Below are 88440 nucleotides of genomic sequence, written 5' to 3'. Positions count from 1 at the left end.
GGTTATTTTCCCAATTAACTGCGCAATTGTGACGGAACGCTACTGAACTACGCAGTTACAATATGCTCCGATTCGTGGCTGTTTTACAAATGCTTAGATAAAGAGCAGTTTTAGGCGCCTTTTCGCGCTCCAGTGAACATCGGGTAGGCGACTTTTGCTGCGACGCCGGTTCGAGCAAGGGCTGCGAATATTACGATTCCGGTGCGGGCTTTCAGCTTCGAACAAAGAGTAGTCCGCGGACGACGCGCTCGGCAGAAATATGGGATTTAACGGGAGACGCTTGTGTCGCTGATGGTTTCCGCGAGCAGGCTCGTCAATCGAAAGGTAGTCCGCGGACTACCGGCCGGGCTTCAGCGCGGCTTGCCATGCGTCGAGGCGGAGATGCGTTCGTTTCTGGCCTTCAAAAGGAATTGGGATGGGCTAGCCGATATCGCGGATCAAATGCCGCCGTGGCCGCTTCATCGAAAGAACCGCCTCGTGGCGATTCCAACTGCTGGCAATAGCATGGCTGCGGGTTCAAGCGCCGCCGCCTGTCACCGTGCGGCGCGATCGGAGCGTTTGCTGCGCAGGAGAGAGGCGCGGATTAACTCGGCTTTGCTTACAGCGGGCGGAGGCGAGGGCGGTTCGTCGCGACGAGCTTCCACCTTCGCGGAGGTCTGCCGCAAGGCGTTCAGGCGTTCTTGGGCTGCCGACCGGTCCTCGGTCGAAAGCGGCTCGACGGGATTGCCTGCGAGATCGTGCCGCATCGAGTCCGGCTGGGCGCAGGCATAATAATATCTCTTGGAATGGAGAAAGGCGCTGGTCGCGCGACGCAGCGACATGACCGGGACGTCGGGTTTCAGGAGTGGACGGATTTCATTCCAGAGACCGAGCGCGAAAGGGCGAATGGGATCCCCGGCCTTGGCGGGCAAAATATCGACCGGGCGAAGCAAGAGCGTGTTGATCGCAGCTGCCTTCTTGACATCGAGCTCGGTTGCAACGATCGGCCCGCGATTGGTCGTCCAGGGTTCTTCCATGAAATCGTTCCTCTGCGTGCAATTCCATTACGGATTGATTGTGAAGTGATTTTGACGGAACAGTAAAGACATCTTGCTCGCCTGCCCGCTTTTATACCAAGTCGACGACCATATATGAGGTGGCGTCGCTCTCAGCAAGTTTTGGTTAACGGGTTTTTATGATTGTGCGGATAGCTTGCGCCAAGCCGCGAAAAGTGTCGCGTACGCGGCGCTCTTCTACCTAAGTTGTAATCGGCAACAATTGCTTGCGAAAGCGTCGCAGTGTCGCACGCGTGCGCCTGTCGATGACGGGTCATGGAAAGGTCGGCGGTTTGCAGCGCCGCTCCAGACTGGCCCTTCCGCTGTCTGCTTCGGTCGTCCGTGATTAAGATCGGCAGCGACCGTTCTCGATGCTGCTCACCGGGGTCGAAGTCCGAAAAATGCTCCTGTGCAAGCAATGCCGTCGCAGGGGAGGGGGATTGTCGGCGAATGCGATGAACCGGGCCGCCTCATGGCGAAGGCAAGTATGGTCGTTGGACGGCCGTAGCCGTGCCGAATGATACGCCGGCCTCGTCAAAAAATCTGGAGATGGCTGCAATAAGCGATTGGCTGGTGGCCGGTGCGGCGATACATAGAGCGGCGCAACCAGTCTCCGATTTCAAATTCGAAGGACGCCTTCGTCTCGCATGAGAAGAAGGACGTCGCAGTCAAAGTAACGCGGGTTTCCGCGCGGTCCAAATTCCCGGTCAATGGGTTGGCGTGCAGGTTTCTGAAGCAAGCGGGACCGGGAACAGTGGTCAACGATAGGGACTGGCTTTCCAGCGCGCCTGTTATAAGCGTGCGAGCAGGAGCATATGGATAGCGGAAGCAAAACGCCAAATAGCTTCGGCTAAGTAAAGCTTTAACTATAATCTCAATCTATTGCCCAGCTCGACTTTAAACCTGCCTGAATGGTCATGAGGAACAGGGGAGGCGGCCCCAGCGGCGCTCGGTCAGTTTTTGACTGTCCGAAGCGGTCTTGCATTTCGTGGAATCGCAAAACCGCTCGCTCCTTAATTTTGCGCAATATTGGACGGAAGGCCGCTGCGCAGTGTTTCTGAAATTGCGCTGGCAACTGCGCCGTCTGAGGGGAAGATTGATCAATGATGCGGGGCGGGATCAACTGTTCCAGCCTCGCATCCATCTCGAACTCCCTGAGTATCCTCCCGAAATGCCCGAAAGCCGATATGGCCGTGAGGCGCGCTGCGCCTGCTTGTCACAGAGGCGTGCGAACCGAACCGACGGTCAGCCGTCCGGTGCTTCCATCGGATAGCTTCACCTTCCCCCAGGCCGACATGAGATCCGGCGCTCTCGTAACCTCGATTTTGCCGGTGCGGCCATCCGAACATTTGACCGGAAGAATAACGGTCGGGCGCCGATCCCGCAGGTCGTAGGTGCCAGAACATTTCACCGACCGCCGCGATGACTGCACCGCGAAGCGACCGTTGCCGTGCGATGCAATGGTCGAGCCCTTGAACGTCTCCCCGGAATCCATTTTCGCCGAAACCGGCAGGACGATATCGTCTTGTCTACGTCCTTGCGGTTTCTGCGGGCCTGCACCGGCGTTCTTCAGAGCCCGCAAAATGCTTGCTGTCATAACGTGGCTTCCGGCAAACTGAACGTAGTCATTGTAGGGAATGGCACCCTTCGTATAGGCCGTCAAAATCCGGCGACAAAACTCAAGACGGACCCGGCTCTCCGGAACGCCCATGAGTTTTGCGAGTTAGCGCTGCGTATCCGGTGTAATGGCGCCGTGACTGCATGCCTCGATATTCCAATTGAGGGCCGAGGGATCGCTCAACTGATTTCTATCATATGCATATCCGCCCTCGCTCGTGACCGGTGCGGCATTGGTCAATCCGGAAAGAGCCAATGTACCGATGGCTGCGAAAATCATAAGCTTTTTCATTTTTACCCCCCAATTTTTCCTTGCTATGCCCGGACGTCGGAGCGCCTCGGGTGTCATTTCAAAATACTGTGCCTGACCCTATCCGCGCCGTGGCGCCCCTCCCTGCGAATGGTCTCCATTTTCATACGTGTATAGCGAAATTCTATCTATTCATACGAGTAATTTTCCAAATTTGCTTAAGGTTCGAATCCGCTTGGCGGCATCGGCCAGAAGCTTTTGGGGACGCGTGATTTTGCCGAAAGACAGCGCTCGGAATCGCGGGAAGCGAACAGGGGTGAGCCTGGCGGGCTTTCCGTCTTCAGGAGACTAATTTCGGGCATGGCATTGGCTCAGCGCCGCCTTTTCCTCATCCCCCGGTTGGAATGCTCAGCCCGACTTTGATCCTGTCCATGGCGACGAAGGTCCGGAAGCGTTTGACGTTATTGTTTCCGAAGAAGAGACGGCGTGTCAGCGCTTCGTAATCGGCCATCGACGGCACGACGATGACGAGAACGAAATCCGCCTCGCCCGTCACATAGTAGCATTGCTGGATTTCGGGGGCTGCGGAAAATGCCCGTTTGGCCTCCTCGATCTGCGCTGCCGTCTCGCTGATGACTTCGACTTCGACGAATATGGTGATCGTCTGGCCGACGGCGGCGGGATCGATCACGGCGACATTCGCCCTGATGACGCCATCCTCCGTCATGCGCTTGATGCGTCGTTGTACCGCCGGCGCCGAGAGGTTGACCATCTCGCCGATCATTCTTTGCGGAGTCGTATTGTCCCGTTGCAGTATGTCCAAAATCTTCCGGTCGAACGCATCCAGCTGTGGCGCTATAGCAGGCGGCAATGGTCGGCTCCGTGAAACAAACTTGCAAACATGAGGTCGAATATCAGCGCTTCTTTCGCCCCGTTTGCAATATGTTTCCATCGACACACGCAAAGCGGGGCTACCATGTTTATCCTGAACACCAATTCCGACTATCGACAGCCGCTTGAACCCGGCTTCGCCGACATGCTTGGTGCGGCAGCGGCCGCGAAAGTGGAGCGGCACCTGACCTACCGCGATCATCATGCCCCGACACCGCTGCTGTCCTTGCCCGGACTGGCGGCGGAAATCGGTGTCGCGGCCATTCACGTCAAGGACGAAGGCCAGCGCTTGGGGCTGGGCAGCTTCAAGGCGCTGGGGGGTGCCTATGCGGTCATCGAGCTTGTTCTGGAGGAGGCTGCCAGACTATTGCGCCGCCCTGTCGATATCGCGGAATTGCATTCGCAGGCGGTGAGGCAGGTCGCGAAAAGGATGACCTTCGCCTGTGCGACGGACGGCAATCATGGCCGATCGGTTGCGCAGGGCGCTCAACTCGTGGGCGGACGGGCCGCGATCTTCGTCCATGCAGGGGTCAGCGAAGGACGCGTGGCCGCGATAGCCCGCTTCGGTGCGGAGATGATCCGGGTTGACGGGAGCTACGACGACTCCGTGAAGGAGGCGGCGCGAATTGCAGAAGAGAACGGCTGGACGATTGTATCGGATACGTCCTGGCCGGGTTACGAGCGTATTCCCGGCCTGGTGATGCAAGGCTATACCGCCCTCGTGCGTGAAGCCGTCGGGGCGATGCCCGAGGTGCCCACCCACGTCTTCATCCAGGCGGGTGTCGGGGGGATTGCCGCAGCCGTTGCCGGTCATCTCGCCCTCTCGCTCGGCGATAGGCGACCGACCCTGACGGTTGTCGATCCCGCCCGTGCGGCCTGCCTGTTCGAAACGGCGCGGGCCGGTTATCCGGTGACTGTGCCGCATGGGGAACCGACCGTGATGGCGATGCTGGAATGCTATGCACCCTCACCCGTCGCATGGCGTGTTCTCTCCCGTGTTGCCGACGCCTTCATGACGGTGGACGAGGAGGACGCCATTTCGGTGATGCGGCGCTTGGCCCGGCCTGCGCCCGGAGACCCTGGGATCGTTGCGGGCGAGAGCGGCGGCGTCGGATTGGCCGGGCTGTTGAGGGCGGTGGCTGATCCCGCGGTAAAAGCTGCGCTTTCGATAGACGAACACTCGCGCATCTTCCTCGTCAATACTGAGGGCGCTACCGATCCGGACAAGTACGAAGAGATCGTCGGTCTGTCACCGGCAGCGGTTGCAAGCGGCGATGTCGACGGGAGGCACGCATGAGCAGTTTTTCCATCGATGCGGGGCGCCTACTGGACCGCCTTCGCCATCTTGGCGCCACTGGTCGCGATGCCGAGGGCCGGCTGGTACGCCTTGCGGCATCGGACGCAGACAAGGCGGGACGTGACCGGCTCTGCTCCTGGATCGAGGCTGCAGGACTTGAGGTGGCCGTCGACCGCATCGGCAACATCTTCGGCATATGGCGTTCCGAAGCCGTGCAGGGCATGGCGCCGCTGATGCTCGGCTCGCACATCGATACCGTCATCGATGCGGGCATATATGACGGCTGCTATGGCGTTCTTTCGGGGTTGGAAGTGATCCAGACGCTGATGGAGGCCGGTTTCGCTCCATCGCGACCGCTCGTCGTTGCCGCCTTTACGAATGAGGAAGGCGTACGTTATGCGCCCGATATGATGGGGTCGCTCGTCTATGCGGGCGGGCTGGACGTCGCGGCGGCGCTGTCGACGGTCGGGATCGACGGCACCGTGCTCGGCAGCGAGCTCGAGCGGATCGGCTATGCCGGGCCGCACGAGCCCGGCTTCCTGAAACCCCATGCCTATGTGGAGCTTCACATCGAGCAGGGCCCGGTCCTCGAGCGCGAGGGCATTGCGATCGGGGCGGTGGAGAATCTTCAGGGCATATCCTGGCAGGAAGTGACCATCGAGGGCGAAGCCAATCATGCCGGAACGACGCCGATCTCGATGCGCAGGGATGCCGGGCATGCGGCAGCGCAGGTCATTACCTTCCTGCGTCACCGCGCCAAGGCCTCGAACACGCCGACCGTTGCGACCGTCGGTTGCCTGAGTTTCGAGCCGAACGCCATCAACGTCATTCCCTCACGGGCAAGGTTCACGGTCGATCTGCGCGATCCGGACGAGGACCGGCTGAAGCAGGAGGAAGCTGCGCTGGGCGCTTTCCTCGATCGGCTGGCGGCGGAAGAAGATGTTATCATCTCGGTCAAGAGGCTGGCGAGGTTCGAGCCCGTGAAGTTCGACGCAGGAATCGTGCAGAGCATCGAGGCGGTCGCGTGCGAGCGTGGCCTTGTCTGCAGGCGGATGACCTCCGGCGCCGGCCATGACGCGCAGATGATCGCCAGGATGGCCCCGTCGGCGATGATCTTCGTGCCGAGCAGGCGCGGCATCAGCCACAACCCAAGCGAGTTTACCGCGGACGCCGATCTGGTTGCGGGTGCCAATGTGCTTCTCGATGTCGTTCGCGAGCTGGTGGAAGGAAAATAGGGTATGGCGCTGGATATGGGCAGGCTGGTATCGGAGATGACGCAATGGAGACGCCACCTCCATGCAAACCCGGAATTCGGTTTCGAGGAAAAGCGCACATCGGCCTTCGTCGCGTCGAAGCTGCGGGAGTTCGGGCTTGACGAGGTGGTGGAAGGCGTGGGCGGTACGGGCGTCGTCGCCACGCTGAGGCGTGGCAGCGGCAATCGTTCAATCGCGCTTCGCGCCGACATGGATGCTCTGCGGATTCCGGAGCAGGGGAGCCGCCCCTACAAGTCCCGCAATGAGGGCGTGATGCATGCGTGCGGCCACGACGGCCATACCGCCATGCTGCTCGGCGCCGCCAGACTGCTTGCCGAAGAAAGCGGCTTCGACGGGACGGTCCGCTTCATATTCCAGCCGGCGGAGGAATGGGGCAGGGGCGCACTCGCCATGATCGACGACGGCATCATGCAGCGATTTCCATTCGACGAGATTTACGGCATTCACAATATGCCGGGTCTTCCCGTGGGACATTTCCAGACCCGCTCCGGCGCGATCATGTCCGCGGAGGATAATTTCGAGATCGTGCTGCGCGGCATCGGCGGTCATGCCGCCCGGCCGCATTCGGGCAACGAGGTGCTGGTGGCGGCCTGCGCTCTCGTGACGAGCCTGCAGACGATCGTCTCGCGCCGGCTCAATCCGACGGACATCGGTGTCGTCTCCGTCACCGAACTCATCACCGACGGCACGCGCAACGCGCTGCCGGGCCTTGCCCGGATTCTCGGAGACGCGCGCAGCTTCCGCCCCGAGGTCAGCGCCGAGATCGAGAAGCAGATGCGGATCATCGCCGAGGGCACGGCCCTCATGTACAATATCGCGGCGGAGGTCATCTATACGCGGGAGTTCGTTCCTCTGCTGAACGACCCGGCCCTTGCCGAAGAAGCGTTCGCCGCCGCCGCAGATGTGTTCGAGCCCGGGAGCATCGAGGTGAGACAGGAGCCGATGACCGGTTCCGAGGATTTCGCCCGCTTCCTGGATTACGTTCCGGGGTGTTTCGTCTTTCTCGGCAACGGGCAGGACTCGCCGCCGCTGCACAATCCGAACTATGATTTCAACGACGACGGGCTGATCCATGGCGCGCGTCTGCACGCGGCCATCGTCCGCAGACGTCTTGCGGGGAACGCCCCGATCCGGCCGTGAGAGCGGTCAGAGCATCGCTGGCGGGGAAAATTCCCGCCGCAATCGAATTGCAATGACGATCCCATCGCGTTCTCGGGCGCGTCCTTGCCCATGTGCCGGCAAGGCCCGGAGAGCGCCGTTGATTTACCCGGCATGCGCCTTTATTTCTCACGCTGAAAGAAGAGGTCAGCTAGCCATGGATAATGAAACAAGCCTCAGAAACGAGCGCAAGCGCGGCTCCGGCGTAAAAGTGGTCTACGATATCTTGCGGGACGAGATCCTGGACCTGGAACTGCCGCCGGGCAGCCCCATCGACGAGGTGCAGCTTTCCGAACGCTTCGGCATGTCGCGCACGCCGATCCGCGAAGCGCTGGTGCGGCTTGCCGGAGAGGGACTGATCGACACCCTGCCCAACCGCTCGACCATGGTATCGCAGATCGATTTTCTCAACATGCACAATTATTTCGACGCGCTCGTCCTGATGTACCGGGTCACGACGCAGCTTGCGGCGAAAAATCATCGGCCGGAGGATCTGGAAGTCGTGCGCGCGCTTCAGGCGGAATTCGCCGACGCGGTCGAGTCGCAGGATGCGCTGGCGATGATTTCCACCAACGCCGCCCTGCATCTCGCCATCGCGGAGGCTGGCCGCAATTCCTATTTCACCAGCCTCTTCTCGCGGCTCTTAAACGAAGGCCGGCGCATTCTTCGCCTTTACTATCAATCCTACAATGATCGCCTGCCGCGCCGCTTCGTCGAAGAGCACGACGAAATCATCGCGGCCATCGCGGCGCGCGATACCGAACTTGCCGAGCGTCTCGCACGCGAACACGCCGAACAGATCGTCAGTCAGGTGCGGAAATTGCTGGTGCGCGAAGAGCGTCTCGACATTACGCTCTAATTTGCATATTTCTTGTCGACAAATTAAATACAAGAGTATATCAATGCTGCAAGGACGGTAGGGCGCGGCGGCGAATGCGGCTGGGTCGGTGCCGGTTCACTCCCAGCCAAGAGGATAGACAGATGAAGTCCAGCATTTTCTCCGGCGTGATTCCCGCCCTCATGACCCCGTGCAAGGCCGATCGCAGTCCTGATTTCGACGCGCTGGTGCGCAAGGGTAAGCAATTGATTGCCGAGGGTATGTCGGCGGTGGTCTATTGCGGTTCGATGGGCGATTGGCCGCTCCTGACCGACGCGCAGCGCATGGAAGGCGTCGAGCGTCTGGCGAAGGCGGGCATTCCTGTTATCGTCGGCACCGGCGCCGTCAACACCGCATCGGCCGTCGCCCATGCGGCGCATGCACAGAAGGTCGGCGCTCGCGGCCTGATGGTCATCCCGCGCGTTCTCTCGCGCGGTTCGGTGATCGCTGCCCAGAAGGCACATTTCAAGGCGATCCTGTCGGCAGCGCCCGATCTTCCGGCCGTCATCTACAATAGCCCCTATTATGGCTTTGCGACGCGTGCCGACCTGTTTTTCGCCCTGCGCGCCGAACATGCCAATCTCGTCGGCTTCAAGGAATTCGGCGGTCCGGCCGATATGCGCTACGCCGCTGAAAACATCACCAGCCGAGATGATGACGTATCGCTGATGATCGGCGTCGATACGGCCGTCTTCCACGGCTTCGTCAACTGCGGCGCGACCGGCGCCATCACCGGCATCGGCAACGTTCTGCCCAAGGAAGTCATCCACCTCTGCAATCTTGCGCAGGCGGCAGCGGCCGGTGACGCCGATGCGCGCCGGCGTGCGCTTGAACTCGAGCAGGCGCTTGCCATCCTCTCGTCCTTCGATGAAGGTCCGGATCTGGTTCTCTTCTTCAAGCACATGATGGTGCTGAAGGGAGACAAGGAGTACGAACTCCACTTCAACGAAAGCGATGCCCTGAACGAAAGCCAGCGCGGCTATGTCGAGGCGCAGTTCAAGCTGTTCAACACCTGGTACGCCGAGTGGAGCAAGCTTCCCGGCGCGGTCGAGAAGTGCAGGGCGTAAGGGCCGTCGCCACACGTTGCGCATTAAATTTAAGGGGCCTGCGAAGGCCCCTTTTTTCTGCTCTATACGGGGTTTCCTGCCCCGTGTTCGCCATGCCGTCGGCTCGGTCAGGCCACGGCGTCGAGGCCATGCTCCAGCAACCGGTCGAGCTGGCGGATTTCGTCCGATGTCAGCGGAATGCCGTCCTTTTGCGCGCGAGCGCGGGCTGCGAAGCGACGCTGCGAGGGTAGGCGGGCGCCCTGGCCGACGATTGCCTCGAACAGAGTTTCGGCGCGGGCAAGCGGATTTCCGGGCCGGCCGGCAGCGAAAGCCTCCGGCGAGAAGGCGACGATGAGTTCGCCGTGACGCGGAGCGAACGCCGTCGAACCCAGATAGTCCAGCGCTTCGCGGCTGGTGAAATCACCGATCATGACACCGGCCAGAAGCTCGATCATCGTACCGATGGCTGAGCCCTTGTGGCCTCCGAAAGGCAGCATCGCGCCGGCGAGGGCAGCGTCCGGATCCGTGGTCGGCTGGCCGTCGGGATCTATGGCCCAGCCCTCCGGAAGGGGCTTGCCGGCCCGGCGATGCAGTTCGATCTCGCCGCGCGCGGCAACCGAAGTGGCGAAGTCGAAGACGTAAGGCGGATTGTCGAGGCGTGGCCACCCGAAGGCGAAGGGGTTCGTCCCCAGGAGCGGTGCCGTGCCGCCGGCGGGGGCCACGGTGGAATAGCTCGGGCACATGGCGAAGGCGGCAAGCCCTCGATCGGTCAGGGCTTCCACTTCCGGCCAGAGTGCTGCGAAGTGCGTGCAGTCGTTGATGGCGAGCGCGGCAATGCCGAAGCGACGAGCGCGTTCGGCAAGCACCGGTGCGCCCAGCTCGAAGGCGGCATTGGAAAAGCCGCTTCTGGCATCGACGCGGACGATGGCGGAATCATCGCGCTGCTCCAGCACGGGCACCGCATCCGGCACCGCCTTGCCGGCCTTGACCGCGCGCAACACGCCTTCGATGCGGTAGATGCCGTGGGATTTGCAGGCGTCGCGCTCGCCGGCGACGATGACCCGGGCGATTGCGGCCGCCTGCTGTTCGCTGAGGCCGGCTTTCGAAAGGATCGCCATAACGCGGCCTTGCAGCGCATCCGGCGTCAGGCTGGTGACGTCGTTCATCTGAATTCTCCCATGTTTCGCTTGCTTGCATCCTAGATGCGAAAATTGTAAATACAAAAAGTATACAAAAAATCGACAGGCCACAAGCAACGCCATCACGCATTTCAGCGCATCGGCAAGGGAAAGGGAATACCATGGATTTCACACCTCACGGAAAACATCTGATTGCCGGTCAATGGCTTGAAGGCGCGGGGCATTTTTCCTCCGCGCCGGCGCACGGGCCAGCGCATGCTTTTTCCATCGGTACGGTGGAGCTGGTCGCCCGCGCCTGCGAGGCGGCGGAAGAGGCCTTTTGGAGCTATGGTTATTCCACGCGCGCCACCCGCGCTGCTTTTCTGCGAGCGATCGCCGAGGAGATCGAAGCCCGGGCTGCCGCCATCACCATGATCGGCAGCCAGGAAACCGGCCTGCCTGAGGCGCGTCTGGAGGGCGAGCGCGGCCGGACGGTCGCCCAGCTTCGCCTGTTCGCCGACCATATCGAAAAGGGCGACTATCTCGACCGGCGCTTCGATGCGGCGCTGCCGGATCGCAAGCCGGCGCCGCGCCCGGAAACCCGGCTGCTTCAGCGCCCCATCGGGCCGGTCGCCGTCTTCGGGGCTTCCAATTTCCCGCTTGCCTTCTCGACAGCGGGCGGCGATACGGCGGCGGCGCTTGCGGCTGGCTGCCCGGTCGTGGTCAAGGGCCACTCCGCCCATCCCGGCACCGGCGAGATCGTGGCCGAGGCGGTAGACGCCGCCATCCGCAGGACCGGCATGCATCCCGGCGTCTTTTCCCTCATTCAGGGCGGCAGCCGCGAGGTTGGACACGCTCTCGTCCAGCACCCATTGATCAAGGCGGTCGGGTTCACCGGATCGCTGGCCGGCGGCCGTGCGCTGTTCGACCTGTGTGCGGCGCGTCCGGAGCCCATTCCGTTCTTCGGCGAGCTTGGTTCGGTGAACCCGATGTTCGTGCTCGCACACGCCATGCAGGCACGCGCGGAAGCCATGGGACAGGGCTGGGCAGGGTCGCTCGCGATGGGAGCCGGCCAGTTCTGCACCAATCCCGGCATTGCCGTGGTGCTGGATGGCCCAGACGCCGATCGCTTCGTCAAGGCGACTGTCGAGACGCTTGCCGGCATGGCGCCGCAAACCATGCTGACCGACGGGATCGCCAGGGCTTATCGTGACGGCCAGCAGCGATTGGCTTCCCGCGACGGGATCAAGCCTCTTCTGCTCACCGAACAATCTGGGCGCAGCGCCACCCCCAATCTGTTCGAAACGACGGCTGCGGCCTTCCTGCAGGACCATCTGCTGGGAGAGGAAGTGTTCGGTCCGCTCGGGCTTGTGGTGCGCGTCGGCTCGCTCGACGAAATGGAAAGCCTTGCCCGCGGCTTTGCCGGTCAATTGACCGCGACGCTGCATATGGATGGTGACGATATCGCCGCGGCCCGCCGCCTTCTGCCGGTGCTGGAGCGAAAGGCCGGGCGCGTGCTGGTCAACGGCTTCCCGACCGGCGTCGAGGTGGTGGATTCGATGGTTCACGGCGGTCCTTATCCGGCATCGACAAATTTCGGCGCGACCAGCGTCGGCACCTTGTCGATCCGGCGATTCCTGCGTCCGGTATCCTATCAGAACATGCCGGCAGGCCTGCTCCCCGACGACCTTGCCGACTGATCGCCGATGGTGAGGGTTACGGTCATGGAGCGGGGCATTGGCTTTCGCTCCATGGCCGGCGTGGACGGCACACATCAGGCCTCGCCTGATTGTCATATTGAATTCTTTTTGTATACTTCATGTATTTATGGTTTGATTTTCGCATCGTGAAAGCGTTTAGTGGCCGCAGCGGTAAAGGGCCGGCCAAACTGGGAAAAATGGATTCTGATGACGAAAAGGTCGTTCTCGGTCTATCCGACGCCCGTGTCGGGCGGCCGGCAAAAGCGCATGGCGCTTGCCATGTCGCCGGGATACATGTTGTTTGACGAAGCGAAGTCCGTACGCGGCTCCATGCCGGATGGCGAGTGGCGTGCTGCGTTCGGGGTGCTGCCGGAGAAGAGAATGACCGTGAGCTGCGCTGCGCTTGAAATGGCGTTTGCCCGGGCTGTCTCGCATCCGGCCGCCTTTCTTCGTCACGGCGTTCTGGCTGGGATCGGCAGGCCGGAACGGATCTTCGCGCCGCAAACATTTCTATCGAGCGTACATTGATGACCAGATCTGACGTTATCGTTATCGGGGCCGGCGTAATCGGCCTTTCCGCCGCGATTGCAGCCCAGGCGCGCGGCCTGACCGTCGTGGTCGTGGAGCGCGAGGAACCGGCTGCCGGCGCTTCCGCCGGCAATGCCGGCGCCTTCGCCTTCACGGATATCCTGCCGCTTGCCTCCCCCGGCATTCTGAAGAAGGCGCCGAAGTGGCTGCTTGATCCGCTCGGGCCGCTTTCGGTGCCGCCCGCCTATGCGCTGCAGATCGCACCGTGGATGTTCCGGTTCTGGCGCGCCTGCCAGCCGTCGCGCGTCGCCCAATCCACGGCGGCCCAGACACGGTTGATGGATCTTTCGAAAGCGGAGCTGGAGCCTTTCCTTGCGCAGACCGACACCCTCTCCATGCTGCGCAAGGACGGCAACCTTCAGGTCTACGAAAGCGACGCGGAATTCCGTGCCTCGCTGCCCGGCTGGGAGGTGCGCCGCAATCACGGCATCGAATTCCGGCATGTGAAAGCCGAGGAGATGGCAGCGCTGCAGCCCGGGCTTGCAGCGCGTTTCATTCTCGGCACCTTTACGCCGGGCTGGTATTCCATTGCCGATCCGAAGCTTTACACCCTCGCGCTGGCGCAGCATTTTCGCAGCCGGGGCGGTGTCATCGAAACGGCGGAGATTTCGGCGCTTCGCGCGATCTCCGGCGGTGTCGAAGCGATGGCGACGAATGGAAAGGTGCGTCAAGCCGGCAAGGCGGTGCTGGCTGCCGGCGCCTTCTCGCATCGGGTTGCCAGAACGCTCGGTGAGCGCATCCCGCTCGAAACCGAACGCGGCTACAATACGACGCTTCCGGCCGATGCCTTCGATCTGCGCACGCAGATAACCTTCGGTGGCCATGGCTTCGTCGTCAGCAAGCTCTCGACCGGTATCCGTGTCGGTGGTGCGGTGGAACTGGGGGGACTGGCGCTGCCGGCGAATTTTCGGCGGTCCGAAGCCATGCTGCAGAAGGCGCGCGCCTTCCTGACCGGTCTCAGACCGGAGGGCGGGGTGCAATGGATGGGCTTCCGGCCATCGCTGCCGGACAGCCTGCCTGCCATCGGCCGCGCCAGGGCCACGCCGGATGTGATCTATGCCTTCGGTCATGGCCATCTCGGCTTGACCCAGTCGGCAGGCACGGCGCGTCTCGTCGCCGACCTGCTGACGGGGCAGGAGCCGGCGATCGATATCGCGCCGTTCTCGCCGCAACGCTTCTGAGGAAAACCGGCATGGCCATGGCCATTTTCTTTCAATCGGCGATCATGATCCCCTCGCATATGGATTTATGCTGAAATGAACGACACGGCACCGGCTCTAAGCATCATGGACGGCATGGCCGAGGGCCGTGTCGTCGCAACGCGGGAAGCGCTCAGCTTCTGGGGCGGGGTTGACCCCGCGACCGGTCGGGTCATCGATATCCATCATCCTCTGTGCGGCGAATGCATCACCGGCGCGGTGCTGATGATGCCGTCGAGCCGGGGCTCCTGCAGCGGGTCCGGCGTGCTGCTCGATCTCGCGTTGACGGGCCGCGCGCCGGCAGCGCTGATCTTCTGCGAGGCCGAGGACGTCCTAACGCTGGGCGCGCTCGTCGCCGCCGAAATGTTCGGCCGGCCACTGCCGGTTGTGCGTCTCCGGCCGGATATCTTTTCCAGCCTGTCGCAGGCAAAGTCCGTTCGGATCGAGACGAACGCCATCGTGGCGGACAATCAGGCGATCCCGCTTCTTCCGCCTGCCGCCTCCGCGCTTTCGCTGACGGACGCGGACCGGTCCATGCTGGAAGGCGGCGAAGGCGTCGCGGTTGCCCAGGCCATGCGGATACTGACTGCCATGGCGGCGCAACAGGGCGCCGTCTCTCTGGTCGACGTCACGCAGGGCCATATCGACGGCTGCATCTATGCGAGCCCCGCCAATCTGATCTTTGCCGAGAGGATGGCGGAGCTTGGCGCGCGGGTGCGCGTGCCGACCACCATGAACGCCATTTCCGTCGATCGCGCCAACTGGCGGTCGCAGGGCGTGCCGGAAGCTTTCGGCGATCCGGCCGCGCGTCTGGCGGACGCCTATGTGCGCATGGGCTGTCGCCCGACCTTCACCTGTTCGCCTTATCTGCTCGACAGTGCGCCGGGCATCGGCGAAGCCATAGGCTGGGCCGAATCCAACGCTGTCATCTTTGCCAATAGCGTGCTCGGCGCGCGTACGGCCAAGCATCCCGATTTCCTCGATCTCTGTATCGCGCTGACAGGGCGTGCGCCGCTTTCGGGCGTCTATCTGGATGAAAATCGAAGGGCCGCGCGCATCCTCGATGTGGAACTGCCCGACCGCCGCAACGACGCCTTCTGGCCGCTCATCGGCTATCTCGCCGGCAAGGCTTCTCCGGATCGCATTCCGCTATTGCGCGGTCTTGCGGCCGGAAATCCGTCACGCGACGATCTGAAGGCACTCTGCGCCGCCTTCGGCACGACCTCCGCTGCACCCATGCTGCATGTCGAAGGGGTGACGCCCGAGGCATGCGGCGCTGAGCATCCCGATGCCGACGGTCGCGCCATCACGCGCGCAGACATGGCGGCGGCCTGGAGTATGCTCAACGAAGGCCCGGAAGAGGTCGAGCTTGTCGCCATCGGCAGTCCGCATGCCTCGCTTGCCGAGTGCCATGCGCTCGCCGATGCATTTGCGGGCCGGCGTCGCCGGCCTGAGGTGATTGTCATCGTTACGGCAGGACGCGACGTCATCGCCGCAGCCGAAGCGGACGGCGCGCTCGCGCGGCTGCGCGACAGCGGCATACAGGTTCTGCCGGATCTCTGCTGGTGTTCGATCTCCGAACCGGTCTTTCCGCCGGGAACACGGGCGGTCATGACGAATTCAGGCAAATATGCGCATTACGGGCCGGGTCTCAGCGGTCGTGCCGTGCGTTTCGGCAGCCTTGCCGATTGTGTCGAGGCGGCTGTCTCAGGCCGTGTTCCGACGGCTTTGCCGAACTGGCTATAAGCGGCATCGGCATCGGTAGCCGTTGGATTTCGCAGCATCTCGTCATGGGCGATCGGGCGCGACCGTTCGGGGACAGTCGCTCCCCGAAAAGCGCCACCTTGCGCCTGTGAAGGAGATCACGATATTGAGGCCTACGCCATTTCCTGGGACAACGACCGTATGCCTCTGAACGCCGATGAAATGCCCAATCTGGGAAAGGTGCCGAGCACATCCGATGTGATCCTGAAATTCATCCGGGATTCCATCGCGGACGGCTCCCTCGACGAGGGCGAACCTATTCGCCAGGACGACGTCGCCCGCCTCTTCAACGTCAGCAAGATTCCTGTGCGCGAGGCGCTGAAGCGCCTGGAGGCCGAGGGGCTGGTCGAGTTCCACCGCAACAAGGGGGCGGTCGTCACCAGCGTATCCGAACCGGAGATCGTGCAGATCTTCGAAGTGCGCGCCATCTTGGAATCGAATGCGCTCAGGCTCTCCATTCCTTTCATGACGGAAGAGACGTTCGAAAAGGCCCAGGCTTATTGCGATGCATTTGCGCAGGAGGCCGATGTGGCGCGCTGGTCGGAGCTGAACTGGCGGTTTCACAGCTGCCTCTATGAAGACGCCCGTAGACCCTATCTCGTCAGCACGATCCGCTCCGTCAACGATCGGCTGGAGCGCTATTTGCGGGTACAGCTCACCCTGTCTCACGGCAAGGAAACGGCGGATCGCGAGCATCGCGAACTGCTAGCGCTCTGCAGGAAGGGCGATGCGGAAAAGGCCTGCGCCTTTCTGACCGATCACATCATGCGGGCGTGTCAGTCGCTGTTGCATCATCTGCCAAACCGTCGAAGCTGACGTTCGGCAGGTAGCATTTCGCCTTTTGCCGTGCCGGCGGATAAGGTATTTGCGTTTTGAGCGGAGGCATGGAAAAGCTCCACCGCTCGCTTTCACGCGAGCACGGATGCGAAAACCGCTTTGCACTGTCGCCGGAATTGCCTCAGACGATCGTTTCGCCACCGTCGACGACGAGGATCTGTCCTGTCATATAGGAGGATCGGTCGGAAACGAGGAAGAGGATAGGTTCGGCGATCTCCGAAACGTCGGCCCACCGTCCGAGCGGCACCTTTTCGGCGATATAGTCTTCGATGGCGCCGCGGCCGCCCATTTGCGCGATGAACGGCGCATTGAATGGCGTGTCGACCCAGCCGGGGCAGAGCGCGTTGACCCGGATGCCGAACCGGGCATAGTCGCCTGCCATCTGCCGTGTCATGGCGATGACGGCATGCTTGGACGTGGTGTAGGCGATCATCTCGCGATCGTAGAGTACGCCCGAAGAAGACGAGGTGTTGAGAATGACGCCCTTGCCCGCCTGTTTCATGATCGGCATGACGAGGCGCGACGCCATGAAATGCGCGCGCACGTTCAGGTTCCACGACTTGTCGAAACCGGCGATCGCGACCTCTTCCAGATTGCCGGCGACCTGGGCGCCGGCATGATTGTGAAGGATATCGATGCGGCCGTGCCGTGCGGCAATCGCGGCAATACCGGCTTCGAGCGCCTGATCGTCCGTTACGTCGAGGCTCAGGCTTTCCGCGCTGTTGCCGGCCTTGGCGATCTGGCTCACGGTCTCTTCGGCATTCTCCCGGTCGATGTCGGCTGCGATCACATGCGCGCCTTCGCGCGCCATGATGAGCGCGCCGGCGCGGCCGATGCCGGAGCCCGCTCCGGTGACGATTGCGACCCGATCCTTGAGTATCATGATTTTTCCCTGGTCAGTTTGTCGTTGTCTTTTCGCGCATCAGGAAACGCGCGATGAGAATGAGGGCGAGCGAGGCGATCAGCACCATCGTCGCGATCGCATTGATTTCCGGCGTCACGCCGCGGCGGATGGAGGCGAAAACGTAGATCGGCAATGTCGTGTTCGATCCCGCGACGAAGAAGGCGATGATGAAGTCGTCGAAGGAAAAGGTGAAGGCCAGTAGGAAGCCGGCAAGGATCGACGGCATGATCTGCGGCAGCACGATCTGCCGGAAGGTGGTCAGCGGCGTGGCGTAGAGATCGCTGGAGGCTTCGACGATATCGCGTCCGAGGCTGGCGATACGCGCCTTCACGATCATCGTCACCAGCGCCATGGTGAAGAGGCCGTGCGCCGCGATGATCGAGCCGTAGCCGAGTGAGAATTTCGGCGGCTGGTCGCCCGGCCAGACGGCAGCGATCAGCGGATTGACGATGCCGAAGACCTCGACCAGCGCCACCAGCGTCGCGATGCCGATGACGACGCCGGGGACGACGATGGCGGCGGCGAAGAGCCCGTCGAAAACGGCGCGGGCCCGGGGACCGAGCCGTTCGAGACCGATTGCCGCCATCGTGCCGAAGATCGCGGCCAGCGCCGCACTGGTAAAGGCGATGATGAGGCTGTTTTGCAGCGCTTCCATCAGAAAGGTATTCGACAGCGCCCGACCTACCATTGCGTCGAGAAGCCGGTGAACTCGCTCGCATTTCGGCCCGCATTGAAGGAGAACAGGACGACGAGCGCGATCGGCGTATAGAGGAACAGATAGACGAAGGTGACGAGCGCGCGCATCAGACGAGATCCACCTGGCGGGTGCCGGCAACGCGCCAGGCGATGCGCATGGCGACCAGCAATACGATGACGACGACGGCAACGAGCGTAACCGCGATTGCCGATCCGAACGGCCAGTTGCGCGACTGCAGGAAGAGATCGACAAGCGCGTTGCCGATGAAGAACACCTTGCCGCCGCCGAGCAGCTGCGGGATGAGATATTCGCCGAGCAGCAGGATCGTCACCAGCGCCACGCCGGTCATCACACCGGGCAACGACAGCGGCAGCGTAATGCCGAAGAAGGTCGAGACGGGCTTGGCGCCGAGGTCGGCGGAGGCCTCCAGCAAGCGCCGGTCGAGCTTTTCGAGGCTGACGTAGATCGGCATGATCATCAGCGGCAGATAGCCGTAGACGATGCCGAGCAGCACCGCGCCGGGCGTGTTGATGAGCCTAACGTTTTCTATTCCCAGGAACTCGAGCAGATGCGGAATGCCGCGCGCGCCGAGCAGGTACATCCAGGCGTAGGTGCGAACGAGGAGGCTGGTCCAGAAGGGAACGACGACGAGCGAAACGAGCAGCAGGCGGCGCTGCGGGCTTGCCTTGACGGCGAGATAATAGGCGACCGGATAGGCGACGAGCAGGCAGGCGGCCGCGCCGATCGGCGCGAGGATCAGCGTATTGACGAAGGCGGCCGCGCGCGAGCCGAGATTGGCGAATTGCGCGAAGGTGAAGGCGGCCTGATAGCCGCCTTCCGGCGCGCGTTCGCCGAAGGCAAAGACGATGATGGCGATGAAGGGCAGCACCAGGAAGACGAACAGCCAGATACTTGCCGGACCGACAAGGGCAGCGGTGACGAGACGCCGTTTGGTGGCAGGGTTAAGGGGCATCGAAAGGTTCTTTATCCGCCGGTTCTAAGCGCGAAGCCGATCCCTCCCGTCGTAGCGGAAGGGATCGGAGTTGGGCGAGGGCGATCAGGCCGACTTGAAGCGCGCCATCAGTTCGGCGCGGCTCGGATCGGTGAGCGTTACGGCGGCGCCGAATTCCAGCGGCGTCAGCGAGGCTTCATCCGGATAGACGATCTTGTTCGACGTGATCTCCTTCGGCAGCAGCGCGATGACGCGGCTGTCGGTGGTTGGCGCGCCGTTGGCGATGTGCTCTTTCACCGCGTTCTTGGGGTCCATGAGATAGTTGAGCAGCGCGTAACCGGCCGCTTTGTTCGGTGCGTCCTTCGGGATCGCATAGTAGTCGGTCCAGACTTCGCCGCCGTCCTTGCCGAGTATATATTCAAGCTCGGGCATATCACGGTTGAGCTGCGCGCCGTCATTGGTCCAGCACATGGTCAGCCATGCATCGGTCGAACGCATCGACGGCTGGTAATCGGAATTGATGGCGAAGAGATGCGGCTTGACCTTGATCAGCAGCTCCTCGGCCTTGGCAAGCTCTTCCGGCTTGATCGAATTGAAGTCGTAGCCGAGAGAGACGAGCGCGCTGCCGATGGTGGTCAACTGATAGTCGTGCACCATGGCGCGGCCATCGGCCTCCGTCTGGGCGATTTCGAAGAAGTCCTTCCAGCTCGAAAGCTTCGTCTTGATCTTCTTGGTGTTGACGGAGAAGCCCGTCGTGCCCCAGTTTTTCGGCACGGCGTAGGTCTTGCCCTCGACCTGCCCTTCCTTGGTGAAGCGCGGGCTCTCGCTCGCCTGGCTGAAATTCGGGATCTTCGACAGATCGAGCTCCTCGATCAGGCCGAGCTTGTGGTAGGTCGAGATCGTGTAGTTGGTCGGCACGAACAGCGACCAGCCGGAGGCGCCTGCCTGCAGCTTTGCGAGCATTTCCTCGTTCGAACCGAAAACATTGACCTCGACCGCGACGCCCGTCGCCGCCTTGAAGTTCTCGAAGGTCGCCGGGTCGTGATAGTTCGGCCAAGTGGCGATCGACATCTGCGTGCCGAGTTCGCCCGCGGCATAGGCCGGGGTCGACAGCGCGCCCGGGACGCGCGACAGCACCGCGGTCGCAAGGCCGAGGCCGGTAATGCCCAGGAAGTGACGACGGCTGACGGAGCCGCGCTTCAGGCGCATGAACTCATCCATGAAGCCTTCGGCGGAGATGGGAAGATTGTCCTTATAATCCTTGCTCATGATGCTGTTCCCTTTTTGGTTTATGCATTCGATGCTGGAAAGACATGTAAGGCTGTGGGATCGAAGCCGAGGAAGACCTGTTCGCCCGGCCCCACGAGATCGCTTTCGTTCATGTTGCGGCGATCCGATGTAATCAGGAAATCGCCGAGCCCGGGGACGGTGACTGCGTATTCGGCGGATGAACCCAGGAAAATGCGGTGCGTCACCGTGCCCTTGAAGGACATGCCGGCTGAGGCCATGTCGCGGCTCAGATGGATTGCCTCCGGCCGCAGCGCTGCGATCGCCGACCCCGGCGGAACGCGCTTGCCGGCCGAAATCGCCGAGCCGTCGGCCAGTCGAAGCGTCTCGCCGTCTGCTTCCATCGTCGCTTCTATGCGGTTCGTCTTGCCGACGAAATCGGCGACGAAGAGATCCGCGGGATGGTCATAGACGTCCTGCGGCGTGCCGAGCTGGCGGATGCGGCCCGCACTCATGACGCAGACGATATCGGCCATCGACAGCGCCTCCTCCTGGTCGTGGGTGACGAGAACGAAGGTGATGCCGAGCTCGCGCTGCAGCGTCTGCAGCTCGATCTGCATGGCCGAGCGCAGCTTCTTGTCGAGCGCGGCGAGCGGCTCGTCGAGCAGCAGTACGGAGGGGCGATTGACGATGGCGCGCGCCAGCGCGACGCGCTGCTGCTGCCCGCCCGACATTTCATGGATGCGCCGCTTGGCAAAGCCGCCGAGGCGAACCATCTCCAGGGCTTCGGCGACGCGACGGTCGATTTCGGCGGCCCTGATCTTCGGCCGCGTCTGCTTCAGCCCATAGGCGACGTTCTGCTCGACGTTGAAATGCGGAAACAGCGCGTAATGCTGGAACACCATGTTGACCGGGCGACGATAGGCCGGAACGCCGTTCATCTCGCGTCCGTCGATCAGCACGGTGCCTTCGCTCGGCTGCTCGAAACCGCCGATCATGCGCAGGCATGTCGTCTTGCCGCAGCCGGAAGGCCCGAGAAGCGCCAGGAATGCCCCCTTGGGCACATTGAGATTGATGTCCGTCACGGCGGTCACGGCGCCATAGGCCTTCGTGACCGAACGGAATTCGATATCGTTCGTTGAAGCGGATGCCACGTCTGTTCCCTGCGGTTGGTCGGCAGTCTTTCCCTGCCTTATTGCCACCGTCGTTAAGGAAAGAGTAAGCCCGAGCTTCTTTCGAGGTATATACCCCGAAAGAGGTATTTTCGTGCAGAACGCTTCGTGGAAGGTGTATATAAGGCTGCGCTTGCTGGCGCGGGGGCGGCAGAGGGGATCCGTCATATGAGCACCGACCTTGAAGGACTGTTTGCCGCCTTCAACGCCACGATCGGCAAATCGGCGATGGCGGATGCCGAGTTCGGAGAGACGTTCCGCCAGATGATGGCGGCGTTGGTGCGGTTCGACTACGTGGTCGTCTTCGCCTATCGCGGCAAGGAGCGGCCGATCGATCTCTACAGCACCTTCGACCGCGATGAGCATGTGGTTTTCGTGACGCTCTACCAAGCCGGTCCCTATCTGCTCGACCCCTTCTATCACACCGCGCGCGGCCGCCGCGAAGGCGTACTCAGGATGCGGGAGCTGGCACCGGATCGCTTCTTCTCCAGCGAGTATTACCGAACCTATTATGTCCAGACCGGGCTTGCCGAGGAGATCGGCTTCTTCGTCAATGCCAACGACGAGATCACCATCGTGCTGTCGCTGATGCGGCGCGAGAAGAGCGGCGTTTTCCCGCCAGCCGAATTCATGACGCTCAAGAAGGTCGAGCCGCTCGTCGCAAACATGGTCCGGCATTATTGGTCCGGCCTCGCATCGCGCTTCGATGCGCAACTGGCAGCTGGCGGCAAGAGCCGACGCAGGAAGGGTGAGGGCGAGAATGTCCCGCCAGCGGAAACCGTCTGGCGGGATCTCAATCTGACGAGCCGTGAGACCTCCATCGTAGAGCTTGTCCTGCAGGGGCATTCTTCGGAATCGATCGGGCTGAAGCTCAATATCTCAACCGGTACGGTCAAGGTCCACCGGCGCAACGTCTATCGCAAGCTCGGTATTTCCTCGCAGACGCAGCTGCTTTCGCTCTATCTCAAGAACTTCGCATAGCGCAGACCTAGCCGGACATCCGGCTATCGGCCCGTTCTCCTGCAAATAGTCTCAACCATGGGCCGCCGTGAAAGAGGCTCATGAGCAGATACATCGGCACCATCCCGCCGAGCATTGAACTGTCCTGCGCGGAGCAAATCATATCACCAGCCGATCCGCCGGCCGTCACCGCCGCCATGAGAGCGAAGCTCGGCGCGGCGGCCAGCGACAGCCAGCGGCCGGCAATGACGGGCAGGGCAGGGACGGCGGTGCGCTCGCCGGCCCTTTCGCCCCTTTCGAAGGCGCCGGACATCAGTTTGCTCCGTAGCGATCATGGTGCCGCCACCACACGCCGGTCTCGTTGCGGCCGAGCGGCGCCCGGTCGAGCCACTGGTACATGCCCCAGAGGCCGTCGAGCCCGCGGGCATAGGACGAATAGGTGTGATAGATTTCTCCGTCCTGCATCGCGAAGGCGCTGACGCCGGGCCTGTCGCGCGTATAGGTCGCGACATCCGTTCCGGTCATCGATGCGATTTGCGCAATGGGGCCTTCGCTGCCGCGCAGCTCCCATTGCTGCACCGTCTTGCCGGCCACCGCCTCGGGCATCGGCGGCTCGCGGCGGTAATTGTACTCGATGCTGCCGTCGCGCTGCTCCTCCGGCGTGAACCAGACATTGAAGTCGTGGTTGAAATCGCTGTTGGCCGAAGAGGCCCAGTCGAACGTCCAGCCCATGCGCTGCTTGAATTCCTTCAGTTTCATCAAGGGTGCCCGCGAGACTGCGGAGAAGGCGACATCGTGATTTTCAAGGTGGACCGCGACGCCGTTGAAGCCGTCCGCGATCGACGAGCATGATGGGCAGCCGGCCGTGTAGTCCGGCCCGAACATGAAGTGATAGACGAGGAGCTGCGAACGTCCCTTGAAGAGCGCCGAGAGCGGGACCATGCCCTTGTCCGTGTCCAGCCGGTAGTCCTTCTCCACTTTCACCCAAGGCAGATCCCGGCGGCGCGCGGCAATCCCGTCGGCGCGTCGCGTCAGTTCCTTCTCGTGTTCCAGCAGGGAAAGTCGTGCCGAAAGCCATTCGCTGCGCGTTCCTGTTCTGTGCATTGTCATGGTTCATCTCCTCTTATCGTCAGGTCTGTCCTTGTCGGCGCTGCGTCTTGCCTGCCGATGTGCGATAACTTACGGCTGGAGGCCGGACGGGTGGGAGTTACAAGTATGACGGGATTTCGATGGACTCGATGATCGTCGCAGCCGCTCAGGCGCTTGCCGGCGGCGACGTGCTGGGTGCGCTGAAACGCGTGGCGCTGCGCGATGATGCGCCGGCGTTGGCGCTCCGCGGCATCGCCATGGCACAGCTCGGAGACCTCGTCCGCGCCAAGACCCTGCTGAAAAGTGCGACGCGCGCTTTTGGCCCGCGAGAAGCTGTTGCCCGCGCCCGTTGCATCGTGGCCCAAGCCGAGATCGCCCTGGTCTCGCGTGATCTCGGCTGGCCGGAAAAGGCGCTGGAAACGGCGCGCGCGGTTCTCGAAAGACATGGCGACAATATCAATGCCGCCCATGCCCGCAATCTGCAGATACGCCGCCTGCTGCTCGTCGGCCATCTGGACGAGGCGGAGCGGCTACTGGCGAAACTCGATCCTTCGCCCCTGCCGGCGGCCGCAAGGGCAAGCCATGAGCTGGCGGTTGCCGGCATCGCCATCCGCCGCCTGCGCATCGAGCGTGCCCGCGCCGCCCTGAGACGCGCCGCCGAAGCGGCCGGCAAGGCCGGAATTCCCGCTCTTGCAGTCGAGGTGGGCGATGCGGCGCGCGTTCTCGATGTGCCGGCCGCGCGTCTTGTGGCGCGGGGAAGCGAAAGGCTGCTGTCGCTCGACGAGGTCGAGGCGCTGCTGTCTTCCGGGGCATTGGTCGTGGATGCCTGTCGCAATGTCGTGCGCGGCGGCGGCGAAATCATATCGCTTGCGCGCCGGCCGGTGCTCTTCGCTCTGGCACGCGCGCTTGCCGAGGCGGCTCCTGCCGACGTGCCGCGTGCGCTGCTGCTTTGCCGCGCCTTCCGCGCACGCCATGCCGACGAATCCCATAGGGCGCGGCTCCGGGTCGAGGTGGGAAGGCTTCGCGCCGCATTGGAGCCGCTTGCCGGAATCGACGCGACGGCGTGCGGCTTTGCACTGAAGCCGCGCCTGGGCCGGGATGTCGTGGTGCTGGCGCCGCCCGTCGAGGTCGAGAATGCTCCGCTGCTCGCCCTGCTCTCGGATGGAGAATCCTGGTCGAGTTCGGCGCTCTCGATTGCGCTCGCGACGAGTCCGCGCACGGTACAGCGCGTACTCGACATGCTTGCGACCGCCGGAATGGTGCAAAGTGTCGGGAATGGCCGGGCCCGCCGCTGGATGATGCCGCCGGTCGTCGGCTTCCCGACAACATTGTTACTCCCCGGCCCGCTGCCGAGCGACTAAGCTCCGGATCATCGAAATTCAACCGCTTCTGATCGGAGGATGGAGCATGAAAAAGTCCCCAGCGGAAATCATTCGCGAATACGGCCCCTTCGCCGACGCGCCCAGCGTGCACGGCGTTACCTTCGACGGGCAATACGTCTGGTTTGCATCCGGCGCAAAGCTGCATGCCCTGAATCCCGAAAGCGGGGCGCAGGTGCGCACGATCGACGTCGCTTCACATGCGGGCACCGCTTTCGACGGGCGCAACCTCTATCAGATCGCCGAGGATCGGATTCACAAGGTCGATCCCGAGACGGGAAAGATACTCTCCACCATTCCCGCCCCCGGCAATGGCGGGGATTCGGGCCTCGCCTGGAGTGACGGCAGCCTATGGGTGGGGCAGCATCGCGGGCGCAAGATCTACGAGATCGACCCGGAGACAGGCGCTATCCGGCGCACCATCGAATCCAACCGCATCGTCACCGGCGTCACCTGGGTTGACGGCGAGCTGTGGCACGGCACCTGGGACGGAGATGAAAGCGATGTCCGCCGCATCGATCCGATGACGGGCGAGGTGCTGGAGCGGCTCGAAATGCCCGAGGGCACCGGCGTCTCCGGCCTCGAATCCGACGGCAAGGACCGCTTTTTCGCTGGTGGCGGCAGTAGCGGCAAGGTGCGGGCAATCCGCCGCCCGCGCTGAGAATTTACCCCGGCATGTGGAAGCACGCCGGCCTTCGGCGCTCCTCCAGGCAAGTGGTCGGTGCAGGCCGGCCGTTCCATGGAGCCTGCCGATCCTTTATGGAGAAGGCGCTTTACACGATATGCGATCGAGCACATGAAGCCTTTTCCTGAAAAAGCCTGGAATGCCTGGCATCCCTCCGATCTTATGAAACGACTCGGGACGGACATTCACTGGTATGTCGTCGGTGGATGGGCCCTGGACTTGTGGCATGGCCGCCAGACCAGAGATCATGACGATCTGGAATTTGCCGTTCTGGCGGGCGACGTCGGCCGCGTGCGCGCGTTGCTGAGCGAACTGGTATTCTTTTCGGTCGTGGACGGCCGTATCGAGCATCTTCCTTCGTCGCAGCCGCCGGCCGCGCACGTTGCGCAGCTTTGGGGAGCCGATCCGAAGCAAGGCTGCTGGCGCGTGGATCTGATGCCGGAGCGTGGCACTCCCGCAAGCTGGGCCTATAAGCGCGATCCGGCACTCAAGGTCTCCCGCCGCGATATCATTCGCAAAACCGCCGATGGCCTTCCCTATCTTGCCCCTGCCGCAGTCCTTCTTTTCAAGGCCAAGCATTGCCGGGAAAAGGACGACAGGGATTTCGATCTCGCCCTGCCCAGACTTGCGGCTTCGGAAAGAGACGACTTACGTCGATGGCTGGAAAGGCTGCACCCGGATCACGGCTGGAGAGCCCGGTTTTAGACTCCACTGGCGCAGGCGACGCGTCCGGCGGATCCGGCATTGCTATCCTCATGGCACACCGGCGGAGGTGCCATGCGTCTCCGGCATGGAAGCCATGCCTTGCCGGTTCCGGCCTTCATTGCCATATTCGGCTTACCAACCGCATTTCAATCATTTCCAAGTTGCGAGCTGCGCCGGTCCCGACGGATGTCGTGAATATTTGTGCGCGCAAAGGAGACGCCATGAATGGCATCACGAAAAGTCTTGACGAGATGAACCTGCAGGAGCGTGCCGACCTTATGGCGGCAGTGGCGGATGTACTGCAAGCCGCAGCCGAGGAGGCTGAGGAGGACGGCGATGCGGCTGCCGTTACCAATTCCCTTTTCCTTGCGTGCAATCTTCGCGGCTGTTCGTCCGATCTCCGCCCAAACGACCTGAAGGCCGCCGAGCTTCTGCTGGAGCAGGGCATCACGTTCATTCATCTGTTGAACGGACGCAGGAAAAGCCGTGCCCTAGTGCACTAGCGCCTTTCCGCTTTTCTTCGAATCGCGAAAACGCTCCATCCTTTTGTTTTCACGCAATTCCAGCGGCGATGCCTCATTCAAAACCAGGCCCCTTGGCCGGGGCCTGGTCCGATCTTGCTTGACACGGCAATCGTAGCTCAGAAATGGAGCGGCCGTTCGCCCTCTTCGTCGCGGATATAGGTCGGCAGGCCGATCCGGTTGAGGATGTTGAGGAATGGCTTTGGCGGCAGCTCCTCGACATTCGCCATCTTCTTCACGTCCCACTCGCCGCTGGCAACCAGCATGGCCGCGGCAACCGGCGGCACGCCGGCGGTGTAGGAAATGCCCTGGCTGCCCACTTCGTCGTAGGCTTCCTTATGGTCGGCGACATTGTAGATGAAGACGGTGCGTTCCTTGCCGTCCTTCAGGCCCTTCACGAAATCGCCGATGCAGGTCTTGCCCTCGTATTGCGGCGCAAGCGACGCCGGGTCCGGCAGGCACGCCTTGACCACCTTCAGCGGCACGACATCGAGACCCTCCGCCGTCTTGATCGGCTGTTCGGACAGAAGCCCGATGTTCTTCAGCACGGTGAAGACGTTGATGTAGTGATCGGAAAAGCCCATCCAGAAGCGCACATCGGCGCCGTCCATGTTCTTCGCCAGCGAGTGAACCTCGTCATGGCCGCAAAGATAGGCCTTGCGCTTGCCGACGACAGGCAGATCGTATTCCTGGCCGATCTCGAACATCTTGTTCACCTGCCACTGCTTGTTCTGCCAGGAATAGACGACGCCGGTGAATTCGCGGAAGTTGATTTCCGGGTCGAAATTCGTGGCGAAATACTTGCCGTGGCTGCCGGCGTTGATGTCGACGATGTCGACATCCGTCACCGTGTCGAGATAGTCGTCCTTGGCAAGCCGGGAATAGGCATTGACCACGCCCGGGTCGAAGCCGGCGCCGAGAATGGCGGTGACGCCCTTGTCGGCGCATTCCGCGGCGCGTTTCCACTCGTAGTTTCCGTACCACGGCGGCGTTTCGCAGATCTTGCCGGGCTCTTCGTGAATGGCGGTATCGATATAGGCGGCACCGGTGTCCATGCAGGCACGCAGCACGGACATGTTGAGGAAGGCGGTGCCGACGTTGATGACGATTTCGCAGCCGGTCTTGCGAATGAGTTCCTTGGTGACCTCGATGTCGAGCGCGTTCAGCGCATGGGCTTCAAGGACGCCCGGCTGCTTCATCGCCTTTTTGTCACGAACGCTTTCAATGATCGCGTCGCATTTCGCCTTGGTGCGCGAGGCGATGTGGATGTCTCCCAGGACATCGTTGTTCTGGGCGCATTTGTGCGCCACCACCTGGGCGACGCCTCCGCCGCCGATGATGAGGATATTCTTCTTCATGATATCGGATATCTCCTTCTATCCCTTCGATAAGCCTCAGGAGAGGCTCTGCTCATAGTCCGCGTAGGTGAATTCGCGAACCGTTCGGATGGTGCCGTCAAGCTCTTTGACGGCGATCGCCGGCATCTTCACGCCGTTGAACCAGTTCTTCTTGACCATGGTATAGCCCGCCGTATCCTGAAAGGAGATGCGGTCGCCGACCTTCAGCTGGTGCTGAAAATCGAACTCGCCGAAGATATCGCCGGCGAGACACGATTTCCCGCAGACCATGTAGCGATGCGGCCCGCTATTCGGCTGGACCTTGGCATTTTCTCGATAGATCAGCAGGTCGAGCATGTGAGCCTCGATCGAGCTGTCGACGACGGCGAGATGCTTGCCGTTGTAGAGCGTGTCGAGCACCGTGGTCTCCAGCGTCGTCGATTTGGTGATCGAGGCCTCGCCGGGTTCCAGATAGACCTGTACGCCGTAGCGCTGCGAAAAGGCTTTCAGGCGGTCCGCAAAGGCATCGACCGGATAATCCTGGCCGGTGAAGTGAATGCCGCCCCCGAGGCTCACCCATTCGGCTTTTTTCAGCAGCGTGCCGAATTTCTGCTCGATTTCACCAAGCATGCGGTCGAACAGGCCGAAATCGGAATTCTCGCAGTTATTATGGATCATGAAGCCGTTGATCTTGTCCATGATCCGTTCGATCTTTGCGACATCCCATTCGCCAAGCCGCGAGAAGGGGCGGGCGGGGTCGGCGAGATCGAAGCTCGATGAGCTGATTTGCGGATTGAGGCGTAGGCCGCGGACAACTCCGGAAGCCTTGCCGGCAAAACGCTCCAGCTGGCTGATGGAGTTGAAGATGATCTTGTCGGCATGGGTGATCACCTCGTCGATCTCGTAATCGGCGTAGGCGACCGAATAGGCATGGGTCTCCTTGCCGAAGCGCTGATGGCCGAGGCGCACCTCGTTGAGCGACGACGAGGTCGTGCCGTCCATATGATCGCGCATCAGATCGAAAACGGCCCAGGTGGCGAAGCATTTCAGCGCCAGCAGCGCCTTTGCGCCGGACCGCTCCCGGACATAGGCAATCTTCTCCATGTTCTGCAGGAGTTTTGCCTTGTCGATCAGGTAATACGGTGTCTGGAGCATTTCTGGCGGTCTTCCTTCAATTGCGGTCGAGGGGGTATTGCCGCAGTTGAGCCTAATGATCAAGGCTCGGGGCAAGAGGTTGATGCCGGGTGGCGGGTTTCCTGGGGAGAGTTTTGCGTGCAATGCGCTTCAGGTCGGATGGGGAAGATCGGCTGGCTGGCGCAGGTGGCCGCCCGTACAGGGATGGTGGGTCGCCGCCCATCCGCCGGTGTGTGCTGCGTAATCAATCTGCAAAAGGGTGCGATGAGAGGTAAACCGTCTGCAAGGCAGCAGGCGCGGCGGTGGCGAGTGTGCGCTTAATTACTTAACCTCATGTAGAAAAACGTATTATTTGCGGGAATATTTAGAATATAGCCCATGATTTATGTATAGATTATGATAAACAATGTATTAATCGTCATTGTGTTGGGCATAAGTAGAAGATAATTAATATCTATAGGAATATTGTGGCTCGTCTGCATGAGGCAGCGATTAAATTAGAGAGCTATGATATGCTTGATCTACCCAAGGTAATGCAATTATTACTATTTGCAGCCGTCGTAATTTTATTCTTCCGCTGGGTGGTCGAGGATATGAATAGGTAGCCGCTTACGGCGGCCAGGACCTTAGTCCCGCAACATATCGATTTTCTTTCCAGCTTGTCGCTTGCCGATCCGTCTCTTGTGCCGGCGCGGCCTTGGCGGAAGTGTGGCGTGGTCGGTGTGCCCCGTCATCTCCCGACCGGCCCTCGCGAGCGGGCGGAAAGGGCATGGAGCGCATGGGACGAAGAGCCTCGATCGCCATCGAAGCGCGCCAGCGATTGTCTTGGCAATCTCCGCATTCTGCTTGCCGGGGCTTACGCCGCGACGGCGTAAAGCCGCCCGCATGGCTGAGGGCGGCTTCGGGACCGATCAGGGTGCAACGGTAAAGCTGTAGATTCCGTTGGTCTTGTGGCCGTCCGTGGAGAGCGCGTGCCATTCGACGGTGTATTTGCCGGGCGCCAGCTCATCGGTGACGGGCACCATCAGCGTCGCGTCCTTGTCCATCAGCGAGGCTTCGCCGGTCTTGACGGCCATCTTGCCGGGGCCGGTAATCTTGATGCCGCTGAATTTCAGATTGAGGCCCTCGGAGAACGTCAGGTCGAGTTCCGACGGCGCTGCCTTCACCGTGCTGTCGGCCGCCGGAACGGCGGACTTCAGATGGGCATGTGCCATGGCCTGGCCGGCAAAGGCTATGCTGAGCGCGGCAGCTGCGAAGAGCATTTTCTGGATCTGGGGCATGTCTGGTTTCCTCTTCTGTTGATGATCTGCAGGAAGCCTGCGGATCGCTGATATCCGTTGGCGGCTGTGCCGGACGGAGTTTCCATTTTCCGTTGACATCGAAGGTCACGGATTATTGCCGTTGCAGCAGGTTTCGGATCTTCTGCAGCGCGACGTCGCTATTTTCCTGATAGGCGATCGTACCTCGCAAATTGCCGCCGGCATCGACGAGCAGCACCGATGCGGTGTGATCCATCGTGTATCCGCCATCGGGGCTGGGAACTTTCTTGGCATAGATGCGCCAGCCCTTGATGGCCTTCTGCATCTCTTTGGGATCGCCTGTGATGCCTATGATCCGATCCGTGAAGTTGCCGGTATAGCTGTGCATGATCTCGGGCGTGTCGCGCTCCGGATCGACGGAGAAGAAATAGGCCTTCAGCCTGTCGGCTTGCGGTCCGAGCGTCTTGAACCATCCTGCCATATCGTAGAGCGTGGTCGGGCAGACGTCGGGGCAATGCGTGTAGCCGAAATAGATAAGCGAGGGGTGGCCTGAAAGCGCTTTTTCGGTGATGGGCTGCCCGTGATCGTCCGTCAGGTCGAAGGATGCGCCGATTATGGCCGCCGCCTGCACGTTCGGCATCATCACAAACGTCGCATAGCCGATAGTCCCGGCGGCGAGGACCACCAGGGCGATGGCCATTCCGGTGAAGCGGTGCTTTTTGGACATGGAATGTCTCCTTGTTGAATGCGGCGGCGGCCATTGCCGCCATCCTGCTTCCATTCTGTTGGAACATCGGCTCAGGGATCGTTCGATGAGTGCTTTTCGTTGACGCCCTTCATGCCGGGCATGCCTCCGCCGGGCGTGTCCGCCGCCATGGACCTGACCGGGAAATCAACCTCAACCGAGCCGGCCTTTTCGAATTTGAGCGTCGTCTTGACCGTCTGGCCCTGAAGGAAGGGCTCGGCGACTTGCATGAACATCACATGATAGCCGCCGGGCTTCAGCTCGACGGTCTTGCCGGCGGGAATGGGCAGACCTTTGGGAAGCTCGCGCATGATCATGACATCATTGTCCATCTTCATCTCGTGAATCTGGACCTTTGCGGCGCGCGGCGAGCTGGCAGCGACCAGCCGGTCGTCGGTGTCCCCGGCATTGGTGATGGTCACGTAGCCGCCGCCGACAGGCGCTCCGGGCACCATGGCGCGAACGTAGGGAGCGGAGATTGTGAGATTGCCGAGCTTTATGTCGTCGGCGAAGGCGAAGGAAGAAAGCAGGGACGCCAGCCCGAAGGCGGCAAGAAGAGTGCGTTTCAACATGATCGGTATCCTTGATCCGGAAAAGAGAGCGATGGGTTGCGCCTCGTCAGGTAAAGAAGCGCCGGAGCGGCGGCACGAAGCGGAACACGAGCTGGTCGAGGAGCAGCATCGCGACGATGGCCGCCCCCGTCAGCGGAAAGGTGACGCCGAAGACGATGGCGATGAGCCACAGGCCGACATAGACGGACTTCTGCGGCGGCATCGGCGGCACGCCGAGACGGCCGGCCGGCCGGCGTTTCCACCACATGGCGACAGCCGTTACGCAGCAAAGGACGATCGCCAGGCAAGCGGCCAGCATCAGGAGTTGGTTAAAAAGGCCCCATTCCTGTCCCTGGTGGATGTTGATGCCCCACTCGATCGCCCGGCCGAGCGCAGGATATTGATCGTAGGCGATATCGACCAGCGGCTTGCCGGAATATTGATCGATGTGAACGGTGCGTTCCTTGTCGAGATCGCCGAAATAGTGGCTTGCGGTATAGACGCCGGTTTCATCCGCCGGGATCGCCAGGTCGGAACCGGCAACCATGCCGAGTCCATGCATGATGTCGACGGCCTCGTTCAGGCCGATCGGCTTTGCCGATTGCGCGGCGGCGGCGGTGTCTGACAGCGGAACGGGAGCGTTCTCGACCACCCAGCCGGGGCGGCTGACGACATCCTGCGTGGTCTTCGCCGATTTCGGAACGTCGTCCCAGACTGCGGCCGGCGTTCCCAGATTGTGGGCCGTCAGCCAGGCATTGACATTGGCGCCCCAGTAGCCGGACCAAGGCATGCCGCTGAAGGCCAGGAAGAAGATGAGGATGCCGGCAAGCGCGCCCGTGACGGCATGCAGATCTCGCCAGAAGACGCGCCGCGACGGGTTGCCGCGAACCGTCAGCACGCCGCCGCTCTGCTGTCGCGGCCACCACAGATACATGCCGGTGACGACGAGGACGAGGGCGAAGCCTGCCACGATCTCGATGATGCGGTTGCTCCATTCTCCGAAATAGTCGAGGCTGTGGATGCGCTTGACGACCCAGCCGAACTCCTGCTTCGAGCCGACGGAGCCCAGGATGCTGCCGTCATAAGGGTTGACGTAGACGATGGTCGATTGGCCACCCCGGGACAGTGTTACCCAGGCCGAGCGGTCCGCAGCCGATGCCTCGCGATAGGAGGTGGCGCGTGCGCCCGGAAAGGCTGCAAGCGCCGCATCGGCAATCTGCTGCGGCTGCAGCATCGCTCCTCCCTTGGCGACGAGAAAGCGATGCGAATAGAAGGTATCGGCAATCTGATCCTTGAAGAGATACAGCGATCCGGTGACGGCCAGATTGAGCATGAAGGGAATGACGAGAAGGCCGGCGAAAAAATGCCAGCGCCAGATCGCGCGATAGAGCGAGATATTGTGGGTTGCTGCGGCTGCAGGCTCGGCAGCGGTAAAGGCAGACATGGAAATCCTCCGAAGATCGGCGGGCGGCGGCCAAGCGGTCGATCCGAGGAGGAGGCGGCATTCGGCCGTCGTTTGGAGCGGACCTGCTTCACATCCGCCGGACCAATCGGTCGGCATCGTTCGGCACGGTTCAGCTGGAAAGACCCATCCTCAGATTTCTACGACCCGTGGGTCGCGCATGACGGCAGCCGTTGACGGCAGGCGTCGCGACGAAAGCCGCAACGCCGGTTCAGCCAACGATGTCGAGGAGGGGTGGCGCTCTCGGGCCTGTGTTCGGCGGATAAAGCTGCCGGTGGAATGCCTCCGATCTTGCGACGACGGTCTCTTCGCGCGGAAAGGCGAGACGTTCGCAAATCTCGGTGGGAGGCGTGGGCAGCATCGCGGCAGACGCGATCCGGCATGCCTCGCAGCCGGGCGCATAGACCTTCCCATGCACCTTGCCGTCGGCATCCTTGTAGGTGATGCAGAGGATCGGCAACGACCCGTCCGGAAGCCGGTATTGAGCAAGCTCTATCGGCGATATTTCATCGGCCGTCGCGACGGCCGGCTGATGGGCGAAGCCGACAAGCAACAGCGCCACGGCGCAAACCATGCGCGCGCTCCACTGCCATGTACGCGAAATTCTCTTCCGCATTCCCGTCCCCACCACCGCATCTCGCGGATAAGGTCTGCAGTCATAGGACAGGCCCATACCAAGCGCAATGCGTCAATTCGTGCCGCGACGAAGCGGATGGAGATCCATATCGGACTCAGCTTCGCAAGCTGCTGGCCCGGATCACGAGTTCGTGGGCCAGGATCGTATTGTCGTTATCGGCATCGTCCTCGATGAGCGCCTTCAGCTTTCGAACGGATTGTTCGGCCATGTCGCGGCGGGGAAGCCGCACCGTCGTCAGCGGCGGGTCCAGAACGGCCGAAAAGCTGAGGTCGTCGAAGCCCGCGACCGCGATGTCGCGCGGAACCCGCAGGCCCTGCTCCTTCAGCGCGGCGATCAGGCCGTAGGCGGATTCGTCGTTCGAGCAGAAAACGGCGTCGGGCCGTCCGGCTCGGTTTTTCATCTCGTCGGCTGCCCTGCGCCCGTCATTCACGGTGAACCCGGCCTGGAAATGGAGATCGGGGGTCGCGGGCAGCCCGTGCGCCGCAAGCGCCTTTTCCCAGCCGCGCCTGCGGGCGATCGCGACGATTTCCTTCGGCGGCCCGCCAAGATGGGCAATCCTTTTGTAGCCCTGCTTTGCGAGATGATCGACGACATCGTAGGCGGCCTGCACCTCGTCGATCTGTACCGCAGTCACGCCGTTGAGGTCCGGTGTCGGGCTCAGCGTTCGGACGATCGGCAGACGCCGGCCTGCGGCAATGCATTCGAGAAGCCGCGGCGGGCAGTAGCTGGCCGTCAGCAGAACGCCGTCGATGCTTCCTGCCAGCAGCTCGTCGACATAGCGATCCGAGCGACGCGGATCGATGGCCGTATGGGCGATCATGATGTCATAGCCGCAATCATGGGCAGCGCGGTCGATATGCATCAAGAGATCGGGAAAGTTCGGGTTGGCGAGATTCGGGATGAGCACCAGAATGACCTTGCTGCGCTTCAGCCGCAGCGATCGCGCGTGACGATTGACTGCATATCCGGCTTCCTTCGCGGCCTGGACGACCCTCTGCCTCGTCTCCTCGGGAATGGGAGGGAGACCGGCCAGCGCACGGCTGACGGTCGAGGTGGAGACGCCGGCGATACGGGCGATGTCCGCCATCGTCGGTATCGGGCTCTTGCTGGTGAGTGTCGGCTTTCGTTTCGCCATCGGGCCTCTGCAACCGGGATCGTGTCGTTCACATGCATAAATATGCGATCGCGCTCTTGCACGCAATCGATTGCGCTGTTAGGGTCCGCGCAATCGATTGCGTAAGACGCTCGGCGGTGTGGGGAGACATCGCCAGGCAGGCGGGGAGGGCCATATGGCGACATCGACACTCTCGATACAGCTTTATTCGCTTCGGCATCTGGGCGGGCTCGATCGGCAGCTCGATGCCGCAGCGCAAGCCGGGTTCACGGCGGTTGAAACCATCGGCGGCCATCTCGATGACCCGAAGGCTCTGAAGGCGGCTCTCGCCGGCCGCGGCCTGGTCGCGCCGAGCGGCCACATCGGCTTGCTGGCGCTTCGTGGCGACTTGGGCCGTGTTGCGGAAGCGGCCGCCGAGACCGGCATTGCGCAACTCTTCATGCCGGCTTTGCCGCCGGAAGAGCGCAGCGGCAATGCCGACGCGTGGCGTCGTGTCGGTGCCGAGCTCGGCGCGATGGCCGGGCGCCTGAAGGAGCGGGGCATATCGCTCGGCTATCACAATCACCATTGGGAGCTTGTGCGTTTCGGCGACGGCTCCTGTCCGCTCGACTGTCTTTTCGAGGGCGCCGCCGGCAGCCCGCTCGTCTGGCAGGCCGATATCGCATGGCTTGCCCGCGGCGGCGACGATCCGAAGGCCTGGCTCGAAAAATATGCGCACCTGCTTGCTTCCGCTCATGTGAAGGATCAGGCGCCGGCGGGAAGAAACGCGGACGAGGACGGCTGGTGCAATGTCGGCTCCGGCATTCTCGAGTGGCCCGATCTCTGGACCTTTGCCCTTGCACGCGGCGCGCGCCTGATGGTGGTCGAGCACGACAATCCCAAGGATCCGGCGGGCTTTGCCGCCAGGAGCTTCGCCTATCTCCAGAAGATCCGCTAGCCGGGTCGCCTCATATCAGTGCAGATCGATTTCGTTCAACCAGGGGGGAGGAACCACAGATGAACGGCAAGTCGGGTAGCATGGCAATGAATCGCCGATCGTTCCTCGGGGCAACGGCAGCGGCATTGGCCGCAAGTGCTGCGGGCAAGGCGTTTGCGGCGGATGAAACCCTTACCTTCTGGGACATGGTCTGGGGAACGGGCGCCACTTACACGGCCGCCGCCAGGGAACTGGCGGGAAAATACATGCCCGCCAATGGCGCGCTCGGTGTCCGCTATCAGTCGATCCCGTGGGCAAACTGGTATCAGACCTTCACGTCGGCAGCCGCATCGGGAACCACGCCGGCGGTCAGTTCCGGCGCGGCCTTCCTGCCATTCTATTTTCTCGACCAGGGCGTAGCGGTTCCGGCCGACAACCTGATCGCCAAGCTCGACAAGGACGGCAAGAACGATTTCCTGCCCGGCTTGCTGCCGGCGATGAAGACGGATGGCGGCTATGCGGGCGTGCCCTGGTCGATGGATCTGCGCGTCATCTGGTATCGCAAATCGCTGCTGGAAAAGGCCGGTGCCGAGCCGCCGACCGACTGGGATGGCTATATCAAGGCCGGCGAAGCCCTCAAGAAGATCGGCCATATCGGCCTTGGCCTTGCGGCCGGCAGCACCACCACCGATGCCCAGCACACGGTTTCGGCGTTGATGATCAACAACGGCGGCGGCTTCTTTGCTCCGGACGGTTCCTTGAATTGCGTCAGCGACCGCAACATCGAGACGCTCGATTTCATCAACGAGCTCGTGCGCAAGGGCATCATCGATCCCTATGCCGCCAGCTATACGTCCGACAACCTGTCGAGCGACTGGAAATCGGGACGCGTCGCCATGGGCTTCGGGCAGACTGGTCTCGACAAGACGCTGCCGCAGGAAATCCAGTCCGACGCGGTGGTCGCGCATCCCGTCAAGGCCCGGCACGGCGATCTCGGCACGGTCTACTACATCAATTCCCTCTGGATGTTCACCACGACGCCCTCGCAGGAGTCTTCGGAAGCATTCCTGGCCTGGTATCTCGACAACATGCACGTCTACTGGACGAGCGGAGTTGCAATCGACGTACCGGTCAAGAAGAGCATTGCCGAGCTTCCCGTCATCCAGAGCAATCCTAATCTCGTTCTGTCGATCAACGAGTGGCAGCCGGTGGGTAAGACGATCGGCGCTCAGGCGCCGCATGCCTTTGCCGCGCTCAATGCCGTCGACGGCGGGGCCGCCAGTGCCGCCTTCGTCCAGCAGATCATCCAGGGAAAGACGAAGTCCAAGGATATTCTCGAGACCCTGGAGGCATCGCTGAGAAAGGTCGTGCAATAACATGGCCGAGGTGCAGGCATTGTCGGGCGAGCGGCGGCGAACGAGAATGTCGGCCGCCTCCCGCAGCGGGACGCAGGCGCGGCGCGGGGCGACCATGGTCGGCCTCGCCATGCCCTCGATCCTGCTGATGGCACTGATCAATGCCTACCCGCTGGGCTACGCCCTCGTGCAATCGCTGCATAATGGCGGCCTGCTGCGTCTCGGCAAATTCATCGGCTTCAGGAACTATCTCAATGTGCTCACCGATCCGGCCTTCTGGTCGGCGGCGTCCTTCACGCTGCTGTTCACGGTCAGCGGCGTGTTCGGCAGCTGGCTGATCGGCTTCGGTCTCGCAATCCTGCTGAAGCCGCAATTTCCGGGGCGGAACCTGTTCAAGGTGTTGCTGCTGCTGCCATGGATCGTGCCGATCGTCGTCACGTCCATGAGCTGGAACTGGCTGGTGGCGACCCCCGACAGCCTGTTGCCGCAGCTTGCCGAGACATTGGGGCTCGGGCAGGTGCTGTTTCTCGCCGATCCCACGATGGCCATGGTCACGGTCTGTCTGTTCAAGATATGGATCAGCTATCCCTTCATGATGATGATGGGCGCCGCCGCGCTCGAGAGCATCGACAACAGCGTCTATGAGGCGGCGACGCTGGACGGTGCGAATTCGCGCCAGCAGATCCGCTACATCGTTCTGCCGATGACCGCGCGTTCCACCTACATCAGCTGGATCCTGATGACGATGTTCTCGGTCAACGATTTCGCGACGATCTATCTGCTCACCGGCGGCGGGCCGGTCAATGCGACGACATCGCTGATCGTGCTTGCCTATCGCTCCGTCTTCCAGGACTTCCTGCCCGGATATGGCGTTGCGATTTCCTTCATGATGACGATCGTTCTGGTCGCCCTTTCGCTCCTGCTGTTTCGGCAGGTGCGAAAGGCCAATTTCTAGGAGGGTCCTTATGGCGACGAAGGCAACAGCCCCGAATACGACAGCCGGCATCGGCAAGTCTTCCGGGTGGGTGCGGACCGTGGTGCTCGCGGTGATAACGTTGGTTGCATTGAGCCCGATCCTCGTCATTTTCGGCCTTGCCTTGAGGCCGCGCCTTTATTCCGAAGCGACCGGCCCGACCCTCTCGACCTTCGTCTACGTTCTCAGGAATACGGATATCCTGGTGTGGTTGAAGAACAGCCTCGTCGTCTCGGTCATCGCTTCCTGTCTGTCGCTGTTCGTTGCCGCGCCCGCAGGCTATGTGCTGTCGCGTGCCCGAGGCAGCGCCGTTTCGCTTTATTCGATGCTGATCTTCGTCATCCAGAGCTTTCCGGTCGTCGTCTTCATCATTCCGCTTTTCATCATGCTGTCGCGGATCGGGCTCGTCGATACGCTGTCGGGAGTTTCCATCATCTACGTCGCCTCCAGCGTGTCGGTGGCCTGCTGGATGATGGCCGCCTATTTCGACGGCATTCCGACCGATCTCGAAGAGGCGGCCTGGATCGACGGCTGCACGGTATTCGGCGCCTTTCTGCGCATCGTGCTACCCAATTCCCTGCCGGGCATCCTGTCGACGGCGATCTACGGCTTCCTCGTCGCGTGGAACGATTATCTGGTGGCGCTCGTCTTTCTGCGAACCGACAGCCGCTTCACCCTGCCCGTCGGCCTGCAGACATTCTTCCAGCAGAACCAGACCGATTGGGGTCCAGTGATGGCCTGCGCCGTGATCATGCTGGCGCCACCGGTCATCATCTTCGCTTTGCTCAATCGCTTTTTCAGCATCGGTGGCATCGGCGGTTCGCTTGCCGGCCGATGACATCAGTCCAAGGGGTCTCTCCATGCCGGATGCCAAGAACCGCGAGTTTAGGCTCGAAACCTTTCGAGCCGTGCTCGATCGCATCATCCCTGCGGATGATTATCCCGGCGCGCTCGACAACGGCGTGGACGAATTCATTCTCTCGCTTTGGGATGCCGGGCTTGTTGCCGGCGGGCAGGGCATCCGCGAGGGCCTCGGGAAACTGGATCGGCAGGCATCGAACGGTTTCGCCGCCCTGTCGGCGGGGGAGCAGGATCGCCTGCTTGCGGGCTGTGAGGCAGAGGAATGGTTCCATCTTCTCTGCGAGCTCGCCGCCGAGGGTTTCTATGCGGATCCGGCCAATGGCGCCAATCCCGATGCGATTTCGTGGCGCATGATCGGCTATCGCCCAGGCTTGCCCGAAGGGCCAAGCGGCCCGCCGGAGAACGCGGATGATGCCGTCCGCGGGAGGTTACGGGCATGAAGATCGACTATGATGCGATTATCGTCGGCGCCGGTGCTGCGGGCAACATCGCGGCAGGTGTTCTGGCCGAAGCCGGCAAGCGCATCCTGCTTGTCGAGCGCGGCAAGAGGCGGACCTATGCGGAGGACGGCCATCGCGATCATCTGCGAAACCATCGGCTGCAGGCCTATGGCTTCAACACCGGACCGGAGATCGACGGCAATCCGCGCGTCTTTGTCGACCGGCAGGGCAGCCGGCACGTCATCAAGCCGTACCAGGACAATTATCACGTCAATGCCGCGGTCGTCGGCGGCGGAACCTTCGTCTATGGCGGCCTCGCCTGGCGCTTTCATCCCAAGGATTTTCGCATGGCGTCGACGTATGGCCGTCCCGACGGCTCCTCGCTGGCCGACTGGCCGATTTCCTACGACGATCTTGAGCCTTGGTACGGGAGGGCCGAACACGAGATAGGCGTTTCGGGTGACGGCGGCGGCGACCGCAATTCCGGGCCTCGCGGCCGCGATTATCCGATGCCGCCGGTGGCGGACAATCCGGCAAGCTTCCATCTGCGGGCGGGGGCGAAGGCGCTGGGTCTTTCGACCTTCACACCGCCGCTCCTCGTCAACACCGTGCCTCGCGCGGGGCGAGGGGCCTGCATCCGCTGCGGCTCGTGCGTCGGCTTTCCCTGTCCAAGCAACGGCAAGAACGGCACCCAGAACACCCTGCTGCCGCGGGCGCTGGCGACCGGGCGCTGCGATCTCCTGACCGAGACCGTCGTGGAGCGCGTCGCCACCGACGACCGGGGCAATGTCGTCGGCGTCGATATTCTCGAGACGGATGAGGCCGGGCACCTTTGCCGTCGTCGCATTCTCTCCCGCATCGTCATCCTGTCGGCCGGTGCGATCGAAACGGCGCGGCTCATGCTGCTGACGCAAACGGACCGCGAGCCGAACGGGCTCGGCAACAATCACGATCAGGTCGGCCGCAATCTGCAGGGGCACTACTATCCGACGGTCTTCGGTCTTTTCGAAGAGCCGGTCCAGGATAGCAAGGGGCCGGGCGTGACGATTGCGACCACCGACTACAATCACGGCAATGACGGTATCATCGGCGGGGCGATGCTGGCGGATGATTTCGTCATGCTGCCGATCATTCTCTGGAAATCCGGCCTGCCCGACGATCTGCCGCGATACGGGCTGAAGGCAAAGCATTTCATGCGCGACAATTTTACCCGCATCGCGCAGATCAAGGGGCCTGTGCACGAAATCCCAAGCGCCGACTGCCGTGTTCGCCTCGATCCGGACGTCCGCGATGCATATGGACGCTCCGTTGCACAGTTGTCGGGAACGACGCATCCGGAGACGGTTCGCACGGCCGATTACATGCTGGACAAGGCCGATGCCTGGATGCAGGCCGCCGGCGCCATGCGGACATGGGGGAAAAAGCAGATGCTGCGCCTTTCGGCGGGACAGCACCAGGCGGGCACCTGTCGCATGGGGGAGGCGCCCGAAGTCTCCGTCGCCGATCGTTTCGGCAAAGTCTGGGGGCATGACAATCTCTATGTCTGCGATGCCTCGCTCCACCCGACGAATGGCGGCTACAATCCGGTATTGACCGTCATGGCCCTGGCGTTTCGAAATGCCGAGCGCATCGCCAGCCTCCTTTAGCTGTCAAGCAAGCGATGGTTCGGGGCACCGGATGGCGTGGAAGGCGAGCGCGGCGGCTTCCCGTCATCATCTCAGGTAACGGACAGGCTTCTTGCCGGTGCCAGGACCTCCCGACGACGTTTTCAACCCATGGCCGAGGATCCCGGAAAAATAGGTGGTTGTTGATGGGAAAGGGATGGCATAAGCTTCCTGTATTATCGTTAATTCAAGCGGAGGAGAGACTATGCCATCCATGCGTCCGGGATCGGAAACCCGACGTCTATTGCCGCGTCAAGTCAGCGAGCTGGTCGTCTTCGACATTGCCTCATCGACGGCGCGCGTGATTTACGAGACCGGCGAGCTCATCGAAGCCCCCAATTGGTCGCCCGATGGCAAGTGGTTGATCTACAATGGCGACGGCCGCCTCTTTCGCATCTCTCCCGATGGGCAGGATGGCCCGCATCGCATCAATACGGCGCCGGTGGAGAATCTGAACAACGACCATGTCGTCTCGCCGGACGGGCGCTCCTTCTTCGTCAGCGCCAATGACGGTCATCTCTATCGGGTGCCGTTCGAGGGCGGGATGCCGAGCCGCGTTTCCAACGAGCACGCAGCCTCGCGCGGCTTCAAATACTATCTGCACGGCATTTCGCCGGATGGCGAGATGCTCGCCTATATCGGGCTGGAGCGCCGTGAGGGCGGCGGCGTCTTCACGCGCGTCTGCACCATTCCAGCCGCAGGCGGCCAAGACGTGTTTCTGACCGACGGCGCATGCCCTGTCGACGGGTCCGAGTTTTCGCCGGACGGGCAGTGGATCTATTTCAATTCCGAAGCGGCGGCGACGCAGCCGGGTCACGCACAGGCGTTCCGCATGCGCTCCGATGGCTCCGGGCTGGAACAGCTGACGCATGACGAGCGGGTAAACTGGTTCCCGCATCCGGCACCCAACGGCCGCGACCTCGTATATTTGAGCTATCCGGTTGGAACGATCGGCCATCCCGCGGACAGGGATGTGATCCTGCGGCTCATGCCTGCGGAAGGCGGCAAGGTTCGCGATCTCGATGCGTTCAATGGCGGGCAAGGCACCATCAATGTGAATTCCTGGGCACCCGATTCTCGTGCCTTCGCCTATGTCCGCTATCCGGTGGCGGCGGGCTGAGCGGGCTTGCCGCAGCTTTCAGCCGCGAATGGTCGAATTCGAGCTTTGGCGTATCAAAAGATCGGGCTCGATGAGCGTTACGCGCGGCGGCGGCAAATCCGCCTCCGCGCCGATCAGGTCGACGACGCGCTCCACGGCCATGGCCGACACGCGCTCGACATTATAGTCGACCGTCGAGATCGGCGTCACCGCATACTCGCCGAATTCGATATTGTCGAAGCCCATGAGCGCGACGTCATCGGGGACGCGAATGCTGTTGCGGGCGCAATATCGCAGAACTCCCAGCGCCAATGAATCATTGGTTGCAAAAATGGCGGACGCTCCGAGCCGCTGGCTGAAGATCGTATCGGCGGCCCAGTAGCCGTGCGCGACCGAGTGGCCGCTCGGTTTGACGAATAGCGCGGTGTCGAGCTCAAGCCCGGCATCCCGGTGTGCCTGCATATAGCCTTCCAGCTTTTCCGAATTGCCGAGCTTCGTGCCGCCGTCGATGATGACGATGCGGCGGTGGCCGTTGCTCAAGAGGTGGCCGACTGCCTTGTAGGCCCCCATGCGCTCGTCCATGCAGACGGCATCGATGCCGGCATCGGGATCGCCGACGAGCAGGACGACGGGATAATTGCGCGCGCGCAGCTTGCGGATATGATCCAGGCGGCGGTGGCTGCAGGGGAACACCAGCATGCCATCGGCCCGCCTGGCCCGAAAGGTTTCGATCATTTTTTCCTCGACGGCGATATCGTTGTTCGAGGTCGCAAAGAGGGTGGTATAGCCGCGCTTGGAAAGTTCGCCTTCCACGGCCTGCGCCACGGCAGTCAGCACCGGATTCGAGAGGTCGGTCAGGATCAGCCCGATCGAACGGGTTTCGCGGCGCACCAGCGATGTGGCGACATAGTTGGGCAGATAATTCAGCTCGCGCGCGACACCCGCGATGAGCGCCCGCGTTTCGGGAGGAATGCGCGAGCTGCCTCGCAAAGCCAGCGACACGGTGTTCACCGAAAACCCGGTTTTATCGGCGATATCCTTCAAGCGCGCCGCAGGCTTTGCCATGCAAATTCGACTCCTGTCACACCGTCTGCTGTTTCAGAGCGGCAATCGCTCTGTATTGCAGGCAATCCGGTGCCATTTCCATCAATTCGATCCGGTTGCCATCCGGATCTTCGATCCATGCGCCACGATTCCCGTCAAGCCCGGACTTGATCGGCGAGGTGAGCGCAATGCCGGCTTTCTCCAGCTTTGCCGCCGCAACATCCAGATTGTCAATCGTCAGGCAGAAATGGTTGGTGCCGTTGGCATCGGGTCCTGGGGCGCGATCGCTGTCGGCGCCGGGGAAGAGTTCGAGAAACTGGCGATCGGTGATGCGCAGATAGACGATCCACGCCGTCCCGTCGGCGCGCTCGAGCCTGTGCATTTCCTGGAGGCCAAGCCTGTCGCGATAGAATTCCAGCGACGCGCCGAGGTCCTTGACCTCGATGGCGAGGTGGCCGAGGCCGGTAATGTCATCCATGTGATGTCTCCGAAGCGGTTGATTTAACGATAATACTGCATATGGCAGGCAAGCAATGCTTTTGACGATTTCCTTGGGCAGGTTTGGCGGCTGGAAACCCGGATCGGCTAGTCCCAGAGCGGGGCGCCCGGCGGATCGATGGCACGCGAACTCTGCGGCAGCGCGTCGATCGCCTCGATGTCGGCGGCGGTCAGGGCGAGCGTATGCGCCTGCCAGTTCGAGCGTATGCGTTCGGGTTTCGAAGAGGTTGGAATTGCGGCATAGCCTTTGGACAGTTCATAGGCGAGCGCGACCTGCTCGACGGTTGCTTCGTGTCGCTCCGCAATGAGCCGCATCTGCTCGATATCGCCCATGCGGCCTTGGGCAACAGGCTGGTAGCACGTCACGAGAATGCCGCGTTTGCCGCAGACCTCTGCGATTTTGCGGTTCTGAAACAAAGGGTTGAGCTCTATCTGGTTGGTGGCGACAGCCCCTTTGCCGAGAATGGCCTCCGCTTTTTCCACAAGCGCAATGGTAAAGTTCGAGACGCCGATCATCCGTGTGCGCGCTGCCTCGCGTGCCTCGGCGAGTTGTTCGAGATAGATTTGCGGTTCGATCCGACCGTGGGGCGCCGGCCAGTGGATCAGGGTCAGGTCGACCTGATCGACGCCGATGGTGTCGCAGCTTTGCCGCAGGGACGGCAGCAGTTTTCCGGGATCGAGATTGTCCACCTTGATCTTCGTGGTGACGAAAATCTCGTCCCGCTTCAGCCCGCTTTGCCGCACGGCTTCGCCGACGCTCTGCTCCGTGCCGTAGGATTGCGCCGTGTCGAGGTGGCGATAGCCTGTTTCGAGCGCGCAGAGAATGGCTGCAACGCCATCCGCGCCTGTCCTTCCCCATGTCCCAAAGCCTAATCGGGGAATCGAATCCATCATGATGTCTCCTCCAAAACAAACCCGATCGGCAAATACACGCTTGACGCCTATCGAGAAGCCGCTAGTATTAACGTTAATATCAGGATGTGCAAGCGCCGGAGGAGGCCGCACTCGCTGATCGGAGGAAAATCGATGGCATTGAGATGGAGCCGGGTCGCCCCGCAGCTTGCGCTCGCGCCTGCCGTGCTGATCACGGTCGTCGCGTTCATCGGATCGATCGTCTGGACCGTCGTGCTTTCGTTCACCCGCAGCCGGCGCCTGCCGGAATACGAGATCGACTGGTCCAATCCCTTTCGCCAGTACACCAGGCTTTTTGCCGATGCCGGCTGGGAGATATCCCTTCGCAATTTGATCGTGCTGGCGATCGGCAGCGCGCTTGCCATCGTGCTCGGCTTCATTCTCGCCGCCATGATCGAGCGGGAGCGGCGTGGCGAAGATGTCTTCCGGACCGTCTTCCTTTACCCGCTCGCCGTCTCGCTGATCGTCACCGGCGTCGCCTGGCGCTGGATTTTCAATCCGCAGCTTGGCCTTGAGAACTTCCTGCACGGCATCGGCCTTACCGGCGTGAGCTTCAATTGGCTGAACGATGGCCAGACGGCGATGTATGCGATCATTCTCGCCTCGGTCTGGCAAAGCTCCGGCTTCTATATGGCGCTGATGCTCGCCGGCCTGAAGGGCATCAATCACGAGATCTGGAGTGCTGCGCGCATCGATGGCGTCAGCCTCTGGCGCGTCTATCTCGAAGTCATCATCCCGATGATGAAATTCACCTTCCTCACCTGCGCGATCCTGCTCTCGCTCGGGGTCATCAAGGCATACGACATCATCGTTGCGATGACCAATGGCGGCCCCGGCCAATCCACCTGGCTTCCGGCCTATTTCACGATCAAGGCGATGACGGAGAAGAGCAATCTCGGTTATGCCTCGGCCGCCGCGTCGATGATGCTGGTCGTGACGCTGGTGATCTTCCTGCCACTGGTGGCGCTGACCGCCTGGCAGCAGCGCGCCGCCCGCAAGGGAGGCCATGCATGAGCGATATCGCAGCCGTCAGACCGCCGGCCGCCGCCGCCGAAACGTCGGCCCAGGTCATGTTCCCGAGAGCGAAGAAGCGTATCAAGGGCCGTTCGATCGCGGTGCTCGTGTTCCTGTCGATGGCCGCGCTCTTCTTCTGCGTGCCGCTTTACGTGCTGATCGTCACCTCCTTCAAGTCGATGGATCAGATCCGCGAAGGCGCCATCTTCTCATGGCCGCGCGAATGGACGATCGAGCCATGGATCTATGCCTGGAGCCAGGCCTGCTCCGGCATCACCTGCACGGGTCTGAGGGGCGGTTTCTGGAATTCGGTGGCAATCCTCTTCCCATCGTTGATCGCTTCGATTTCGCTGTCGGCCGTTACCGGCTATGCTCTGGCGCTGTGGAATGTGAGATGGACGGGTGCATTTCTTTTTCTGCTGTTTCTCTGCGCCTTCGTGCCGTTTCAGATCATCATGTATCCGCTGATCGTCGTTACCGTCGGCATGGGGATCTATGGTTCGCTCTGGGCTGTGGCCTTCATTCACACAGTCCTCTCCATGCCGGTCCTGACGCTGATCTTTCGCAATTTCTACAAGGATATCCCCGCCGATCTTACAAAGGCGGCCATCATGGATTCGGGGTCGTTCTGGCGGATCTTTCTGGAGATCATTCTGCCGATGTCGGGCAATATCCTGATCGTCGTCCTGATCATGCAGGTCACGCATATCTGGAACGACTATCTGATCGGCGTGACGTTCGGCGGCCTGGGTGCCGCGCCGATGACGGTCAATCTCGCGAACATGGTGACGGTATCGACGGGCACCGTCGCCTACAACGCCAATATGGCCGCAGCGCTGCTGACCGCCATTCCCCCTCTCTTCATCTATTTCGTCCTCGGCAAGTTCTTCGTGCAGGGAATCTCAGCCGGCGCGATCAAAGGTTAGGGCAACGGATGCCAAGTGTTTCCTTCGAACATATCGTCAAGAAATACGGCGAGGTCAGTGTCCTCTCCGGGCTCAATCTGGCGATCGATCACAGCGATTTTCTCGTGCTGCTCGGCCCGTCCGGCTGCGGCAAGACGACGTTGCTCAACCTGCTGGCAGGTCTCGTCGACGTGTCCAGCGGACGCATCATGATCGGTGAACGCGACGTGACCGAACTCGATCCGAAGGATCGCGGGCTGGCCATGGTCTTCCAGTCCTACGCGCTTTATCCGACGAAGACGGTGGAGGGGAATTTGCGCTTCGGCCTCTCGGCGCTGAAACTGTCGCGGGAGGAGGCCGACCGGCGCATCAAGTGGGCGGCAAGCCTGCTGCAGCTCGAGCCGCTGATGAACCGCAAGCCGGCGCAACTGTCCGGCGGCCAGCGCCAGCGCGTCGCCATCGGTCGCGCACTGGTCAAGCATGCCGACGTGCTGCTCTTCGACGAGCCGCTGTCCAACCTTGATGCCAAGCTTCGCACCGAAATGCGGCTCGAGATCAAGAAACTGCACGAGGAGTTGAGGCCGACCGTCGTCTATGTGACGCACGACCAGATCGAGGCGATGACGATGGCAACCAAGATCGCCGTGATGAACGGCGGCGAGATCCAGCAGTTCGGCACGCCGGACGAGGTCTACGAGCAACCGGCAAATCTGTTCGTTGCCGGCTTCATCGGCTCTCCGGCCATGAACCTTGTCGAAGCCAGGATCATGCGGGATGGGGATCGCGCCGGCGCAATCGCGGCGGATGGCCGGCGCTTCGACCTTTCGGACTATGCCTATTCCGCCCCGCATCCGGGCGAGGATCAGCCGATCATCATCGGCATGCGGCCCGAGCATTTCGTCATCGGAGGGCCATCGCGTCCGGCCGCATGCTCGCTGGAGCTGCCGGTGCGGATCGTCGAGCGCACGGGCTCCGATGCGATCCTGTCGCTTGGCACCGGCCCCTCCCTGATCGCGGTGCGCATCGAGCCGGATCGCGCCGCCAGGCTGAAGCCCGGCGAACTCGTCTCCGTGACCTATCCCAGGACGAAACTGAACCTTTTCGACGCCCGGAGCGGGCGGCGGCTTTAACGGGAGGAACGCATGTTGAAGAACTGGAAAAAGGCATGGCTGGTGGCGACCATCGCCATCTGCCCGAGTGTGGTTCATGCCGAGGATCTGGTCATCTACCAGAAGTGGTCGTCGCCCGCGGAGGTCGCGGCTCTCAACGTCCTGAAGAAGGCAGCCGAGGAAAAGGGGATCAAGTGGATCGATATCACCATCCCGCATGACACCGGTTCGAACGTCAATCTCATGAATCTGGTGACCGGCGGCCAGCCGCCGAACGTGTTTTCCGAGAACAATCCCGGCGTTTACCGCGATCTGACGAATATGGGGCTGGGCCGCCCGCTGACCGACGTCTTCAAGGCGGATGGCGCTCTGGACAAGTTCCCGCCTTCCGTCGTCAAGTCGATTACCGTCGACGACCAGATCATGAAGATACCGCTCGGCATCCACGTCGACGGCATGCTTTACTACAATATCGAGGCGGCAAAGAAGGCGGGCGTCGATCCTGCGAAATGGACGTCGCTGGACGAAATGTACGCCGATTTCGACAAGATCAGGAAGGCCGGCATCGTGCCGCTGGCACTCGGCGCCCAACAATGGCAGGTCGGCTATCTCACCCATGCCCTGGTGGCGAGCATCGGCGGCGCCGACCTCTTCGAGCGAATCTACGGGCCGAAGCCGGATGAAGCTGCCCTCGATGCGCCGGAGCTTCGGACCGCGTTCGAGTGGCTGCGCAAATTCCAGCAGGCCGCCGATCCGGGTTCCGTCAACCGCGACTGGAACATGACCACCAATATGGTGATCGAGGGGCAGGCGCTCATGCAGATCCATGGCGACTGGATGAAGGGCGAGTGGCGTGCGGCGGGCAAGGAAGCCGGCAAGGATTTTGGCTGCGTCCAGATTCCCGGAGCAAAGGCGCTGTCGGTGACGGTCGATGCCTGGGGCCTGCTCGGCAAGCAGTCCCCTGAAAAAGATGCTGCGGAGGTCGAATTCGCCAAGCTCATCGTCGATCCGAAGATCAATGCGGCCTTCGCGGCGGCGAAGGGCTCGACGCCCGTGCGCACCGATGTCGATCCGTCGACGTTGGACGCCTGCTCCAGGAACGTCCTCGACATGCTGAAGGACCCTGCGCATCAGGTGCAGAATCCGCATTCGATGGTCGATGAGGACTGGCAGTCGGCGATATGGGACGTCGCCTTCAATTACTGGAGCAAACCGGACATGACCGTCGATCAGGCCGTGTCTGCGCTCAAGGAGCAATATCAGGCCATCCTGCAATAATCCCTCCCGAGACGATGCCGGCCGCAGCGGGGCCTGCGGCCGGCCGTGAAACATGGACAGAAGGCACACGCGACATGGATACAAGACTTCTCGATGAAGACGCCGTCATGCAGATCTGCTTCGTCACCGACGACGTGGTGAAGTCCGCGCAATGGTTTTCCGATCTTACGGGCAAGCCCCTGCCGAAGGAGGGCAAGGCCGCCGAACCGGACGAGGCGCGGGCGATTTATGACGGCAAGCCGGCTGCCGTCGGCTGCCGTATCATGATGTTCAAGTTCGGGAATATCGACGTGGAGTTTCTGCAGCCCGGGCCGGAGAAGAGCGCCTGGCGCGACTTGCTGGAGGAGAAGGGCCCCGGTTGCCATCACATTGCGTTCCGCACCCGCAATCTGACGAAGCGCAACGCATTTCTCGAAGGCAAGGGCCATCAGCTGCTGCAGCGCGGCGAGTTCGATGGCGGTCATGGACGCTACGCCTACTACGACACCGTCAGGGATCTCGGCGTCATGGTCGAATTGCTGGAGTTCGACAACGACAAGGAACCGCAGGGCTGATTGTTGCCGACCCTTCCGAAGGGAGGGCCGCTCACGTTTGACGTTCATTCCCAGAGAGCAGATCCATGGCCTATCCGATCGCATATCAACTTTATTCGTCCAGGAATTTTCCGCCGCTTCATGCGCAGTTTCCAGTGCTGAAATCCCTGGGCTACGATGCCATCGAGCCCTGGTTGCCGGCTTATGAGACCGACCCAGCGCTGTTCCGGCGGCAGATCGACGATGCCGGCCTTGCCTGTTTCGGATTCCATATGCCGCTGAAGGGACTTGTCGCCGAGCCGGACCGTTTCATCGAGATCGCGCAGACGCTCGGTGCCGCCTGCATGATCCCGCCTTTCGTACCGAAGGAGGAGCGCATCGATACCGCCGACTACTGGAAAGGGATCGGCGAGCAGCTTGCGACGGGTGCCGAACGCGCGGCACGGCATGGCTTGAAGGTGGCCTGGCACAATCATGATTTCGAATATGTCCCGCTTGCAGACGGATCGAGGCCCATCGATCACATTCTCGGTGCTGGCAACGAGGTCTTGTTCGAGATCGACTGCGGCTGGATCACGCGCGCGGGTGCCGAGCCTGCCGCGGAACTGGAGCGTTATGCCGATCGCATCATCGCCATCCAGACCAAGGATACGGCGCCTCCAGGAACGACGGTCGACGACGGCTGGGTCGCAACGGGCGACGGGATCATCGACTGGGCAGCCCTGGTCCCATACTTTCGCAAGACCCGGGCGGATCACATCGTCACGGAGCACGACAATCCCTCCGATTGGCAGCGCTTTGCCAAGCGGTCGATCGATCATATCCGCTCGCTCGGCTTGTAGAGGGCGGTCAGGTGAAGATCATCGACGTCAAATGCGCGGTCATCGGTTCAAGCCCCGTCATCCGTATCGTCACCGACGCCGGCATCGACGGCTATGCGCAGGCGGAGACCTGGAAGCCGTTCCTGAAGCCCTATGTTCTCGCGTTCCGGGACGCGCTCATCGGACTGGACCCGACGGATGTCGAGCGCGTGATGCTGCGCATCCGGCAGCGCGGCGGCTTCAAGCCGTGGGGGGCGGTCGTCAGCATCATCGAGATGGCGCTGTGGGACATCGCCGGCAAGGCCGCCGGTCTGCCGGTCTACAAGCTTCTCGGCGGCAAGGTGCGCGACCGGGTTCGCGTCTATAACGGTGCTGTGCGCGAACCGCTGGCTGGCTTCATGCCGGAGGACTATGCCGCAAATTGCCGCGCGATGAAGGCGGCAAGGGAAGGTTTCACCATCGTCAAGCAGCCGATCGGCTTTCACAGCCGAATGCGGCTCGAAGTGCCGGATTTCTTTTACGGCGATCCGGAGGCCGGCGGGATGCATGGCGCTCACGATCGCGGCCTGCTCACCGAACGCGGGCTCAAGCACATGGTCGCCTGCGTCGCGGCCATGAAGGAGGAGCTGGGCGAGGGGATAGGCCTGGCGCTCGATTGCGGCCCGGGCTGGACCGTACCGGATGCGATCCGTTTCGCAAAGGCGGTCGAGCCGTTCAACCTCGTCTGGCTGGAAGACATGCTGACCGGCGATTATTCGCCCTTCGTCAATGCGGATGTCTACCGCGATCTGACGGTGTCCACCTCGACGCCGGTCCACACTGGAGAACAGATCTACCTCAGGCAGAATTTCAAGCCGCTCATCGAGAGCAAGGCCGTCAATATCATCGGGCCAGACCCTTGCGATGTCGGGGGCATCGCGGAGCTGAAATGGATCGCGGAATATGGCGACCTGCACGGCATATTGATGGCGCCGCACGGAACGGCGAACGGCCTGCTGGGGCTTGCCGCCCTCGTCCAGGTCTGCGCGACGCTTCCGCACAACTACATCGCCTTCGAATATACGATCGGCGATCCCTCCTGGTGGTACTGCATCGTCGATGGCCTGCCGGACCCGCTTGTCGTCGACGGCCATATCGCCGTTTGGGATGCTCCGGGTCTCGGCGTTACCCTCAATGCGGAGAGGGCGGGGGCCTATTTGGTCGCCGAGGACCAGGCATTCTTTGATTGAGACGGCTTGCGGTCTTCGACAATCTCCCTCGCGGCGAGGCCCATCGGGATACGACAACCGATTCGTATGCACGTTCGCATCGTTTTTGCTCGTTGTCGTCGCGTACCGTCTCCGGCGCAGAGCGACACAAGGCTTTCCGTCGGATCTTGCCTTGCGGCCAGCCACGATGCGCAGCGATCAGGTTTTCGGCGTTAACGGCAGCCCGCCGCCGCTGCCTTTCGCGATCGGCGCGCAAGAATGCCGCTTCCCATGGGCATCAATAAAGCAACCGCGCTCGTATCGTTCCCGGAATCTGGCGGAGCTCATTCAATATGTCATCCGCTGCCGTCTGGGCCACGCCCTCAGCTTCGATGACCACGTAACCCGTGTCGCCGTATGTCTGCAGGAACTCCCCGACGATATTAAGCGCACGGGCCGAAAAAACAGTGTTCAGGCTGTTGAGGATGCCAGGGCGGTTTTCATGAACGTGGATGAAGCGCGTGCCGTTTGGCCGCGGCGGCAGTTGAACCTGCGGAAAATTGACCGCGCCGAGCGTCGAGCCAACATCGGAATACTCGACAAGCTTCCTGGAAACCTCCCTTCCAATCCGCTCCTGCGCCTCCTCGGTCGATCCGCCGATATGCGGCGTCAGTATAACGTTGTCCAGGCCTTGCAGCGGCGTTTCGAAACGTTCGCTGTTTGAGGCCGGCTCCTTCGGGAAGACATCCACGGCCGCGCCGGCGAGATGCCCCTCTTTCAAAACCTTGGCGAGCGCTTCGAGATCCACCACGGTCCCGCGCGAATTATTGATGAAAATGGCGCCCTTCTTCATTCTGCGCAATTCGGTCTCGGTGATCATGTTCTGCGTCGAGCTGGTTTCCGGAACATGCATCGTTACGAAATCGGAGATTTCGAGAAGCTCGCCGAGTGTAGCCAGAGAGTCTGAATTGCCCTGCCGAAGCTTGTCGGAGAGATCGAAATAACGCACGATCATTCCCATGCTTTCGGCAAGCACGCTAAGCTGAGACCCGATATTGCCGTAACCCACGATGCCCAGCGTTTTTCCACGAACCTCCCGGCTGCCAACGGCGGATTTTTCCCAGCCCCCTTGATGGGCGGAAGACGAACGGGGAAAAATTCGCCTGGTCAGCATTATGATCTCCCCGATCACAAGCTCGGCGACCGAGCGGGTGTTCGAGTAGGGGGCGTTGAAGACGGGGATCCCGCGTCGCCGCGCCGCATCCAGGTTGACCTGATTTGTCCCAACGGAAAAGCAGCCGACCGCCATGAGTTTTCTGGCGGAGTTGAAAATATCCTCTGTCAACTCGGTGCGCGAACGAATGCCGACGATGTGTGCATCGGCTATGAGGTTTTTGAGATCTTTGTCATCCAGAGCTTTCGGCAGATGAGTGACATTGGCGTAACCGGATGATGAAAAATAATCCACGGCGCTCTGGCTGATGCCTTCGAGCAGAAGTACGGAGATCCGATCGCGCGAAAAGGAGAGTTGTCGGGTCATGGAATTGCTTTCGGTTCCGGAATTCAGCCGAGCTTGAAGTCGCCCATAACCGGAGCGGTCACAGACATCGGAAGATGTTTTGCGACCATCCGCCGGACGGCGCAAGAGCAAATTCGACTCTGGTGCCGCAGGACGTTCTTTGAGCGTCTTGCGGGTAAGGCCCATCAGATCGTCTGACGCCAAGGCGACCGGTTCATTTCCTGCGATTTCCCGATTTTCGAAGCAAAGCCAAGCAGGGAATCCCTCTGTTTGTTCAAAATGCGGTAGAAGGAGCGCGCTTTTCACTAAAGGTCTAGATTACCAGACGAGCGGCACCTTCGTTCCTCCGCTCTACGTTGTTATGATAGCTTGCGGCCTGGGTTACCGACTATACATCGACTGCTGCATGGCCTCCCGCAGAGATATGTCGCGGTTGGCGGATTCTATCGGATAGCCAGACCGTGCCCGTGCGCCGAAAATCCTTCCGAGTCCAAGCCTGTCTGTCCGTAGCTGCAAAGTTGGCCGGTCGCAAACAAAAGCGGTACGCCGTGATATTTGAGATATATTGTTTTGAGAAACAGACGCAGAATTCTAACATGGAAGAAAGAAACATGATAGCATCCCCATACCTTGTCTGAGCTATTCAGGAAGCATTCGCTGCCTACATGTCCATGCCAGTGAAGATGCCGGGGACTTATGCCAAATTTAAACATGCCGTTTGCACAGCGTTGAAAAGTGAACTTGAATCGACACATCAAGCAACCACAGCGGTGATGTGATGGAGTTGACGCTACCGGGATTTCGGCGATCCGGTCGATGACATTCAACCGATACCCTTTCAGGTCAGTATCGCACGTTGAACTGATGGGCCAGGCAATGCGCCGCAGCTCTCGCGGATGACAAGCTGTGGTTCGATCAGCTGCATGCCGAATGTTGGCTGAATCTGGTTTTCGACAAGACCAATCAAATGCTCTGCTGCAATCATGCCGAGGGCATCTGTGGGTTGAGCTACCGTGGATAGTCTCGGCACGGTATACATCCCTTCCTGGATATTGTCATAGCCGACGACAGACAGATCTTTGGGAACAGAAATGCCGTAGTCCGCGGCAGCACGAAGCAAGCTGATACCCCCGACATCGAAGGTTGCGAAGATTGCCGTCGGTCGGTTGGGCTCTTGAAGCACTCTCCTTGCCAATTCGTAGGTCGACCTCCGATCAAAGTCATCGCTATGATAAATGACCGGCTCCAGACCGGCGCCCGTCATCGCCTGCAGGTAGCCCTTGGCACGTTCGCTCGGCATCTTCGACGGTCCACACATGGCTGCGATGTGTCGGTGACCGAGTGAGATCAGATGGTTGGTCGCCGTCACGGCGCCCGCAACCCCGTCAGTCGCCAGCAGATAGGCATTCGGAGCGAAATTAATGCGCCGATCGAGCAAAATGAACGGCACCGCAATTTCAGGGAAAAGCCGCATCAGTTCCTCAGAACTGGAGCCGCTGATCAAGAACAGGCCGTCGATCTGGCGATCAAGGAAGGTGCGGACATATCGAAGCTCCCGCTGAGCATCCTGCTCGCTGTTGCCAAGAAAGAGCGTATAGCCGGACACTTCCGCACGATTCTCGATGACGCGCGCAAGTTCCGCGTAAAAGGGGTTGGAAATATCGGGAACAATGAGGCCAAGGGCGTGCGAACGCTGTCCACGCAATGCTTGGGCAACACGATTAGGCCGGTAACCCAACTCGGCAATGGCCTGCAGCACGCGCTCTCGCGTGTGCTGAGCCACTGGCCTCGGTCCATTGTTGACGACATAGCTCACGACCGCACTCGACGTGCCCGCTTTTTTCGCCACATCGGCTCGTGTCACCATACCGTACTTCCAATGAGGTTTGAGTGCGCGAATGAATTCATGCCGAGAGCATCCTGCAACGATTTTGAACATTGCGGACCCATAGATTGGCGGAGTGTCAACATCAATGAGGCGTAGCCATCAATTGACATACCGAAGCTTGAAATCATAAATCTACTCGTGTAGATAAGGTTCTTGCATTCATACTGGTCGCCGTGCGCGCTGTCCAGATGCCAAGCTCGACGTTCTGCCCGTGGCCGTCCGTCCGAGAGATATGCTCCAAAAAAAGGGGAACTAAATATGAACATACTTAAACCCATCATTCGTGTCACCGCTAGCGCGGTGCTAGCTGCATCGCTTCATGCGGGCCTGGCGGCTGCTGCCGACAAGTTTAGCGCCGTCTACGTGATGAGCGATAATCTCGGCGACATGGGCTTCAACGACAACGCCGCGACCGGCTTCAAGAAAGCCGAGAAGGAAGGCGTCAAAATTCGCATGCTGCAGGCTTCGCCGACCGATCCGCAGCTCTGGCGCCAGAACCTCGAAGCCGTCTCCACTTCCGGCAACTGGAGCTTGATCTTCGCCGGCCCGCACATGCACGACATCCTTGCTGACTCGGCCAAGGCGCATCCGGACCAGAAATATGTTATGTTCGACGATGAGCTGGAGGCGCCGAACGTCCTTTCTGTCAAATACGCGCAGAACGAGGGCTCCTACCTAGCCGGCGCGTTGGCCGCAGCCGCTGCGATCGACAAGAAGGACTTCCCACTGTCGTCCGGCGATCCGAAGATTGCCGTCGTCGCCGGCATGGACATGCCAGTCATTCAGGACTTCATCATCGGTTTCAAACAAGGCGCCCAGACGATCGTGCCGAACATCAATATTCAGGTCATCTTCATCGGCAACTTCACCGATGCCCAGAAGGCTTATGACCTTACCAAAGCAGCAATCGATAATGGCGCCAACGTCGTCTACAATGTCGCCGGTCCGGCCGGCCTCGGCATCCTCAAGGCCGCTGCCGACGCCAACAAATATGCGATCGGTGTCGATTCCGACCAGAACAGCCTGCATCCGAAGAATATTCTCGCCTCGATGATCAAGAACATCGGCGTGTCGATCTACGACACCATCAACCAGGCAAAGAGCGGCAAGGCGAAGTACGGCACGCTGGAGATCTACGGTCTTTCCAACAACGGCGTCGGCCTCGTCTACAACGACGCTCTTGTCCCGGCTGCTGTCAAGAAGCAGGTCGACGACGCCAAGGACAAGGTGTTGAAGGGCGAGATTAAGGTCGATACCGCCTTCAAGTAAGCGCTTGACTATCGTCTGATTGCGGTGCGGTGCAATCTGCGCCGCTTCGATCCTCCCAGTCGCGGGCCTGAATATGAGTGACAACATCATGCTGCGTCTTGCTGGCATTCGAAAGAATTTCGGCGAGAAGGTCGCACTCCATCATGTGGATATCGACGTCCGGTGCGGCGAAGTCCATGTCATCTGCGGCGAAAATGGCGCCGGTAAATCGACCCTGATGAATATCCTGGCCGGCATTCATTCGCCGACTGCAGGGACAATTACACTGAAGGGCAAGGAAGCGAAGATCACCGACCCGATTGCTGCCAGCGCGCTCGGCATCGGCATGGTGCATCAGCACTTTGCCTTGGTGCCGTCGATGACGATCGCCGAAAACGTCTTTCTCGGCCGGCATTTGCGCCGCTGGGGCCTGTTTTCCGACAAGCCGGCCATGCTATCTTTCACTCAGAGGCTCATCGACAAGTTCAATTTCCGCCTCGATGCCGCCGCGCCGATCCGGGGCCTGTCAGTAGGTCAGCGCCAGCGCGTCGAAATTCTGAAGGCGCTTGCCTTCGACGCCGAACTACTGATCCTTGACGAGCCCACGGCCGTTCTCACGCCGCCTGAGGTTGACGATCTGCTGCAGGTGATCAACGGGTTGCGAAAGAGCGGCAAGACGATTCTGTTCATTACTCACAAATTGCACGAGGTCAAAGCGGTATCCGACCGCGTGACGATCATTCGCCATGGCCGCAGCGTCACCACCTACGATACGGCTGGTGTCAGCGAAACGCAGATCGCCCGGGACATGGTGGGTCGCGAGGTATTTCTGACCGGTCGCAAGAGCGGGAGCGGGGAACGCAGCTTCGGCGAGACCATCCTGGATCTCGCCGATGTCTCGATCATCAATTCCGTCAACAAATATGTACTTGATCGCGTGTCGCTGAATGTCCGGGCCGGTGAAGTCGTTGGCATCGCCGGCGTCGATGGCAACGGCCAGACAGAACTGTCTGAGGCAATTGCCGGGCTGATGGCCGTGCAGGCTGGTAAGATCTGCTTGCAGAACAAGGATATTACAGCGGCGAGCGTCGGCGAGCGCCAGGTGGCTGGGCTGGGCTTCATTCCCGAAGATCGCCTCGATCGCGGCCTCGGCGCCACGATGAGCGTGGCCGAAAACGTCTCGGCTACAAATTATGTCCGCGCCGGTTTGGTCAAATACGGCTTCGTGCGTAGCGGTCGGCAAAACGCCTTTGCAGCGGAAAAGATCAAGCAGTTCGACGTGCGCGGCGGCCGACCTGACACGCCGGTCGGTTGGCTATCGGGCGGTAACATGCAAAAGATCGTCATTGCCCGTGAGTTGGAGCGCGACCCCGTGCTGCTGGTCGTATCGCAGCCGACCCGTGGCCTCGACATCGGCGCTGCCGAGTTCGTCCACGCGCGCATTCTGGCGGCCGCCGATCGCGGCCGCGCCATTCTTCTCATCTCTTCCGAACTATCGGAAATCCTGGCGCTCTCCGATCGTATCGGCGTCATGTATTCCGGCCGCCTCGTCGCCGTGCTCGACCGCAAGGATGCCACAGAGGAAACGATCGGCCGCCTGATGAACGGCGGCGAAAGGCAGGTGGCTTGATGCGGTATTTCAAGGAATTCGGCCACGCCATCGGCGCACCGCTCGCGGCCATCGTCGCCACCCTCACCATTGGTTTCCTGTTGGTCACGGCAATCACAGACGAACCGGTGCAGGCCTATCACGACCTCTTGTTTGCGAATTTCGAGTCGCTCAGCAATTTCGGTCTCTTCCTCAATCGCGCCACACCGCTCACGCTCATCGCACTCGGGGTAATCTTCTCTTTCCGTGCGGGTGTCTTCAACGTCGGCGGCGAAGGCCAGCTCTACGCCGGTGCCATTGCGGCAGCGGTCGTGGCGATCATCGGTTCCAGCCTACCAGGGATCATTCTGCTGCCGGTCTCGATCCTGGCCGGCATCGTTGCCGGCGCATTTTTGGGCTGGATCCCAGCGATCCTCAAGGTGCGCCTTGCCGTCGATGAGGTGGTCACGACGCTGATGCTCAACATCATCATGCTACTCCTGACCTCTTACCTTGCGAACAATGTCATCCGGGATGCCAACGCCTACGGCGCGGTGAGCAAGGTCATCCCGAAATCGGTCTGGCTTTCCGCCATGCCCGGCGTTCCAGGTGCTTCGATCTCCTTCCTTGTCGCAGTCATGCTCGCTTTCGCGACTTGGATATTGCTGTTCCGGACGCCATGGGGCGCGCGTCTCAGGTCTTCCGGCGTTAACCTGCGATTTGCCGAGGCGATCGGTGTCGCAGCCGATAGATACATCATCTCAGCGATGGTGATCACCGGCAGTTTCGGCGGCTTGGCAGGCGCGCTCTATGTGCTCGGCATCGGCCATCGCTTCGACCAGAACTTCTCGCCGGCCTACGGCTTGGTGGGGCTCACCTGCGCGTTGCTCGCCCGCGTCCATCCGCTAGGCGCGCTGGCTACCTCTCTCTTCTACGCCATGATGCTGAACGGCGCGGCCTATATGCAGATATCGACAGAGGTGCCGCGCTCGCTGGTCAACCTTCTGACCGGCCTGCTGGTCCTCTTGATGACCGCGCGGCTTCGCCGCGCCAACCGCTTGTGAGGAGATCGCTATGTATCTGATCGCCTTCATCTCCTCCGTCTTCGAACAGTCCACGCCGATCCTTTTGGCCGCACTCGCGGCGATGATCACGCTGCGTGCCAATATCCTCAACGTGGCCGTCGAGGGCATGATGCTGATCGCCGCCTTCACGGCGGTCGCCGTCGGCGACGCGACGCAGTCGGCCTGGCTTGCCGTTGTCTGTGCAGTCCTCGTTGCCATCGTCTTCTCCCAGTTGCTGGCAATCCTTACGCTGCGCTTCCATGCGGACTTCATCGTCGCTGGTCTAGGCATCAACCTCTTGGGTTCCGGCGTGACACTGTTCATGCTCGAATGGTTCTACGAGAACCCCGGCGGGTTGCGCCCCATCAGCTTTCCCGATCTCTGGCATGTGCCGGAGGCGCTGAATATTCCGGTTTTCTCCGGCATGAGTATCATCGTGATCGGCGCGTTGCTGATAGTGCCGGCAAGCTACCTTTTCCTCTATCACACGCCAACCGGCTTCTATCTGCGCGCTGTTGGCGAGGATGAGCACGCGGCGCGTTCAGCCGGTATCCGTGTCGGAGCCATGAAAGCGCTCGCCGTCGGCATTAGTGGGCTGCTGTCGGGTCTCGCCGGCGCTCAGCTTGCCATGGACAAGCTGCATTTTTTTCTGCCTGACATGACCAGCGGCCGCGGCTTCGTGGGTCTTGCCGCGACGCTCTTTGGCAACGGCCTGCCAGGCATGACTACCTTCGCAGCCTTCCTCTTCGGCTTCTTCGGCGCGCTTGGGGACCGGCTGCAGGCCTTCAACATTCCATCGGAGTTCGTGCTGATGCTGCCCTACGTTGCGGCGGTGCTCGGCCTGACCTTCGCCAAGTGGAGAGCTTATCGGCGGGGCCGCCCTGCTCAGATCGAAAGAGCATGATATGAGGAAACAGATAATCCTGGATTGCGACCCGGGTAATGACGACGCACTCGGCATCCTGGTAGCCCTTGGCCATCCCGTTCTTGACCTGAAGGCGGTAACGACCGGCGCGGGCCATCTTGCCGTCGAACGCACGGCGAAGAATGCTGCGATTACGCTGGCCGTCGCTGGTCGGCGCGATGTCCCGGTCGCGGCGGGCGCCGTGGGGCCGCTGGTGCGTGAACGGATGATCGCCAAGGTGCTGGACATGGAGAGCGCGCTCGACGCCGAGCGGGCGGACCTCGCCGCCGTCGATTTCGATCCCAGTCATTCGGCTGATCTGATCGCCGCGAAGGTGCGCGCCGGCGCGACGACCATCGTTACCACCGGCCCGCTCACCAACCTCGCAATGGCTTTGAAACATGATCCCGACCTGGCAGGCCGGATTGAGCGGATCGTCACCCTCGGCGGCTCTTGGGGTCTCGGCAACAAGACAGCGGCAGCCGAGTGGAACATCCTTTGCGATCCGGAAGCCGCCTCGATCGTCTTCACGGCCGGCGTGCCCGTGACGCTCGTGCCGATCGATGCCGCCGTGCAAGCTCGTATCACTAACCGGCTGATCGCCCGCGTGGCCGATATCGGCGGTCCGGTTGGCGCCTTTGCCGCTGAACTCTTGCAGTCTCTGGTCAAGACCTTCCGTCCGGGCGTATTCGGGCCGGATTTCATGCCGCTGAACGACCCGGTCGCCTCGATCGTCGCTGCCGTGCCATCGGTCGGCCGCACGGCACCAGCGCGCATCGACGTCGAACTGGCCGGTCGCTTCACCTATGGCCGCACGGTGATCGATTTCGCCGGCCGCTCCGAACTTCCCAACAATGTGGACGTCGTCGTCTCGCTAGACGAGCCGGCCATCCACGACTTGCTCGTCGCGTCGATCGCATCGGTCGCGGCATCCAGACCAGAAGGAGATGATCAATGACCAAGATGCGTGTTCTGATCGCCGGTGAATCCTGGACCGTGCATTCCATCCATCAGAAGGGTTTCGATAGCTTCACGACGACCGAGTATGCCGAAGGTGTGCGCTGGTTGAAGGACGCGCTCGAAGAAGGCGGCTGGGACGTCACCTTCCAGCCTTCGCATGCCGCTGCCCGTGATTTCCCCTTCGATGCCGAAAGCCTTGCCGCCTATCACTGCGTCATGCTGAGCGATATTGGTGCCAACACATTGCTCCTCCATCCCGAAACTTTCTCAAAGTCGAGGATACTGCCGAACCGGCTCGCAGCGATCCGAGACTATGTCGCCAATGGCGGCGGCTTCGTGATGATCGGTGGTTACCTAACCTTCCAGGGCATAGAGGGAAAGGCGCTCTACCACGAGACGCCCGTCGAAGAGGCTCTGCCCGTCACCATGATGGCTGGCGACGACCGTTCAGAGCGGCCGGAAGGCATCGTTCCGGGAGTCGCAATCACCGATCATCCTATCGTCAAGGGACTAGATGGCGCATGGCCGGTGCTTCTGGGCTATAACAGGGTGACACCGAAGGCGGATGCGGCCGTGGTCGCCACGGTCGGACAGGATCCGCTGATCGTTGCCGGCGACTACGGCAAGGGCCGCTCTGTCGCCTTCACCTCGGATTGCGGTCCGCATTGGGCTCCGCCGCCCTTTGTCGAATGGGCCGGCTACAAGTTGTTGTGGCAGCAATTGGCCGCTTGGGCAGCGGGAGAGAAAAATGGCTAAGCTCAACGTTATGTCCTGGGGCGACGGCAACGCCGGCAAGACTGCTGTTGCTCTCCATGGCATCACCGCCAATGCTGGCGCCATGACAGAACCGGCACGGATGCTCGCCGATCTCGGCTGGCGCTTCATAGCTGCCGACATGCGCGGCCACGGCGAAAGCAGCCGCGCCGACGGCAGCTTTACCTTCGACAGTCTACTGCAGGATTTTGCCGAAAACCTGCCGCTTGAGCCCGATGTGTTGATCGGCCATTCCTTTGGCGGCACACTCGCCCAGCTTGGCGTTCTGCGCGGCATCTTTCGCCCCAAGGCGCTGATGCTGGAAGATCCGGTGTCTTTTTTTGCTGATAAGGCAACGCCAAAGGGCATGCTCGATTGGGACGAGGCAAACCTGCCGCGCAGCGTTGACGGGCTCTTGGAGATGAATCCGAAATGGTCGCGGCGCGATGCGGCCTGGAAGCTTCTGTCGATCGAGCAGATCGATTTCGACGACGCCCGTTCGGCCTTCGTCGGTAATGCGCCCTGGGACCTGCGTCCGGAAGCAGCCACATTGGCGAAGAAACTGCCAACCGTCTGGTTTCTGCCGGAGGTCAGCCGCTTCGTGCCGAACGAAGATGCAGAACGTCTGAAGTGCGAGGCCGGCGAGCGTTCGGTCATCATCATGCCTGACGTAGGCCACAGTATCCATCGCGATGCAACGAAGGAGTTTATAGACGTCGTCGTCAAGCTGGGAGAGGATACATGGTTCCTCTCGTAAAACCGGAAGACTTCGTTTTTGCCTTTGGTGGCCACGCGGCGAGACATCGCGTGAAGCCCGGCGAAGTCTTCGATATTTTTACCGAGGATTGCTTTTCGGGAAAGCTCGACACCACGGCGGGTCAGCCGCGTGAAATCGCGCCGTTTCCCCACGTCAATCCGCTCACCGGCCCGATCGCCGTTGAGGGGCTGAGGGCCGGTGGGATCGTAGCTGTCCACATACTGGCGCTCGACCGGGCACGCGACTGGGGTGTGGCGACCATATCGCCGGACTTCGGGCTGCTGTCGGGAACACGCGTTACGCCGAACCTTCAACTGCCGCAGGCCGAGCGTGTGTGGATCTGGCATTTCGATGCGACCGGCCAGTCGCTGACGACTGAAACTTTTGGTGGTCGGCCGATACAAGCGCTCTATCGGCCTTTTTTCGGCACGATCGGTGTTGCTCCGGCGCATGGCGAGGTGCGCCTAAGCGTTGTGCCCGGTGATTTCGGCGGCAATCTCGACATGCCAGAACTGCGCGTCGGTACGACGCTCTATCTCCGGGCCAATGTGGACGGCGGCCATCTTTATTTCGGTGACGGTCACTACGCGCAAGGCGACGGCGAGATAGCGGGCACGGCCATCGAGGGTGCCTTCAATGCGTCGATTGTTGCAGACATTTTACCGCCGCAGCCGGCGTTCGACTGGCCACGGTTTGAGACCGACACGCATGTGGGCGTCATCGGTTGCGCTCGCCCGCTGGAGGATGCCGCTCGCATCGCCACGGCAGGGATGATCCGGTGGGTGGCGCAGGCGACAGAGCTCGATATAGTGGACGCGCATCAATTGGTCTCGCAGGTCTGTCGTCTCCGCATCGGAAACCTCGTCAATCCAGCCTTTTCCGCAGCTTGCATAGTACCGAAATCGGCGCTGGGAAGTGAGGTTTTGCTGATGGAGGGTATGCACAGGCGAATGCGCCCGACGAGATCACCGTCGTAGCCATCAACCCGAGACCCAATCGAACCTTCCCGTGACAATTGGACAGGGCAATCCAGTTCAGCCTCGGGGAGAGAAAGCGCAAATTGTTGCGGCGCTGTGCGAAGGAGCGTCGCTATAAAATGTATGTATGTAGCTGATCTGCAGATCTCAGCGGGACCGGACCCGAGATCCACACTTGAACAGGATCAAAAATTATTTCCGCCTCCGTCCCGAAGTTGATGTCCCATTGGGTTGTTTAGCAGCTCTGCGCGCAATTGTGGAGATCGCACCCAAGAAAGCGTCAACTCTTCGACGGCCCAAAGCGACAGAAACGAGCGTGTCGCGACGCGGCAGCATTATTCGCCTCGATTTATTGGCCAAGGCGACAACGGTGTCACCGCTTCGGTTATCGCAGTTCCGGTTACAAACCTGCCTCGGCCATCCAAAGCTCCGCGTCTGCACCACCGGGAATACGTAGCGGGGCAGTTGGGTCCGTGGCAGCGCGCCAAACCGCCTCCGCCACGTCGGATGCATGGGTCACGGGACCTGTGTCTTCCTGCACATTCTTCACGAATTGCCGGAGCAGCGGTGCATAGTCCGGATCGTCCATGCCACGCAGATGCGGACGGGCATTGGCGCCAAAGCTCGTTTCCGGCGAACGGCCCGGCAAGACGATGTGGACGCGCACGTCAAATGGCTGCATTTCCACCGCTAGCGACTCGCTAAAGGCATTTACCGCCGCTTTGCTTGCGCGATAGACCCCCACGACCGGCAACGTCTTGATCGTCACCGTGGAAGTGACGTTGATGATGATCCCGGCCCGGCGCCGCCGCATTTGGGGTGCGACAGCCTGAACCATCGCCAGTGTTCCGATCGTATTCGTCTGAAACAGCGCCTGGACCGTTTCCGGGGCCGTCAGTTCGACCGGAGATGGCGCGCCGAAGCCGGCATTGTTGACCAGAACGTCGATGTGGCCTGCCGCCTCCACTGCTCGCTCGATGCTTGTCGAATCGGTGACGTCGAGTGCAAGCACGCGCAGACGCACGGAAGCTGGCAACAGATCTTCGGTGGGTGTACGCATCGTCGCGATCACGTCCCAGCCCCTTTCGAGGAAGAGTTTTGCGGTTTCCAGACCGAAGCCGGACGAGCAACCGGTAATCAATATCGTGGGCATAGATATCTCCATACAAGAGGAACGATCCTATGCTAGTGACCAGACAGAGGACTTAATATAGGCTATAGTCCATATTTCTTTAGCATTGGTCCTGATAATGACCGTCGATCCTCTTGCCGAAATCGTCACTCTGCTACAGCCTGCCGCCCGCTTCTCGAAGCTGGTTGAATGCGCAGGCTCGTGGCGAATTCATCGTGAAGCGACAGGCGAACCATTCTATTGCGCGATCCTGGAGGGGAGTTGTCGCGTTACGTTCGGCGACCAACAATCATTCATCCTTCATGCCGGCGACTTTGTACTCGCGCCAGCAATGCGGAACTTGGTCAACGAGACCATCGATGCGCCGGCCGATCTGCCTGTCATGCTCCCGACACGGGTCGGCGAAGGGCATTTCCGCGTCGGACGCCTGGACGGTCCTGCTGATCTGCGCATGCGGATAGGCCATTGCAGCTTCGGCGCACCGGATTCAGCCCTGCTTGTCTCACTGTTGCCGGATGTCGTTCTTGTTCGCGATCGGCCCCGGCTTGCCACGCTGATGCAATTGGTCGACGAGGAAACGCGCGAGCAGCGAGCAGCACGCGAGATCGTGCTGGAACGGCTTCTTGAGGTGTTGCTGATCGAGGCGCTGCGATCCGGAACGGAAACCACATCCGCACCTGGCCTGGCGCGCGGCTTGGGTGACGAACGCCTGGCGGCCGCGCTTCATGCGATGCATGCCCGCCCCGAGCGTCCCTGGACTGTAGCCGATCTTGCGAACGAAGCGGCACTGTCCCGATCGGCTTTCTTTGCGCGGTTCAACCGCATCGTTGGCCTTCCCCCGATGGAGTATCTGCTGGCCTGGCGCATGGCGCTCGCAAAGCAGCTATTGCGAAATCGGAATCTCGGAGTCGATCAGGTGGCGGAACGCGTAGGCTACGGGTCGGCAAGCACCTTTAGCGTTGCATTTGCGCGACATGCCGGAATGCCGCCGGCTCGATATGCGCGCACGACAGGCTAGGAAAGCGATGATGGACATATAGCCAACTGCCAGCGAGGATCACTCTACAGGCCAGTTTTGGAATAGCAGGTTTGGGCCGGAAGTGGCCATGGTTGGCTGGGAGCCGTACCTTCGCACTTGAGGCAGACGTGCCGAGAGCGGACGTCGAATTCGGGGCCCAGTCGGTCATTCCAAGCAGGCAAAGCCGATATCCGTCATTCAGGAGTTTCAGGTGGATAGCTATTGCAACCATCGAAAATTTGGGCGCTTTGGATTTCGGCGCGCACCTCCACTTCGCCAGGTTTTCAGATACGCGATGGGCTGATGCGCTTGCTCTGACACGGTCGTCAGACAGATTTCTGCGCCGTCATCGGGTCGTCACCCATCAAGGCTTCCTGAAGTTGCTCTCCAAGGGCTCCGGGCCGCTTGCTGGTTCCGCATGCGGGAACTCTGTGATCGGTCCCGTCGTTCTTTTTGCGCGGCCGCATCTTTGCGGGCCGCAGGAGGAGACAGATTTGCCGATCGTTGCCACCGCTGCTTGGTCAATCCCGAAAAAGGTGGCTGGCCGATTTGCCGAGGAAGGAAGCGGCCTGGCCCGATATGCGTCTGTGTTCGACGGCGTGGAGATCAATTCGACCTTCTACAGCCGGCACAAGACATCCACCATCGCGCGGTGGGCCGAGGCCGTGCCGGACAGCTTCCGATTCTCGGTGAAGATGCCCAAGGAGATCACCCATACCCGTGCGATGAGAGAGATCGCCGAGCGGTTCGACATTTTCCTCGCGGACATCGCACCGCTCGGAGAAAAACGTGGCCCGCTGCTATGCCAATTGCCGCCATCGCTGGCGTTCGATGCTGATGCGTTCGAGACTGCATTTAAGGCGATGCGGGATGCAGATACCGGCCCGATCGTCATCGAGGTGCGCCATAAAAGCTGGGCATCCGACGAGGCACTGGTTTTGCTCAAGACATACGCAATCGACCGGGTTCTTGCCGATCCGGCGCCGGTGTGGCCGGTGGAAGATTTCGCAGGCCCGCCACGATACGTCCGTCTACACGGCAAACCGGATATCTACTACTCGAGCTACACCGACGAGGAGATAAGATCGTTCTCGAAACTTCTGGCTGCCGATAGCTGGTGCGTCTTCGACAATACTGCCTCGGGGGCTGCGATAGAAAATGCTTTGACGCTGCTCGAAATGCGATGACGCGTCTTTGAACTGATCGCGGCTGCGTATGGCGCGCTTGAGCCTGTCCAAAAGCAACGGTAGTGGATTATTTACCGGTCGGGATGAAAAGACGACCCGATTCCTTGAAAAGGCGTTTTCAGAGAGGATCGATTCCCGACGAAGCTTAGCGGATCGATATAGGTGCGCCATGCATGCGGGCTCCGCCAGCGGCGATCACGAGGTTGGCAGACGTCATCCGTGTACTGTGCGTCGCGCCGTCCGATGACATTGTCTCGCATATACTGTCAGAGCTGTAGCTTGAACGGTGTCGAATGCCGTCGATATGGACTTCATGAGCCTTCTCCGTTTAAAGCCCATATCCATTCTTCCGGTTCTCGCAGTCCAGCGCAGACGCTTAGATCACCAGTGCCATATATGCCGCTGCCGTCCACGAAAAACCGCCGCCGCCGCAGCCTTCGCCGGTCAGCGGATCGAAATATTCGGCAAAGCCTCTTGCCTCGATTGCCGTCGTCGTCGATTGGCGCAGTGCTTCAGCCTCGTCGAAACGACCGTTGCGCCTCAGTCCATCGATCAAAAGCCAGTTGATGATCGCCCAGGCGGGACCGCGCCAATAGCGCTTTGGCTCCCAGCTTTCGATTCCCGGCTTCGTCGTCGGGAAGCCGACTTTGAGACCCTTGGACCATGCTTGCATTTCCGCGACCATGCTGTCGACCACGGCCTCGTTCAGGTCGAGCGACAGCAGCGGAATAAAGCCGGCCTGTGTCGGCGCTTCGATATCCAGGCCGGAGACGAGGTCGCGGGAGACGAAACGGGAAAGGTCGGGTCGCCACTGTGCAAGGATCGCCTTGCGGGTCTTTTCATTGAAGGCGGCTATTTCGTCGGCGTCTTCGGAGCGGCCGAGCATACCGGCGATGTGTTCGAGATCTTCACCGGCCTTCAGCAGAATCGCCGTCGTCTGGATCTCCGCGACCTTGAACGGTGCCTTCTGCCACTGCTCGGCAGGCTTCCAACCGCGAGCGGCATAGACGTCCACCAGATGTATGAAGCGCTTGTAGTCATCGTCGCGCGGGCGCATCGAGGCGTTCACATGACCCGTATCCTTGCGAATGACGAGCGTGTCGCTTGTCGTCGGCACGCGAGCAAGGGCAATGTCCCATGCCGGCGAGTTGTCGCTGCCGCTTTCCCAAGGGTGAAGCAGGGCGACGAGCCCGGTCCCTTCCGGGTCGCGCGCCGCGTACCACCAGCGATGCCATTTCAATGCAGCCTCGTAGAGCGGCTGGGTGCGCGCGCGGTCGTTCGTCGTCTCGTGCAGCTTGCGCAGCGCGATCGCAAAAACCGGCGGCTGGGTGATGCCGGATGTCGGAATGGAGTGTGAGGTGCGCCAGACATCCGGCCCTGGGAAGTAAGTGTCGCTGGGTTGGTGGAAGACGATATGCGGGATCATCCCGTCCGCCCATTGTCCCTCGACGAGCCTTTCCAGTTCCCGATAGGCCCGATCGGTATCATAGAGTGCGAAGCCCATGGCGACGAAGGCGGAATCCCAGTTCCATTGGAAAGGATAGAGCCTGTCTGCCGGGACCGTATACCCGCCTCGGTCATTGGTGGCGAGAATCCGCTTGGCATGGTCCAGATGCATGTTCATATCGATACTCCAAAGTCTCGGCGTGGGGGCTTGAAGCGCGTCGCGATCTTTCGGCCCGGCTTCCTGCGCCTCAGGTTCTTGGTTTGTCGCATGTCGTCATCGCAAAACTGCAGCACGCTTTTGCGCGGCATGCTTCAGGCTGCGGCGGCAGGGAAGGCTTTGCCGCTGGTGGGAGAAAGCCAGGTGATGCGTTTGCGGTCGAGTTTCAGGCCGATGACGTCGCCGCTCTTCACCGTCTCGAACGCGGGAAGGATGACGCGCGCGGGCTGATCGTGGATCGAGCCGGTCAGCAGCAAATGCGAGCCCATCGGCTCGGCGACGCGGACTTTCATTTCCAGCCCCTGCGGCAGCGTTGCCAGTTCGACAGCTTCGCCGCGGAGGCCGAGGACGATCTCATCGCCGGTTTCCGGAGGTACGGCGAGATGCTCGCCACCGGCTGCGACATGTCCGTCCGAGACCGGCAGCCTGATGAAGTTCATTGGCGGGTTGCCGATGAAGCCGCCGACAAAGCGCGTCGCGGGATGGTTGTAGACGTCGACAGGGCTGCCCACCTGCTCGACACATCCGCCATGCATGACAGCGATCCGGTCCGACAGGCCCATGGCTTCCGTCTGGTCATGGGTAACATAGATGGTTGTCGTTCCGGCCGATTGCAGAACGGTCTTGAGTTCCGCACGCATTTCGAGACGGAGAAGCGCATCGAGATTGGAGAGCGGTTCGTCCATCAGAAGAACCTGCGGTTCGACAGCGAGAGCTCTTGCGACCGCCACGCGCTGGCGCTGGCCGCCCGACAGCTTGCTCGGATAGCGGTCTAGATATTGTTCGATGTGCAGGAGGCCGGCGGCTTTCTCCACCTGCGACTTGACCCTGGCCTGGTCCGCTTTCTGCATGCGCAGTCCGAAGGCTACATTCTCGTAGACGGTCATATGCGGGAAGACCGCATAGTTCTGGAACACCATCGCAAGCCCGCGCTCCCTCGGTGCCAGGCCGACTACCGATCTGTCGCCGATACGGATGTCGCCGGACGAGGCCGTTTCAAGGCCTGCTATGATGCGCAGGAGGGTGGTTTTGCCGCATCCCGACGGCCCGAGCAGCGAGACGAACTCGCCGTCGTTGATCGTCAGGGAAATCTCCTTCAGCGCCTGAAAGGCGCCGAAGCTCTTGCGGATGCGCTCGATGACAATATTGGCCATGGATATGGTCCCGTTATTTGGAAGAAATGCCCCAGATCGCGAAGAGATAGCGTCTCACCGCAAAAATGAAGACAATCGAAGGAAGGATCAGCAGGAGGCCGCCGGCGAAGCGGTAATGCATCGGACTTTCGGAAAGCACCGTCAGCAGATAGGCCGTCAGCGTTCGGTTGCGTACCGTCAATACCGAGGCCGCGAATACCTCGTTCCACGAGATGACGAATGCAAAGACGGCGGTCGCGACAATGCCGGGCAGGGCAAGGGGCGCGACGATCCTGAAGAAGGCCTGCATGCGGGTGCAACCGAACACCCAGGCTGCCTCTTCCAGCTCTTTTGGCACACCGAGAAAAATGCCTTGCGTGACGAGGGCGGCGAAGGGCAGGGCAAGTACGGTGTGGATAAGACCGACGCCGACGATCGTGTCATAGAGGCCGAGCCTGATGAAAGAGACCGTCAGAGGCAGCGCCAGGATTGCGAGCGGGAAAGCGCGCGTCAGCAACACCAGGAGACGATAGCTGTCCTTGCCCCGGAAATTGTAGCGGGCAAGCGCATAACCGGCGGGCGCGCCGAGCAGGATGGATAGCACAACCGTCATTCCGGCCGCGCCGAGCGAGTTCAGAAAAGATCGGAATACGCCCTCGGTCCGCAGGAACAGGATGAAAGGTTCGAGCGAAATGCCGGCCGGCAGGCCGGTCTTTGGCCATAGGTACACACCCTGTCGGCCCCCCAACGCTCCGAGCGCTATCAGGTAGATGGGAACCAGAACCCAGGCACAGAGCGCCGCGATACCGCTCCAGAGCAGCCAGCGACGGGACGCGGCGAAACTTGCCGATGTTGCGGCAGCTCTCGTCGCGGTGGTTTCGGTTTCGGCGCTCATGGCAGACGCTCCGGATCGACCTTGACGGCCTTGAGGTAGACGACGGTCGCGGCAAGCGAGATCAGCATGATCAGGACGGCATAGGCAGCGGCCACGGCATAGTTCTGATTCTGGTTTTGCCAGTTGTAGGCTTCGCCGACGAGGACGGGGAAATTGCGTCCTCCCAGCGCGTAGGCCACGGCGAACACCTCGAAGGCAAGGACCGTGCGCAGGATGAGCGCCGATTGCAGGGCAGGGCGTATCAAGGGCAGCGTTATGCGCCAGAACCGCGTCCATGGCCCGGCTCCGAAGATATCGGCCGCCTCCCGGAATTCCTTCGGAACCTGATTCAGGCCTGCGACGATGATGACCATGACGATTGCCGTACCGCGCCAGACTTCCGCCACGGCGATTGCCAGGAAAAGAGCCATCGGTGTCTGGTAGGACAGCCAGCTCACCGGCCGAGGGATAATTCCGAGGCCGAAGAGCAACGAGTTGAAATAGCCCGTGTTCTGCAGGATCGATAGCCAGACGAGACCGGCGGCAAGGTCCGATATCCCGAGCGGAATTGTCCAGATCCACAGGATCGTCTCGCGCCCGCGCCCGACCTTGGAGACCATCGTCCCCATGGCAAGCGCAAGGGCGATCTGCACCGGTACGACGACGACCGTGAGCAGGAAGGTGTTTTTGATCGAACGCGCGAAGTTGAGGTCCGTCACCATGCGTTCCGCATTTGCGAGCGACGGCGTCCCGTTATCCGAAATCGCCAGCCAGATCGTCTGCAACAATGGCACGGCGAAAAGGAGCGTAAGAAAGACGATGGACGGCATGATGAGGGCATAGGGTATCCAGGATCGATTTTGGGTCACGGTCGGCCACCTCGCACATTGCAGAAGAGAGCTGCCCCGACATTCGCGTCCGTAGCCGGCTCGGCTCGAAAGGCCTCACTCAACTGGACAAGCGCCATCGCTCTGGGCGTCCGGGGCCCAGCAGGGAGCCTTGGCATCGCTCATCAGTTTGGCCAGGGTCGCGCCCTGCGACTTCAGCACATCGTCGATCTGCTCGTTCTGCAGCACGATGCGCTGGAAGGCATCCATATAGACCTTGTTGAACTCTCCGCCCTTATCTCCGAGACCGACCGGCAGAAGCGAAATCAATGCATCCTTGGAGGTTTGCGTCCTGGTCACCGCGCCGGCCAGGAGAGCGACACCCTTGTCCAGGTCCGGAGGCAGCTGCACGTTCAGCGTAGGAAAGAAGCCGAGCTTCGATGCTGTCTCAAGCTGGATCTGCTGGGTGCTGAGATGTTCGATCACCTTGACCGCGCCGTCCCTGTCCGGCGCTCCCTTGGGAATTGCCAGACCGGCGACGACCGGCATGTAGCCGCGCCCCTTCGGACCGGCGGGAGCCGGAAAGACGACATAGTCGTCGGGAGAGGCAGAGATAGCATCCTTCAGACGGGCCACATGATCCCAGGCAACCATGACTTCGCCCGCGGCCAGCGGTTCCTGCATGAAATCGTAGTTGGTGGAATTCGGGTTGACGTAAGCCCAGAGGGCCTTCAGCTTTTCCCACCCGGCCGCTGCATCGGCGTTCTTGAAGGTCCGGACGACACCGCCTGTAAAGGAAGGATAGAAATAGCCCTCGAAATATCTGGACATCAGGCCCTTGGGCCCCGCAGGGAAACCGATCTGCGGCTGGCCTGTGGCGTCCTGCATGTTCTTGCCCCATTCGATCAGCTGGTCGTAGGTCAGTGCATTTATGTCCGCGCCCGCCGGCAGGTATTGCAGGGCTTCCTTTTTCGCGGCCATGACATAGGTCGCCTGCATCCACGGAATATATTGCTGACTTGATTTGCCGAGCTTGCCGAGGTCGAGCAAGGATTGCGGCATGCCCTCGGCGGCGAGTTTTTTGGCGAGATCGTCGAGGGATTCCAACTGGCCCTTGTCGGCGAGCGGGGAAAGCTCGCCATGCAAGGCGCCGACAAGGCTGACGGTATGCTTGCCCGCCTCGCTTTCGGCTTCCATGCGCACGGCGAACTGCGGCGGCTCCTCGACGACATAATCAACCTTGCCCGCATCCTTGAGCAGGTCCTCGCGAACCACCGTCGCTTCTTCGATGGGCCTGAGCTGAGTGGATACGAACACGGTCTGGGCAAGCACTTGCGGCGCATAGGCAAGAGCTGCCGACGCCAGGATTCCGTACATTGCGAAACGCTTCATTTTCTCCTCCTTCTATATGTCCGTGCGCCACGGCTGCAGACTTACGGGACCTTCAGCGGTCGGCAGTGACTGTCGCGATCGACGAACTCGATCGGGTGAAGCTCCTGGAGCTCCTCCGCAAGCTCGCCGCCGATAGCGCGCAACAACAGCGAGGCGAAGCTCGCGCCGAGATTCCGGCTGGCTATGCGCATGGTCGAGAGCGAGGGGCTGGTAAAGGCACCTGTCGGCAGATCGTCGTGACCAACGACACTGATCGTGTCGCCGGCATCGACCTCCCGCAAGGCGCGAAGCGCGCCGATCGCCATTTCATCGGTGGTGCAGACAAGAGCGGTGGGACGAGCGGATCGTGCGAGGAGTTCGAATGTCGCGAGATAGCCGCCTTGTTCCGTTGGCACGCCCTCGGCGTAAAGGTCGGTCTCCAGACCGGCTTCGTCCATTGCGGCCTTCCAGCCCATCCGTCGAACATGGGCGAAATAATAGTCCTGCGGTCCGGCGATCAGGCCGATGCGCCGATGGCCGGCCGCGTGAAAACGTGTGGTCGCGGCGCGGAAGCCGGCAAAGCCGTCGCCGTCGATGAACGGATGCGGCACGAGGCTCTCGGTGCGTCCGTTGGTAACAAAGGGGATGCCGCGCGACTGCAGGAATTCGACCCGCTCGTCCTTGCGCTTGGTACGGACCAGCAGCATCGCATCAACGCGACGGCCGTCGACGAAGCGCCGGCAGATTTCAAGCTCGCTTTCGCCGCGCGGCACCGGAGCGATGACCAGATTGAGGCCGGAGGCGGCAAGGTGCTCTGCGCAGCCCGACAATATGTCGAGGAAGTGGGGAGGCGCGATGTGGCCGGCATCACTCGGCAACGTGACCGCCACCAGCTCAGCGCGTTGCTTGCGTAACCGACGGGCCGAGGCATTGGGGCGATAGCCCGTTTTTTCCGCTGCCTCGCGGACACGATCCCGGGTGGCTGCAGAAACATCCGTATAACCATCTAGCGCACGGGATACCGTAGTGATCGACAGGCCGAGCGACTGGGCAAGCTGTTTTAAATTGGTCACGCCTTTCCTCCGAGGCCGCGGAAAAATTACTGATCCAAAACGTTTTGGTCGTCAAGTCAAAACGTTTTGGATCATTGCGATGCAGCTGCTGCAGCGGTTGGCGCTTGACCGAGACATGTGCCCAAGAAGGAGTGCTCCTGAAAGCCCTACCTGTGACTTCGGAGTATTCTGCGCCGGTCACACCCCATCCTCGGTATGCAAAGCGTTCTCGATCGCAAGAGTAGACCGCGCGAGGAAGCTCAAGCTCCAGGAGGTGCCGGCAAGCGCATAACGATCATGAGGCCGTGAGGATCGTGATCATGAAGATCGAATGTCCCGCCATGACCCTTTGTGATGATCCCATGGGCGATGGAGAGACCGAGTCCGAAACCGCCGCCGCTTATCGTCGATCTTGCTTTATCGGCCTTGAAGAACGGCTGCAGGACGTGTGATTTTAACTCGTCACTAAGCCCGGGGCCGTCATCGGCAACGCGGATGATGACGGCTCCATCCGGATCTTGCGCCAGAAGGACCGCGATATGCGTGGCGTGACGCGAAGCGTTGTCGATGAGATTGGAGACAACGCGTGATATGGCGCGCGGCTTGCAAGCATAGATCAGGCGTCTCGGCCCCTTGAACTCCACCTCGACACCGATGTCCAGGAAATCCGATGTCACCGTCTGCAATAGGCTGGACAGTTCGACCTTTTTTGTGGCCTCAAGCGTACCGTCGAGATAGGCGAGGCTCTCATCGATCATTCCGCCGAGGATTTCGATATCCTTGAGCATCTTGAAACGCAGGTCTTCCGGGTCACAGCGCTCGGCCCGCATACGCAACCGCGTCAACGGGGTGCGCAGGTCATGGCTGATCGATGTCAGCATGGAGGTGCGGGCCTGCATCAGATCCAGCACGCGTTTCCTCATGATATTCAAGGAATATGCCAGGCTCCTTAGTTCCGCCGTTCCTTCCACCGGAAAGGGTTCATCGAGCGCTTCATCGGTCGCGATGCGCTCTGCGGACGCGGCAAATTGGACAATCGGCCTGCCTATCAGCCATGCGCTGACGAAAGCGAGGATTGCCGTAGGAACGAGAATAAGTGTGAGCGTCCCGATAACGGCGGGGAGTATCCATTTGGTCAAGGTGAATGAAGGCAGCCGAAAAACCAGCCCGCGGTTCTCTGCGGTCGCAACGACAAGGCTCGGTTGCTCAAGAGAACGGAAAAACCGGGCCGGCTCCAGAAATAGGTTCGAATCGAGGAGTTCGCGTATGGCCGAAGATAGATCCTGCGCGGATACGGGGTTTGACCTCAACTGCGCAACACTTGCGCGCTCCACGTCGAGGCCGCTTTCCCTGGCCTTCTGCAGTATCTGGTCCTCTTGCGAGGCGCTTGTCGTTGCACGGAAGTCCTCGCTTATCATTCCGATCTGCCCGATGAGGCGTCCGATCTCTATTCCCTTATCAAAGCGGCCGCGCAGCAGTGGCTCTGTGATAGCACCTATCGTCGTCACGATGACTGCAAGCACGATAGTCAACACTGCAATTTGCGTTCGCACAGAGGTGCGGCGGAGTGCTTTCACGGCAGCCTGCCCACCTTGGCTGCGAACATGTAGCCTCCAAGGCGCACTGTCTTGATGAGTGAGGGCTCTTTGAGGTTGGGTTCGATTTTTTGCCGCAGCCGGCTGATATGGGCGTCGACGCTGCGTTCGACCGGGCCTGCCGAGCCGGCATGGGTCATCGAAAGCAACTGCTCGCGGGTGAGGATTCGGTTTGGATTCTGGCAAAAGGCCAGGAGCAGGTCAAATTCCGCTGTCGTCATCACGACTTCGGCGCCTTCGGGATCAATCACCTGCCTAGTCTTGGGATCGATCGTCCAGTCGGCGAACGTAAGCGGTTTACTCGGATCGTCCCCAGCCGGTTCGCCTCCATAAGAGGCCCTGCGCAACAAGGCTTTAACGCGGGCCATCAACTCCCGCGAATTGAAAGGCTTTGTTACATAGTCATCGGCTCCGAGCTCCAGTCCGATGATGCGGTCGATTTCGTCGCGTAGCGCCGTCAGCATGAGGATCGGCATCGGCCCTGCCGCGCGCAGGCGCCTGCAAATACTGAAGCCGTCTTCGCCGGGAAGCATTCCGTCGAGAATGATGAGGTCAAAGCGGCGTTGCTGCAGGGCCTCGTCCATGGCTCCGCCGCTGATGACCGACGTGGCCTCGAATCCGTTGTCGCGGGCAAGCTCGATCAGCATCGAAGCGATTTCCTCATCGTCTTCCACAACGAGAAGATGAGGTGAGTCATTCGTCCCACCTTTGGTGGCCATGCCGAGTTCCTTGCGAAAATCCAATGCTACGCTCAACTCTATTCGTCTCTCGTCCTGTGGTACATGGTTGATATTTTACTGATTTCGAAACGCTCGGACCTTACCAAAGGCCAATACAGCACGGTGTTGAGTTATATTATAAAATGTTGCGGAGAGTGCAGTGTGTCCGCAGGGCCCGACGCCCTCGGGTCCGCGTTCATGCAGCCACACAGCTAAGGCGCCTTTTCCGGACGCGTGCAGTCACCGAGGCAGTCTGAAGCTTGTCTGAAACCTCTCGCAAGAGATTGGCGAAATCCGCGTGTGAGGTGCCATCGGCCTCCAGGACCCGATGGATCAAGGGATCATGCAGCATTTCCTCAATTGTCATGTCCTTATTGCACATGCTTGTCTCCTTTCGGTTCATACAAACTATGGGCGACCGAAATCGCGTTTGCGTGACGAAAATCTGGCGAATCTGCGATGAGTTGTTCCCTTATTGTTGATTTGCGCTGAGAGTTGACCCGGGATTTGCACTGAGAAGTGACCCGCCTTTAGATATCGTTTGTGTTGGTCGTGGTGGTCAAGTTCCGCCGTTTCTCCTTTGTCGGTTTGGGTTCATGAGCAGAGCTGTTCTTGAAGCGGAAGCTGTCGTTTCCGGTCTCAAGGATGTGGCAATGATGAGTGAGCCGGTCGAGTAGCGCGGTTGTCATCTTGGCATCGCCAAAGACGCTGGCCCATTCGCTGAAGCTGAGGTTGGTCGTGATGATAACGCTGGTGCGCTCATAAAGCTTGCTCAGCAGATGGAAGAGCAGCGCGCCACCTGAAGCGCTGAACGGCAGGTATCCCAGTTCGTCGAGGATCACGAGATCGGAATGGACAAGGCGATTGGCGATCTGCCCGGAGCGACCTTGTGCCTTTTCCTGTTCCAGTGCGTTGACCAGTTCGACGGTCGAGAAGAACCGAACCCGCTTGTGGTGATGCTCGATGGCCTGGACACCGATCGCCGTGGCAATGTGCGTCTTGCCCGTGCCGGGGCCGCCAACCAGAACAATGTTGTTGGCGTCATCGAGGAATTCGCAGCGGTGGAGCTGTTGCACTAGCGCTTCGTTGATCTCGCTGCTGGCGAAGTCGAAGCCGTTCAGATCGCGGTAAGCAGGAAAGCGTGCGATCTTGAGCTGGTAGGCCGTCGATCGCACCTCCCGTTCAGCCGTTTCCGCTTTCAGAAGCTGTGACAGGATCGGAATGGCAGCTTCAAACGCCGGTGCTCCCTGTTCTGTTAGTTCTCCGACGGCTTGAGCCATGCCGTGCATCTTCAATTGCCGTAGCATGATGACAATCGCACCGCTCGCCGGGTTATGACGCATGACGAACCTCCGTCTTTCTCAAGGTGTCGTAGCGTTCGACATTGGCCCTAGGCTCATTGGTGAGCACCAGTGCCTGGGGTGCGTCGAGCGTCGGCGGCGTGAAGGATTTGCCATCGACAAGGCGATGCAGCAGATTCAACACGTGGGTCTTGGTCGGAACCCCGGACTTCAGCGCCATGTCAACAGCCGACAGGACTGCTTGCTCATCGTGCTGAAGAACAAGCGCCAGGATATCGACCATCTCCCTGTCTCCACCCGGCTTCTTGAGCAGGTGTTGCTGCAGGTTCTTGAATGCGTCCGGTAGCTCGGCGAACGGAGCACCATTGCGAAGAGCGCCTGGTTTGCGCTGTACGACAGCCAGATAGTGCCGCCAGTCGTAGATAGTCTGTCCCGGGCGGTCATAGGAGCGATCGATGACGCGGTGATGCTCGCAGACGATCTGACCTTCCGCTGCGATAACGACACGATCCGGATAGACCCGAAGGCTTACCGGGCGATTGGCGAAAGAGGCCGGGACGCTGTAGCGGTTGCGCTCAAGATGCACGAGGCAGGTCGGCGTGACACGCTTTGTATATTCGACAAAACCATCGAACGACCTGGAAACAGGCATGAGAGCCAGAGCCTCCTCAGCCCAGATGTCGGCAATGGTGCCGCGCACCTGACCATGTGGTGTCTTTGCCCAGAACTCCTTGCATCGAAGCTCAAGCCAATCATTCAGGGCTTCCAATGATGGAAAGCGCGGGATCGGTTGAAAGAAGCGATGACGCGCATCCTGAACGTTCTTCTCGACTTGCCCCTTCTCCCAACCTGAAGCCGGATTGCAGAACTCCGGCTCGAACAGGTAGTGGCTGGCCATCGCCATGAAGCGGACGTTGACGTCACGCTCTTTTCCACGGCCAACCTTGTCGATCGCTGTGCGCATGTTGTCGTAGATGCCACGGCCAGGAATTCCACCGAAGACGCGGAATGCATGATTGTGCGCGTCGAACAGCATCTCGTGGGTCTGCAGCAGGTAGGCCCGGACGATAAAGGCACGGCTGTAGCTCAGCTTCGTATGTGCCACCTGCAGCTTGGTGCGCTCATTGCCGATGATGGCCCAATCCTCAGACCAGTCGAACTGGAACGCCTCACCCGGTTCAAATGCCAGGGGGACAAACGTGCCACGTCCTGTCGTCTGGAGTTCTCTCTGTCGGTCCGATTTCCATTCTCGAGCAAAGGCTGCAACGCGGCAGTAGGAACCGTCATAGCCGAGGCTCACCAGATCAGAATGCAATTGCTTCATTGTCCGCTTCTGCTTGCGGCTCTTTTTCGATTCCGTCTTCAGCCAGGCTGATAGCCGATCCGCGAATGGATCAAGCTTGCTCGGCCGCTCCGGAACATTGAACTTCGGCTCAACACCGCCGGCACGCAGATATTTGCGGATGGTATTCCGGGATAAGCCCGTCCTGCGGCATATCTCCCGGATCGATAGCTGATCCCGAAAATGCCAGCGTCGGATTACGCTCAGTAACGCCATGTCGATCACTCCAGAGCCCCCGCTGAAACCACAGGGGATGATTGAAACATGGGTCAACTCTCAGTGATATTTTCCCGCAGTCCCGGGTCAGCTCTCAGCGCAAATCAACACCCTTATGTTGTGTGTTGTTTGCAGCCGGCATCCTCCGGGTCTGGGTTTTCCGCAGTCCAATTCTCTGGAAATCCTCAGGCATTGCGTCCTATGAGTCATGTCGCGTTGCGGTGAACGTGACGCCCTGGAGAAAGGCCGGTTTTTCAAACGTCGTTGGAGGCTCTCTGCCGTGATTGCGTTTCCAGTCGTCGATCAGCGGTTGGATATCGATGATGGGAAGCAAGCAATAAGCTCGTACCTGTTCGACGAGGGGAGATGTCGTCACGATCGCGGTGAAGTGCTGAGTTAAGATCGCATTTTCGAACTCGCATGTTGTCAATGCGTGAAACACGGTCAACCCCTCGGCCTCAAGTTCTCTTTGAAGAAGTTTGACCGGTAACTGGGCCGGCAAATAGAGGCAGATACGGCAGATCTTCGGTAACGCGATAAGGTTGAACATAATTGTCTCCTTTCGTTGTCGACGTCGTAACGCGCCCGAGCCTTGCATTGCGTTGTATTTTGTTGCTTTTTGTTGGCCTGCCGTGCCGGGCGATTAACCGGATTGATCGCAACAAAAACATATAAAACCGAACACACCGAAAAAATTGGCTGTTCTAGTCTTCATCATCAATGCGATGAGGATCCAGATCATGTCTCTTGAGACAGCCGACAGGAAGATACTTGTATTTCTGCCGCAGCCGGCAGCCCGGTCAATCGTCATTCGCCTCGGCCAGCACGGTTACGCCGCCGTTGCGATGTCCACGATACCGGACGTGTTCGAGGCCCTCCGGGCGAATGAATTTATTTTCGCGGTCACCACGAGGCCGGATATCACCCTTCTAAGGAACATTCGCGCCATTCCGGTGATCAATCTGGAGATATTCTTCCATGCTGGACCCACCGATAATGGCTCCGTATCGGGCAAAAACGCTTCGACGGGAAAGCATTCATAGATCGGGTCGAGTTCCTGTCCCGACCGACGCCGTCTCAATCAAACGATGACCAGGCTTCGGACCCGCAATCCGTCCCTCACAAGGAAGGCGCCGTATCGCGATGGTGGACCAGAGTGATGGCACCGTGGCGCCAAGCACGTCACGGTGTCGCGCTACCAGACGTCCGGACATGACCGGCGGGCAGGGTTCAGGTGGGTTGTTGCCGGGTCTCGCCCGCCTCCCGTTTGAAGCAAGTCGTGATGTGGACCCTAACGCCAGTAGCAATGATCGACGCGATTGGCATCGAACCATGAGGATCGTCCTTCCCAGGCAGGAAGGGCTGTTTCTAGGAGGCTGTCTGATGACATTCTGGCTGATGGGCGTTGCGGCGTGGAGCGGTTACGCCCTCCTGGGGCTCTTCTTGCTGGTCGCTGCGGCGCGAGCCATTCGTCAACTCGTCGGTGCGGTTGCCCACCGGCTGCCGCGGCGCTCACAACTTAGGCATTACCTCCTCATCGGCACGTCGGTAGTGTTTTTCGGCATGCTCGTCTTGAGGGGCTGCTATCTCGCGGCAGTCATCGTGGACAATCGATTGGGCTCCGGCCCATTCAAGATCAGTCAAAATTGGCGAGGTAGCGCCAGCCCGGTCGAACACGACGCGACGCAGGCCGCACATTTCTGAACATAACCGAAAACACAGCAACGCAACCGGCATCTGTTGTCTATTCATGCAGCATCCGCATTCCAGCGACTGCCCGCCCAATTGGAGAAACGACTTGAAAGCAGTCTTGAAAAACTTGATCGCATGCATCCTTATCGGATCGACAGTCGCCGGTTGTGCGACGGCCGATCCGCTCGCTTATTCACAGTTGGCTTCCGCGGCATATCTTCAGCCGAACCCAGGTGACCGAAGCGGACGGATGCCTTATCGCTATAACGGAAATATTGACTGGAAACTGTATGACAAGGCGATAGTCGATCCGGTCGCCATTTATCGCGGTCGCGATAATCAATTCGTTGACGTGAGCGAGCAAGAGAAAAGCGAGCTGGCAAACTACTGCAGACGCGCTTCTCACAAAGCCTCAGCCGCCGCTTTGCGATTGTTAACGCACCGATGCCGGGCACGGTTCGAATTGACCTGACGCTCGCGGGTGCGAGGAAGACGACACCGGTTCTCGGGCCTTTCTCGCACATCGATGTTGGCGGCGGCGTCTACAACGCAGTTCAGGCGGCACGGGGCAAGGAAGGCTCCATGACGGGATCCGTGTCCTATGCGGTCGAAATCCACGACGCCAGCAGCAATCGCCTGCTTTCTGCCTTCGTTGCCAAACAATATCCAGGTGCGATGAACATTGGCGCTAGCTTCGGCGCTCTTAAAGCATCGAAAGTCGCCATAGACAAAGGTGCCGATTCGCTTCTCACGCAATTCCGGTGACGGCGCATATCCAAGACAGAAGATAAACGTGTCAGGCTCCTCCCATGGGCAGTCGACCGGCGGACACGCCCTTCCATGCAATACCATTTTCCGCGCTGAAGGAGTGTGGCAGCACCGTCATGTCATTGACCTGACGCCTGTCGGAAAGCAACCCCGACAGGATCTTTCATCAGTCGTGCTTGGTGCCGGGATGCTGACTGTTTAGCCCCGGAGCTCATCGGACGCTATCGATAGCGGGAATAATCGGCCGTGGCAGGCCGGACACGTCGGCAACTTGGCGGTAGGCCGGAACGGGCTTGGCGTCGCACCCGACAATAAAAAAAGGGCCCCGAAGGGCCCCCTGATTGCGCAAAGCAAAAAATCAGCGCTGGAGATTGACGAGCACGTCCAGCAGGTCGGAGCCGGTCTGGAACACCTTGGAGTTGGCCGTGTAGCTCTTCTGGGCCTGGATCATGTCCGTCAGCTGGCCGGCCAGGTCGACATTCGATGCTTCCAGCGAGTTCGACTGGATGTAGCCGAGACCGTTGCTGTTGGCGAAACTGGTGACGGTAACGCCGGAGTCGCCATTGGCCTGATAGACGTTGCCGCTGAGGAGCGTCAGCTTGTCCGGGCTTGCGACCGTCGCCAGCGGGATCTGATAGATCGCTTTGGGATCGCCGGTCTTGTAGTTTGCATAGACGACGCCGTCCTTGTCGATGGTGACGCCTGTGACCGGGCTTGCCGCCTGTCCATCGGTCGATCCTTTCGAGCTGAAGTCGGTCGCCTTCTGCGTCATCTGGCTCAGATCCATTGCGATCGAACCACCGGTCTTGGCATCGGTAACGGTGAAGTTTCCGCCGCTTGTCAGATTTCCGTTCGAATCGAACGTCAAGGTGCTGGTGGCGAGCGGGCCGGAGGAATAGGGGAAGGAACTGCTGCCGGACGTACTGGCATCGGCGTTGCGATAGACGCTCACTTCCCACTGATCCGTCGTAGGAGGCGTTGCCGTCGCATCGGCGGCCTGCGTCTTGGTATAGTAGATGTCGTACATGACGGTGTTGCCAAGCTTGTCGTAGGCGACGACCGAGCTTTTCTGCGTATCGGCTGTCGTGGTCGACTGGTTCGCACTGGGAAGTGTCTCGGTCGAACTCGGCACGACAACCGTCGCATTCGAATTGAGGTTGCCGGTAAAGCTGCCCGAAGTCGATGCCGAGCTGGCAAGGCCGTTCTGGTTGACGTTGATCGGCACCAGGCCGTCGAAACCGTTGACGACGACGGCAGGCGCTCCCGATTGATAGGAATAGCCCATCAGGGTATAGCCGGCGGAATTCACGAGATTGCCGTTGGCATCGGGGACGAAATCGCCCGCCCGCGTCAAAACCGTCTTGCCGTCGGCGCCTTGCACCACGAAGAAGCCGGCGCCCTGGATAGACAGATCGCTGCTCGACGACGTCGAGACGGTATCGCCCTGCTGGGAGACCGAATAGCTGACACTCGTTTCGACGCTGCCGGAATTGTAATTCCCACCGCCAGAGGCCAGGATCAACGACGAAAAGCTGGTGCTTGCCGACTTGTAGGCCGTTGTGTTGACGTTCGCGATGTTGTCCGACACGGTGCTAAGCTTATTTGCCTGCGCATTCATGCCTGAAACTGCTGTTTTCATGCTACCAAAGATGCTCATTGGTTCCTCGCACGTTGCTGATGCCGATACGATAACCAGAGTGACTTGTGTGAAACTGGCTTTTTCCTGTGCAGCAAAGTCGAGAAAAGCTCCTGCCGCGCCCATTGCGCGATCTGTGGCACTTTTTATTTCAGGCAATTTTCCAGGGTGCAGGACGCTACCTATTGCGAGGGTAGATGCGGAGCCGGGAAATCCAGGACACGGCTGGTATAGCTTTCGATCAGCGCACTGAACGGCGTGCCATCGGGCAGTTTCAGGACGGCATGATGTTCGAGAAGAAAGGGCGGTAGAGCGAGCGACCCCGCTTCCGATGGTGGCAGGTCCGCTCCGGATTCCCATCCTTGCGGAAGAGGGGACCAAAGCAGTCTGGCCGAGAGATTCGTGCGGCTGAAATTAAGGGCCTGAACGGCGCGGCCGAAGGCGATATCGCTCGTATCGAGCGCCTTGTTCATCTCTGCCGTCAGCTTTGACGGGACGTACCAGTTATCCGCTTCCGACAGGACCCGGTCACCGCAGGCGAGGCGAACGCGGCGGTAGGCGATTGGTTCGTCGGGACCGACGGCGAGCAGCTTGCGGATCGCGCCGTCGGCCGGCTTGTCCTGCCCGCGCACACGCTGAGCGACGATCTTGGAGCCATCCGGTGCAAGCTTGTGGGCAGCGCACCAGCGGTCGAGCGTCAGCGTGGCGCTGGCATTGCTGAGAAGATCGGCATTCAGGGTCTGAAGGATGGCAAGCGCTTCCAGCCGAGAGGTCGGTGTATCGGGCCATTGCGCCGAAGTGGACATCTCCTGCGCCATGACAGTCTGTGTGCCAAGCGCAAGGGTGGCGGAACCGCCGATAGCAATGATGCGGGCGAATGATGAGGACCAGGAGAGCATGCCGACGAAATCCTCTGCGCAAACGAAATTCTAAAGATCGGAACTCGCCGCCTGACAAGTTCGCCGATGGCATAGATGGCAGCCCTGCTGCTGTTGGCAAGACCCAAAGTGCCTTTATGGCCGCTCTCAACGAGAGCAGCGATCTTGCCCGGTTTTCTAATCCGCGCTTCGGCTGATATGGATGCTGTAAACGCTTGCCCTTTCCTGTGCGACGAAATCGGTCAGGGCGGCGGGGATTTCGACATTGGCGCTGTATCGCGCCAGAACATGGAACCCGTTCGGAAGGCAAGCGGCGATGCGGTCGATGATCTTCTCATAATCGACGATCAGCAGTTCCCGTCCCACCGTCAGATCGAAAAGCACGGGATCGGCTATGACGTGCTCATTCTCGCAAAACCAGTAGGAGGAGATCGTCAGATCGGGCAGATAACCGATCCGCGCCGGCAGCGTCCGCTGCTCGAACTGGAAACGACCCGGCAGTGCAGCGGCTGACATGAGTTCCCTGGCGAGCGAAAGCTGATGTTCCGATATGTCCAGCCCGTGAAGTTCCAGCTCGGGATTGCCGGCGAGATAGGCAAAAGCGAGGCTGAAGGCGCCCGAGCCGCAGCCCAGATCGCATACCCGCCTATATTTGTGAGCCGCGGCTTCGAGGTTGGCGAGCGCCTGCAGGCATTTCAGGGAATTCCGCATTCCAAAAGCGCGGGTAAATGCATCGGCGGCTAGGCTATAGTCGAAAATCTCGATCTGGCGCCTGCTTTCGACGGCGTTGCGCAAAGCAATGGAGTCGTTGCTTGGATGGTAGAGATGATTGCATCTCAGCAGGATCTCGGCAAACTCCTCGAGATGTAGGGTCTTTGCGTCCGTGCATGCCATGCAAGCTCGTCCTCGTTTAAGGGGTGGACTCATCGGCACGATTGGAACGGGAGCACGCAACGAAAGCAAGCCCTCGACCTGCCTTCGATCGCCAAGATTGAGGTTGGCGGCGGTGCGCATTCACGCGGCGGGCTGTTCTTCGAGCCTACGCTCCCTGGTGGGTGCCAGGTCGGACATGACGGTGGCCAGCGAAGAGAGCTTTGCACCGATCTTCCGGTTCAACAGGACTCGGGAAGTGATCGACATGGCCACCGCCACCGAGTTCGGTCGCGAAGGCTCAAAGTATGATTTCCTGTCGATGAAATATGTCTGTTTTGGAGGAATGGGGTGAAGATAGGCGCTGCGCAATAGGCTCTTCCCAAGGATGGAGCGGTTTCGCGATTCGAAGAAAAGCTCCAAGAGCAGATGATCCTCGTCAGGAACCCACGCTGGCCAACAGTTTTTCGACACCGGTTGCCCATCCCAGAAGCCGCCGGTCCCATCCGCTGCGCGCCATCAATGTCAGTCCCGCCGGCAGAGAAAGTCGGGGCAAGGGAAGCGAAATGGCCGTTAAATCGAATTGATTTGCAATCTGCGTGTTTCTCAAAAGAAGAGACTCCGTCTGCTCCGCAAACTCCGTGTCGGCATCGATATGGTCGATGCGGGGAGCAAAAATGGGAGTTGTTGGCAGCACGAGCGCATCGATGCATTTCAGGCGATCATCCATCTCCGCCATCAATTCGCTGCGCGTGCGCATCATCCGCAAATAAGCCCAAGCCGGAAATTTCAGCCGGCGTCTCAATGGTTCGGAGACGCGCGGATTAACGGGCTCGATACCGGCGCGGAGCCAATCCGCGTGAATTTCGGCAGCCTCGACAGAGGCAATGGACGCTTCGCGTGTCGCTGCACGCATCCGTTCCAAAAGGTCGTCGATATCGCACTCCGAAACCAGCGCGCCATTCTTCCGCAACAGGTCCAGAGCATTGTCCATGCTCGCTGCGATCTCGCCGTGAACATCGCTCAGCAGGTATCCCTTTGGTATGCCCAGCTGCACGCCCTCCAAAGGAAGCTCTGACATCTCGTTTGCAGCTTCTCCCGCCATGATTGCGTCGGCTAATGCACAGGCAGCCACTGAGCGTGCGATCGGACCGATCGAATCGAGTGACGGCGAGAGGGGAAAGGCGCCGTCGAGGGGTATGCGTCGGGCCGTGGGCTTGAAGCCGACAACACCGTTCAATGCCGCGGGGATGCGGACAGAGCCGCCCGTATCCGAACCTATCGCTATATCGCAGGTGCGCTCGGCCACCGACACGGCGGCCCCAGCCGATGATCCCCCCGGGATCAATTCGGGATTGCATGCGTTGCCCGGAGTTCCGTAGTGCGGGTTGATTCCGGTCGTGGTGAAACAGAATTCGTCCAGATTTGTTTTCCCGAGGATAACGGCGCCGGCTTTTCGCAGGCGCTGGACCACCGGGGCGTCCTCCCGGGCAGGGGGAGTGCTGCGTCGGATAACCGACCCGGCAAGCGTGGGTTCGCCGGCCACGTCGAAGATATCCTTGATTGAGATGATCGTGCCGTCGAGAGGCCCCAGCAGCGCATTTGAGCGACGGCGGCGATCCGAGGCGTCGGCGGCGGCGCATGCCTCCTTGCGATAGACCTTCAGAAACGTATGCTCCCTGTCTTTCCGATCCTCCAACACCGCCAAGGTTCGTTCCAACCGGTCGCGCGAGGTTGTCATTGCCTTCTGGTCATCGATCATGGAATTCGGCTGCTCCCACAGAGAGATGCGCTCCTGTTCAAGCGCGGCGGTCGGCTTTCCGGCCGGGCGGCGTGTGCGGTCTGGACAGGATATTCAGTCCCCATACCGATCTTCCTTCGATTCTCGCAACGCCATTGTCCTCGGAGAATAAGGAATCTGCGGGGACGATGGATCGTCATCGCTCCTCCCGGAACCGGTCTTACGGTTTACCGAGCTCTCTACAATCGTCCTGCCTCGATGATGCTCTGCAGGAAGCTGCGTGTGCGATCCTCTTTCGGGTCTTCGAAAATCTGCGAAGGAGGGCCTTCCTCATGAACCTTGCCGCCATAAAGGAAGCAGACCTTGCTTGCCACTTCGCGTGCGAAACCCATCTCATGCGTGGCGAGCAGCATGGTCATGCCCTCGGCCGCGAGATCGCGCACGATGTTCAGGACCTCGGACACCAACTCGGGATCGAGCGCCGAGGTAATTTCGTCCAGAAGCAGCACCGATGGCCCCATCGCCAGCGCCCGCACGATGGCGACGCGCTGTTGCTGGCCGCCGGAAAGCTGATCGGGATAGGCCGTTGCCCGATGTTCGAGGCCGATGCGCTTCAGCAGCGACAGTGCGCGGGCTTCGGCATTCTCGCGTTTCTGGCCCAGGACCTTGGTCGGCGCAAGCATGACGTTCTCGACCACGCTCATATGCGGGAACAGATTATAGCTCTGGAATACGATGCCGACATCGCGCCGGAGCGCATTGACGTCGACACCGGGGCCGGACATGCGGTCGCCGTGAATGCGGATCTCGCCATCCTGGATCTGCTCCAGCCCGTTGAGGCAGCGCAGCAAAGTGGACTTGCCGCAGCCCGAAGGACCGATCAGGCATACGACTTGATGCTCGTCCACGTCGAGGTTCAGCCCGTCGAGAATTTTCACGAGGCCATAGGATTTCGTTAGGTTGCGAATTTCGATCATCGCCATCGGTCGTACCTTTCCGGATCAGCTATGACTGCGTGCGGCGCTGCTCACGCTCGAGCAGCCTGTCCACGAAGCGGGCTTGCGGGATAGTGATCAGGATGAAGAGCAAGGCCACCGTCGTTACCGGCGACAGGTTGAAATTGTTGGCGCCGACGATGCGTGCCTGATTGAATGCATCGATAGAGCCGATAACATTGACGAGCGCCGTATCCTTCTGCAGGCCGATGAAATCGTTGAGCAGCGGCGGTATGATGCGCCGCACCGCCTGCGGCAGCACGACATAACGCAGGGTCTGCATATAGGACAGGCCGAGAGATCGAGCCGCCGCGACCTGGCTGCGGTGAATACTGTCGATGCCGGCCCGGTAGACCTCGGCAACATAGGCGCCATAGGTGAGCGTAAGCGCAATGATGGCGTAGGATTCCGGCGCCAGATCCTTCAGATAGGGCAAGCCTGTCAGCGGGATGCCGAAGCCGATAAGATAGATATTGATGATCGCCGGCATGCCGCGGAACATATCGGTGTAGATGGTTGCGATCAGGCGGACCGGCCGCCCGGCTTCCCCCGGCATCAGCCGGGCGATCGCGACAATCAGCCCCCAGATCAGCACCAGAACCTCTGCGAGCACGAAAATGTAGATGTTGATCCAGAAGGCTTTCAGCACCAGGCCGAACGAGCTGAAAATCAGCGGCAGTTGCACGAAGGTGCGGCTGACGGCAAGGTCGTTGGCCATCAGGAATTGCGTGCCGAGGAGCAGGAGCGTGATGACCGCCCCGTAGCCGAAGGTCGAAAAGGCCGACTCGCGTGATGTTGCGGCGGCGATCCGGGCGGCAATCAGGTCATTGCCGGCAAGGGCATTTTTGGCCGCGACGGACGCAAGCCACGATTTCGTCGCCGGTCGTAGCAGCAACAATATCGCAATCCCGCACAGAACCAGCAAGCCTGCCGAGATGGCGCCGCCCGCACCGAGTTCGGTCAGGGCTCCATAGATGTCGCGC

At 60.7% G+C, this 88440-nt stretch carries 84 protein-coding genes and 3 pseudogenes (1 of these 87 only partly in view); 42 read left to right on the top strand and 45 right to left on the bottom strand.

The window, feature by feature from the left end:
• Positions 1 to 533: 533 nt before the first annotated feature.
• The 4 genes from ACJJVH_RS26825 to ACJJVH_RS26810 all read right to left on the bottom strand — a co-directional run bounded on the left by ACJJVH_RS26825 (position 534) and on the right by ACJJVH_RS26810 (position 3772).
• Positions 534 to 1016: a ProQ/FINO family protein gene (locus ACJJVH_RS26825; RefSeq protein WP_112798945.1), complete on the bottom strand. Its 483-nt coding sequence runs from the start codon at positions 1014 to 1016 to the stop codon at positions 534 to 536.
• Between the two features lie 892 nt (positions 1017 to 1908).
• Positions 1909 to 2178 carry a hypothetical protein gene (locus tag ACJJVH_RS26820; protein ID WP_412065618.1) on the bottom strand — a complete coding sequence of 90 codons (270 nt, stop codon included), beginning with the start codon at positions 2176 to 2178 and terminating at the stop codon, positions 1909 to 1911.
• A 72-nt stretch (positions 2179 to 2250) separates the two neighbouring features.
• Entirely contained in the window at positions 2251 to 2631 is a 381-nt protein-coding gene (locus ACJJVH_RS26815; RefSeq protein WP_412065617.1) for a hypothetical protein, read from the bottom strand.
• A 658-nt stretch (positions 2632 to 3289) separates the two neighbouring features.
• Positions 3290 to 3772 carry an Lrp/AsnC family transcriptional regulator gene (locus tag ACJJVH_RS26810; RefSeq protein WP_412065616.1) on the bottom strand — a complete coding sequence of 161 codons (483 nt, stop codon included), beginning with the start codon at positions 3770 to 3772 and terminating at the stop codon, positions 3290 to 3292.
• 105 nt (positions 3773 to 3877) lie between these two features.
• Between ACJJVH_RS26810 and ACJJVH_RS26805 the strand changes: the two genes are divergently transcribed.
• The 5 genes from ACJJVH_RS26805 (at position 3878) to ACJJVH_RS26785 (ending at position 9465) form a co-directional block, all read left to right on the top strand.
• The gene (locus ACJJVH_RS26805; RefSeq protein ID WP_412065615.1) at positions 3878 to 5089 is read left to right on the top strand and encodes a diaminopropionate ammonia-lyase; all 1212 of its coding nucleotides are present in this window, start codon (positions 3878 to 3880) and stop codon (positions 5087 to 5089) included.
• Positions 5086 to 6324 carry a Zn-dependent hydrolase gene (locus ACJJVH_RS26800; protein ID WP_412065614.1) on the top strand — a complete coding sequence of 413 codons (1239 nt, stop codon included), beginning with the start codon at positions 5086 to 5088 and terminating at the stop codon, positions 6322 to 6324. Before ACJJVH_RS26805 ends, ACJJVH_RS26800 begins: the two co-directional genes overlap by 4 nt.
• Before the next feature lie 3 nt (positions 6325 to 6327).
• Positions 6328 to 7503: a M20 aminoacylase family protein gene (locus ACJJVH_RS26795; protein ID WP_162703985.1), complete on the top strand. Its 1176-nt coding sequence runs from the start codon at positions 6328 to 6330 to the stop codon at positions 7501 to 7503.
• Positions 7504 to 7678: 175 nt separating this feature from the next.
• Positions 7679 to 8380 carry a GntR family transcriptional regulator gene (locus ACJJVH_RS26790; RefSeq protein WP_112798957.1) on the top strand — a complete coding sequence of 234 codons (702 nt, stop codon included), beginning with the start codon at positions 7679 to 7681 and terminating at the stop codon, positions 8378 to 8380.
• A 122-nt stretch (positions 8381 to 8502) separates the two neighbouring features.
• Positions 8503 to 9465, top strand: a complete 963-nt coding sequence (locus ACJJVH_RS26785) for a dihydrodipicolinate synthase family protein (protein WP_412065613.1) — start codon at positions 8503 to 8505, stop codon at positions 9463 to 9465.
• 107 nt (positions 9466 to 9572) lie between these two features.
• Here ACJJVH_RS26785 and ACJJVH_RS26780 read toward each other — a convergent pair whose 3' ends face one another.
• Complete coding sequence (locus ACJJVH_RS26780; protein ID WP_113393282.1) at positions 9573 to 10610, bottom strand: Ldh family oxidoreductase; 1038 nt, start codon at positions 10608 to 10610, stop codon at positions 9573 to 9575.
• A 134-nt stretch (positions 10611 to 10744) separates the two neighbouring features.
• Between ACJJVH_RS26780 and ACJJVH_RS26775 the strand changes: the two genes are divergently transcribed.
• The 5 genes from ACJJVH_RS26775 to ACJJVH_RS26755 all read left to right on the top strand — a co-directional run bounded on the left by ACJJVH_RS26775 (position 10745) and on the right by ACJJVH_RS26755 (position 16629).
• A complete protein-coding gene (locus ACJJVH_RS26775) occupies positions 10745 to 12262 on the top strand; it encodes an aldehyde dehydrogenase (NADP(+)) (protein ID WP_412065612.1) in 1518 nt (505 codons plus the stop codon).
• A gap of 207 nt (positions 12263 to 12469) precedes the next feature.
• A complete protein-coding gene (locus ACJJVH_RS26770) occupies positions 12470 to 12790 on the top strand; it encodes a hypothetical protein (protein ID WP_412065611.1) in 321 nt (106 codons plus the stop codon).
• On the top strand, positions 12790 to 14031 hold the full coding sequence (locus ACJJVH_RS26765; RefSeq protein ID WP_412065610.1) for an NAD(P)/FAD-dependent oxidoreductase: 1242 nt from the start codon (positions 12790 to 12792) through the stop codon (positions 14029 to 14031). The genes ACJJVH_RS26770 and ACJJVH_RS26765 overlap by 1 nt, the downstream gene beginning before the upstream one ends.
• A 75-nt stretch (positions 14032 to 14106) precedes the next feature.
• Positions 14107 to 15795 carry an aconitase X gene (locus ACJJVH_RS26760; protein ID WP_412065609.1) on the top strand — a complete coding sequence of 563 codons (1689 nt, stop codon included), beginning with the start codon at positions 14107 to 14109 and terminating at the stop codon, positions 15793 to 15795.
• Between the two features lie 159 nt (positions 15796 to 15954).
• Complete coding sequence (locus tag ACJJVH_RS26755) at positions 15955 to 16629, top strand: GntR family transcriptional regulator (RefSeq protein WP_113357222.1); 675 nt, start codon at positions 15955 to 15957, stop codon at positions 16627 to 16629.
• A gap of 142 nt (positions 16630 to 16771) precedes the next feature.
• Here the strand turns inward: ACJJVH_RS26755 and ACJJVH_RS26750 are convergent, their stop codons facing one another.
• The 5 genes and pseudogenes from ACJJVH_RS26750 to ACJJVH_RS26730 all read right to left on the bottom strand — a co-directional run bounded on the left by ACJJVH_RS26750 (position 16772) and on the right by ACJJVH_RS26730 (position 21584).
• Positions 16772 to 17533, bottom strand: a complete 762-nt coding sequence (locus tag ACJJVH_RS26750) for an SDR family oxidoreductase (protein ID WP_112798970.1) — start codon at positions 17531 to 17533, stop codon at positions 16772 to 16774.
• Positions 17534 to 17546: 13 nt separating this feature from the next.
• Positions 17547 to 18358 (bottom strand): annotated as a pseudogene (locus tag ACJJVH_RS26745) (ABC transporter permease).
• The gene (locus ACJJVH_RS26740) at positions 18358 to 19224 is read right to left on the bottom strand and encodes an ABC transporter permease (RefSeq protein ID WP_112798973.1); all 867 of its coding nucleotides are present in this window, start codon (positions 19222 to 19224) and stop codon (positions 18358 to 18360) included. Before ACJJVH_RS26740 ends, ACJJVH_RS26745 begins: the two are co-directional and overlap by 1 nt.
• 84 nt (positions 19225 to 19308) lie before the next feature.
• On the bottom strand, positions 19309 to 20472 hold the full coding sequence (locus ACJJVH_RS26735) for a spermidine/putrescine ABC transporter substrate-binding protein (protein WP_412065608.1): 1164 nt from the start codon (positions 20470 to 20472) through the stop codon (positions 19309 to 19311).
• Positions 20473 to 20492: 20 nt separating this feature from the next.
• Positions 20493 to 21584, bottom strand: coding sequence for an ABC transporter ATP-binding protein (locus tag ACJJVH_RS26730; RefSeq protein ID WP_112798977.1), 1092 nt, complete (start codon positions 21582 to 21584; stop codon positions 20493 to 20495).
• A gap of 186 nt (positions 21585 to 21770) precedes the next feature.
• Here ACJJVH_RS26730 and ACJJVH_RS26725 point away from each other — a divergent pair, with 186 nt between their 5' ends.
• Positions 21771 to 22583, top strand: a complete 813-nt coding sequence (locus ACJJVH_RS26725) for a helix-turn-helix domain-containing protein (RefSeq protein ID WP_112798979.1) — start codon at positions 21771 to 21773, stop codon at positions 22581 to 22583.
• Positions 22584 to 22590: 7 nt separating this feature from the next.
• Here the strand turns inward: ACJJVH_RS26725 and ACJJVH_RS26720 are convergent, their stop codons facing one another.
• Together ACJJVH_RS26720 and ACJJVH_RS26715 are read right to left on the bottom strand one after the other, a co-directional pair.
• Positions 22591 to 22875, bottom strand: coding sequence for a hypothetical protein (locus ACJJVH_RS26720; RefSeq protein WP_112798981.1), 285 nt, complete (start codon positions 22873 to 22875; stop codon positions 22591 to 22593).
• Positions 22875 to 23672, bottom strand: a complete 798-nt coding sequence (locus ACJJVH_RS26715) for a DUF899 domain-containing protein (RefSeq protein WP_412065607.1) — start codon at positions 23670 to 23672, stop codon at positions 22875 to 22877. Before ACJJVH_RS26715 ends, ACJJVH_RS26720 begins: the two co-directional genes overlap by 1 nt.
• 119 nt (positions 23673 to 23791) lie before the next feature.
• On the opposite strand from ACJJVH_RS26715, the gene ACJJVH_RS26710 reads away from it, so the two are divergent.
• From ACJJVH_RS26710 to ACJJVH_RS26700, 3 genes are all read left to right on the top strand, one after another.
• Positions 23792 to 25012 carry a helix-turn-helix domain-containing protein gene (locus ACJJVH_RS26710; protein ID WP_412065606.1) on the top strand — a complete coding sequence of 407 codons (1221 nt, stop codon included), beginning with the start codon at positions 23792 to 23794 and terminating at the stop codon, positions 25010 to 25012.
• 46 nt (positions 25013 to 25058) lie between these two features.
• Positions 25059 to 25691: a PQQ-binding-like beta-propeller repeat protein gene (locus tag ACJJVH_RS26705; RefSeq protein WP_112798987.1), complete on the top strand. Its 633-nt coding sequence runs from the start codon at positions 25059 to 25061 to the stop codon at positions 25689 to 25691.
• A gap of 135 nt (positions 25692 to 25826) precedes the next feature.
• Positions 25827 to 26420, top strand: a complete 594-nt coding sequence (locus tag ACJJVH_RS26700) for a nucleotidyltransferase domain-containing protein (RefSeq protein WP_412065605.1) — start codon at positions 25827 to 25829, stop codon at positions 26418 to 26420.
• Positions 26421 to 26566: 146 nt separating this feature from the next.
• Here the strand turns inward: ACJJVH_RS26700 and ACJJVH_RS26695 are convergent, their stop codons facing one another.
• The 9 genes from ACJJVH_RS26695 to ACJJVH_RS26655 all read right to left on the bottom strand — a co-directional run bounded on the left by ACJJVH_RS26695 (position 26567) and on the right by ACJJVH_RS26655 (position 35201).
• A complete protein-coding gene (locus ACJJVH_RS26695; protein WP_412065604.1) occupies positions 26567 to 26881 on the bottom strand; it encodes a hypothetical protein in 315 nt (104 codons plus the stop codon).
• Positions 26882 to 27060: 179 nt separating this feature from the next.
• Positions 27061 to 28299 carry a saccharopine dehydrogenase family protein gene (locus ACJJVH_RS26690; protein ID WP_412065603.1) on the bottom strand — a complete coding sequence of 413 codons (1239 nt, stop codon included), beginning with the start codon at positions 28297 to 28299 and terminating at the stop codon, positions 27061 to 27063.
• Between the two features lie 36 nt (positions 28300 to 28335).
• The gene (gene nspC / locus ACJJVH_RS26685; RefSeq protein ID WP_412065602.1) at positions 28336 to 29433 is read right to left on the bottom strand and encodes a carboxynorspermidine decarboxylase; all 1098 of its coding nucleotides are present in this window, start codon (positions 29431 to 29433) and stop codon (positions 28336 to 28338) included.
• 890 nt (positions 29434 to 30323) lie between these two features.
• Entirely contained in the window at positions 30324 to 30692 is a 369-nt protein-coding gene (gene copC, locus ACJJVH_RS26680; RefSeq protein ID WP_412065601.1) for a copper homeostasis periplasmic binding protein CopC, read from the bottom strand.
• A gap of 112 nt (positions 30693 to 30804) precedes the next feature.
• The gene (locus ACJJVH_RS26675; protein ID WP_412065600.1) at positions 30805 to 31398 is read right to left on the bottom strand and encodes an SCO family protein; all 594 of its coding nucleotides are present in this window, start codon (positions 31396 to 31398) and stop codon (positions 30805 to 30807) included.
• A 71-nt stretch (positions 31399 to 31469) separates the two neighbouring features.
• Positions 31470 to 31988: a copper chaperone PCu(A)C gene (locus tag ACJJVH_RS26670; RefSeq protein ID WP_113384192.1), complete on the bottom strand. Its 519-nt coding sequence runs from the start codon at positions 31986 to 31988 to the stop codon at positions 31470 to 31472.
• Positions 31989 to 32034: 46 nt separating this feature from the next.
• Entirely contained in the window at positions 32035 to 33411 is a 1377-nt protein-coding gene (locus ACJJVH_RS26665; protein WP_113404535.1) for a PepSY-associated TM helix domain-containing protein, read from the bottom strand.
• A gap of 229 nt (positions 33412 to 33640) precedes the next feature.
• Positions 33641 to 34045, bottom strand: coding sequence for a hypothetical protein (locus ACJJVH_RS26660; protein ID WP_112799000.1), 405 nt, complete (start codon positions 34043 to 34045; stop codon positions 33641 to 33643).
• Positions 34046 to 34160: 115 nt separating this feature from the next.
• Entirely contained in the window at positions 34161 to 35201 is a 1041-nt protein-coding gene (locus ACJJVH_RS26655) for a LacI family DNA-binding transcriptional regulator (RefSeq protein WP_113357208.1), read from the bottom strand.
• Positions 35202 to 35355: 154 nt separating this feature from the next.
• Here ACJJVH_RS26655 and ACJJVH_RS26650 point away from each other — a divergent pair, with 154 nt between their 5' ends.
• From ACJJVH_RS26650 to ACJJVH_RS26620, 7 genes are all read left to right on the top strand, one after another.
• Positions 35356 to 36117 carry a sugar phosphate isomerase/epimerase family protein gene (locus ACJJVH_RS26650; protein WP_412065599.1) on the top strand — a complete coding sequence of 254 codons (762 nt, stop codon included), beginning with the start codon at positions 35356 to 35358 and terminating at the stop codon, positions 36115 to 36117.
• Between the two features lie 59 nt (positions 36118 to 36176).
• On the top strand, positions 36177 to 37472 hold the full coding sequence (locus ACJJVH_RS26645) for an extracellular solute-binding protein (protein ID WP_113357207.1): 1296 nt from the start codon (positions 36177 to 36179) through the stop codon (positions 37470 to 37472).
• Between the two features lie 46 nt (positions 37473 to 37518).
• A complete protein-coding gene (locus ACJJVH_RS26640) occupies positions 37519 to 38406 on the top strand; it encodes a carbohydrate ABC transporter permease (protein WP_412065598.1) in 888 nt (295 codons plus the stop codon).
• Positions 38407 to 38416: 10 nt separating this feature from the next.
• Positions 38417 to 39262 carry a carbohydrate ABC transporter permease gene (locus ACJJVH_RS26635; RefSeq protein ID WP_112799007.1) on the top strand — a complete coding sequence of 282 codons (846 nt, stop codon included), beginning with the start codon at positions 38417 to 38419 and terminating at the stop codon, positions 39260 to 39262.
• 22 nt (positions 39263 to 39284) lie between these two features.
• Entirely contained in the window at positions 39285 to 39725 is a 441-nt protein-coding gene (locus ACJJVH_RS26630; RefSeq protein ID WP_112799009.1) for a gluconate 2-dehydrogenase subunit 3 family protein, read from the top strand.
• On the top strand, positions 39722 to 41371 hold the full coding sequence (locus tag ACJJVH_RS26625) for a GMC family oxidoreductase (RefSeq protein ID WP_412065597.1): 1650 nt from the start codon (positions 39722 to 39724) through the stop codon (positions 41369 to 41371). Before ACJJVH_RS26630 ends, ACJJVH_RS26625 begins: the two co-directional genes overlap by 4 nt.
• Positions 41372 to 41594: 223 nt before the next feature.
• On the top strand, positions 41595 to 42509 hold the full coding sequence (locus tag ACJJVH_RS26620) for a TolB family protein (protein WP_412065596.1): 915 nt from the start codon (positions 41595 to 41597) through the stop codon (positions 42507 to 42509).
• Between the two features lie 18 nt (positions 42510 to 42527).
• Here ACJJVH_RS26620 and ACJJVH_RS26615 read toward each other — a convergent pair whose 3' ends face one another.
• From ACJJVH_RS26615 to ACJJVH_RS26605, 3 genes are all read right to left on the bottom strand, one after another.
• On the bottom strand, positions 42528 to 43553 hold the full coding sequence (locus ACJJVH_RS26615; protein ID WP_412065595.1) for a LacI family DNA-binding transcriptional regulator: 1026 nt from the start codon (positions 43551 to 43553) through the stop codon (positions 42528 to 42530).
• Positions 43554 to 43569: 16 nt separating this feature from the next.
• Positions 43570 to 44010, bottom strand: a complete 441-nt coding sequence (locus tag ACJJVH_RS26610) for a VOC family protein (protein ID WP_412065594.1) — start codon at positions 44008 to 44010, stop codon at positions 43570 to 43572.
• 107 nt (positions 44011 to 44117) lie between these two features.
• Positions 44118 to 44924 carry an aldo/keto reductase gene (locus ACJJVH_RS26605; protein ID WP_412065593.1) on the bottom strand — a complete coding sequence of 269 codons (807 nt, stop codon included), beginning with the start codon at positions 44922 to 44924 and terminating at the stop codon, positions 44118 to 44120.
• Positions 44925 to 45056: 132 nt separating this feature from the next.
• Here ACJJVH_RS26605 and ACJJVH_RS26600 point away from each other — a divergent pair, with 132 nt between their 5' ends.
• From ACJJVH_RS26600 to ACJJVH_RS26570, 7 genes are all read left to right on the top strand, one after another.
• A complete protein-coding gene (locus tag ACJJVH_RS26600) occupies positions 45057 to 45956 on the top strand; it encodes a carbohydrate ABC transporter permease (RefSeq protein ID WP_113357202.1) in 900 nt (299 codons plus the stop codon).
• Positions 45953 to 46882: a carbohydrate ABC transporter permease gene (locus ACJJVH_RS26595; protein WP_412065592.1), complete on the top strand. Its 930-nt coding sequence runs from the start codon at positions 45953 to 45955 to the stop codon at positions 46880 to 46882. The genes ACJJVH_RS26600 and ACJJVH_RS26595 overlap by 4 nt, the downstream gene beginning before the upstream one ends.
• 8 nt (positions 46883 to 46890) lie before the next feature.
• Entirely contained in the window at positions 46891 to 47991 is a 1101-nt protein-coding gene (locus tag ACJJVH_RS26590) for an ABC transporter ATP-binding protein (RefSeq protein ID WP_412065591.1), read from the top strand.
• 12 nt (positions 47992 to 48003) lie between these two features.
• Complete coding sequence (locus tag ACJJVH_RS26585; protein WP_412065590.1) at positions 48004 to 49248, top strand: ABC transporter substrate-binding protein; 1245 nt, start codon at positions 48004 to 48006, stop codon at positions 49246 to 49248.
• 74 nt (positions 49249 to 49322) lie between these two features.
• Positions 49323 to 49802, top strand: a complete 480-nt coding sequence (locus ACJJVH_RS26580; RefSeq protein WP_112799027.1) for a VOC family protein — start codon at positions 49323 to 49325, stop codon at positions 49800 to 49802.
• A gap of 134 nt (positions 49803 to 49936) precedes the next feature.
• Entirely contained in the window at positions 49937 to 50623 is a 687-nt protein-coding gene (locus ACJJVH_RS26575; protein WP_412065589.1) for a sugar phosphate isomerase/epimerase family protein, read from the top strand.
• 11 nt (positions 50624 to 50634) lie between these two features.
• Positions 50635 to 51831, top strand: coding sequence for a mandelate racemase/muconate lactonizing enzyme family protein (locus tag ACJJVH_RS26570; RefSeq protein WP_412065588.1), 1197 nt, complete (start codon positions 50635 to 50637; stop codon positions 51829 to 51831).
• Positions 51832 to 52087: 256 nt separating this feature from the next.
• Here ACJJVH_RS26570 and serA read toward each other — a convergent pair whose 3' ends face one another.
• The 3 genes and pseudogenes from serA to ACJJVH_RS26555 form a co-directional block, all read right to left on the bottom strand.
• Positions 52088 to 53329, bottom strand: a complete 1242-nt coding sequence (gene serA, locus ACJJVH_RS26565) for a phosphoglycerate dehydrogenase (protein WP_412066227.1) — start codon at positions 53327 to 53329, stop codon at positions 52088 to 52090.
• Positions 53330 to 53621: 292 nt separating this feature from the next.
• A pseudogene (locus ACJJVH_RS26560) lies at positions 53622 to 53811 on the bottom strand (integrase); the annotation flags it as partial.
• Positions 53812 to 54146: 335 nt separating this feature from the next.
• A complete protein-coding gene (locus tag ACJJVH_RS26555) occupies positions 54147 to 55175 on the bottom strand; it encodes a LacI family DNA-binding transcriptional regulator (protein WP_162752356.1) in 1029 nt (342 codons plus the stop codon).
• Positions 55176 to 55454: 279 nt separating this feature from the next.
• Between ACJJVH_RS26555 and ACJJVH_RS26550 the strand changes: the two genes are divergently transcribed.
• The 8 genes from ACJJVH_RS26550 (at position 55455) to ACJJVH_RS26515 (ending at position 63447) form a co-directional block, all read left to right on the top strand.
• Positions 55455 to 56465, top strand: coding sequence for a BMP family lipoprotein (locus tag ACJJVH_RS26550; RefSeq protein ID WP_412065587.1), 1011 nt, complete (start codon positions 55455 to 55457; stop codon positions 56463 to 56465).
• 73 nt (positions 56466 to 56538) lie between these two features.
• Positions 56539 to 58074: an ABC transporter ATP-binding protein gene (locus tag ACJJVH_RS26545; RefSeq protein ID WP_412065586.1), complete on the top strand. Its 1536-nt coding sequence runs from the start codon at positions 56539 to 56541 to the stop codon at positions 58072 to 58074.
• Positions 58074 to 59096, top strand: coding sequence for an ABC transporter permease (locus tag ACJJVH_RS26540; protein ID WP_412065585.1), 1023 nt, complete (start codon positions 58074 to 58076; stop codon positions 59094 to 59096). The genes ACJJVH_RS26545 and ACJJVH_RS26540 overlap by 1 nt, the downstream gene beginning before the upstream one ends.
• A 10-nt stretch (positions 59097 to 59106) precedes the next feature.
• A complete protein-coding gene (locus ACJJVH_RS26535) occupies positions 59107 to 60000 on the top strand; it encodes an ABC transporter permease (RefSeq protein WP_412065584.1) in 894 nt (297 codons plus the stop codon).
• A 1-nt stretch (position 60001) separates the two neighbouring features.
• Positions 60002 to 60958: a nucleoside hydrolase gene (locus tag ACJJVH_RS26530; protein ID WP_412065583.1), complete on the top strand. Its 957-nt coding sequence runs from the start codon at positions 60002 to 60004 to the stop codon at positions 60956 to 60958.
• Positions 60955 to 61716 (top strand): glutamine amidotransferase, encoded by a 762-nt coding sequence (locus tag ACJJVH_RS26525; protein ID WP_412065582.1) that lies wholly within the window; start codon positions 60955 to 60957, stop codon positions 61714 to 61716. The genes ACJJVH_RS26530 and ACJJVH_RS26525 overlap by 4 nt, the downstream gene beginning before the upstream one ends.
• Complete coding sequence (locus ACJJVH_RS26520) at positions 61709 to 62470, top strand: alpha/beta fold hydrolase (protein WP_412065581.1); 762 nt, start codon at positions 61709 to 61711, stop codon at positions 62468 to 62470. Before ACJJVH_RS26525 ends, ACJJVH_RS26520 begins: the two co-directional genes overlap by 8 nt.
• Entirely contained in the window at positions 62455 to 63447 is a 993-nt protein-coding gene (locus tag ACJJVH_RS26515; RefSeq protein ID WP_412065580.1) for an acetamidase/formamidase family protein, read from the top strand. The genes ACJJVH_RS26520 and ACJJVH_RS26515 overlap by 16 nt, the downstream gene beginning before the upstream one ends.
• Positions 63448 to 63847: 400 nt before the next feature.
• Here the strand turns inward: ACJJVH_RS26515 and ACJJVH_RS26510 are convergent, their stop codons facing one another.
• On the bottom strand, positions 63848 to 64600 hold the full coding sequence (locus ACJJVH_RS26510) for an SDR family oxidoreductase (RefSeq protein WP_412065579.1): 753 nt from the start codon (positions 64598 to 64600) through the stop codon (positions 63848 to 63850).
• Positions 64601 to 64697: 97 nt separating this feature from the next.
• Between ACJJVH_RS26510 and ACJJVH_RS26505 the strand changes: the two genes are divergently transcribed.
• Together ACJJVH_RS26505 and ACJJVH_RS26500 are read left to right on the top strand one after the other, a co-directional pair.
• A complete protein-coding gene (locus ACJJVH_RS26505) occupies positions 64698 to 65597 on the top strand; it encodes an AraC family transcriptional regulator (protein WP_113394263.1) in 900 nt (299 codons plus the stop codon).
• A 494-nt stretch (positions 65598 to 66091) separates the two neighbouring features.
• Positions 66092 to 66784, top strand: a complete 693-nt coding sequence (locus ACJJVH_RS26500; protein ID WP_113393401.1) for a DUF72 domain-containing protein — start codon at positions 66092 to 66094, stop codon at positions 66782 to 66784.
• Between the two features lie 376 nt (positions 66785 to 67160).
• On the opposite strand, the gene ACJJVH_RS26495 is transcribed toward ACJJVH_RS26500, so the two are convergent.
• From ACJJVH_RS26495 to ACJJVH_RS26445, 11 genes are all read right to left on the bottom strand, one after another.
• A complete protein-coding gene (locus tag ACJJVH_RS26495) occupies positions 67161 to 68408 on the bottom strand; it encodes an MGH1-like glycoside hydrolase domain-containing protein (RefSeq protein ID WP_412065578.1) in 1248 nt (415 codons plus the stop codon).
• A 134-nt stretch (positions 68409 to 68542) separates the two neighbouring features.
• Complete coding sequence (locus tag ACJJVH_RS26490) at positions 68543 to 69601, bottom strand: ABC transporter ATP-binding protein (protein ID WP_113384203.1); 1059 nt, start codon at positions 69599 to 69601, stop codon at positions 68543 to 68545.
• Between the two features lie 13 nt (positions 69602 to 69614).
• The gene (locus tag ACJJVH_RS26485; protein ID WP_113503139.1) at positions 69615 to 70475 is read right to left on the bottom strand and encodes a carbohydrate ABC transporter permease; all 861 of its coding nucleotides are present in this window, start codon (positions 70473 to 70475) and stop codon (positions 69615 to 69617) included.
• Positions 70472 to 71323: a carbohydrate ABC transporter permease gene (locus ACJJVH_RS26480; protein WP_113393265.1), complete on the bottom strand. Its 852-nt coding sequence runs from the start codon at positions 71321 to 71323 to the stop codon at positions 70472 to 70474. Before ACJJVH_RS26480 ends, ACJJVH_RS26485 begins: the two co-directional genes overlap by 4 nt.
• Before the next feature lie 75 nt (positions 71324 to 71398).
• On the bottom strand, positions 71399 to 72673 hold the full coding sequence (locus ACJJVH_RS26475) for an extracellular solute-binding protein (RefSeq protein ID WP_113393264.1): 1275 nt from the start codon (positions 72671 to 72673) through the stop codon (positions 71399 to 71401).
• 41 nt (positions 72674 to 72714) lie between these two features.
• Positions 72715 to 73725 (bottom strand): LacI family DNA-binding transcriptional regulator, encoded by a 1011-nt coding sequence (locus ACJJVH_RS26470; RefSeq protein WP_412065577.1) that lies wholly within the window; start codon positions 73723 to 73725, stop codon positions 72715 to 72717.
• A 239-nt stretch (positions 73726 to 73964) separates the two neighbouring features.
• On the bottom strand, positions 73965 to 75281 hold the full coding sequence (locus ACJJVH_RS26465) for an ATP-binding protein (protein WP_412065576.1): 1317 nt from the start codon (positions 75279 to 75281) through the stop codon (positions 73965 to 73967).
• Positions 75278 to 76018, bottom strand: a complete 741-nt coding sequence (locus tag ACJJVH_RS26460) for a response regulator (protein WP_412065575.1) — start codon at positions 76016 to 76018, stop codon at positions 75278 to 75280. Before ACJJVH_RS26460 ends, ACJJVH_RS26465 begins: the two co-directional genes overlap by 4 nt.
• A gap of 530 nt (positions 76019 to 76548) precedes the next feature.
• Positions 76549 to 77361, bottom strand: a complete 813-nt coding sequence (gene istB, locus ACJJVH_RS26455) for an IS21-like element helper ATPase IstB (RefSeq protein WP_113386066.1) — start codon at positions 77359 to 77361, stop codon at positions 76549 to 76551.
• Positions 77351 to 78877 (bottom strand): IS21 family transposase, encoded by a 1527-nt coding sequence (gene istA, locus ACJJVH_RS26450; protein ID WP_412065574.1) that lies wholly within the window; start codon positions 78875 to 78877, stop codon positions 77351 to 77353. Before istA ends, istB begins: the two co-directional genes overlap by 11 nt.
• Positions 78878 to 79076: 199 nt before the next feature.
• The gene (locus ACJJVH_RS26445; RefSeq protein ID WP_412065573.1) at positions 79077 to 79427 is read right to left on the bottom strand and encodes a hypothetical protein; all 351 of its coding nucleotides are present in this window, start codon (positions 79425 to 79427) and stop codon (positions 79077 to 79079) included.
• A 145-nt stretch (positions 79428 to 79572) separates the two neighbouring features.
• Here ACJJVH_RS26445 and ACJJVH_RS26440 point away from each other — a divergent pair, with 145 nt between their 5' ends.
• The 3 genes and pseudogenes from ACJJVH_RS26440 (at position 79573) to ACJJVH_RS26430 (ending at position 81334) form a co-directional block, all read left to right on the top strand.
• Complete coding sequence (locus ACJJVH_RS26440) at positions 79573 to 79920, top strand: hypothetical protein (protein ID WP_412065572.1); 348 nt, start codon at positions 79573 to 79575, stop codon at positions 79918 to 79920.
• Between the two features lie 340 nt (positions 79921 to 80260).
• The gene (locus ACJJVH_RS26435) at positions 80261 to 80581 is read left to right on the top strand and encodes a hypothetical protein (protein ID WP_412065571.1); all 321 of its coding nucleotides are present in this window, start codon (positions 80261 to 80263) and stop codon (positions 80579 to 80581) included.
• Between the two features lie 46 nt (positions 80582 to 80627).
• Positions 80628 to 81334 (top strand): annotated as a pseudogene (locus tag ACJJVH_RS26430) (DUF3313 domain-containing protein).
• Between the two features lie 361 nt (positions 81335 to 81695).
• On the opposite strand, the gene ACJJVH_RS26425 reads toward ACJJVH_RS26430, so the two are convergent.
• From ACJJVH_RS26425 to ACJJVH_RS26415, 3 genes are all read right to left on the bottom strand, one after another.
• On the bottom strand, positions 81696 to 82994 hold the full coding sequence (locus ACJJVH_RS26425) for a flagellar hook protein FlgE (RefSeq protein ID WP_112798938.1): 1299 nt from the start codon (positions 82992 to 82994) through the stop codon (positions 81696 to 81698).
• A gap of 161 nt (positions 82995 to 83155) precedes the next feature.
• Positions 83156 to 83872: a hypothetical protein gene (locus tag ACJJVH_RS26420; protein WP_412065570.1), complete on the bottom strand. Its 717-nt coding sequence runs from the start codon at positions 83870 to 83872 to the stop codon at positions 83156 to 83158.
• Between the two features lie 156 nt (positions 83873 to 84028).
• On the bottom strand, positions 84029 to 84745 hold the full coding sequence (locus tag ACJJVH_RS26415) for a methyltransferase domain-containing protein (protein ID WP_412065569.1): 717 nt from the start codon (positions 84743 to 84745) through the stop codon (positions 84029 to 84031).
• A 175-nt stretch (positions 84746 to 84920) separates the two neighbouring features.
• On the opposite strand from ACJJVH_RS26415, the gene ACJJVH_RS26410 reads away from it, so the two are divergent.
• Positions 84921 to 85076 (top strand): hypothetical protein, encoded by a 156-nt coding sequence (locus ACJJVH_RS26410; RefSeq protein ID WP_162749232.1) that lies wholly within the window; start codon positions 84921 to 84923, stop codon positions 85074 to 85076.
• A gap of 84 nt (positions 85077 to 85160) precedes the next feature.
• Here ACJJVH_RS26410 and ACJJVH_RS26405 read toward each other — a convergent pair whose 3' ends face one another.
• From ACJJVH_RS26405 to ACJJVH_RS26395, 3 genes are all read right to left on the bottom strand, one after another.
• A complete protein-coding gene (locus ACJJVH_RS26405) occupies positions 85161 to 86462 on the bottom strand; it encodes an amidase (protein ID WP_412066226.1) in 1302 nt (433 codons plus the stop codon).
• 239 nt (positions 86463 to 86701) lie between these two features.
• Positions 86702 to 87445: an amino acid ABC transporter ATP-binding protein gene (locus ACJJVH_RS26400; protein WP_112798934.1), complete on the bottom strand. Its 744-nt coding sequence runs from the start codon at positions 87443 to 87445 to the stop codon at positions 86702 to 86704.
• Between the two features lie 22 nt (positions 87446 to 87467).
• Positions 87468 to 88440 carry the 3' portion of an amino acid ABC transporter permease gene (locus ACJJVH_RS26395; RefSeq protein WP_412065568.1) on the bottom strand. Its footprint extends 161 nt past the window's final position, so the window shows 973 of its 1134 coding nt (coding positions 162–1134); the start codon falls outside the window, past its right edge; its stop codon occupies positions 87468 to 87470.

It is taken from the genome of Rhizobium sp. SYY.PMSO (genome assembly GCF_046840415.1).
Lineage (GTDB): Bacteria > Pseudomonadota > Alphaproteobacteria > Rhizobiales > Rhizobiaceae > Rhizobium.
This window is presented reverse-complemented; position numbering and strand designations above follow the sequence as displayed.

Coding starts and splice junctions, on each gene's coding strand:
- ACJJVH_RS26825 (WP_112798945.1), bottom strand. CDS start 1,016: ATGGAAGAACCCTGGACGACCAATCGCGGGCCGATCGTTGCAACCGAG.
- ACJJVH_RS26820 (WP_412065618.1), bottom strand. CDS start 2,178: ATGGATGCGAGGCTGGAACAGTTGATCCCGCCCCGCATCATTGATCAA.
- ACJJVH_RS26815 (WP_412065617.1), bottom strand. CDS start 2,631: ATGACAGCAAGCATTTTGCGGGCTCTGAAGAACGCCGGTGCAGGCCCG.
- ACJJVH_RS26805 (WP_412065615.1), top strand. CDS start 3,878: ATGTTTATCCTGAACACCAATTCCGACTATCGACAGCCGCTTGAACCC.
- ACJJVH_RS26800 (WP_412065614.1), top strand. CDS start 5,086: ATGAGCAGTTTTTCCATCGATGCGGGGCGCCTACTGGACCGCCTTCGC.
- ACJJVH_RS26795 (WP_162703985.1), top strand. CDS start 6,328: ATGGCGCTGGATATGGGCAGGCTGGTATCGGAGATGACGCAATGGAGA.
- ACJJVH_RS26790 (WP_112798957.1), top strand. CDS start 7,679: ATGGATAATGAAACAAGCCTCAGAAACGAGCGCAAGCGCGGCTCCGGC.
- ACJJVH_RS26785 (WP_412065613.1), top strand. CDS start 8,503: ATGAAGTCCAGCATTTTCTCCGGCGTGATTCCCGCCCTCATGACCCCG.
- ACJJVH_RS26780 (WP_113393282.1), bottom strand. CDS start 10,610: ATGAACGACGTCACCAGCCTGACGCCGGATGCGCTGCAAGGCCGCGTT.
- ACJJVH_RS26775 (WP_412065612.1), top strand. CDS start 10,745: ATGGATTTCACACCTCACGGAAAACATCTGATTGCCGGTCAATGGCTT.
- ACJJVH_RS26770 (WP_412065611.1), top strand. CDS start 12,470: ATGACGAAAAGGTCGTTCTCGGTCTATCCGACGCCCGTGTCGGGCGGC.
- ACJJVH_RS26765 (WP_412065610.1), top strand. CDS start 12,790: ATGACCAGATCTGACGTTATCGTTATCGGGGCCGGCGTAATCGGCCTT.
- ACJJVH_RS26760 (WP_412065609.1), top strand. CDS start 14,107: ATGAACGACACGGCACCGGCTCTAAGCATCATGGACGGCATGGCCGAG.
- ACJJVH_RS26755 (WP_113357222.1), top strand. CDS start 15,955: ATGCCTCTGAACGCCGATGAAATGCCCAATCTGGGAAAGGTGCCGAGC.
- ACJJVH_RS26750 (WP_112798970.1), bottom strand. CDS start 17,533: ATGATACTCAAGGATCGGGTCGCAATCGTCACCGGAGCGGGCTCCGGC.
- ACJJVH_RS26740 (WP_112798973.1), bottom strand. CDS start 19,224: ATGCCCCTTAACCCTGCCACCAAACGGCGTCTCGTCACCGCTGCCCTT.
- ACJJVH_RS26735 (WP_412065608.1), bottom strand. CDS start 20,472: ATGAGCAAGGATTATAAGGACAATCTTCCCATCTCCGCCGAAGGCTTC.
- ACJJVH_RS26725 (WP_112798979.1), top strand. CDS start 21,771: ATGAGCACCGACCTTGAAGGACTGTTTGCCGCCTTCAACGCCACGATC.
- ACJJVH_RS26720 (WP_112798981.1), bottom strand. CDS start 22,875: ATGTCCGGCGCCTTCGAAAGGGGCGAAAGGGCCGGCGAGCGCACCGCC.
- ACJJVH_RS26715 (WP_412065607.1), bottom strand. CDS start 23,672: ATGACAATGCACAGAACAGGAACGCGCAGCGAATGGCTTTCGGCACGA.
- ACJJVH_RS26710 (WP_412065606.1), top strand. CDS start 23,792: ATGGACTCGATGATCGTCGCAGCCGCTCAGGCGCTTGCCGGCGGCGAC.
- ACJJVH_RS26705 (WP_112798987.1), top strand. CDS start 25,059: ATGAAAAAGTCCCCAGCGGAAATCATTCGCGAATACGGCCCCTTCGCC.
- ACJJVH_RS26700 (WP_412065605.1), top strand. CDS start 25,827: ATGAAGCCTTTTCCTGAAAAAGCCTGGAATGCCTGGCATCCCTCCGAT.
- ACJJVH_RS26695 (WP_412065604.1), bottom strand. CDS start 26,881: ATGAATGAACGTGATGCCCTGCTCCAGCAGAAGCTCGGCGGCCTTCAG.
- ACJJVH_RS26690 (WP_412065603.1), bottom strand. CDS start 28,299: ATGAAGAAGAATATCCTCATCATCGGCGGCGGAGGCGTCGCCCAGGTG.
- nspC (WP_412065602.1), bottom strand. CDS start 29,433: ATGCTCCAGACACCGTATTACCTGATCGACAAGGCAAAACTCCTGCAG.
- copC (WP_412065601.1), bottom strand. CDS start 30,692: ATGCCCCAGATCCAGAAAATGCTCTTCGCAGCTGCCGCGCTCAGCATA.
- ACJJVH_RS26675 (WP_412065600.1), bottom strand. CDS start 31,398: ATGTCCAAAAAGCACCGCTTCACCGGAATGGCCATCGCCCTGGTGGTC.
- ACJJVH_RS26670 (WP_113384192.1), bottom strand. CDS start 31,988: ATGTTGAAACGCACTCTTCTTGCCGCCTTCGGGCTGGCGTCCCTGCTT.
- ACJJVH_RS26665 (WP_113404535.1), bottom strand. CDS start 33,411: ATGTCTGCCTTTACCGCTGCCGAGCCTGCAGCCGCAGCAACCCACAAT.
- ACJJVH_RS26660 (WP_112799000.1), bottom strand. CDS start 34,045: ATGCGGAAGAGAATTTCGCGTACATGGCAGTGGAGCGCGCGCATGGTT.
- ACJJVH_RS26655 (WP_113357208.1), bottom strand. CDS start 35,201: ATGGCGAAACGAAAGCCGACACTCACCAGCAAGAGCCCGATACCGACG.
- ACJJVH_RS26650 (WP_412065599.1), top strand. CDS start 35,356: ATGGCGACATCGACACTCTCGATACAGCTTTATTCGCTTCGGCATCTG.
- ACJJVH_RS26645 (WP_113357207.1), top strand. CDS start 36,177: ATGAACGGCAAGTCGGGTAGCATGGCAATGAATCGCCGATCGTTCCTC.
- ACJJVH_RS26640 (WP_412065598.1), top strand. CDS start 37,519: ATGTCGGCCGCCTCCCGCAGCGGGACGCAGGCGCGGCGCGGGGCGACC.
- ACJJVH_RS26635 (WP_112799007.1), top strand. CDS start 38,417: ATGGCGACGAAGGCAACAGCCCCGAATACGACAGCCGGCATCGGCAAG.
- ACJJVH_RS26630 (WP_112799009.1), top strand. CDS start 39,285: ATGCCGGATGCCAAGAACCGCGAGTTTAGGCTCGAAACCTTTCGAGCC.
- ACJJVH_RS26625 (WP_412065597.1), top strand. CDS start 39,722: ATGAAGATCGACTATGATGCGATTATCGTCGGCGCCGGTGCTGCGGGC.
- ACJJVH_RS26620 (WP_412065596.1), top strand. CDS start 41,595: ATGCCATCCATGCGTCCGGGATCGGAAACCCGACGTCTATTGCCGCGT.
- ACJJVH_RS26615 (WP_412065595.1), bottom strand. CDS start 43,553: ATGGCAAAGCCTGCGGCGCGCTTGAAGGATATCGCCGATAAAACCGGG.
- ACJJVH_RS26610 (WP_412065594.1), bottom strand. CDS start 44,010: ATGGATGACATTACCGGCCTCGGCCACCTCGCCATCGAGGTCAAGGAC.
- ACJJVH_RS26605 (WP_412065593.1), bottom strand. CDS start 44,924: ATGATGGATTCGATTCCCCGATTAGGCTTTGGGACATGGGGAAGGACA.
- ACJJVH_RS26600 (WP_113357202.1), top strand. CDS start 45,057: ATGGCATTGAGATGGAGCCGGGTCGCCCCGCAGCTTGCGCTCGCGCCT.
- ACJJVH_RS26595 (WP_412065592.1), top strand. CDS start 45,953: ATGAGCGATATCGCAGCCGTCAGACCGCCGGCCGCCGCCGCCGAAACG.
- ACJJVH_RS26590 (WP_412065591.1), top strand. CDS start 46,891: ATGCCAAGTGTTTCCTTCGAACATATCGTCAAGAAATACGGCGAGGTC.
- ACJJVH_RS26585 (WP_412065590.1), top strand. CDS start 48,004: ATGTTGAAGAACTGGAAAAAGGCATGGCTGGTGGCGACCATCGCCATC.
- ACJJVH_RS26580 (WP_112799027.1), top strand. CDS start 49,323: ATGGATACAAGACTTCTCGATGAAGACGCCGTCATGCAGATCTGCTTC.
- serA (WP_412066227.1), bottom strand. CDS start 53,329: ATGACCCGACAACTCTCCTTTTCGCGCGATCGGATCTCCGTACTTCTG.
- ACJJVH_RS26555 (WP_162752356.1), bottom strand. CDS start 55,175: ATGGTGACACGAGCCGATGTGGCGAAAAAAGCGGGCACGTCGAGTGCG.
- ACJJVH_RS26550 (WP_412065587.1), top strand. CDS start 55,455: ATGAACATACTTAAACCCATCATTCGTGTCACCGCTAGCGCGGTGCTA.
- ACJJVH_RS26545 (WP_412065586.1), top strand. CDS start 56,539: ATGAGTGACAACATCATGCTGCGTCTTGCTGGCATTCGAAAGAATTTC.
- ACJJVH_RS26540 (WP_412065585.1), top strand. CDS start 58,074: ATGCGGTATTTCAAGGAATTCGGCCACGCCATCGGCGCACCGCTCGCG.
- ACJJVH_RS26535 (WP_412065584.1), top strand. CDS start 59,107: ATGTATCTGATCGCCTTCATCTCCTCCGTCTTCGAACAGTCCACGCCG.
- ACJJVH_RS26530 (WP_412065583.1), top strand. CDS start 60,002: ATGAGGAAACAGATAATCCTGGATTGCGACCCGGGTAATGACGACGCA.
- ACJJVH_RS26525 (WP_412065582.1), top strand. CDS start 60,955: ATGACCAAGATGCGTGTTCTGATCGCCGGTGAATCCTGGACCGTGCAT.
- ACJJVH_RS26520 (WP_412065581.1), top strand. CDS start 61,709: ATGGCTAAGCTCAACGTTATGTCCTGGGGCGACGGCAACGCCGGCAAG.
- ACJJVH_RS26515 (WP_412065580.1), top strand. CDS start 62,455: ATGGTTCCTCTCGTAAAACCGGAAGACTTCGTTTTTGCCTTTGGTGGC.
- ACJJVH_RS26510 (WP_412065579.1), bottom strand. CDS start 64,600: ATGCCCACGATATTGATTACCGGTTGCTCGTCCGGCTTCGGTCTGGAA.
- ACJJVH_RS26505 (WP_113394263.1), top strand. CDS start 64,698: ATGACCGTCGATCCTCTTGCCGAAATCGTCACTCTGCTACAGCCTGCC.
- ACJJVH_RS26495 (WP_412065578.1), bottom strand. CDS start 68,408: ATGAACATGCATCTGGACCATGCCAAGCGGATTCTCGCCACCAATGAC.
- ACJJVH_RS26490 (WP_113384203.1), bottom strand. CDS start 69,601: ATGGCCAATATTGTCATCGAGCGCATCCGCAAGAGCTTCGGCGCCTTT.
- ACJJVH_RS26485 (WP_113503139.1), bottom strand. CDS start 70,475: ATGAGCGCCGAAACCGAAACCACCGCGACGAGAGCTGCCGCAACATCG.
- ACJJVH_RS26475 (WP_113393264.1), bottom strand. CDS start 72,673: ATGAAGCGTTTCGCAATGTACGGAATCCTGGCGTCGGCAGCTCTTGCC.
- ACJJVH_RS26460 (WP_412065575.1), bottom strand. CDS start 76,018: ATGGCCACCAAAGGTGGGACGAATGACTCACCTCATCTTCTCGTTGTG.
- istB (WP_113386066.1), bottom strand. CDS start 77,361: ATGCGTCATAACCCGGCGAGCGGTGCGATTGTCATCATGCTACGGCAA.
- istA (WP_412065574.1), bottom strand. CDS start 78,877: ATGGCGTTACTGAGCGTAATCCGACGCTGGCATTTTCGGGATCAGCTA.
- ACJJVH_RS26445 (WP_412065573.1), bottom strand. CDS start 79,427: ATGTTCAACCTTATCGCGTTACCGAAGATCTGCCGTATCTGCCTCTAT.
- ACJJVH_RS26435 (WP_412065571.1), top strand. CDS start 80,261: ATGACATTCTGGCTGATGGGCGTTGCGGCGTGGAGCGGTTACGCCCTC.
- ACJJVH_RS26425 (WP_112798938.1), bottom strand. CDS start 82,994: ATGAGCATCTTTGGTAGCATGAAAACAGCAGTTTCAGGCATGAATGCG.
- ACJJVH_RS26420 (WP_412065570.1), bottom strand. CDS start 83,872: ATGCTCTCCTGGTCCTCATCATTCGCCCGCATCATTGCTATCGGCGGT.
- ACJJVH_RS26415 (WP_412065569.1), bottom strand. CDS start 84,745: ATGGCATGCACGGACGCAAAGACCCTACATCTCGAGGAGTTTGCCGAG.
- ACJJVH_RS26410 (WP_162749232.1), top strand. CDS start 84,921: ATGACGGTGGCCAGCGAAGAGAGCTTTGCACCGATCTTCCGGTTCAAC.
- ACJJVH_RS26405 (WP_412066226.1), bottom strand. CDS start 86,462: ATGACAACCTCGCGCGACCGGTTGGAACGAACCTTGGCGGTGTTGGAG.
- ACJJVH_RS26400 (WP_112798934.1), bottom strand. CDS start 87,445: ATGGCGATGATCGAAATTCGCAACCTAACGAAATCCTATGGCCTCGTG.